Annotated in this window: 107 protein-coding genes, 1 tRNA gene, 7 pseudogenes, 2 riboswitches and 2 other annotated features (1 of these 119 cut by a window edge); of the genes and pseudogenes, 74 read left to right on the forward strand and 41 right to left on the reverse strand. The window is 58.9% G+C overall.

Features of this window, described 5'->3' with window-relative positions:
• Positions 1–284, reverse strand: the 5' end (the start) of a protein-coding gene (gene rsmI / locus ACK3EW_RS16505) for a 16S rRNA (cytidine(1402)-2'-O)-methyltransferase (protein WP_493807030.1). Its footprint begins 574 nt before the window's first position; the window shows 284 of its 858 coding nt (coding positions 1–284); its start codon is at positions 282–284; its stop codon lies beyond the left edge, outside the window.
• A 90-nt stretch (positions 285–374) separates the two neighbouring features.
• Between rsmI and ACK3EW_RS16510 the strand changes: the two genes are divergently transcribed.
• The 6 genes from ACK3EW_RS16510 (at position 375) to tnpC (ACK3EW_RS16535) (ending at position 8920) form a co-directional block, all read left to right on the forward strand.
• The gene (locus tag ACK3EW_RS16510) at positions 375–1556 is read left to right on the forward strand and encodes a penicillin-binding protein activator (RefSeq protein WP_493807031.1); all 1182 of its coding nucleotides are present in this window, start codon (positions 375–377) and stop codon (positions 1554–1556) included.
• Between the two features lie 10 nt (positions 1557–1566).
• On the forward strand, positions 1567–4329 hold the full coding sequence (locus ACK3EW_RS16515) for a [protein-PII] uridylyltransferase (RefSeq protein ID WP_493807032.1): 2763 nt from the start codon (positions 1567–1569) through the stop codon (positions 4327–4329).
• A 26-nt stretch (positions 4330–4355) separates the two neighbouring features.
• Complete coding sequence (locus ACK3EW_RS16520; protein ID WP_493807033.1) at positions 4356–6245, forward strand: DUF4214 domain-containing protein; 1890 nt, start codon at positions 4356–4358, stop codon at positions 6243–6245.
• A 296-nt stretch (positions 6246–6541) separates the two neighbouring features.
• A complete protein-coding gene (gene tnpA / locus ACK3EW_RS16525; protein WP_301070753.1) occupies positions 6542–6946 on the forward strand; it encodes an IS66-like element accessory protein TnpA in 405 nt (134 codons plus the stop codon).
• Entirely contained in the window at positions 6943–7296 is a 354-nt protein-coding gene (tnpB, locus tag ACK3EW_RS16530) for an IS66 family insertion sequence element accessory protein TnpB (protein ID WP_301070749.1), read from the forward strand. Before tnpA (ACK3EW_RS16525) ends, tnpB (ACK3EW_RS16530) begins: the two co-directional genes overlap by 4 nt.
• Before the next feature lie 55 nt (positions 7297–7351).
• Positions 7352–8920, forward strand: a complete 1569-nt coding sequence (gene tnpC / locus ACK3EW_RS16535; RefSeq protein WP_301070747.1) for an IS66 family transposase — start codon at positions 7352–7354, stop codon at positions 8918–8920.
• A 14-nt stretch (positions 8921–8934) separates the two neighbouring features.
• Here tnpC (ACK3EW_RS16535) and ACK3EW_RS16540 read toward each other — a convergent pair whose 3' ends face one another.
• Positions 8935–9144, reverse strand: coding sequence for a type II toxin-antitoxin system Phd/YefM family antitoxin (locus ACK3EW_RS16540; RefSeq protein WP_493807034.1), 210 nt, complete (start codon positions 9142–9144; stop codon positions 8935–8937).
• Between the two features lie 299 nt (positions 9145–9443).
• Between ACK3EW_RS16540 and murJ the strand changes: the two genes are divergently transcribed.
• Complete coding sequence (gene murJ / locus ACK3EW_RS16545; RefSeq protein ID WP_493807035.1) at positions 9444–10985, forward strand: murein biosynthesis integral membrane protein MurJ; 1542 nt, start codon at positions 9444–9446, stop codon at positions 10983–10985.
• Here the strand turns inward: murJ and ACK3EW_RS16550 are convergent.
• Positions 10982–11671 carry a rhomboid family intramembrane serine protease gene (locus tag ACK3EW_RS16550; RefSeq protein WP_493807036.1) on the reverse strand — a complete coding sequence of 230 codons (690 nt, stop codon included), beginning with the start codon at positions 11669–11671 and terminating at the stop codon, positions 10982–10984. The genes murJ and ACK3EW_RS16550 overlap by 4 nt on opposite strands.
• Before the next feature lie 77 nt (positions 11672–11748).
• On the opposite strand from ACK3EW_RS16550, the gene trpS reads away from it, so the two are divergent.
• The 17 genes and pseudogenes from trpS (at position 11749) to ACK3EW_RS16635 (ending at position 26351) form a co-directional block, all read left to right on the forward strand.
• Positions 11749–12783, forward strand: coding sequence for a tryptophan--tRNA ligase (gene trpS / locus ACK3EW_RS16555; RefSeq protein WP_085628442.1), 1035 nt, complete (start codon positions 11749–11751; stop codon positions 12781–12783).
• Between the two features lie 94 nt (positions 12784–12877).
• A complete protein-coding gene (locus ACK3EW_RS16560; protein ID WP_439118959.1) occupies positions 12878–13360 on the forward strand; it encodes a VOC family protein in 483 nt (160 codons plus the stop codon).
• Between the two features lie 184 nt (positions 13361–13544).
• Positions 13545–14408 carry a branched-chain amino acid aminotransferase gene (locus ACK3EW_RS16565; protein ID WP_493807037.1) on the forward strand — a complete coding sequence of 288 codons (864 nt, stop codon included), beginning with the start codon at positions 13545–13547 and terminating at the stop codon, positions 14406–14408.
• Positions 14409–14487: 79 nt separating this feature from the next.
• Positions 14488–14943 carry a universal stress protein gene (locus ACK3EW_RS16570; protein ID WP_085628445.1) on the forward strand — a complete coding sequence of 152 codons (456 nt, stop codon included), beginning with the start codon at positions 14488–14490 and terminating at the stop codon, positions 14941–14943.
• A 62-nt stretch (positions 14944–15005) separates the two neighbouring features.
• Positions 15006–15536 carry a hypothetical protein gene (locus ACK3EW_RS16575; RefSeq protein ID WP_493807038.1) on the forward strand — a complete coding sequence of 177 codons (531 nt, stop codon included), beginning with the start codon at positions 15006–15008 and terminating at the stop codon, positions 15534–15536.
• A gap of 100 nt (positions 15537–15636) precedes the next feature.
• Complete coding sequence (locus ACK3EW_RS16580) at positions 15637–16200, forward strand: NifU family protein (RefSeq protein WP_085628447.1); 564 nt, start codon at positions 15637–15639, stop codon at positions 16198–16200.
• Positions 16190–16765: a tRNA (adenosine(37)-N6)-threonylcarbamoyltransferase complex dimerization subunit type 1 TsaB gene (tsaB, locus tag ACK3EW_RS16585; RefSeq protein ID WP_493807039.1), complete on the forward strand. Its 576-nt coding sequence runs from the start codon at positions 16190–16192 to the stop codon at positions 16763–16765. The genes ACK3EW_RS16580 and tsaB overlap by 11 nt, the downstream gene beginning before the upstream one ends.
• On the forward strand, positions 16762–17175 hold the full coding sequence (gene rimI, locus ACK3EW_RS16590; RefSeq protein WP_439118954.1) for a ribosomal protein S18-alanine N-acetyltransferase: 414 nt from the start codon (positions 16762–16764) through the stop codon (positions 17173–17175). Before tsaB ends, rimI begins: the two co-directional genes overlap by 4 nt.
• A gap of 150 nt (positions 17176–17325) precedes the next feature.
• Complete coding sequence (locus ACK3EW_RS16595; protein WP_493807040.1) at positions 17326–18321, forward strand: BMP family lipoprotein; 996 nt, start codon at positions 17326–17328, stop codon at positions 18319–18321.
• Positions 18322–18417: 96 nt separating this feature from the next.
• Positions 18418–19978: pseudogene (locus tag ACK3EW_RS16600) on the forward strand (ABC transporter ATP-binding protein); the annotation flags it as partial.
• A 495-nt stretch (positions 19979–20473) separates the two neighbouring features.
• The gene (locus ACK3EW_RS16605) at positions 20474–21565 is read left to right on the forward strand and encodes an ABC transporter permease (protein ID WP_493807041.1); all 1092 of its coding nucleotides are present in this window, start codon (positions 20474–20476) and stop codon (positions 21563–21565) included.
• On the forward strand, positions 21565–22530 hold the full coding sequence (locus ACK3EW_RS16610) for an ABC transporter permease (protein WP_439118952.1): 966 nt from the start codon (positions 21565–21567) through the stop codon (positions 22528–22530). The genes ACK3EW_RS16605 and ACK3EW_RS16610 overlap by 1 nt, the downstream gene beginning before the upstream one ends.
• Before the next feature lie 161 nt (positions 22531–22691).
• On the forward strand, positions 22692–23606 hold the full coding sequence (locus ACK3EW_RS16615; protein WP_493807042.1) for a sulfite exporter TauE/SafE family protein: 915 nt from the start codon (positions 22692–22694) through the stop codon (positions 23604–23606).
• A 158-nt stretch (positions 23607–23764) separates the two neighbouring features.
• Positions 23765–24679 (forward strand): sulfite exporter TauE/SafE family protein, encoded by a 915-nt coding sequence (locus ACK3EW_RS16620; protein ID WP_493807043.1) that lies wholly within the window; start codon positions 23765–23767, stop codon positions 24677–24679.
• Complete coding sequence (locus ACK3EW_RS16625; protein ID WP_493807044.1) at positions 24679–25437, forward strand: TIGR02186 family protein; 759 nt, start codon at positions 24679–24681, stop codon at positions 25435–25437. Before ACK3EW_RS16620 ends, ACK3EW_RS16625 begins: the two co-directional genes overlap by 1 nt.
• Positions 25437–25868 (forward strand): acyl-CoA thioesterase, encoded by a 432-nt coding sequence (locus ACK3EW_RS16630; RefSeq protein WP_439118949.1) that lies wholly within the window; start codon positions 25437–25439, stop codon positions 25866–25868. The genes ACK3EW_RS16625 and ACK3EW_RS16630 overlap by 1 nt, the downstream gene beginning before the upstream one ends.
• A gap of 102 nt (positions 25869–25970) precedes the next feature.
• Positions 25971–26351: a hypothetical protein gene (locus tag ACK3EW_RS16635; protein ID WP_493807045.1), complete on the forward strand. Its 381-nt coding sequence runs from the start codon at positions 25971–25973 to the stop codon at positions 26349–26351.
• Positions 26352–26383: 32 nt separating this feature from the next.
• Here ACK3EW_RS16635 and uvrC read toward each other — a convergent pair whose 3' ends face one another.
• From uvrC to ACK3EW_RS16660, 5 genes are all read right to left on the reverse strand, one after another.
• Positions 26384–28252: an excinuclease ABC subunit UvrC gene (gene uvrC, locus ACK3EW_RS16640; RefSeq protein WP_493807046.1), complete on the reverse strand. Its 1869-nt coding sequence runs from the start codon at positions 28250–28252 to the stop codon at positions 26384–26386.
• Between the two features lie 311 nt (positions 28253–28563).
• On the reverse strand, positions 28564–29343 hold the full coding sequence (locus ACK3EW_RS16645; protein ID WP_493807047.1) for an SDR family oxidoreductase: 780 nt from the start codon (positions 29341–29343) through the stop codon (positions 28564–28566).
• 18 nt (positions 29344–29361) lie between these two features.
• Positions 29362–30309 carry a calcium/sodium antiporter gene (locus ACK3EW_RS16650; protein WP_493809749.1) on the reverse strand — a complete coding sequence of 316 codons (948 nt, stop codon included), beginning with the start codon at positions 30307–30309 and terminating at the stop codon, positions 29362–29364.
• A gap of 7 nt (positions 30310–30316) precedes the next feature.
• Positions 30317–30484 (reverse strand): hypothetical protein, encoded by a 168-nt coding sequence (locus ACK3EW_RS16655; protein ID WP_420870483.1) that lies wholly within the window; start codon positions 30482–30484, stop codon positions 30317–30319.
• Between the two features lies 1 nt (position 30485).
• Entirely contained in the window at positions 30486–31283 is a 798-nt protein-coding gene (locus tag ACK3EW_RS16660; protein WP_439118945.1) for a S49 family peptidase, read from the reverse strand.
• 263 nt (positions 31284–31546) lie between these two features.
• Between ACK3EW_RS16660 and ACK3EW_RS16665 the strand changes: the two genes are divergently transcribed.
• The 7 genes from ACK3EW_RS16665 (at position 31547) to ACK3EW_RS16695 (ending at position 37989) form a co-directional block, all read left to right on the forward strand.
• Positions 31547–32425, forward strand: coding sequence for a LysR family transcriptional regulator (locus ACK3EW_RS16665; RefSeq protein ID WP_085628461.1), 879 nt, complete (start codon positions 31547–31549; stop codon positions 32423–32425).
• Between the two features lie 95 nt (positions 32426–32520).
• Positions 32521–33345, forward strand: a complete 825-nt coding sequence (locus tag ACK3EW_RS16670; RefSeq protein WP_439118944.1) for a putative hydro-lyase — start codon at positions 32521–32523, stop codon at positions 33343–33345.
• A gap of 26 nt (positions 33346–33371) precedes the next feature.
• Positions 33372–34403 (forward strand): TRAP transporter substrate-binding protein, encoded by a 1032-nt coding sequence (locus ACK3EW_RS16675; RefSeq protein WP_493807048.1) that lies wholly within the window; start codon positions 33372–33374, stop codon positions 34401–34403.
• Positions 34404–34437: 34 nt separating this feature from the next.
• A complete protein-coding gene (locus ACK3EW_RS16680) occupies positions 34438–34986 on the forward strand; it encodes a TRAP transporter small permease subunit (protein WP_493807049.1) in 549 nt (182 codons plus the stop codon).
• Positions 34983–36266 (forward strand): TRAP transporter large permease, encoded by a 1284-nt coding sequence (locus tag ACK3EW_RS16685; protein ID WP_085628465.1) that lies wholly within the window; start codon positions 34983–34985, stop codon positions 36264–36266. The genes ACK3EW_RS16680 and ACK3EW_RS16685 overlap by 4 nt, the downstream gene beginning before the upstream one ends.
• Before the next feature lie 39 nt (positions 36267–36305).
• The gene (locus ACK3EW_RS16690; RefSeq protein ID WP_493807050.1) at positions 36306–36995 is read left to right on the forward strand and encodes a 5-oxoprolinase subunit B family protein; all 690 of its coding nucleotides are present in this window, start codon (positions 36306–36308) and stop codon (positions 36993–36995) included.
• Positions 36988–37989: a 5-oxoprolinase subunit C family protein gene (locus tag ACK3EW_RS16695; protein WP_493807051.1), complete on the forward strand. Its 1002-nt coding sequence runs from the start codon at positions 36988–36990 to the stop codon at positions 37987–37989. The genes ACK3EW_RS16690 and ACK3EW_RS16695 overlap by 8 nt, the downstream gene beginning before the upstream one ends.
• A gap of 70 nt (positions 37990–38059) precedes the next feature.
• On the opposite strand, the gene ACK3EW_RS16700 is transcribed toward ACK3EW_RS16695, so the two are convergent.
• Positions 38060–40258, reverse strand: coding sequence for a primosomal protein N' (locus tag ACK3EW_RS16700; protein WP_493809750.1), 2199 nt, complete (start codon positions 40256–40258; stop codon positions 38060–38062).
• A 79-nt stretch (positions 40259–40337) separates the two neighbouring features.
• Between ACK3EW_RS16700 and fsa the strand changes: the two genes are divergently transcribed.
• From fsa to ACK3EW_RS16740, 8 genes are all read left to right on the forward strand, one after another.
• On the forward strand, positions 40338–40991 hold the full coding sequence (fsa, locus tag ACK3EW_RS16705; RefSeq protein WP_439118937.1) for a fructose-6-phosphate aldolase: 654 nt from the start codon (positions 40338–40340) through the stop codon (positions 40989–40991).
• Positions 40992–41153: 162 nt separating this feature from the next.
• Positions 41154–41858 carry a DUF484 family protein gene (locus ACK3EW_RS16710; protein WP_493807052.1) on the forward strand — a complete coding sequence of 235 codons (705 nt, stop codon included), beginning with the start codon at positions 41154–41156 and terminating at the stop codon, positions 41856–41858.
• 5 nt (positions 41859–41863) lie between these two features.
• Positions 41864–42781, forward strand: coding sequence for a tyrosine recombinase XerC (locus ACK3EW_RS16715; protein WP_493809751.1), 918 nt, complete (start codon positions 41864–41866; stop codon positions 42779–42781).
• Positions 42782–42866: 85 nt separating this feature from the next.
• A complete protein-coding gene (locus tag ACK3EW_RS16720) occupies positions 42867–43487 on the forward strand; it encodes an FMN-binding negative transcriptional regulator (RefSeq protein WP_493807053.1) in 621 nt (206 codons plus the stop codon).
• 66 nt (positions 43488–43553) lie between these two features.
• Positions 43554–44159 (forward strand): glutathione S-transferase, encoded by a 606-nt coding sequence (locus ACK3EW_RS16725; RefSeq protein ID WP_085633294.1) that lies wholly within the window; start codon positions 43554–43556, stop codon positions 44157–44159.
• 88 nt (positions 44160–44247) lie between these two features.
• The gene (locus ACK3EW_RS16730) at positions 44248–44910 is read left to right on the forward strand and encodes a phosphatidylserine decarboxylase (protein ID WP_439118934.1); all 663 of its coding nucleotides are present in this window, start codon (positions 44248–44250) and stop codon (positions 44908–44910) included.
• Positions 44907–45680, forward strand: a complete 774-nt coding sequence (gene pssA, locus ACK3EW_RS16735) for a CDP-diacylglycerol--serine O-phosphatidyltransferase (protein WP_493807054.1) — start codon at positions 44907–44909, stop codon at positions 45678–45680. Before ACK3EW_RS16730 ends, pssA begins: the two co-directional genes overlap by 4 nt.
• 17 nt (positions 45681–45697) lie before the next feature.
• Entirely contained in the window at positions 45698–46201 is a 504-nt protein-coding gene (locus ACK3EW_RS16740; protein WP_493807055.1) for a P-loop nucleotide/nucleoside kinase family protein, read from the forward strand.
• Here ACK3EW_RS16740 and ACK3EW_RS16745 read toward each other — a convergent pair.
• On the reverse strand, positions 46191–46859 hold the full coding sequence (locus ACK3EW_RS16745; RefSeq protein WP_085633301.1) for an outer membrane beta-barrel protein: 669 nt from the start codon (positions 46857–46859) through the stop codon (positions 46191–46193). The two genes, ACK3EW_RS16740 and ACK3EW_RS16745, sit on opposite strands and share 11 nt — an antisense overlap.
• Positions 46860–47077: 218 nt before the next feature.
• Here ACK3EW_RS16745 and petA point away from each other — a divergent pair, with 218 nt between their 5' ends.
• Genes petA through ACK3EW_RS16760 form a run of 3 tightly spaced genes read left to right on the forward strand, consistent with a single transcriptional unit; the run spans position 47078 to position 49821 of the window.
• Positions 47078–47656, forward strand: a complete 579-nt coding sequence (gene petA / locus ACK3EW_RS16750) for a ubiquinol-cytochrome c reductase iron-sulfur subunit (protein ID WP_493807056.1) — start codon at positions 47078–47080, stop codon at positions 47654–47656.
• Between the two features lie 12 nt (positions 47657–47668).
• Positions 47669–49015, forward strand: a complete 1347-nt coding sequence (petB, locus tag ACK3EW_RS16755; protein ID WP_439118930.1) for a cytochrome b — start codon at positions 47669–47671, stop codon at positions 49013–49015.
• Positions 49016–49032: 17 nt separating this feature from the next.
• Positions 49033–49821, forward strand: coding sequence for a cytochrome c1 (locus ACK3EW_RS16760; protein ID WP_493807057.1), 789 nt, complete (start codon positions 49033–49035; stop codon positions 49819–49821).
• Between the two features lie 128 nt (positions 49822–49949).
• Here ACK3EW_RS16760 and ACK3EW_RS16765 read toward each other — a convergent pair whose 3' ends face one another.
• From ACK3EW_RS16765 to ACK3EW_RS16775, 3 genes are read right to left on the reverse strand one after another with little or no spacing between them, the layout of a single operon-like run.
• Positions 49950–50654, reverse strand: a complete 705-nt coding sequence (locus ACK3EW_RS16765) for a thiamine ABC transporter ATP-binding protein (protein ID WP_493807058.1) — start codon at positions 50652–50654, stop codon at positions 49950–49952.
• On the reverse strand, positions 50638–52155 hold the full coding sequence (locus tag ACK3EW_RS16770) for a thiamine/thiamine pyrophosphate ABC transporter permease ThiP (RefSeq protein ID WP_493807059.1): 1518 nt from the start codon (positions 52153–52155) through the stop codon (positions 50638–50640). Before ACK3EW_RS16770 ends, ACK3EW_RS16765 begins: the two co-directional genes overlap by 17 nt.
• Entirely contained in the window at positions 52131–53120 is a 990-nt protein-coding gene (locus ACK3EW_RS16775; protein ID WP_493807060.1) for a thiamine ABC transporter substrate-binding protein, read from the reverse strand. Before ACK3EW_RS16775 ends, ACK3EW_RS16770 begins: the two co-directional genes overlap by 25 nt.
• A gap of 35 nt (positions 53121–53155) precedes the next feature.
• Positions 53156–53257, reverse strand: a riboswitch (TPP riboswitch).
• A gap of 179 nt (positions 53258–53436) precedes the next feature.
• On the opposite strand from ACK3EW_RS16775, the gene aroC reads away from it, so the two are divergent.
• Positions 53437–54537, forward strand: a complete 1101-nt coding sequence (aroC, locus tag ACK3EW_RS16780) for a chorismate synthase (RefSeq protein WP_493807061.1) — start codon at positions 53437–53439, stop codon at positions 54535–54537.
• A gap of 5 nt (positions 54538–54542) precedes the next feature.
• Here the strand turns inward: aroC and ACK3EW_RS16785 are convergent, their stop codons facing one another.
• From ACK3EW_RS16785 to ACK3EW_RS16795, 3 genes are read right to left on the reverse strand one after another with little or no spacing between them, the layout of a single operon-like run.
• Positions 54543–54953, reverse strand: a complete 411-nt coding sequence (locus ACK3EW_RS16785; RefSeq protein WP_493807062.1) for a thioredoxin family protein — start codon at positions 54951–54953, stop codon at positions 54543–54545.
• 20 nt (positions 54954–54973) lie between these two features.
• The gene (locus ACK3EW_RS16790) at positions 54974–55708 is read right to left on the reverse strand and encodes a cytochrome c biogenesis CcdA family protein (RefSeq protein WP_493807063.1); all 735 of its coding nucleotides are present in this window, start codon (positions 55706–55708) and stop codon (positions 54974–54976) included.
• A 38-nt stretch (positions 55709–55746) separates the two neighbouring features.
• Positions 55747–56640, reverse strand: coding sequence for a DMT family transporter (locus ACK3EW_RS16795; protein ID WP_493807064.1), 894 nt, complete (start codon positions 56638–56640; stop codon positions 55747–55749).
• Positions 56641–56932: 292 nt separating this feature from the next.
• Between ACK3EW_RS16795 and ACK3EW_RS16800 the strand changes: the two genes are divergently transcribed.
• Positions 56933–57202 carry a hypothetical protein gene (locus ACK3EW_RS16800; RefSeq protein ID WP_138488055.1) on the forward strand — a complete coding sequence of 90 codons (270 nt, stop codon included), beginning with the start codon at positions 56933–56935 and terminating at the stop codon, positions 57200–57202.
• A 12-nt stretch (positions 57203–57214) separates the two neighbouring features.
• On the opposite strand, the gene ACK3EW_RS16805 is transcribed toward ACK3EW_RS16800, so the two are convergent.
• Positions 57215–57859: a L,D-transpeptidase gene (locus tag ACK3EW_RS16805; RefSeq protein WP_493807065.1), complete on the reverse strand. Its 645-nt coding sequence runs from the start codon at positions 57857–57859 to the stop codon at positions 57215–57217.
• Between the two features lie 339 nt (positions 57860–58198).
• On the opposite strand from ACK3EW_RS16805, the gene ACK3EW_RS16810 reads away from it, so the two are divergent.
• The 4 genes from ACK3EW_RS16810 to ACK3EW_RS16825 all read left to right on the forward strand — a co-directional run bounded on the left by ACK3EW_RS16810 (position 58199) and on the right by ACK3EW_RS16825 (position 61124).
• The gene (locus ACK3EW_RS16810; protein ID WP_493807066.1) at positions 58199–58519 is read left to right on the forward strand and encodes a CBU_0592 family membrane protein; all 321 of its coding nucleotides are present in this window, start codon (positions 58199–58201) and stop codon (positions 58517–58519) included.
• A complete protein-coding gene (locus tag ACK3EW_RS16815) occupies positions 58516–58836 on the forward strand; it encodes a LysE family translocator (RefSeq protein WP_493807067.1) in 321 nt (106 codons plus the stop codon). Before ACK3EW_RS16810 ends, ACK3EW_RS16815 begins: the two co-directional genes overlap by 4 nt.
• A gap of 30 nt (positions 58837–58866) precedes the next feature.
• On the forward strand, positions 58867–59130 hold the full coding sequence (locus ACK3EW_RS16820) for a hypothetical protein (RefSeq protein ID WP_493807068.1): 264 nt from the start codon (positions 58867–58869) through the stop codon (positions 59128–59130).
• Between the two features lie 224 nt (positions 59131–59354).
• On the forward strand, positions 59355–61124 hold the full coding sequence (locus ACK3EW_RS16825; protein ID WP_493807069.1) for a bifunctional helix-turn-helix transcriptional regulator/alpha/beta hydrolase: 1770 nt from the start codon (positions 59355–59357) through the stop codon (positions 61122–61124).
• Here ACK3EW_RS16825 and ACK3EW_RS16830 read toward each other — a convergent pair.
• The 3 genes from ACK3EW_RS16830 to rnhB all read right to left on the reverse strand — a co-directional run bounded on the left by ACK3EW_RS16830 (position 61111) and on the right by rnhB (position 63919).
• Positions 61111–61884 (reverse strand): fumarylacetoacetate hydrolase family protein, encoded by a 774-nt coding sequence (locus tag ACK3EW_RS16830; RefSeq protein ID WP_493807070.1) that lies wholly within the window; start codon positions 61882–61884, stop codon positions 61111–61113. The genes ACK3EW_RS16825 and ACK3EW_RS16830 overlap by 14 nt on opposite strands.
• Positions 61885–62094: 210 nt before the next feature.
• A complete protein-coding gene (locus ACK3EW_RS16835; RefSeq protein WP_493807071.1) occupies positions 62095–63198 on the reverse strand; it encodes a site-specific DNA-methyltransferase in 1104 nt (367 codons plus the stop codon).
• A 115-nt stretch (positions 63199–63313) separates the two neighbouring features.
• The gene (gene rnhB, locus ACK3EW_RS16840; protein ID WP_493807072.1) at positions 63314–63919 is read right to left on the reverse strand and encodes a ribonuclease HII; all 606 of its coding nucleotides are present in this window, start codon (positions 63917–63919) and stop codon (positions 63314–63316) included.
• Between the two features lie 175 nt (positions 63920–64094).
• Between rnhB and ACK3EW_RS16845 the strand changes: the two genes are divergently transcribed.
• A tRNA-Phe gene (locus tag ACK3EW_RS16845) sits at positions 64095–64169 on the forward strand.
• Between the two features lie 199 nt (positions 64170–64368).
• Here ACK3EW_RS16845 and ACK3EW_RS16850 read toward each other — a convergent pair.
• Positions 64369–65040 (reverse strand): hypothetical protein, encoded by a 672-nt coding sequence (locus ACK3EW_RS16850; RefSeq protein ID WP_493807073.1) that lies wholly within the window; start codon positions 65038–65040, stop codon positions 64369–64371.
• A pseudogene (locus ACK3EW_RS16855) lies at positions 64992–65213 on the reverse strand (transposase domain-containing protein); the annotation flags it as partial. The pseudogene ACK3EW_RS16855 and the gene ACK3EW_RS16850, both read right to left, overlap by 49 nt.
• Before the next feature lie 71 nt (positions 65214–65284).
• Here ACK3EW_RS16855 and ACK3EW_RS16860 point away from each other — a divergent pair.
• The gene (locus tag ACK3EW_RS16860; RefSeq protein WP_493806415.1) at positions 65285–66217 is read left to right on the forward strand and encodes an IS5 family transposase; all 933 of its coding nucleotides are present in this window, start codon (positions 65285–65287) and stop codon (positions 66215–66217) included.
• A 676-nt stretch (positions 66218–66893) separates the two neighbouring features.
• On the opposite strand, the gene ACK3EW_RS16865 is transcribed toward ACK3EW_RS16860, so the two are convergent.
• Genes ACK3EW_RS16865 through ACK3EW_RS16875 form a run of 3 tightly spaced genes read right to left on the reverse strand, consistent with a single transcriptional unit; the run spans position 66894 to position 69927 of the window.
• Positions 66894–67919, reverse strand: coding sequence for an ABC transporter substrate-binding protein (locus tag ACK3EW_RS16865; protein WP_439120390.1), 1026 nt, complete (start codon positions 67917–67919; stop codon positions 66894–66896).
• Positions 67889–69262 carry a sensor histidine kinase gene (locus ACK3EW_RS16870; RefSeq protein ID WP_439120391.1) on the reverse strand — a complete coding sequence of 458 codons (1374 nt, stop codon included), beginning with the start codon at positions 69260–69262 and terminating at the stop codon, positions 67889–67891. Before ACK3EW_RS16870 ends, ACK3EW_RS16865 begins: the two co-directional genes overlap by 31 nt.
• Positions 69263–69267: 5 nt before the next feature.
• Positions 69268–69927, reverse strand: a complete 660-nt coding sequence (locus ACK3EW_RS16875; protein WP_493807074.1) for a response regulator transcription factor — start codon at positions 69925–69927, stop codon at positions 69268–69270.
• 103 nt (positions 69928–70030) lie between these two features.
• Here ACK3EW_RS16875 and ACK3EW_RS16880 point away from each other — a divergent pair, with 103 nt between their 5' ends.
• From ACK3EW_RS16880 to ACK3EW_RS16905, 6 genes are all read left to right on the forward strand, one after another.
• On the forward strand, positions 70031–71017 hold the full coding sequence (locus ACK3EW_RS16880; RefSeq protein ID WP_493807075.1) for a tripartite tricarboxylate transporter substrate binding protein: 987 nt from the start codon (positions 70031–70033) through the stop codon (positions 71015–71017).
• A gap of 116 nt (positions 71018–71133) precedes the next feature.
• Positions 71134–71625, forward strand: a complete 492-nt coding sequence (locus ACK3EW_RS16885) for a tripartite tricarboxylate transporter TctB family protein (protein WP_493807076.1) — start codon at positions 71134–71136, stop codon at positions 71623–71625.
• A gap of 12 nt (positions 71626–71637) precedes the next feature.
• Entirely contained in the window at positions 71638–73161 is a 1524-nt protein-coding gene (locus tag ACK3EW_RS16890; protein WP_439120394.1) for a tripartite tricarboxylate transporter permease, read from the forward strand.
• A complete protein-coding gene (locus ACK3EW_RS16895; protein WP_493807077.1) occupies positions 73151–74359 on the forward strand; it encodes a CaiB/BaiF CoA transferase family protein in 1209 nt (402 codons plus the stop codon). Before ACK3EW_RS16890 ends, ACK3EW_RS16895 begins: the two co-directional genes overlap by 11 nt.
• Positions 74356–75135, forward strand: coding sequence for a citryl-CoA lyase (locus ACK3EW_RS16900; protein ID WP_493807078.1), 780 nt, complete (start codon positions 74356–74358; stop codon positions 75133–75135). The genes ACK3EW_RS16895 and ACK3EW_RS16900 overlap by 4 nt, the downstream gene beginning before the upstream one ends.
• A 7-nt stretch (positions 75136–75142) precedes the next feature.
• Positions 75143–76156 carry an AbrB family transcriptional regulator gene (locus ACK3EW_RS16905; RefSeq protein ID WP_493807079.1) on the forward strand — a complete coding sequence of 338 codons (1014 nt, stop codon included), beginning with the start codon at positions 75143–75145 and terminating at the stop codon, positions 76154–76156.
• A gap of 6 nt (positions 76157–76162) precedes the next feature.
• On the opposite strand, the gene ACK3EW_RS16910 is transcribed toward ACK3EW_RS16905, so the two are convergent.
• The 3 genes from ACK3EW_RS16910 to ACK3EW_RS16920 are packed head-to-tail and all read right to left on the reverse strand — an operon-like array spanning position 76163 to position 79200.
• Positions 76163–76858 (reverse strand): GntR family transcriptional regulator, encoded by a 696-nt coding sequence (locus tag ACK3EW_RS16910; protein WP_493807080.1) that lies wholly within the window; start codon positions 76856–76858, stop codon positions 76163–76165.
• Entirely contained in the window at positions 76851–78011 is a 1161-nt protein-coding gene (gene argE, locus ACK3EW_RS16915; protein ID WP_493807081.1) for an acetylornithine deacetylase, read from the reverse strand. The genes ACK3EW_RS16910 and argE overlap by 8 nt, the downstream gene beginning before the upstream one ends.
• A gap of 4 nt (positions 78012–78015) precedes the next feature.
• Positions 78016–79200, reverse strand: coding sequence for a M24 family metallopeptidase (locus tag ACK3EW_RS16920; protein WP_493807082.1), 1185 nt, complete (start codon positions 79198–79200; stop codon positions 78016–78018).
• A 155-nt stretch (positions 79201–79355) separates the two neighbouring features.
• Between ACK3EW_RS16920 and ACK3EW_RS16925 the strand changes: the two genes are divergently transcribed.
• Both ACK3EW_RS16925 and ACK3EW_RS16930 read left to right on the forward strand, forming a co-directional pair.
• A complete protein-coding gene (locus tag ACK3EW_RS16925) occupies positions 79356–80729 on the forward strand; it encodes an aspartate aminotransferase family protein (RefSeq protein ID WP_493807083.1) in 1374 nt (457 codons plus the stop codon).
• A 92-nt stretch (positions 80730–80821) separates the two neighbouring features.
• Positions 80822–81697, forward strand: coding sequence for a glucosamine kinase nucleotide-binding domain-containing protein (locus ACK3EW_RS16930; protein WP_493807084.1), 876 nt, complete (start codon positions 80822–80824; stop codon positions 81695–81697).
• Positions 81698–81701: 4 nt separating this feature from the next.
• Here ACK3EW_RS16930 and ACK3EW_RS16935 read toward each other — a convergent pair whose 3' ends face one another.
• Positions 81702–82508, reverse strand: coding sequence for an ABC transporter substrate-binding protein (locus ACK3EW_RS16935; protein WP_493807085.1), 807 nt, complete (start codon positions 82506–82508; stop codon positions 81702–81704).
• A gap of 15 nt (positions 82509–82523) precedes the next feature.
• Complete coding sequence (locus tag ACK3EW_RS16940) at positions 82524–84356, reverse strand: TonB-dependent receptor plug domain-containing protein (RefSeq protein ID WP_493807086.1); 1833 nt, start codon at positions 84354–84356, stop codon at positions 82524–82526.
• Positions 84357–84485: 129 nt separating this feature from the next.
• A riboswitch (cobalamin riboswitch) is annotated at positions 84486–84692 on the reverse strand.
• A gap of 247 nt (positions 84693–84939) precedes the next feature.
• Between ACK3EW_RS16940 and ACK3EW_RS16945 the strand changes: the two genes are divergently transcribed.
• Both ACK3EW_RS16945 and ACK3EW_RS16950 read left to right on the forward strand, forming a co-directional pair.
• Positions 84940–87168, forward strand: coding sequence for a DUF4214 domain-containing protein (locus ACK3EW_RS16945; protein WP_493807087.1), 2229 nt, complete (start codon positions 84940–84942; stop codon positions 87166–87168).
• 161 nt (positions 87169–87329) lie between these two features.
• Positions 87330–88355: a Fe(3+) ABC transporter substrate-binding protein gene (locus ACK3EW_RS16950; RefSeq protein ID WP_493807088.1), complete on the forward strand. Its 1026-nt coding sequence runs from the start codon at positions 87330–87332 to the stop codon at positions 88353–88355.
• Positions 88356–88386: 31 nt separating this feature from the next.
• Here ACK3EW_RS16950 and ACK3EW_RS16955 read toward each other — a convergent pair whose 3' ends face one another.
• A complete protein-coding gene (locus ACK3EW_RS16955) occupies positions 88387–90081 on the reverse strand; it encodes an ABC transporter permease (RefSeq protein WP_493809752.1) in 1695 nt (564 codons plus the stop codon).
• Positions 90082–90336: 255 nt separating this feature from the next.
• A pseudogene (locus ACK3EW_RS16960) lies at positions 90337–91041 on the reverse strand (IS3 family transposase); the annotation flags it as partial.
• A 48-nt stretch (positions 91042–91089) separates the two neighbouring features.
• On the opposite strand from ACK3EW_RS16960, the gene ACK3EW_RS16965 reads away from it, so the two are divergent.
• Positions 91090–92324, forward strand: a protein-coding gene (locus tag ACK3EW_RS16965; RefSeq protein WP_493807089.1) for an IS3 family transposase whose coding sequence is annotated in 2 segments (ribosomal slippage) — positions 91090–91390 and positions 91390–92324 — 1236 coding nt in all. Because the reading frame shifts where the segments join, the coding sequence is not laid out codon by codon here.
• Positions 91377–91493, forward strand: a sequence feature (AL1L pseudoknot). It overlaps the preceding gene by 117 nt.
• Here ACK3EW_RS16965 and ACK3EW_RS16970 read toward each other — a convergent pair.
• The 3 genes from ACK3EW_RS16970 to ACK3EW_RS16980 form a co-directional block, all read right to left on the reverse strand.
• Entirely contained in the window at positions 92260–94941 is a 2682-nt protein-coding gene (locus ACK3EW_RS16970; protein ID WP_493807090.1) for a DEAD/DEAH box helicase family protein, read from the reverse strand. The two genes, ACK3EW_RS16965 and ACK3EW_RS16970, sit on opposite strands and share 65 nt — an antisense overlap.
• Positions 94938–95528 carry a class I SAM-dependent methyltransferase gene (locus ACK3EW_RS16975; RefSeq protein ID WP_493807091.1) on the reverse strand — a complete coding sequence of 197 codons (591 nt, stop codon included), beginning with the start codon at positions 95526–95528 and terminating at the stop codon, positions 94938–94940. Before ACK3EW_RS16975 ends, ACK3EW_RS16970 begins: the two co-directional genes overlap by 4 nt.
• Positions 95529–95645: 117 nt before the next feature.
• Positions 95646–96638: a helix-turn-helix transcriptional regulator gene (locus ACK3EW_RS16980; protein ID WP_493807092.1), complete on the reverse strand. Its 993-nt coding sequence runs from the start codon at positions 96636–96638 to the stop codon at positions 95646–95648.
• Between the two features lie 194 nt (positions 96639–96832).
• On the opposite strand from ACK3EW_RS16980, the gene ACK3EW_RS16985 reads away from it, so the two are divergent.
• Positions 96833–97444 (forward strand): hypothetical protein, encoded by a 612-nt coding sequence (locus tag ACK3EW_RS16985; protein WP_493807093.1) that lies wholly within the window; start codon positions 96833–96835, stop codon positions 97442–97444.
• On the opposite strand, the pseudogene ACK3EW_RS16990 reads toward ACK3EW_RS16985, so the two are convergent.
• Positions 97425–97619 (reverse strand): annotated as a pseudogene (locus ACK3EW_RS16990) (hypothetical protein); the annotation flags it as partial. The gene ACK3EW_RS16985 and the pseudogene ACK3EW_RS16990 sit on opposite strands and share 20 nt — an antisense overlap.
• Positions 97620–97630: 11 nt before the next feature.
• Positions 97631–98182: a helix-turn-helix transcriptional regulator gene (locus tag ACK3EW_RS16995; protein ID WP_493807094.1), complete on the reverse strand. Its 552-nt coding sequence runs from the start codon at positions 98180–98182 to the stop codon at positions 97631–97633.
• A 208-nt stretch (positions 98183–98390) separates the two neighbouring features.
• Between ACK3EW_RS16995 and ACK3EW_RS17000 the strand changes: the two genes are divergently transcribed.
• Positions 98391–99551: a hypothetical protein gene (locus tag ACK3EW_RS17000; RefSeq protein WP_493807095.1), complete on the forward strand. Its 1161-nt coding sequence runs from the start codon at positions 98391–98393 to the stop codon at positions 99549–99551.
• Positions 99552–99894: 343 nt separating this feature from the next.
• On the opposite strand, the gene ACK3EW_RS17005 is transcribed toward ACK3EW_RS17000, so the two are convergent.
• Positions 99895–101196: a tyrosine-type recombinase/integrase gene (locus ACK3EW_RS17005; RefSeq protein WP_493807096.1), complete on the reverse strand. Its 1302-nt coding sequence runs from the start codon at positions 101194–101196 to the stop codon at positions 99895–99897.
• Between the two features lie 591 nt (positions 101197–101787).
• Here ACK3EW_RS17005 and ACK3EW_RS17010 point away from each other — a divergent pair.
• Both ACK3EW_RS17010 and ACK3EW_RS17015 read left to right on the forward strand, forming a co-directional pair.
• Positions 101788–102045 (forward strand): helix-turn-helix transcriptional regulator, encoded by a 258-nt coding sequence (locus tag ACK3EW_RS17010; RefSeq protein ID WP_493807097.1) that lies wholly within the window; start codon positions 101788–101790, stop codon positions 102043–102045.
• 277 nt (positions 102046–102322) lie between these two features.
• Positions 102323–102760, forward strand: a complete 438-nt coding sequence (locus ACK3EW_RS17015) for a VRR-NUC domain-containing protein (RefSeq protein ID WP_493809753.1) — start codon at positions 102323–102325, stop codon at positions 102758–102760.
• 3 nt (positions 102761–102763) lie between these two features.
• On the opposite strand, the pseudogene ACK3EW_RS17020 reads toward ACK3EW_RS17015, so the two are convergent.
• A pseudogene (locus ACK3EW_RS17020) lies at positions 102764–103995 on the reverse strand (IS3 family transposase); the annotation flags it as partial.
• Positions 103592–103708, reverse strand: a sequence feature (AL1L pseudoknot). Its footprint overlaps the pseudogene before it by 117 nt.
• A gap of 47 nt (positions 103996–104042) precedes the next feature.
• On the opposite strand from ACK3EW_RS17020, the pseudogene katG reads away from it, so the two are divergent.
• Both katG and ACK3EW_RS17030 read left to right on the forward strand, forming a co-directional pair.
• Positions 104043–106079, forward strand: a pseudogene (gene katG / locus ACK3EW_RS17025) (catalase/peroxidase HPI); the annotation flags it as partial.
• Between the two features lie 193 nt (positions 106080–106272).
• On the forward strand, positions 106273–107283 hold the full coding sequence (locus tag ACK3EW_RS17030) for a cytochrome-c peroxidase (protein WP_493809754.1): 1011 nt from the start codon (positions 106273–106275) through the stop codon (positions 107281–107283).
• Between the two features lie 95 nt (positions 107284–107378).
• Here ACK3EW_RS17030 and tspO read toward each other — a convergent pair whose 3' ends face one another.
• On the reverse strand, positions 107379–107843 hold the full coding sequence (tspO, locus tag ACK3EW_RS17035; RefSeq protein ID WP_493807098.1) for a tryptophan-rich sensory protein TspO: 465 nt from the start codon (positions 107841–107843) through the stop codon (positions 107379–107381).
• Between the two features lie 110 nt (positions 107844–107953).
• Here tspO and tnpA (ACK3EW_RS17040) point away from each other — a divergent pair, with 110 nt between their 5' ends.
• The 4 genes and pseudogenes from tnpA (ACK3EW_RS17040) (at position 107954) to ACK3EW_RS17055 (ending at position 111318) form a co-directional block, all read left to right on the forward strand.
• Positions 107954–108382, forward strand: coding sequence for an IS66-like element accessory protein TnpA (tnpA, locus tag ACK3EW_RS17040; RefSeq protein ID WP_493807099.1), 429 nt, complete (start codon positions 107954–107956; stop codon positions 108380–108382).
• Positions 108379–108732 carry an IS66 family insertion sequence element accessory protein TnpB gene (gene tnpB / locus ACK3EW_RS17045; RefSeq protein ID WP_099912501.1) on the forward strand — a complete coding sequence of 118 codons (354 nt, stop codon included), beginning with the start codon at positions 108379–108381 and terminating at the stop codon, positions 108730–108732. The genes tnpA (ACK3EW_RS17040) and tnpB (ACK3EW_RS17045) overlap by 4 nt, the downstream gene beginning before the upstream one ends.
• A 63-nt stretch (positions 108733–108795) precedes the next feature.
• Positions 108796–110447, forward strand: a pseudogene (gene tnpC / locus ACK3EW_RS17050) (IS66 family transposase).
• Positions 110448–111108: 661 nt separating this feature from the next.
• The gene (locus ACK3EW_RS17055) at positions 111109–111318 is read left to right on the forward strand and encodes a DUF7220 family protein (RefSeq protein WP_493807100.1); all 210 of its coding nucleotides are present in this window, start codon (positions 111109–111111) and stop codon (positions 111316–111318) included.
• Between the two features lie 9 nt (positions 111319–111327).
• Here the strand turns inward: ACK3EW_RS17055 and ACK3EW_RS17060 are convergent, their stop codons facing one another.
• Entirely contained in the window at positions 111328–111876 is a 549-nt protein-coding gene (locus ACK3EW_RS17060) for a DUF3489 domain-containing protein (RefSeq protein ID WP_493807101.1), read from the reverse strand.
• Between the two features lie 140 nt (positions 111877–112016).
• Between ACK3EW_RS17060 and ACK3EW_RS17065 the strand changes: the two genes are divergently transcribed.
• The 3 genes from ACK3EW_RS17065 to ACK3EW_RS17075 all read left to right on the forward strand — a co-directional run bounded on the left by ACK3EW_RS17065 (position 112017) and on the right by ACK3EW_RS17075 (position 113356).
• On the forward strand, positions 112017–112556 hold the full coding sequence (locus ACK3EW_RS17065; protein WP_493807102.1) for a hypothetical protein: 540 nt from the start codon (positions 112017–112019) through the stop codon (positions 112554–112556).
• A gap of 259 nt (positions 112557–112815) precedes the next feature.
• The gene (locus ACK3EW_RS17070; protein WP_493807103.1) at positions 112816–112986 is read left to right on the forward strand and encodes a hypothetical protein; all 171 of its coding nucleotides are present in this window, start codon (positions 112816–112818) and stop codon (positions 112984–112986) included.
• Between the two features lie 124 nt (positions 112987–113110).
• Positions 113111–113356 (forward strand): WGR domain-containing protein, encoded by a 246-nt coding sequence (locus ACK3EW_RS17075; RefSeq protein WP_493807104.1) that lies wholly within the window; start codon positions 113111–113113, stop codon positions 113354–113356.
• Positions 113357–113520 lie beyond the last annotated feature (164 nt).

Here is a 113520-nt window from a genome sequence, read left to right on the forward strand (position 1 = left end):
CCTGCTTCCGACGCATAGACAACCGACTGCCCCGCCTCCAATGCGGCCATCAGGCGGGGCCGCGCCCGATCTCCATTGTGATCATGATAGGCCACCAATGGACGGTCTCCCAACGCCACACCGTGGATCTCCATCAACCGCCGCAACGACCGCGTATCCTCTGCTGCAAGCACGTTCGCCCCGGCCAGCAGGTCAAGCGCGCGCAGTGTGATGTCACGCGCATTGCCCAGCGGTGTCGCCACCAGATACAACCCCGGCGCGATCTCGCGTGTCTGCCAATTCATGTCTGGACCCGCCTTTGTCGTTGTCTATTATCGGTCCCAATTAATGAAGCGCGCCCAAATCCTGTTCGGCGCGCCAAGGGAGCGCGTTTTATGTTGGCTGTTTTGTCCACCCCCCGCAAGCTGTTGCGCAAAGCCGCTGCAGTCGCGGCCTTCATCGGTCTGGCGGCCTGTGATCCGACGATGATGACCGCCCCCAGCAGTGGGTCCGGGCCCAGCGTCAACACGAACGCGCCTGTCCCTGTGGCTTTGTTGATTCCCCGCAGTGACAGTGGCGCTGGGGCCGTTGCGGCCAGCCTTGAAAACGCCGCACGTCTTGCTGTCGCCTCGCTCGACGGGGTGCAGATCGACCTGCGCGTCTACGACACCGCGGGGGATGCCCAGCGCGCGGCCCTTCAGGCCGAAACTGCCGTTGCCGAAGGCGCACAGATCATTCTTGGCCCGCTCTTTGGCGAAGCGGCGAATGCCGCAGGCGTCGCGGTTGCCGACAACGGCGTCAACGTACTCAGTTTCTCGAACAACCCCTCCATCGCAGGCGGAAATGTGTTCGTACTCGGCCCAACCTTCCGCAACACCGCGAACCGTTTGCTCGGCTATGCATCCCGTCAGGGCCGCAATTCCGTTGTGATTGTGCACCCGCAGAACGTCGAAGGCGAATTCGGCAAGGCCGCGATTCAAGCTGCAGCAAGCGAGACCGGCGTGCGCGTCGCCGCCATCGAATCCTTTGCGTTTTCGCAGGAAGGTGTGGCTTCAGCCGTACCGCGCATCCGCGCGTCCATCGGCGCTACGGGTGCCGACTCGATCTTCCTGACATCGAACGCCGCAAGCGCGCTGCCAATGTTGCTGCAACTTCTGCCCGAAGCAGGGGTCAACCCCGCGACAACCCAGTATATGGGCCTCGCACGCTGGGATGTGCCGACACAGATCCTGTCCATGCCGGGCGCACAGGGCGGTTATTTCACCCTGCCTGACACCGCAGCCAAAAACGCCTTCGACAGCCGCTATCGGGCGCAATTCGGGCAAGAGCCACATCCGCTGGCCGGTCTTGCCTTCGACGGCATCGCAGCCATTGGCGCTTTGGTTCGCCAAGGCCGATCCGATGCTCTCACTGCGCGGGCGCTGACACAGAATTCGGGCTTTCAAGGCGCAAATGGCGTCTTCCGGTTACGCCCGGACGGAACCAATGAACGCGGTCTCGCAGTGGCGACCGTGCGCAACAACCAGGTGACCATCCTTGACCCAGCCCCATCCGGCTTCGGCGGCGCAGGCTTCTAAATCCCTGAGCATGACCAACCCATCGGGGGCGCCCACCGCCTCCGATGACTTCTCCGACATTCTCGATGTGCCCGCCACGCAAGACGCGATGTGGGCCGCAGTTGGCGACATGTATGACGAGCGCGAGGTGCGCAACGCGGTTGTCGCGGTTCTCAAGGACGCGCAGAAAACCGGGCGTGCTGCCGTTGCAGCGCGGCTTGATGCGCAGCCGCGCAATGCCCTGTCTGTGACCACGGGCTACACGTGGCTCACCGATCAGGTAATCACGCTGACATTCGAGATCGTCACAGAGCGTGTCCACCGCAACCCCAATCCGACCGAGGGCGAACGCCTGTCGGTTTTGGCAGTCGGCGGCTATGGGCGCGGCGAGATGGCTCCGTTTTCCGATGTCGATCTGTTGTTTCTCACGCCTTACAAGATCACCGCATGGGCCGAGAGCGTGATCGAATCCATGCTCTACATCCTGTGGGATCTGAAACTGAAAGTCGGGCATTCGTCGCGCACCGTCAAAGACTGCCTGCGCCTAGGTGCCGATGACTTCACCATCCGCACCGCCATGCTCGAACACCGCTTTCTGGTCGGCTATGAACCCTTGGCGGTCGAGCTTGACTCCAAGCTCTGGAATACGCTTTTCAAGGGCACCGAGGTCGAATTCGTCGATGCGAAATTGGCCGAGCGCGATGCCCGGCACGTCAAGCAAGGCCAGCGCTACATGGTCGAACCCAATGTGAAAGAAGGCAAAGGCGGGCTGCGCGACCTGCAATCGCTGTTCTGGATCGCCAAGTACATCCATCACACCGACGACCTAAGCAAACTGGTCCGCGCGGGCGTGTTCCGCCCCGAGGAATTCCAGACCTTCGTCAAAGCAGAGAACTTTCTCTGGGCCGTGCGCTGCCACCTGCATCTCGCCTCGGGCCGCGCCACTGAACAACTCACCTTCGACATGCAGGTCGAAGTGGCTGATCGCATGGGCTATGCCGACAAAGGTGGCCGCCGCGGCGTCGAGATCTTTATGCAGGATTTCTTCCGCCACGCCACCTCCGTCGGCGACCTGACCCGCATCTTTCTCACCTCGCTCGAAGCTTCGCAGCAAAAGGAACCACCTCTTTTGATGCGGCTCTTCAAGCGCCAGCCCAAGACGCGCGACGGCTACGAGGTGGTGAACAACCGCCTCGCCATCACCGACGACAAGGCTTTTCTGGCCGACAAAATGAACCTCCTGCGCATCTTTGAAGAAGCACTGCGCACCGGTCTGCTGATCCACGCCAATGCCATGCGCCTGATCAGCGCCAACTTGAACCTAATCGACAAGGACATGCGCAACGACAAGGAAGCCCAGCGCATCTTCCTCGACCTTCTGCTCAAACACGGCAACCCCGAACGCGCCCTGCGGCGCATGAACGAACTGGGTGTTTTGGCGGCTTTCATCCCCGAATTCGAACCGATCGTGGCGATGATGCAGTTCAACATGTACCACCACTACACGGTGGACGAACACACGATCCAATGCATCTGGCACCTGAGCGAGATCGAAAACGGCCACCTGGAAGAAGACCTGCCCGTCGCCAGCTCGATCCTCAAACACGGCATCAACCGCAAGGTGCTCTACGTTGCGCTGCTCTTGCACGACATCGGCAAGGGACGGGACGAGGATCACTCGGTCCTCGGCGCCAAGATCGCCCGCAAGGTGGCACCCCGTCTGGGTCTCAATAAACAGGAATGCGCCACCGTCGAATGGCTGGTGCGCTACCACCTTCTGATGTCGGATATGGCCCAGAAACGCGACATCGCCGACCCGCGCACTGTGCGCGATTTCGCCAAGGCGGTGCAAACCCGCGAGCGGCTCGATCTGCTTTGTGTCCTAACCGTATGTGACATCCGCGGCGTGGGCCCCGGCACTTGGAACAACTGGAAAGCTGTGCTGATCCGCGCGCTCTACCGCCAGACACGCCGCGCGCTCGAAGACGGGATGGAGGCGCTCAACCGCGAAAACCGCGGTGCCGAGGCCAAGAAAGCCCTCCGCAACGCGCTCGAAGGTTGGGATACCAAGGACCTGCGTATCGAAACCGGCCGCCACTACCAGCCCTACTGGCAAGGTCTGCACGTCACCGCCCACAAGATCTTTGCCGAACTGTTGCGCGACATCGGCAACAACGAAATTCGCATCGACATCCATCCCGATGAGGACCGCGATGCAACCCGCGTGTGTTTTGCCCTGTCAGACCACCCCGGCATCTTCTCGCGGCTCGCCGGCGCCTTGGCTCTGGTGGGCGCAAATGTCGTCGATGCCCGCACCTTTACATCGAAAGACGGGTTCGCCACGGCCGTCTTCTGGATTCAGGACAGCGATGGATCGCCCTACGAGGACGTGCGCATTCCCCGCCTGCGCGACATGATCTCCAAAACCCTGCGCGGTGACATAGTTCCGCGTGAGGCCATAAAACCGCGCGACAAGATCAAGAAACGCGAACGCGCTTTCAATGTCCCGACATCCATCACCTTCGACAACGAAGGGTCGGAAATCTACACCATCATCGAAGTCGACACACGCGACCGCCCCGGCCTGCTGTTCGACCTGACCCGCACCATGGCCAACGCCAACGTGTACATCGCCTCCGCAGTGATCGCGACCTACGGCGAACAGGTTGTGGACACGTTCTACGTCAAGGACATGTTTGGCCTCAAATTCCATTCCGAAAGCAAACAGAAATCTCTTGAGACCAAGCTGCGCATCGCCATTTCCGAAGGCGCGGCGCGGGCCAAGGAACAGTAACCCCAAAATATATTCAGGACGATTGCATGCAGTTTACCTACACCGGCAACAACACCCGTTTTCTGGAACAGTCCTTTTTTGACAGCAGCTTGACGCTGCGCGTGACATTGGACGTGGTATCGCCGACCGAGGCGATTTTCACCCACACCATATTCACGCAGGCCAATGTCAACGTGGTGCTGCGGGGCGTCGGGCTCAGCGCAGACGCCGCAGGCCGTTTCCAATCCGGCGTGATCACGTCCATGGAATTCAACGGGCTCGATATCGAACAGGCGCAGATCACCGGCATCAACTGGTCGGCCTCTGCCTTTCAGGACGCGCTGACCGATATTGGCGAGAGGTCCGATTTCTCCGGATTGGCCAGCCTCTTCAACACGTCCGTACAGATTGTCCTTGACGCCAGCGGAGGGCTCAGTGGCTTTGATCAGGAACTGGCCTGGGCCGGGTTTCTGCCGCTCATCAGCCGTCCGATCATCTTTGAAGGATCGCCTTTTGATGATGCAATCGAAGGTGGGTCCGGCAATGATGTCATAAACACTGGGGCCAGCACATCCGATGGCGACCGCATCGTGGGCAGTCTTGGCAATGATGTCATTACCTTCGACAGCAGTGATCCCAATGGCCCCGGTTTCTTTCTCGATTACGATACAATCGACACACCAGTGACCTTTGATATCGATGCTGTCACGAACACCGGCACCGTCAATACGGCTGGCTTCACCGATACCCTGCAAAACGTCTCGGGCGCAATAGATCAATACCTGAGCCTTGAGGGCACCGCTGGCGCGGACACCTTCACCATTCGTCTCGCCGAAGGTCAGGTTATCGCTCTGGCTGGCGGTCTGGGAGCGGATGTCTACAATGTCGATCCAGGCAGCACTGGCGTGCCCATTCTTGACTTCTTTTTCACCGATGCCACTGCTGGGCTGAACCTCGATTTCACAACAGGCGTCATTGAAAACGACGGCTTTGGTAATGTGGAAACCTTTGATTTCACCACAATCCCGGATGCGACCATACTCTTTGCCACAAACCTTGCCGATATTGTTGCAGACGGCCCCGGGGCGCAGCGGGTCATTCTCTATGGTGGCGATGACCTCTTCCTCGCCGATATGTCCGGAAATGACAGCATTGACGGCGGTGACGGGGATGACCTCGTGCGTATTGACAGCATATCGCAAGGAGAGATGACGCTCACCTTCTTCGGAGTCCGCACAACGGTCAGTGACAGGTCCGACCCGGCGGATGAGACGGCTTTGCTGCGCGTGGAGACGATCGAAACCGAAGGCGGCGTCGCGTTCGAACTCGACAAACACGACGGGATCGGTCTGATCTCTGCCGCCAATCTGACAACCCTGACCGAACTCTACATCGCCTATTTCAACCGTGCGCCAGACGCGCTGGGACTTTCGTTCTGGGCCACTGCTTTCCAAAAAAACGGTTTCTCCTTCGAGGCGATTGCAGATCTGTTCTTTGAACAGCCGGAAACAGTTGCGCTGTATTCTGACATGAGCAACAGCGATTTCGTGACAGCGGTCTACAACAACGTGCTGGGCCGCGACCCCGAACTGGACGGTTTCAATTTCTGGACAGGTCAATTGAACGCTGGCAACATAACGGCGAGCAGTTTCATTCTTGACCTCCTCGCTGGAGCGCGCGCTGCGACCGGATCGCCCGCCGATGTTGCCTATATCGAATCCAAGACCGATCTGGGGCTCTATTTCGCGGTGATTCAGGGTCAGAACGATCTCACTGCCGCCAACGACGTGATGGATGTCTTCAACGGCAGTGCCGCAAGCCTTACTGCAGCTCAGGATTTGTCCGACGCCTCGCTTGCCGTTGCTGAAACCGGCAGCACGGATTTGCTGATGCCGGTGGTCGGGGTCATCGACAATCCCTTTGCGGACATCGCCTGACACGGTCCACCACTCGGCACGGATCATGGCTTGCAGCTGGACAAGCGCCCGCAGAAGCAGCGCAGTCCAAGTGTGCTGGGTCCAGCCAGGCGACTCGTTCACGTCGCACCCGTATACAGTGCGCTTTCAGCCTGGCCCAAATCGGCAACGGCCTGCCGCAAGCGATCTTCGTCGCGCCGTTTCAGTCCTTCGTGAATTTCGCGGTATTTTCGTAAGCGCTGTGTGGCGCCCACCTTCTCTTGATCCTTGTGATTTGAGACTCACGCCCTGTTGGATAACAGGAGGTGAGTTTCGCCATGGAGACTACGAACGAGTTTCTCACGCGTTTGGGCGTTGAGGTCTCACGGACCGGGAGCCGACGGTGGCCAGATCGTGTGAAAGCGCGGATCGTGGCAGAAACGCTGGTGCCTGGAGCAACGGTGAATGACGTTGCGCGCAAGTATAACCTTCGCCCGAACCACCTGTCGGGATGGCGGCGGCTGGCCAAGGATGGTGAACTTGTTTTGCCCGCGCCAGAGGCTGACACGGACTTCGCCCCGTTGGTGATGTTCGATGTCGAAAGTTCGCCATCGGCGGAAGATACGGGTTCGGCGAGTAGGGCAATCGAGATCGTAGCTGGATCGGTTTCTGTCCGGCTGGACGGTGCCACGCCTGCAGCCCGGATTGGGGACATCGTGCGTGCGCTTGGGGGTGGCGCATGATCTTCCCTTCGAACCGTGTGCGCATTTTGGTGGCAACGCAGCCGGTTGACTTCAGAAAAGGACACGACGGGCTGACAGCCATGGTGCAGACCGTGCTCCGCAAAGATCCGTTCACCGGGACAGTGTTCCTGTTTCGGGCCAAGCGCTTGGACCGGCTGAAGCTTCTCTATTGGGACGGCAGCGGTCTGGTCATGGCCTACAAACGGCTCGAGGACACGACCTTCACCTGGCCCACGATCAAGGACGGAATGATGGCGCTGAACCACGCACAGTTCGAGGCGCTTTTTTCCGGGCTGGACTGGCGCAAGGTCAAGGCGCTGGAGACCCGCCCACCAGCTGCGGCGGAGTGACTCGGGGCGACGAATGCAGGGATCATGGCTTTGATCCCAGTGTATAATACTGATCATGAGCGCCGCTGCCAAAGACCTCGATCTGTCCGTCCTGCCACCGGAATACCGCGTAGCTTTTGAGGCCTTGAAGGCAAAAGCTGCGCGGGCCGCGGAGCTGGAGGACATCGTCAAACGTCTTGAGCATCTGGTGGCCGAGCTGAACCAGGTGGTCCACGGCAAGAAGTCCGAGAAGCTCAGCGAAGATGATCGCCAGCTGACCTTCGAGGATCTTGAAGCTGCCGTCGCCGAGGCCCGTGAACAAAAGAAGGTGCAGACGCCCGGAGACGACAAGCCCAAGCGAAAGCGAGTGGCCAGGCGCAACCGCGGCAACCTGCCCGCCGGTTTGCCACGCATCGAGCAGGTAGTCGAACCCGACAGCCTGATGTGCCCCTGTGGTTGCGGGCAGATGCACAGGATCGGCGAGGACCGCAACGAGCGGCTCGACATCGTCCCGGCACAGTGCCGTGTGATCGTGACGGTCCGCCCAAAATATGCCTGCCGCACCTGCACCGATGGGGTCACACAAGCACCGACGCCCGCATGGCTGATCGAGGGCGGGCTCCCAACCGAAGGCGCCATCGCGCATGTTCTGGTCAGCAAATATGCGGACCATGCCCCGCTCTACCGACAATCACAGATCCTCGCCCGCTCTGGCATCGACATTCACCGCTCGACGCTGGCTGATTGGGTCGGTGTGGCAGCTTTCCACCTTGGACCCATCGTGGACCGGCTGGCCGAGCACCTGAAGACATCCACGAAGCTGTTCATGGACGAAACCACGGCGCCGGTCCTCGATCCGGGCCGCGGGCGGACAAAAACAGGCTACCTCTGGGCTCTGGCGCGCGATGATCGGTCATGGGGCGGCGATGATCCCCCCGGGGTCGTCTTTTTCTATGCTCCCGATCGCCGCGGGGAGAATGCCGAGAAATTCCTGACCGGCTTCAACGGCACGCTGCAACTCGATGGCTACCAGGGCTACAACCGGCTGACGCGCCCTGACCGCAAGGGCGGTGATCCGATCGTTGTCGCCCATTGCTGGGCGCATGCGCGTCGCAAGCTCAAGGAAATCTTCGATCGCGATGGTTCCGAGATCGCCGCCGAGGGCCTGCGCCAGATCGCAGGAATCTATGCCGTCGAGAAAGACATCCGCGACACGTCCCCGGGCCAGCGCCTGTCAGCGCGCCAGGCACGATCCGCGCCACTGGTCGAAGCCTTCGGCATCTGGCTACAAGCGCAGCGCCTGCGCATCTCGGCCAAATCGCGCCTCGGAGAGAAGCTTGCCTACATCCACCGACACTGGGATGGTTTGCAGACCTTCCTGACGGACGGACGCGTCGAGATCGACTCCAACAAGGTCGAAAATCTGGTCAGGCCGATTGCTTTGAACAGGAAAAACGCATTGTTCGCCGGTCATGACGAGGGGGGCAAGGCATGGGGCCGCATCGCATCCCTGATCGAGACCGCCAAGATCAACGCCATCGAGCCTTTCGCCTATCTCAAGGCTACGCTCGAAGCCATTGCGGCCGGACATCCGCAACACCGCATCGACGAGTTGCTTCCTTGGAACTTCCAGCCGTCAAGCTGAAACCCAAGTGCCCTTCAGACACCGCTTACGTATTTTCGGTCCGCGCGCGTTGCTTCGAACAGTGCGCGCGCCTCGGTGATCGGAACAAGCCCTGCAACGGGTTGCCCACGGCGCAGGATCGCATAGCGCGCGCCGTGATTTACCTCGTTCAACACATATCGCAGATGGCTGCGCAGCCAATCGGTGTTGATATCCTCGATAGGTGACAGATTGAAAATGTACACAAACGATTCCCAGTTTTGGCGATCCTGTTCACTTTGGGATGAAATCGTTGACGAAAGGTAAGCGCGCAGCGCGGTTCGCCAAAGAGCCGCCGATTTGACGAACCGTACGGATAAAGCGTACGACACCGGCATATGTCCCGTACGGTTGGGCGTGGTGCGGGTGAAACCCCGGCAAGATCCGTTGAAATCAGCCCAAATCCAGCTTTGAACCGTACGGTTCACCTACATGAGCCGTACAACAGGCACTTTTCGCCAGACGATTTCTGCTCTACCCCGGTCTGCACGCGCAAGGAGCCCGCATGAAACCCATTCGCCTTATTTCCGGTGTTCTCACCGTCGGCTTCTGGACCCTGATGAGCCGGGTTCTGGGTGTTCTGCGCGAGGTCATGATCCTCGCCTATATCGGCCCCGGCCCGGTGATGGATGCCTTTGTCGCCGCCTTCCGTCTGCCCAACATGTTCCGTCGCTTTTTCGCCGAAGGTGCGTTCAACGCGTCCTTCGTTCCCATGTTTTCCAAGCGGTTAGAGACTGATGACGACCCGGTCGGCTTTGCCACTCAGGCGCTGTCGGGGCTGGCTTTCGTTCTGCTCATTCTAAGTGCTGTTGCCATGATCTTCATGCCCGCTCTTGTCTGGCTGACCGCCGGTGGCTTCGTCGGCGACGCGCGGTTCGATCTGACGGTGGAGTATGGACGCATCGTCTTCCCTTATATCCTGCTGATGTCGCTGACTGCCCTGTTTTCCGGTGTTCTGAACGCCACGGGTCGTTTTGCCGCCGCGGCCGCCGCACCTGTGTTTCTCAATATTTTCGTCTGCATCTCAATGGCTTGGGCTGCCCACACCGGAGGTGAAGTGATCCGTTGGCTGGTTTGGACCGTGCCTGTCGCAGGCGTCGCCCAACTCGCCCTTGTCTGGGCCGCCACCGACCGCGCCGGACTCCGCCTTCGCCCGATGCGGCCACGTTGGACGCCCGAGATGAAGCGTCTGGTTGTCGTCGCCATCCCGGCGGCACTGGCCGGGGGGGTCATGCAGATCAATCTGCTGGTCGGTCAACAGGTTGCGTCGCATTTCGACAAGGCCGTGGGCTGGCTTTATGCAGCAGACAGGCTTTATCAACTGCCCCTTGGTGTGGTTGGTATTGCAGTCGGGATCGTGCTTTTGCCAGACCTGTCCAGACGCCTTACCGCGCAGGACGACACCGGGGCCAAACACGCCTTCTCGCGTGCCGGAGAACTGTCGCTGGCTCTGACCATCCCGGCAGCGGTTGCCTTGGTCGTGATCCCCCTGCCGCTCGTTTCGGTGCTGTTCGAACGTGGCGCCACTGGCGCCGACGATTCCGCAGCCATCGCAGCGGCGGTCGCGATCTATGGTTTGGGGCTTCCCGCCTTTGTTTTACAGAAGGTTCTGCAACCCTTGTTCTTTGCGCGCGAGGACACGAAATCCCCGTTTCGATTTGCGGTTTGGGCGATGGTGGTGAACGCGGCAGTTGCCGTTGGACTGGCGCCTGTCCTCGGCTGGATCGCACCTGCCATCGCCACGACACTGGCCGGTTGGGTCATGGTTTGGATGCTGGCGAAAGGGAGCCGCAAAATGGGCGATGTCGCTCGGTTCGACGAGCGCTTCCGCCGTCGCATCTGGCGGGTATGCCTCGCTTCAGCAGCAATGGGTGGCGTGCTCTGGGCCGGCACGCTTCTGCTCGGTCCCCTACTCGAAATGGCAGGTATCCGCTTCCTTGCGCTGGGCGCGCTGATCGTTTTGGGAATGATCAGCTATGCATTGATTGGACAAGGCATTGGTGCCTTCTCCCTACGCGAATTCCGCGACGCCTTCCGACGACGTTAATTGCGCTGACGCAACCGGTCGACCAACCTCGCCCACCCGCCGGGCACCAGAATTATCGACATCACGAACCCGATAGCAAAGCCTGCCAAATCAGCCACCCATTCGGCATTCGCCCCGAAAAGAAGACCGAAAATCAATTGGATCGCCAACAGAAACCCGATCAGGGTGAATGCGCGCACCTGTTTTTCACCCAACTGCCCCAGCCGCAGCCAAAGCAAGTAGGTGAACCCACCGATCAAACCATAGACGGCAGGAAACGCTCCGATCAGCGGCGTGGAGCCGCCTACGGTCAGCGCATATACCAACGCACCACCGGCGGCCGCGACAAAGAAGATCAACAGCACCGCAAAGCTGCCCATCGCTTCGTCCACCATCTTGCCGAGGGCCAGCAACATGACTCCGGCAAACAGCGCATGTGTAAAGCTGGCATGGACAAACGGGTACGAGACAAACCGCATCACATGTTCGATGGGCCAACGCCCGGACTCGCGCATCCAATCGAAAATCTCGGCCGAAAAGGCAAACCGCTCCAGCGTGCCAAGACGCCACCCCACGGCCTGTGGTCCGCCAACAAGACCGCGCGCGCCAAGATTGAAGGCAACCTCCAACCCAACAATGACAAGGAAAAGCGCGATCACCACCGGAGGCAGCGGATTCAGCGGGGGTTCGTTATGCGGATGGGTCACTGCTCGGGCCCTTGCTTGACGGCACTTGGGGTCATGGGTAAGGCACCAGCACCAGTTTTGCCAGATGGAGTTTTGCCATGTCCGAGGGGGTCCAAACCTCTCCCGCGTTCACACCCCGGATTTTTTCGGGGATTCAGCCGTCTGGAGGGCTGACGCTGGGCAACTACCTTGGCGCGATCAAGCGCTTTGTCGAAAAGCAGGATGAGGAATTCGAGACGATTTATTGCATCGTCGACCTGCACGCGATCACCGCCACGCTGTTCGAACCCGACGTTCTGCGCCGCCAGACCCGCGAGTTGACCGCGGGCTATATCGCATCCGGCCTCGATCCTGCGAAATCCATCCTGTTCAACCAGAGCCAGGTCGCAGAGCACACGCAATTGGCTTGGATTTTCAACTGCATCGCCCGCATGGGCTGGATGCAGCGCATGACCCAGTGGAAGGACAAGGCGGGTAAGAATACACAGAATGCCTCGTTGGGCCTGCTTGCCTATCCGGCGCTGATGGCCGCAGACATTATGGTTTATCATGCGACCCATGTGCCCGTGGGCGAAGATCAGAAACAGCATCTTGAACTCGCCCGCGACATCGCGACAAAATTCAACCATGACTACGGCGTGGAGTTCTTCCCGATCACCGAACCCGTGATCGAAGGTGCGGCTACGCGTGTAATGTCGCTACGCGATGGATCCAAGAAGATGTCGAAATCCGATCCTTCGGATGCCAGCCGGATCAATCTGACCGATGATGCAGACGCCATTGCACAGAAGATCCGCAAGGCAAAGACAGACCCGGACGCGTTGCCCTCGGAGGCAGAAGGGCTTGAGGGTCGCCCCGAGGCGCGCAACCTCGTTAACATCTATGCCGCCCTCGCCGACCAGTCGGTCGAGGCCGTGTTGCGCGATGTGGGTGGCAAGCCGTTCTCGGAATTCAAACCAATACTGTCCGAGCTTGCGGTGGAAAAGCTCGCGCCGATTTCGACCGAGATGGCGCGGCTGATGCAACAGCCTGATGAGATCGACGCGATCCTGAGCAAAGGGTCCGAGCGGGCGCGCACCATCGCGGCGCCCATTCTGAAACAAACTTACGAAATCGTTGGCATGGTGTCGTAAGCTCAGCACCGATGCACAGATCTTGCGCGCCATTACCCCTTTTCCGCACAGGCGCGCAGGGTTACTTTGGTCCAACCGGTCGAAAGGACAGACCATGACCAAAGCGCATCAAGGCATGACCATTGGGCATGTCCACCTCAAAGTTACGGATCTTGAACGCTCTATCGCATTTTACCGCGATGTGATGGGGCTTGACGTGACGCAGCAATACGGCGATCAGGCCGCCTTCCTGTCGGCGGGGGGATATCACCATCATATCGGGTTGAATACGTGGTTCAGCAAAGATGGCCCGCCTGCATCCAAACGCAGCCCCGGCTTGTTTCATGTGGCCTTTCTCTACCCTGATCGTGCCGCGCTGGCTCAAGCCTTACGGACAGCGCTTGACGCAGGTGTCGACATCGAAGGCGCTGCAGATCATGGTGTCAGCGAAGCGCTCTATTTCAGCGACCCGGATGGCAACGGGATCGAGATTTACCGAGACCGGCCAGAGGCGGAATGGCCCCGGAATTCAAGCGGTGAGCTGAATATGATGAACGCGCCTCTCGACCTCGACGCATTGTTGCTCGAAGCGGCCTGACGCGACAACTCCGGGTGTGGTGGAAAGCCTTTTCGAAAAGGCTTGAGACCGCGATTTCGAAATCGCGGTCTCAGCGTCTCACAAGATGCTTGGACCAAGGTGCTTCGAAGCACCTTTCCGCCCCGCATGGTCTGGACCTTCGCCAATCACGCACCTAACCTGCGCCGCAACAAGAGAGGTCGTCATGGCAACCGGAAAGAACATCCACACCTATTTCAATGGCACTTGGCACAATGGCGATGTCGCCGTCATGAATGCTGCCGATCACGGTGCATGGCTTGGCAGCGGCGTTTTCGATGGTGCACGCTTCGTCAATGGTGTGGCTCCCGATCTTCTGGCTCATTGCCAGCGGGTGAACCGCTCGGCTGAGGCGCTTATGGTCACCCCTACTGTCAGCGCCGAAGATATGGTGCAGATCGTTTGGGACGGGCTGCGCGCCTATTCCAAGGACACAGCCGTGTACATCCGTCCGATGTACTGGGCGATCGACGGAGACGCGTCGGCCATCATGCCCTCACCCGACAAGACGGGCTTTGCGATCTGCCTTGAGGAAATTCCCATGGCCCCCGAAACTGCCAGCGTGTCCTTGGGCAAAACACAGTTCCGCCGCCCCGTTCTCGAAAGCGCGGTGGTCAATGCCAAAGCAGGTTGTCTTTACCCCAACAACGCCCGCATGCTGGCCGAAGTGCAGGCGCGCGGATTCCAAAACGCACTGGTCACAGACGCCATGGGCAATGTGGCCGAAAGCGCCACAGCCAATGTGTTCATGGTCAAGGATGGCGAAGTGTTCACGCCCATCGCCAACGGCACCTTCCTTGCGGGAATCACCCGGTTGCGCCACATGACCAACCTCCGCGCCGACGGGACCAAGGTCCACGAAACCGTGCTGAGTTTCGCCGATTTCGAAGCGGCAGATGAGGTCTTCCTGTCTGGCAATATGAACAAGGTCACGCCAGTGGTCGGGTTCGAGGACACCTCCTACCAAGTCGGGCCAGTGACCCGCCGTGTCCGCGAGATGTACTGGGACTGGGCACAGTCTTCCCACTAGGTGCAATCTGCGACACTGGAGCCAAGCTCTATTGCACGGGTGCGGTTCCTAAGCCATGATCCCCTGCGGGAGAACATTTATGCGTAAATTTCTAGTCGTCCTGGATGACAGCCGCGAATGTCTGAACGCGATGCGCTTTGCCGCGATGCGGGCTGCCAATACCGGCGGCGGGGTGGAGATTTTGTCGATCATCCCAGCGGACGAGTTCAATCACTGGATCGGTGTGGGCGAAGTCATGCGGGAAGAAGCGCGCGAGCGCATTCATGCGCATTTCGAGGTTTTCGCCAAGTGGATGCGCGACAAGCAGGGCGTCGACCCAGAGCTTGTTATCCGCGAAGGTGAAGCGGTGACCGAAATCATCGCACAGGTGCAGGATGATCCGGACATTGGCGTTCTGGTTCTAGGCGCGAACTCCGGCAAAAAGGGCCCCGGTCCGCTTGTCACGCAGCTGACCAAGAACGCGGGTAGCCTGCCGATCCCGATCACCATTGTGCCGGGCGAACTGTCGAAAGAGCGGCTCGAAGCGATCACCTGACACGTCCCCTCGCGTCAGGTGGCACGACAAACCGTGTCCGCTGCAAGACGAAGGAGGATTGCGTGACTGTTTTTTCGGGTTTCCGCTTTCTGCGCGCGGTGTCGGCGTTTTGCATCGGCACCAGCCTCTTAGCCCCGTCGACGGCGACCGCCAAGGAAGAGGGGCGGATAACGCTCACCTTGGCAGATGAAACTCTGGAATTGCCACTAAGCTCGGGCCATAGCGATTGGACCGGTTCGCAAGGCTTTGTGAGGGTTAGTATTCTGACCCGGCCTTCCGATCTGGGAACATGGCAGCGCTTCCAATCCTTAAGGCTGGCCTTCGATCTGTTGCGCGACCGCGCACAACTGCCGGAAATGTCGCTGCTGCGCCGAACCGAGGATGCGGAATTCGAACGCTGGTATGGGCGGGTGGACAGTGGCGGCTTGATTGTCACCGTGACAGACCGGGACCTTAAAGACGACTTGCTGCGCATCAGCGGCACGTTCATCGGAACACTGGGGCAAAGCGCAGATTTCGGGAAGACCATCGACCTGTCAGCGCCGATGCCGGTGTCAGGCACGTTCGAGGTAACATTACTTCCCATTCGATAGCGTGACCTGCACTGCCAAACCGGCGACTTAGAACTGTTCTAAACCTTGACGCTGCTCCAGCGCATGCGCATATATGATAACGTCATCAGGAGGTGCCGCCATGTTTATCCAGACTGAATCAACGCCAAACCCCGCCACGCTCAAGTTCTTACCCGGCCAGACCGTGCTGGACATGGGCACTGCCGATTTCCCGACAGCTGAAGGTGCGTCGGTTTCGCCGCTGGCCACGCGGCTTTTCGCGGTCTCGGGCGTCAAAGGCGTGTTTTTCGGACATGACTTCGTCACTGTGACCAAGGATGACGGCACCGATTGGGACCACCTGAAGCCTGCGCTTCTGGGCGCGATCATGGAGCATTTCCAATCCGGCGATCCGGTCATGGCAGGCGACGCGAAAGCACCTTCGGGACATGCAGAGCATACCGGCGAAGATGGCGAGATCGTGGGCCAGATCAAGGAATTGCTGGACAGCCGCGTCCGTCCTGCCGTGGCGCAAGACGGTGGAGACATCACCTTTCATGGCTTTGACCGGGGTGTGGTCTACCTTCACATGCAGGGCGCCTGCGCAGGCTGCCCATCTTCGACCCTGACGCTCAAAATGGGGATCGAAAACCTTTTGCGGCACTACATCCCCGAAGTGACCGAGGTGCGGCCGGTTGCCGTCTGACACGACCCTTCTGGCATTTGACACATCGGCTGCGCATTGCGCAGCCGCTTTGTTTTGCGACGGTCGAGTTGTCGCAACCCGTGTCGACGCGATGGCACGCGGACAGGTCGAACACTTGATGCCGATGCTCGAGACGTTTCTCGCGCAGCACGGCAAGACATGGGCCGATCTGAGCCGCATTGGGGTCGGGATCGGGCCCGGCAATTTCACGGGAATCCGAATTTCGGTGTCCGCCGCACGCGGGCTTGCATTAGGGCTTGGCGTTCCGGCCATCGGCGTGTCCACGCTCGATGCTCTGCATCACCTGCACCCTAAGGCGACCGCTGCTGTTGCTGCCCCACGCGACATGATCTACGCACAATCCCCCGGCTTAGCACCTGCGCTCATCGCGGCAAGCGATGCACCCGAGGCCATCTTTGCCGAAGACGCGCACGCGCTGATCACCGCACTGGCCGAGGTCGCGGCACAGGCCGATGCACTGGCCGCGGTGCGGCCCAAACCGCTCTACATCAAACCTGCCGATGCCGCCCCTGCACGGGATACGGCCCCGGTGATCCTGTCGTGACACCCGAACGCTGTGCCGAGATCATGGACAGGGCCTATGTCCAGATGCGGCCATGGTCTGCGCGAGACATCGCTGACACTCTCGCCGCCAAGCACAGCCTAATCCTGTCTCAGGACCAAGGCTTCGTGATAGCGCAAATTGTGGCCGACGAGTGTGAAATTCTGGCGATTGCCACAGACCCCGGGGCACAGCGAAAAGGCTTGGCGTCTTCGCTCTTGTCCAAGCTCATAACTGTTGCAAAGCAGCAGGGTGTCACGCGCATCCTGTTGGAAGTGGCGCTACAGAACGCACCAGCCCAGTCTTTTTACACGGCAAAGGGATTCGCGCCCATTGGCACGCGGCCGGGCTATTATACCCTGCGCGACGGCACAAAAGACAATGCCATGCTGCTTTCACTGGCCATTGCGTAAGGTCAAACCGCTCCTGCGCCAACGTCACAGGGCTCTGGCACAAAAAGCGGTTGAACTATCGTCCGCGTGCAGCCTTAATTGACGCTGATCACCCGATCTAACCAAGCGACGCAATAAAGCCGTCGCAGTCCAACATCTGGGAGCTGCTAAATGACCCTCATGACAAAACTTTATGGTGCCGCCGCTGCTTTGGCACTCACCGCTGGCGCGGCTGCTGCCGAACCGGCCCTGATCTTCGATCTGGGCGGCAAGTTTGACAAATCCTTCAACGAAGCCGCCTTTAACGGTGCCGTCCGTTGGGCCGAGGAAACCGGCGAAACATTCCGCGAGATCGAGCTTCAGTCCGAAGCCCAGCGCGAACAGGCCCTTCGCCGCTTTGCCGAGAACGGCAACAACCCGATCGTGATGACCGGCTTTGCCTTCGGCAACGTGCTCGGCGAAGTCGCTCCGGATTACCCCGACACTAAGTTTGCGATCATCGACATGGTCGTCGATCAGCCGAACGTGCGCTCTGTCGTGTTCAACGAACATGAAGGCTCCTACCTTGTGGGTATGATGGCGGCGATGGCATCCGAATCCGGCACAGTTGGCTTTATCGGCGGCATGGACATCCCTCTGATCCGCAAATTCGCCTGCGGCTATGCGCAAGGCGTGAAGGCTGTGAACGCGGACGCCACGGTTGTGGCCAACATGACCGGCACGACTCCGGCGGCGTGGAACGACCCGGTTAAGGGCTCTGAGTTGACCAAGGCTCAGATCAGCCAAGGCGCAGACGTGGTCTACGCTGCCGCAGGCGGTACAGGCGTGGGCGTTCTGCAAACCGCTGCAGACGAAGGTATCCTGTCCATCGGTGTGGACAGCAACCAGAACTACCTGCACCCCGGTCAGGTTCTCACGTCGATGATGAAGCGCGTGGACAACGCAGTCTATGATGCGATGACCTCGGGCACCGATCTGGAAACAGGCATCAACGTCATGGGGATCGCCAATGGCGGTATCGGCTACGCCCTTGACGAGCACAACGAAGCACTCGTTAGCGCCGACATGAAAGCGGCCGTGGACGAGGCCTCAGCCAAGATCGCCAGCGGCGAGTTGATGGTGCATGACTACATGTCCGACGACAGCTGCCCCGCGCTGAGCTTCTGATCCGATCAGAACGCGCGTAGACTTTCGGAGCGGCCGGTCACGGCCGCTCCGCCATGTATCGGGCACCAGACCCGAAGACTGATGCAGGGATAGTTCATGAATACCGCTGTTGCCGCCCCCGAAACGGACCCGCTCCTTGCCTCGGTCCCGCCTGCCATCCAGCTCAAAGGCATCTCCAAGGCATTTGGCCCCGTTCAGGCCAACAAGAACATCTCGATCAGCGTCAAACCGGGCACGATCCACGGCATCATCGGTGAAAACGGCGCGGGCAAATCGACTCTCATGTCGATCCTCTACGGCTTTTACAAAGCCGACAGCGGCCAGATTTTCATCAACGGCAAAGAAACCCAGATCCCCGACAGCCAGGCCGCAATCAAGGCGGGCATCGGGATGGTGTTTCAGCACTTCAAGCTGGTTCAGAATTTCACCGTTCTTGAGAACGTGATCCTAGGTGCCGAGGATGGCCCCCTGCTCCGCCCGTCGCTAAACAAAGCGCGTGGCGTGTTGAAGCAACTGGCCACAGAATACGAATTGAATGTCGATCCCGACGCCACGATCGAGAACCTCAGCGTCGGTCATCAGCAACGCGTCGAGATCCTCAAGGCGTTGTACCGGCAAGCCGATATCCTGATTCTGGACGAACCCACTGGCGTATTGACCCCGGCGGAGGCAGACCACCTGTTCCGCATCCTTGATAACCTGCGCAAAGAGGGAAAGACGATCATCCTGATCACCCACAAACTGCGCGAAATCATGGAAGCCACCGACACCGTGTCGGTGATGCGCCGTGGCGAGATGACGGCAACGGTCAAAACCTCGGAAACCAGCCCCGAACGGCTGGCCGAGATGATGGTGGGCCGCAAAGTGCTGTTGCAGGTCGACAAGAAACCCGCCGAACCGGGTAAGCCCGTGCTTGAGGTCGAAAACCTGCGCCTGACCGACGAAAAAGGCGTCGAACGGCTCAAGGGCATTTCGCTCAATGTGCGGGCGGGTGAAATCCTTGGAATCGCCGGTGTTGCCGGGAACGGTCAGTCTGAACTGCTTGAGGTGTTGGGCGGCTATGCCAATGCCACCGGCACGATCCGCGTCAACGGTCAAGAGATCGACCTGACAGGCAAGCATTCCGACGGCCAGTCACGTCGCGCGCGGGGCATCGCCCATGTGCCCGAAGACCGCCACCGCGAAGGGCTCATCATGCCGTTCACGGCGTGGGAAAACACTGTCTTTGGCTATCATCGCGATCCGAAAATCCAGTCTGGCATGCTTATGGACAACGCCGCCATCAAGGCCGAAGCCGCCGCCAAGATGGAACGATTTGATGTGCGCCCGCCAAACCCCAAGCTGGCCGCGCGCAATTTCTCGGGTGGCAACCAGCAAAAGATCGTTCTGGCGCGTGAGATCGAACGCAACCCGGATATCCTATTGGTCGGGCAGCCCACGCGGGGTGTCGATATCGGCGCAATCGAATTCATCCATCAGCAGATCATTCGCCTTCGGGACGAGGGAAAGGCGATCCTGCTCGTATCCGTCGAACTGGACGAGATCTTCTCGCTCTCAGACCGCATCGCGGTGATGTTTGATGGCCAGATCATGGGCGAGCGCATCCCGAGCGAGACCAACGAAAAGGAACTGGGCCTTCTGATGGCCGGGATCACTGATACGGCCCATGCAAAAATGCCGGCCTCCCCGATGGCGATGAGCGAAGAAGAGGTGCAAGAGGCCGCTGAATCTGATGCAGCAGCCCGAGCTGAGTCCGAATTGACAACCGAAGAGCCACAAGACGCAGAGGCCCCATCAGAAAAAGAGGCCAAACTGACCACCACCGACGCGGGAGCGGAAGTAGCTCCAGTCGAGGCGCAGGTGGAAGAAACTGCGCCGGATATCAGAACCGACACAGCCCCCGAGATCAGCGCAGACGACGAGACCAAGACCGAGGCCCCGTCCGCCCCGGACATCGCATCGCCGACAATGCCGCACGAAGAACCGATGACCTTCAGTACCGATCCCGTCGATATCGAAACACCACCTGCAAAAACCGAAGCGATCAGCCTTGGCAGCCTAAGCGCAACACTCACCCAGTCGACACCAGAGCGGCCAAAGTCGTCGGATACCAAATCAGACCCTATAAAAGACCCCGAGGAGGGCGGCAAAGATGGATAAGATGCCCGGTTGGGCCGACGCGGTCCTTGTCCCCCTGATTTCGCTTCTTCTTGCCGCGATCCTGTCGGCACTGGTGATCATCGGCATTGGCGAAGACCCGGTAGCGGCGTTCAAGCTGATGGTCGACGGTGCGCTGATGCGATCGTCGGGGTGGGGCTACACGCTGTACTACGCGACCAATTTCATCTTCACCGGCCTTGCTGTGGCCGTCGCCTTCCATGCGCGGCTGTTCAATATCGGCGGCGAGGGTCAGGCGATGATCGGCGGTTTGGGCGTGGCGCTGGCCTGTCTCTATATCCCTTGGCCCAACTGGTACGTGGCGCTGCTGGGTGCAACAGTATCGGCCGCGCTGTTCGGCGCGATGTGGGCCTTGATCCCTGCCTATCTCCAAGCCAAACGCGGCAGCCATATCGTGATCACCACGATCATGTTCAACTTCATCGCCGCCGCTATTCTCAACTACATCCTCGTGAATATCCTGCGCCCCCAAGGTGCCATGGACCCGGCCACCGCCCGCTTCCCAGAAGCTGCGCAATTGCCCACCTTTCAGGACATGTTCTCGACCGCAGAAACCGCGATGTTCCGGGGCGCTCCAGCCAATGTGACCTTCTTTCTGGCGGTTTTCATGTGCCTTGCCGTCTGGGTGTTGATCTGGCGCACCAAGCTGGGCTACGAAATCCGCTCATTTGGCCAATCTGAATCGGCTGCAAAATACGCAGGCATCAGCCCCGTCAAGATCACCGTGGTTGCCATGCTGATCTCGGGTGGTCTTGCTGGGATGATGGCACTCAACACCACGGTGGGCGAGGCGGAACGCCTTGTCATGAACGCGACCGAAGGCGCTGGATTCATCGGCATCGCGGTCGCGCTGATGGGCCGCTCGCATCCGTTGGGTGTTCTGCTGGCCGCGCTGCTGTTTGGTTTCCTTTACCAAGGCGGCGCAGAATTGGCGCTTTGGACGAATATCCCACGCGAACTGATCGTAGTGATCCAAGCGCTGGTCATCCTCTTCACCGGGGCGCTCGACAATATGGTGCGGATGCCACTTGAAAAACTCTTCCTCGCCGCCCGGAGGAAAGCCTGATGGATTTCGCAACACTGCTTCAGGTGCTCGACAGCACTGTACGCCTTGCAACACCGCTGCTTCTGGCCTGTTTGGCAGGCCTCTTCAGTGAACGTGCTGGCATCTTCGACATCGGCCTCGAGGGCAAAATGCTTGCCGCGGCGTTCTTTTCAGCCGCCATCGCAGCAATCACAGGTGACGTTTGGATGGGGCTTGGGGCAGGTATTCTTGCCTCACTGGCGCTCTCCGTGTTGCACGGGCTGGCGTCCATCACCTTCCGGGGCAACCAATTGATCTCGGGTGTCGCCATCAACTTTCTCGCGGCAGGTCTCACCGTCCTGATCGCGCAGGACTGGTTCAGCCAAGGCGGACGGACGCCATCGCTCATCGGGGCGGGCCGGTTTGAACCCATCATACTCCCCGGTGCCGCAGAATTCGCTGGCGTGCCGCTCATTGGTCCGATCTATGCCGAATTGATCTCGGGTCATTCGATCCTTGTCTACGTCGCCTTTGCGATGGTGCCATTGACGTGGTGGCTGCTCTACCGGACACGCTTTGGACTGCGCCTACGCGCCGTGGGCGAAGCGCCCGAGGCCGTCGATACCGCGGGCATCTCAGTCGTCGGCCTGCGCTATGTTGCAGTGGGCATCTGCGGCGTGCTCTGCGGCATTGCGGGCGCCTACCTTGCCACGGCCTTGCAGGCTGGTTTCGTCAAGGACATGACCGCCGGGCGAGGCTTTATCGCGCTGGCAGCGCTGATCTTTGCCAAGTGGCGGCCGTGGTATGCGCTTTATGCTTGCCTGCTCTTCGGACTACTTCAGGCCGTAGCGCTGCGGTATCAGAACATCGACCTTGGGGCCTTTGTCGTGCCGGTGCAGTTCATGGACGCGCTGCCCTACATCCTGACCGTGGTGATCCTTGCCGGTTTCGTCGGTAAGGCGATTCCGCCGCGTGCCGGTGGCGAGCCCTACGTCAAGGAACGCTGACATTCAGGTTAAGCGGGCGTTTACATCAACGGAAACGGGTGATGCGTCGACGCATCACCCGTCCCGCCCCTGAGTCCAGTTGACCCACTTTCGTAAGTCCTTTTTGCACCTGCGGCACCGCATCGCTTGAAACGCGCCGTCGCTTGCGACTAAGGACGACCATGCAAATCTACCTGCCCATCGCAGAAGTCTCGGTCAACGCGTTCCTGCTTCTTGGATTGGGAGGACTGGTGGGCCTGCTCTCGGGCATGTTCGGCGTCGGGGGCGGCTTTCTGATCACACCCCTGCTGTTTTTCGTGGGTATCCCACCGGCAGTGGCTGTCGCGACTTCGGCCAACCAGATCGTCGGTTCCTCAGTCTCTGCGCTTTTGCCACATATCCGACGCCGCAACGTCGACTTCCGAATGGGGAGCATCCTGCTGGCGGGCGGCCTCATAGGCTCTGCGTTTGGGGTCTATATTTTTAATTTCCTCAAGACGCTGGGCCAAGTCGACCTGATGGTGAACCTGTGCTATGTCGTCTTCCTGGGCGCGGTCGGCAGCCTGATGTTTGTCGAAGGCCTGCAGGCCTTGCGCCGGGCCAACCGGGGGGTCGCGCCGAAACGGCGCAAACACAACTGGGTGCATGGCCTGCCGCTCAAGATGCGGTTCCGGGTGTCCGGAATCTACATCTCTGTCATTCCACCACTGCTGGTCGGTCTACTGGTTGGCATTCTTTCGGCAATCATGGGTGTGGGCGGCGGCTTCATCATGGTCCCCGCCATGATCTATCTTCTGAGCATGCCCACAAAAGTGGTGGTGGGCACATCGCTCTACCAAATTATCTTCGTGACCGCGTTCACGACACTGCTGCATGCCACGACGAACTACACAGTGGATATTCTGCTGGCCGTCCTGCTTCTCATCGGCGGCGTTGTGGGCGCGCAATTCGGCGCGATGATCGGGTTGCGCCTGAAAGCCGAACAATTGCGGATCCTCTTGGCCGGTCTCGTCCTGCTGGTATGCGCCAAGCTGGCCATTGATCTCGCAATTCCGCCCGCTGACATCTACTCGGTCACGGAGGTGATCGAGAAATGATCCTCCGTTGGTCCAACAGAATGGGATGTCCCGCTCCAAGCGCCGTTGCGGCGCCATATGGGATGTACTGTGCCCAGGATCAGACACGACCGCGCTACAACCAATGGCGCTCTCCTTCGACGCTTGAAAGCGCCAAGCCCATGAGGCTACAGAAGACTATGCAGATATACCTCCCCATCGCCGAAATTTCGGTCAATGCGTTTCTACTGCTTGGCCTAGGCGGGATCGTTGGTGTTCTGTCTGGCATGTTCGGCGTCGGGGGGGGCTTCCTGATGACGCCGCTTCTGTTCTTCATCGGCATTCCACCCGCTGTCGCAGTCGCAACCGAGGCGAACCAGATCGTCGCCTCGTCTTTCTCGGGTGTTCTCGCCCATCTCCGACGCAAGACGGTCGACCTCAAAATGGGGACGGTCCTTTTGGTCGGCGGGCTCCTTGGTGCCGGGTTGGGTGTCTGGCTCTTCAACTACCTCAAGAGCCTTGGTCAGGTCGATCTGCTGGTCAAACTCTGCTACGTCGTCTTTCTTGGCGTCATCGGTTCCCTAATGTTCGTCGAAAGCCTGAACGCGATCCGCAAGACGCGTTCCGGCGTGGCACCCAAGCGCAAGAAGCATAACTGGATTCACGGCCTGCCGTTCAAGATGCGCTTTCGCACCTCGGGGCTCTATATCTCGGTCATCCCACCGGTGATCGTTGGTATTCTGGTCGGGATCCTTGCCGCGATCATGGGTGTGGGCGGCGGCTTTATCATGGTTCCCGCGATGATCTACCTTCTTGGCATGCCCACCAAGGTGGTTGTCGGCACCTCGCTGTTCCAGATCATTTTTGTGACCGGTTTCACCACCCTGCTGCACGCCACCACGAACTACACAGTGGACATGGTTCTGGCCGTGCTGCTGCTGATTGGCGGCGTCGTCGGAGCGCAGATCGGCACCGTAATCGGGGCCAAGCTCAAGGCCGAGCAACTGCGCATCCTTTTGGCGATCATGGTTCTTGCAGTCTGCGGAAAGCTCGCGCTCGACCTTCTGATCCAACCGTCCGAGCTGTTCTCAATCGGCACGGCAGGAGGTCACTGATGCGCGGTCTGCTCCTGATCCTCCTGCTTTTGGCCACCCCTCTGAAAGCCGAAGAAGTGGTGCTTGGTCTCAGCCGGGACCAGGTGTCGATCTCAACCAATTTTGACGGCTCAGAGGTTATCATCTACGGCGCAATCAAGCGCGAAGTGCCGATCCCTCAGAACGAACCGATCCAGGTGATCGTGACCATTTCCGGCCCACAGGCTCCGATCACTGTGCGCCGTAAGGACCGCGTTCTTGGCATCTGGGTGAACACCGATGCAATGGATGTGTCCGCGGCACCAAGCTTTTATGCAATTTCCACCTCAGCCCCTTGGCAACAGGTGCTAAACGAAGCCGATGACCTGCGCCACAACGTGTCGATCCCGCGCCGCATCCGCTCAATCGGGGCATGGTCGCAAGTCGCCAACCCACAAGAATTCATCGACGCGCTGGTGCGCATCCGGATGGCGAACGGTCTCTACGTGTTGGATGAGGGCGCAGTAGATCTGCGCGAATCCACCTTGTTCAACACCGCGATCCAGATGCCGGCAAACCTGACCGAAGGCGAATACGCAACGCGCGTGTTCCTGACCCGCGGCGGTAAGGTCGTGTCAAAATACGAAACCAGCATCGAGGTGCGCAAGGTCGGCCTTGAACGCTGGCTCTTCAACCTGTCGCGCCAGCAGCCTTTGGTCTATGGTCTGCTGTCCCTTGCCATCGCCATCGCGGCGGGCTGGGGTGCATCGGCCGCCTTCAGGCTGATGCGGTCCGGCTGATGCCTCGTACGCCCCCCGGAACCCGCGCTGACTACTGCGCCTTCCGCACCCTGCCGACACGCTGGCAGGACAACGACGAATACGGGCATCTCAACAACGCCACCTATTACGCCCTCTTCGACACTGCAGTGAGTTTGTGGCAAATGGAAAAAGGCATCGAGATCCGCGGCCCCAACGCGACCAAATTTCTCGTTGTCGAAAGCGGCTGCCGGTACCACGCTGAATTGAGCTTCCCGGACATTCTCACCGCAGGCATCCGAGTCGCGCATATCGGCACCTCGTCCTTCCGCTATGAGATCGCACTCTTTGGCAATGACGAAAACACCGCCGGGGCCGAAGGCTTTTTCACGCAAGTGTATGTCGGCTCCGATGGGCGCCCAGCCCCGCTATCCAACACGGTGCTTGCCATTCTCAAGAGCATAAAGACGTGAAACAAATACAATTTTGACGCGCAATGAAGTCGGGGTACTCTGTCTTTGAAAAGTTCAGGAGACTCGCTCATTCCGTTCCCAACAAATCGCCTGCTTGCCACCATGCTTGGACTGGCTTTGGCCACCAATGTGGCCGCGCAATCCAAATCAGACGTCAAGTTTGCACCGGGTAATTTCGGGACAATGGTGTCAGGCACCATCACTGGGCAAGAGTACACTGACTATTTGCTGGGAGCTAACGCCGGACAGGAGATGTTTGTTGAGCTGACTGTGACCGACAGCAACGGCAACGGCACTGTCTACTTCAATATCCTGCCTCCGGGCAGTGATGGTGTTGCGATCTACAACAGCTCTATGAATGGAAACACAACCACTGTCAGCCTACCCGAAAAAGGAACTTACGCCATTCGCGTCTACCACATGGGCAACGACGAAGACACAGGCAAGACCAGTGGCTTCAATATCGACCTGTCGATTCAGTGATCTGAAACGGAACGCCAAAGCGCGCCAGCGTGTCAGCTGTTCTCGTGGAAAAAGCCGTAAATCCGCTCGGCCAGCGCCTCGCTGACACCCTCCACCGCTTTGAGGTCTGCAAGGTTTGCCCGGCTGACAGCTTTCGCAGACCCGAAATGCGCCAGAAGCGCCCGCTTGCGCGCGCCACCAACACCCGAAATCTCGTCCAGGGGGTTCGCCATTTGCGACTTTGCCCGCTTCGCGCGGTGCGTGCCAATGGCAAAGCGGTGTGCCTCATCACGCAGGCGTTGGACGAAGTACAAGACCGGATCATTGTGGCGCAGGGCAAAGGGCCGCGTGCCCGAGCGGTGGAATTCTTCCTTGCCTGCATCGCGGTCCACACCTTTGGCCACACCGACCATCGGCACATCCCCGACGCCATGTTCTTCCATGATCTCGCGGACAGCAGACACCTGCCCAGCACCACCGTCGATCAAAAGCAAATCGGGCCAAAGCCCCTTATTCCGCTCGGGATCCTCTTTGAGCAAACGCTTGAACCGCCGGGTCAGCACCTCTTTCATCATGCCAAAATCATCACCGGGGGTCAGTTCATCCCCCTTAATGTTGAACTTGCGATACTGGCTCTTGAGAAATCCCTCGGGCCCCGCAACGATCATTGCCCCGACGGCGTTGGTCCCCTGAATATGACTGTTGTCATAGACCTCGATCCGATCGGGCGGCGTATCCAGCCCAAACGCCTCCGCCAGACCGCGCAACAGTTTGGCCTGCGTTGCCGTTTCCGCCATCCGTCGCGCCAGGCTTTCCCGCGCGTTGCGCAATGCGCCGTCGACCAGTTCAGACTTCTCACCCCGACGCGGCACAGCAATCTCGACCTTGCGGCCCAGCTTGCCCGACAGTGCTTCTGTCATTAGATCTTCGTTCTCGATCGGGTGCGAGAGCAACAAGAGCTTTGGCGGTTCCTTGGTGTCGTAAAACTGGCCAAGGAACGCCTCCAGCACCTCGGCCTCTTCCACGTCCGGCCCGACACGCGGATAGAAGTCACGGTTGCCCCAGTTCTGGTTCGCCCGGATAAAGAACACCTGAACGCATGCCTGCCCCTTTTCAAGATGAAGGGCGATCACATCCGCCTCGGTCACACCGCGCGGGTTGATCCCCTGCGCCGTCTGCACCTGTGTCAGGGCTCGGATGCGGTCGCGTAAAGCTGCGGCGCGCTCGAACTCCATGGCCTCAGAGGCCTCGGCCATCTCTTTCGCCAGCGTTTCCTGCACATTGGTTGATTTGCCCGACAAAAAGCGCTCGGCGTCCTTAACGCTGGCAGCGTAGTCCGCTTCGCTGATCTTGCCTACACAGGGCCCGGAACAGCGCTTGATCTGGTATTGCAGGCAGGGCCGTGTCCGGCTGTCGAACATCGCATCGGAACAATTGCGTAGCAGAAACGCCCGCTGCAACTGGTTCAGCGTCCGATTGACCGCACCCGCACTGGCAAAGGGACCGTAATACGCACCTTTGTCTTTCTTCGCGCCGCGATGTTTGTGGATCATCGGATATGGATGAGCCGTGACATGAATGTTCGGGAACGACTTGTCGTCGCGCAAGAGCACGTTGTAGCGCGGTTTGAGCTGCTTGATTAGGTTCTGTTCCAGCAAAAGCGCTTCTGTTTCGGTGCGCGTCGTCAGGAACATCATCGACGCGGTTTCCGAAATCATCCGGGCGATGCGGCCCGAGTGCTGCGGCGATGGCCGCGAGTAGTTCGAAACCCTCGCGCGGAGGTTGCGTGCCTTGCCGACATAAAGCACGCGCGCTTGCGAATCCAGCATGCGGTAGACACCCGGACTGGAGTCCAACGTCTTGAGATAGCTCTGAATACAGGCGTATCCGGTCAGATTGTCAGCGTCGGTTTCCTTGGTCATGTCAGCCTAGATTTACGGTTTCCGGGTTTGTACGATTCTCCCGGTTTCGCTGCCCCATCGCCCCCCATGATGCAACCTCTAAGGCATCCACGCTTTCTGTGGATAAGTCTGCGGAGAAGTTTTGAACGTGAGGGTTTTTCCCTTGTATTTCGGCACCCTCCCTGACTTGCACATTTTTTAGGCATATTTGCAAGATATTGATTTTAATAACAATTTAAATGCATCAACGACAAGCCACTGAAAACATTAACACTTTCGTAACGTTTTCGTAACGTCAGTCTAACCAGTGCAAAACTTGTTTTTCAGTCGCATCATTCGACGCCAATTACGTCCGGTGTCTGCCATCCCAGATGCTGTCCACCATCGACACAAAGAAGCTGACCAGTGACGCCGGGAGCATCCAGAAAATAACCCAACGCTCCGGTGATGTCCGACGTATTTGCCCCCCGCTGCAAAACCGTGGCCGCGCGCTGCTTTGCAAAATGTGCTTCGCTCTGGCGACCTCCGCGCAAGGTTGGACCGGGACCAATGGCATTGACGCGACAAGCCGGTGCCAACACCTGTGCCGCCGTCTGGGTGAAGGCCCACAGCCCCATCTTGGCGATTGTGTAGGTCATGAACTCCGGTGTCAGCTTGCGCACCCGCTGGTCGATCATGTTGATCACCAGGCCAGATGCGACGGGTTCGTTCATCTCATCCATCTCGGGCGCGGGAAGTTGCGCTGCGAAACGCTGGGTCAGCACAAACGGTGCACGCAGGTTGCTTTCCAGATGCCGGTCCCAGCTTTCGCGGGTCGCTGTTTCGACGTTGTCATACTCAAAGATCGACGCGTTGTTGACGAGCACCGTCAACGGCCCACCGATCCCTGCGACTGCAGCGTCGGTCAGGGCTTGGGTCTCGCTCTCATTCAAAAGGTCTGCCTGCACCGTGCAGGCGTGCTGCCCCTTGGCGCGGATCAGGTCTGCCACCTCTTCTGCGGCATCGGCAGAGCTTGCATAGTGCACCGCGACATCAAAACCGCGATCCGCAAGGTAGAGCGCCATCGCGCGACCCAGCCGTTTGCCTGCGCCTGTGATCAATGCCTTGCTCATGGGGTCTGCCTTTCGCGCTTACATAATGACAAGCGCAATGTAGCCCAGATAAAGCGCCGACAAGACCACTCCCCAGATACGCGTCAGGTCGCGGGCCAAGAAGACCAGCGGGAAGATCAGAAGCGATGCACCCAGCATCACCCAAAGGTCAAAGCGCAGGAATTCGGGATCGACCGGGATCGGCGCGATCAGGGATGCGACACCGATGATGGCCAGCAGGTTAAACATGTTCGAGCCGATCACATTGCCCAGCGCCACATCCGCCTGCCGCCGCAGCGCCGCCATAACGGTCGTTGCCAGTTCCGGCAGCGACGTGCCCAAAGCGACCAGGGTCAGGCCGATCACCATGTCGCTGACGCCAAAGGTCGTCGCGATCTCGACTGCGCTGTCGACAAGAAGGTCCGCACCAAGCGGCAATCCGACAAGACCCAGGACGAGGTAGAGAATGATTTTCCACCAGGGCATGTCCGGGTCGGCGCCTTCGGGTTCTTCCTCATCATCCGCATCCTTACCAGCGCGCCTGTGGGCCAATGCCTCGCGCATGGAATCACCAAGGATCACCGCGAGGACAACCAGCAACACAATACCTGCGGTCCAATCAAACACGCCCCGGAACGCCAGCGCAATAAACAGCACCGACGATGCCAACATGATCACATAGCTTTTGCGTGTGTCGCATTCGCTGGTGTGCATCACCGCCAGGAAGGCGGGAATGCCCAATACCAGAAGGACATTGGCCGTGTTCGACCCAACCACGTTCCCAAGCGCGATGCCCGGCACGTTTTCCATCGCCGCCTTGATCGAGATGAGCAGTTCCGGCGCAGAGGTCCCAAAGGCGACCACGGTCAAGCTAACGATTAGGGCCGGGATGCCGATGCGCAAGGACAGGTTCACCGCACCTTTGACCAGCGCATCGCCTGCCAAAAGCAGGATCACCAATCCGATGACCACACCTCCCCAGATCATCATCATGTCAGCTTGCCTTTCCGGTACAGGGGCATGGCCCTTTGCCGATGCGATAGCGTCCGCATTTGCGGCACTTGGCACTAGCCAGACGTTTCGCACCGGGGATGCGCAGTTTGCCGAACATGGCAAGCACAGCGATGAAGACGAGGAAGAGAATAACGATCTTGCTGATCACGTCAGAGCCCATACCGCGCGAACTCGGCACGCTCTTCAATGACGCTGAGTGCATCGTCGGTGAGTTTCGCGCCGAAACGGCTGAGGAAGGGACGGCGTTGTTCGTAGCGGCGGAACTTTACCTTGTCGCCGAACCGCTCTTTCATGGCCGGAACGAGGTGTCCGATGTGATCCGCAAGACCGACATCGACTGCGCCCTGTCCTACCCAGATTTCACCCGTAAAAAGATCAGGATTGTCAGCGAGCTTTTCGCCACGACCGGTTTTGACCTGAGTGATGAAGGTTTCGTGCAACTGACCCAGCAGCTTGTTCAGCCGCGCCACGTCGTCTTCGCTTTCGGGGCGGAACGGGTCGAGCATGGATTTGGATTTGCCAGCCGTATAGACGCGCCGTTCGATGCCCTGTCGTTGCAGAAAGACGTGTGCACCGAACCCGGCAGAGATCACGCCGATTGAACCGAGGATAGACGCAGGATCAGCATAGATTTCATCCGCCGCACTTGCGATCCAGTAGCCACCGGACGCGGCCACGTCTTCGACAAAGGCGTAGACAGGCACTTCGGTTTCATCGGCCAGCCGCCGAATGCGCGCTCCGATCAGAGAGCTTTGGACCGGCGATCCACCCGGCGAATTGATCTCGATCGCCACAGCGGCGGGCTTGCCCTTGCGAAACGCTTTCTCGAGAAGAGAGCGGAGGCTTGCGTCACTCAGAGTCCCGCGAGACCCTGCCGCAATCGTACCTTGCATCCGAACCACAGCGACGATGGGGTTGGATTTCACAAATGGGATAAAACGCTTCATATGGGCCCATGTAGAATGTGGGTGGGGGGCATACAAGGCATCGCAAGAAATATGGCGGCCCTGTGGGACGTGGGACGCAGAGGGAAAAGGCACCCTTTATGACCTATTGTTTCGCACGCGAAACATTAGGGCCGAAGCGGCCCCATTAACCCTATGTTAACTTTTGTGTAATTCCGGGTGCCCTGCGCGGAAACAGGCATCACAACATGATCACCAATCAATTTATCATTTTGCGCCGTGGCTGATAAATTCTATGAAAGCCCATGACCTTCGATCAGATCCGGACTTTCCTGTGGGTGGCACGTCTGGGCGGGTTTCGCAAAGCCGCCGACAAGCTGCATTTGTCCCAGCCCGCCGTGTCGACGCGCATCTCCAATCTCGAACAAGAACTCAAGGTTCCGCTTTTTGAGCGCGGATCCGGCGAGTTGATCCTGACAAAGCATGGCACGCTGCTTTTGTCCTATGCGGAACAGATGCTGTTCGTCGAAGAAGAGATCAAACAGCGCGTCGCGAACCCGTCGGAAACCGAAGGCCTGTTTCGCGTTGGTGCGTCCGAGACAATCGCGCAGGCGTGGCTGCCAGAATTCCTCAAGACGTTCAGCGAACATTACCCAAGGGTGAACGTCGATCTGACGGTCGATATTTCGTTGAACCTCCGTTCTGCCTTGCTGGAGCGGAGCCTCGATCTTGCGTTGCTCATGGGGCCAATTTCGGAGTTTTCCGTCGAGAACGTACCTTTGCCGACCTTTGATCTTCACTGGTATCGGTCAACGTCGAACCCGCAGACGGACCTGAGCAAAATCCCGGTCATTTCTTATGCCAGCAAGACGCGGCCTTACCGCGAACTAACGTCGGAACTGTCCCGCCGAGTGGGGCCGAAGTTGCGCATTTATACGTCAGCATCCTTGTCTGCGAGTCTCAAGATGATTGCGGCGGGAATCGCGGTTGGCCCCTACCCCCGCGCTCTGGCCGATGATTTCTTGAAGTCTGGTCAAATCGTGGAATTTGATCCAGGGTTTCATCCGCAGCCCTTGGCCTTCACCGCATCCTACCTGTCGGAGCCGCGCAGCTTTCTTGTTGAAAGAAGTGCGGAATTCGCGCGTGAGGTGGCTTTGAAGTGGGACAGATCTCACCCCAAGTGAGATCAATTATTTTTATCGTTATTGATATAAAATGATAATTTGCACGAAAGCAAGCGGCCGTGTGATGGTTCAGCATCCAAGCAAAGGACCGCTCGATGGCAGAAGAGTCTGTTTCGCATTCCAGTCTGATTGGTGCCCCGCCCACTGAGGTTCGGGCCGCGATCCGTCGCGGAGCCTATGCCGGGCATACGGCTGGTCTGGCCGCCGGTTATCTGCAATGCAACCTTGCCATTTTGCCGGAACGCTATGCTTTGGATTTTCTGCGTTTTTGCCAGCGCAACCCAAAGCCCTGTCCGGTTGTCGGCGTTGGAGATACAGGCGATCCGCAGATGCGGACCCTGGGGCGGGACATCGACATTCGCACGGATGTGTCGAAGTACCGTGTCTTTCGCGACGGTGCATTCAGCGAGGAAGTGACGGATATCAGCAATGTCTGGGCCGATGATCTTGTGACTGTCGCGCTTGGCTGTTCGTTCACTTTCGAGAACGCGCTCATGCGAAACGATATCCCGGTACGCCATATCGAGAGCGGGCGAAATGTGCCGATGTTCCGAACCAGCATCGACCTTGTGCCTGCTGGGCCATTCGGCGGAGAGATGGTGGTGACGATGCGCCCAATCCCCGAGCATCAGGTTGAGCAGACCCGCGCAATCTGTGCCCGCTATCCGCAGGCGCATGGCGCGCCGATTGCCAGTGGTGATCCGGCCAAGATCGGCATTCCCGACCTGTCACAGCCCGATTGGGGGGATGCGGTCGAGATCCACGATGGCGAAATGCCGGTCTACTGGGCCTGTGGCGTGACCCCGCAAAATGTTCTTCTGGCGGCTGGGCTGCCGCTCTGCATCACACATTCGCCAGGGCACATGCTGATCGCGGATGTGGCTGAAGATGCCGAGACCACGATCCTGAAACAAACATAAAACCGATCCAACAAGGAGACCAAACAATGAAAAAATCATTCGCCTTTCTTATGGCCAGCACCGTGTGTGCCACACCTGTCTTTGCCGAAACCTTGTCTGTCGTGGGAAGCTGGTCCAGCCTTCCGCTGCACAACCAGTACGAAGCCCCGTTCTGGAGTGAAACGCTGCCTGCTGCGTCGGGTGGTGATCTGACCGTGGAACTGACCACGCACAACCAGATGAGCCTTGGTCTGGGCGACATTTATCCTTTGCTGGGTCAGGGCGTCTATGACGTGGCTATGACCGTGGCCGACTATGCCGTGGCCGACGCGCCCGAACTGGAAGGTCTGGATGTGCCGCTGATCGCGCTGACGGCGGATGAAGCGCGCGCGATGGTCGATGCGGCGCGGCCGATGGTGACCGACATTTACCACGACCGGTTCAACAGCCATGTTCTGGCGATTGCGCCCTATCCGCCGCAGGTCGTGTTCTGCAATCACGAGATTTCCAACCTTGCCGATCTGGAAGGCCTAAAAGTGCGGGCCTCTGGTCGCATGACCGCCAAGCTGCTTGAGGCTCTGGGAGCAGAGGGTGTGAACGTGTCCTTCGCCGAAGTGCCGGGCGCGTTGCAGAATGGCGTGGTTGATTGTGCCGTCACCGGTGCCGGTTCGGGCTACAGTGCGGGCTGGTGGGAAGTGTCGACACACCTGCTGCCGATCCCGCTGGGAGGCTGGGATTCGGTTGTGACCGCGATCAACCTCGACAAGTGGAACAGCCTGTCGGACGATCAGAAGGCGCTGATCGAAAGCGAGATCAAGACTGGTTTCGAAGACCCGGCATGGGCCAGCGCACAGGATGCGCTTGTCAACGACATCGCCTGCCTGACCGGCAATGGCGACTGCCCGTCGGGTGACGCACGGTCGATGACTTTGGTTGACGTGAGCGACGCCGATTTCGAACGTGCGCGGGATATCCTGACCAGCGAAGTGCTGCCCGAATGGGCCGAACGCGCTGGCGGTGACTGGGCCGCGCGTTGGAACGACAGCGTTGGCAAAGTTGTCGGCGTGACGATCAATTAAGCGGAACCTGCAACCACCAAGGGACGTGCCGAAAATGGAACTGAAGATGATTGAGGGACTACGCCGGATCAACCGTGGGGTCGCCCTTGTGGTGGGTCTTGGCCTGTTGCTCTGCGCGGCGTTCGTGCTGACCGATATCATCATGCGCCAGATCGGCACGTCGCTTGGCGGCACCGAAGAGATCGCGGGTTATGCCATGGCGCTCGCGACCTCTTGGGGCATGTCCTTTACTCTGCTTGAGTTGGGGCATGTCCGGATCGACCTGCTGCGCAGCCGTGCGGGGTCGTTTGTGCGGGCGCTGTTCGATGTGTTTTCGATGGTCGTCATGTCGGGTGTGATCATCACCATCGCGATCAAATCATGGCCGGTGCTGGAACGGTCGTTGGTCAACGGATCGCGGGCAAATACGCCGCTTGAGACTCCTCTGGCCTGGGTGCAGGCGCCTTGGTTCGCCGGGTGGGTGTGGTTTGCGCTGATGTCGACGCTGGTGACATTTGCGGCGCTGAGCCTGCTGATCAAACGCCGCCATGAAGAGACCGAGGCCTTTGTTGGGGCCTTCGCGGAACAGGACAGCCTGCAATGATCTTTTATGTCTCTGTCGGTCTTCTGGGCCTGTTGTCGCTGTCCATACCCGTGGGGATCGTGCTTTTCCTGCTGGGGTTCGGAATCGACACGTTCTTTTCCAGCTTTCCGCTGACCCGGGGTCTGGGCAACATGGTGTGGTCGGCCTCGAATTCGGCCACGCTGATCGCCATTCCCTTCTTTGTGCTGTTGGGCGAGATCCTTGTCCGCAGCGGTGTTGCGACACGCACCTATGCGGCGCTGGATCGCTGGGTGTCGTGGCTGCCGGGCGGGTTGGTGCACGCCAATATCGCAACGGCTACGATGTTTTCGGCGACCTCTGGATCATCGGTCGCGACTGCTGCGACTGTCGCCACAGTTGCGATGCCGCAGGCCGAAAAACTGGGCTACGATCCCAAGCTCTTTTCCGGTGCGATTGCGGCAGGTGGCACTTTAGGCATCATGATTCCGCCGTCTATAAACCTGATCGTTTACGGCTTCCTGACCCAATCCTCGATCCCGCAGTTGTTTCTGGCCGGGCTGATCCCCGGTCTGGCTCTGGCGGTGGCGTTCATGGCGATCACAGCTGTGATCTGCCTGATCCGCCCGAACCTTGGCGGTGTGCGGCGCACGTTTCCGTTCCCGCAGATGCTGCGGGCGTTGATTGATCTGGTTCCCATCCTGATCCTGTTCGGCCTGATCGTCGGTTCCATATATCGCGGCTGGGCCACCCCGACCGAAGCCGCTGCTGTGGGCGTTGCCGGAGCGCTGATCATCGCGCTGGTCTTTGGTGGGGTGTCCTGGGGCATGCTGACCGAAAGCCTGATGGGCACGGTCAAGATCACGTCGATGATCATGCTGATCGTCATCGGCGCCTCATTCCTGAACTTCACACTGGCCTCGGCGGGGTTGGGCCGCGAATTGACAGAGTTCATGACAGGGCTGGGGCTAACGCCGCTCAAGACGATCCTTGTGGTGGTCGTGCTTTACATCGTGCTTGGGTTCTTCATTGAAACGCTGTCGCTGATGGTGGTGACGATCCCGATCATCGTGCCGCTGGTTGTGGCACAGGGCTATGACGTGATCTGGTTCGGCATCCTGATGATCGTGCTGATCGAGATGGCGCTGATCACACCGCCCGTCGGGTTGAACCTCTATGTGGTTCAAGGCGCGCGAAAATCAGGGTCGCTCAATGAGGTGATGCTCGGGGCGCTGCCCTATTGCCTGACCATGCTGGCAATGGCGTTCCTTTTGATCGCGTTTCCAAGCATCGCGCTCTTCTTGCCGAACGCACTGCAGTAGCCGTCACCCACCTTTTTGTTCGTCTGAATGAGGTCCATCATGGAACCCTGGTTCAAACCTGTTGCCGATCATGCGCTGCTGGTCTGCTTTTCTGACACGCATAGCGACGCGTCCCATGCCATGGTTTTGGCTTTGGACAAAGCTCTGGCCAAAACGTCGCCCGCCGGGATGATCGAAACCGTTCCTGCGTTGGTGAACCTGCTGGTGAGCTTCGATGTCAGCCTAACGGATCATGACAGGGTCGAAGCGCATGTGCGCGAGTTGCTCAAGGATGTTACCGCAGACAAGATCGCAGGCCAGATCCGCCGCTTGCAAGTGTGCTATGAGGCGCCATATTCGCCAGACCTCGACAAGGTTGCAAAGGCCGTCGGCCTGTCGCCCGAGGCCGTCATCACTGCACATCTGGCCGGGCAGTACGATGTTCTGATGTACGGGTTTTCGCCCGGTTATGCGTACCTGTCAGGTATCCCCGAAGAGATCCGTATCCCGCGCAAACCGACGCCAGTGCGCGATGTGCCTGCGGGCAGCGTGATCATCGCGGGGCCGCAATGCCTTGTGACCACGCTGACCATGCCCACGGGTTGGTCGATCATTGGGCGATCCCCGACACATATCCTGACAAGTGAATCCGAGCGTCCATTCCTGTTCGATGTCGGAGACCAGGTCACGTTCGAGAGGATCGACCTTGCGACCTTTGAGCGTGCGCAAAAGGAGGCGGACAATGACTGATGCTGCATTCACCGTCAGTTTCGCTGGACCTTTGGTGACCTATCAAGACGCGGGGCGCAGGGGTCATATGCGATATGGCGTGTCTGCGTCGGGTCCGATGGATCGGCTGGCCTTTGACGCCGCCCATGCAGCACTGGGCAACCTGCCCGGTCAAACCGCGATTGAGATTTCATTGGGTGGATTGTCCCTGACATGCACATCGGGCGTGGTCAGTTTTGCAATCACAGGCGGGGATTTTGGGGTCGAGCATCGCGGGCAGAAATATCGTTCATGGACAGTTCTGACTGCTGAAAAGGGCGATCGGATCACCATTCACGGTGGTAGGGCAGGCAGTTGGGCCTATCTGACCTTTGCCGGGTCGGTCGCCTGCACCGGGTGGCTGGGAAGCGCTGCGACCCATGCCGCGTCAGGTTTTGGCGGTGGTGCTTTGCAGACCGGACAAACTATTCGGATCGCAAATACCTCGGTGCGCGGGGATCGCGCAGGGGAAGTGCCGCGCCCCGGTTTCTTGACCGATGGACCTATGCGGGTGGTGACAGGTCCACAGGATCAGCATTTCAGCCATGAGGCCTTGGAGCGGTTTCTTTCGGATCGTTTCGCCGTGACCGATGCCTACAACCGGATGGGCATGCGGTTGCGTGGCCCGGAATTGCCGCTTGCCGGTGCCTTGTCGATCCCTTCAGAGCCGATTGTCCGAGGGGCGGTGCAGGTATCGGGGGATGGTGTGCCTACGGTGCTGTTGGCAGATCACCAGACGACCGGAGGCTATCCCAAGATCGCCACAGTTATTGCGCCGGATATAGACCGTTTGGTGCAATCCCGATCCGGGGACATGGTGCGCTTTGCGGCAGTTTCCGCGGCTGAGGCTGTACATGCCGCGCGAGGGTATTTAGGGCATAAGTCGGCGTATCTTGAGCAGATCGCGGTGCCGCGCGGGTCATTGGATCAACGATTGATGCGGGAAAACCTGATTCATGGGTGCGTTCTGGACTGACTTTTGAGTTGCGGCGGACGGACGCGTCGACGCGTCCGGGTTTTCAGTCGACTGAAAACCGGCGCTGACCTCAGTAGAAGCTTTGCGGATCGATATCGATGGCCATGCGCAGCTCTCCCTTGAGGCGGAAGGGTTTGATCCATTCCGCCAGCGCCGGTTGCAGCGCGGTGCCTTTCGGCGCTTTGACCAATAGACGTACGCGGTGGCGTCCACGCACACGGGCGATGGGCGCCGGAGCGGGACCAAACACCTGCGCCCCCACACGGCGCAGCGGTGCGTCGTTGCGGGCCAGTGCGTTGCCGAGGTCGAACACCTCTTGCACGTCGGTCGAGGACAGGATGATCCCGGCCAGACGGCCATAGGGCGGCACACCTGCAGCACGCCGTTCGCCGGCTTCGGCGGTCCAGAAATCCTGTTCATCGCCGGAAAGGATCGCCCGGATCACAGGATGTTCGGGCTGGTAGGTCTGCATCAGTGCCTGACCGGGCTTGTCAGCGCGTCCGGCCCGGCCTGCCACCTGTCGCATCAATTGGAACGTGCGTTCTGCGGCGCGCAGGTCTGAGCCTTGCAGGCCCAGATCGGCGTCGATCACGCCGACCAGTGTGAGCAGCGGGAAATTGTGCCCCTTTGCGACAAGCTGCGTGCCGATGATCAGGTCGGCACCCCCGCTGGCGATGGTTTCGATCTCGGCCTTGATCGCGCGGGCTGAGCCGAACATGTCGGAGGACAGCACGGCGAGCCGCGCATCTGGGAAGAGCGTTTGCGCCTCTTCGGCGAGGCGTTCAACGCCGGGGCCGACAGCGGCCAGTTTGTCTTCAGCCTCGCAGGACGGGCAGGTGTTGGGCAGCGGTTTGGTTTCGCCACATTGGTGGCAAACAAGGCGTTTGAGGAAGCGGTGTTCAACCATGCGCGCGTCGCAGTGATCGCAGCCAATCTGGTGTCCGCAAGCGCGGCAGATGGTAACGGGGGCATAGCCTCTGCGGTTGATGAAGAGGAGCGCCTGTTCCTTGTTGTCGAGCCTTTGCTGCACGGCGCGTTGTAGCGTTGGGGAGATCCAGCTTGATCCCGGCAGTTGTTCAGTGCGCATGTCGATGGCGCGCATGTCGGGCATGACGGCAGCGCCGAAGCGGGACGTGAGTTCCAGCTTGGTGTATTTGCCTGCGTCGGCATTGGCCCAGCTCTCAAGACTTGGCGTGGCGGAGGCGAGGATCACCTGCGCGCCGCAGATCGAGGCACGCAGCACCGCCATGTCGCGGGCGTTGTAAAGCACGCCATCTTCTTGCTTGTAGGAGGTGTCGTGTTCTTCATCGACGACGATCAGACCCAAATCGCGGAACGGCAGGAACAGGGACGAGCGCGCACCGACAACCAGTTGCGCACCGCCCTGTGCGACCATTTTCCAGACGCGGCGGCGTTCTGTGATGGTCACGCCAGAATGCCATTCGGCGGGTTTGGCACCGAAGCGCGCATCGACGCGGGTGATAAATTCCGACGTGAGTGCGATTTCCGGCAAGAGGACCAGCGCTTGACGGCCTTGGGCCAAACATTCGGCCACCGCTTCGAGATAGACCTCCGTCTTGCCCGATCCGGTGACGCCCTTGAACAGGGTCGTGCCATAGGATCGCGTGGCGACCGCGGCGCGGAGGGTGGCGGAGGCTGTGGTTTGATCTTCGGTCAACGTCTTACCAGCGTAGGACGGGTCGAGCGTTGCGAACGGCGTGTCACGCGGACTGTCCTCTTCGCGCACTGCGCCCAACTTGGCGAGACCTTTGACTACGGATGTCGTCACGCCCGCCGCCTCGGCCAGTTCTTTGAGGGTGAGCGACAAGCCCCCCATATCGCGCAGCACGTCGAGCACGCGGATGCGGGCGTCGGTCATGCGGTCCGGCGTGGTGGCGCCCAGACGGTAGATCTTGCGCATCGAGGGCGGATCGCCCAGACCCGGCGCGCGGGTCGCCAGACGCAGCATCGCGGGCATCGGCGTCAGGGTGTAGTCGCCTGCGCGGGTCAGGAAAGACATCAATTCTTCCCGCATTGGTGCCGCATCGAGCACCCGGATCACTGACCGCACCTTGGAGATATCGTAATCGCCCTGCCCCACCCCCCAGACGACGCCCAGAACTTTGCGCGGGCCAAGCGGCACTTCGACGAACGCGCCCAGATGACAGCCCCCTTCGGGAGCGCGGTAATCCAGCACCCGGTCCAATGGCTGGGTGGTCATCACGCCGATCAGCGCGCCCTCATCGAAGTAACTGGATGTTAGCGCCATCAGTTCAGGGTTTCCGTCGTCATTGTCATGGGGTAAAGCCCAAGGTAGGAAAGGCCAACCCATCACAGGAGCGACAGCCATGAAATTCTTTGTCGACACAGCCGAAATCGACGCGATCGCGGAACTCAACGATCTGGGCATGGTCGATGGCGTGACCACGAACCCCTCCCTTATCAAGAAATCCGGGCGCGATATCCTCGAAGTGACCAAAGAGATTTGTGATCTGGTCGATGGTCCGGTGTCGGCCGAAGTTGTGGCACTGAAAGCCGAAGATATGATCGCAGAAGGCCGCAAGCTGGCCGAGATCGCCGAGAACATCGCGGTCAAAGTTCCGCTGACTTGGGACGGCCTCAAGGCGTGCAAGGTGCTCACGGATGAAGGCAAGATGGTCAACGTGACGCTGTGTTTTTCGGCCAATCAGGCGCTTCTGGCGGCCAAGGCGGGCGCGACGTTTATCTCTCCGTTCATCGGACGTCTTGACGATCTGAACATGGACGGGCTCGACCTGATCGCGGATATCCGTGAGATTTACGACAATTACGGGTTTGAGACGAACATCCTTGCCGCGTCGATCCGCACTGCAAACCATATGAGCGAATGCGCCAAGATCGGTGCCGATGTGGCGACTGCACCGCCGGCCGTGATCAAGGCGATGGCGAACCACATTCTCACAGACAAGGGTCTGGACCAGTTCGTCAAGGATGCAGCTGCCGCCAATATCAAGATCCTCTGAGCTGAGCGAAGCCGCGTCGACGCGGCTTTTCAACGCCTTTCGAAAGGCGTTCCTGCGCTTCTGCCACAGTTTTTCCAGATGCCCGCATTTTATTGAAAAAATGCGGGCATCTTTTTGGCACGGCTGATAGTGTCCCGCAAAATACAACACCACGAGGATGGCATGAGCAGCCCCCGTATCGACGACGACTTGCGCGAAAAGATCATGACGCGCCCCGACGTGATTCTCGAGGATCAGGACCTGATGCGGGCCTTGATCGCCGCGAATGAACGCGCGATGGGCGGCAATATCGTGGATCTGCGCGGCATCGCGATGGACCGGCTTGAAGCGCGACTGGACCGACTGGAAGACACACACCGGTCGGTGATTGCGGCAGCGTATGAAAACCTTGCCGGCACCAATCAAGTACATCGCGCCATCCTGCGGATGCTCGACCCGGTGGAGTTCGAGTCCTTCCTGCGTGATCTGGGTGGAGATGTGGCCGAGATCCTGCGTGTCGACGTGATCAAGCTGGTGCTGGAATCCGTACAGAACGACGAAGACCCGGCGATCAAGCGGCTTGGGTCGGTTCTGTCCGTCGCAGCCCCCGGTTTCATCGACGCCTATCTTAGCACCGGGCGAAACGCGCCACCGCGACAGGTGACGCTGCGCCAGATCGAAACCGGAACGCATGAGATTTACGGCGACAAGGCGGATTGGATTCGCTCCGAAGCCTGTCTCAAGCTGGATTTTGGGCCGGGGCGTCTACCCGGATTGCTGGTCATGGGGGCGGAAGATCCGCACCAGTTCACACCGCAGCAGGGGACTGACCTTTTGACCTTCTTCACAGGTGTGTTCGAGCGCCAGATGCGGCGCTGGTTGTCGTGACATTGATGATCTCTCCGGCGTCGCGGGACGCGTTGGAGGGATGGCTTGCGTCAAGCCGGGCGCTGAATGGGACTGCCGAGAACACATTGACCGCCTATCGCGGCGATGTCGTGGACTTCATTGCCTTCCTGACGGAATACCATGGCGAGGCGCAGGGGCTTGCACCCTTGGCGCGGATCACGGTGCCAGATATGCGGGCATGGATGGCGCACACGCGCAGCGGAGGGGCAAGCGCGCGGTCGCTGGCGCGGAAACTGTCTGCGGTTAAATCCTTTTACCGCTGGCTGTCCGAGCGCGAGGGGTTCGAACCCACCGCTGTTTTATCGACCCGAGCGCCCAAGTTTCAGAAGAAGCTGCCCCGACCTTTGAGCGAGGATGCAGCGCGCGAGATGATCGACACGGTGGGTCTGCAATCACAGAAAGATTGGGTCGGAGCCCGCGATATGGCTGTGGTGACCCTGCTTTATGGATGTGGGTTGCGGATTTCCGAAGCTTTGAGCCTGACCGGGCGTGACCTTCCCTTGGGCGAGGCGATGCGGATTGTCGGCAAGGGCGGCAAGGAACGGGTGGTTCCCGTACTGCCCGTCGCGCGGCAAGCGGTGGCGACCTATGTGAAGCTGTGCCCGTTCGAGATGGCACCGAATGCGCCGGTTTTCCGGGGCGCGCGGGGCGGCGTGTTGAATCCGAGGCTGGTGCAGAAGGTGACGGAACAGGCGCGGTTGCAATTGGGTCTGCCGGCGACGGCCACGCCACACGCAATGCGGCACAGCTTTGCAACACATCTGTTGTCGGCAGGTGGGGATTTGCGGGCAATTCAGGAATTGCTCGGCCATGCCTCGCTGTCGACCACTCAGGCCTATACCTCGGTTGATACGGTGCATTTGATGAAGGTGTACGAGGCAACGCATCCCAAGGCGAGCTGATTGTCTCGGGTACAATTTAGAGCGGGATTTTCGCGCGCGCCTGTGCAAGCTCGGCGATGTTTCGTCGGCCTTGCGAGTGAGTCCCATGCATCCGAACCCAAGTTTTCACAGCCACGAGCATGCCAAGGACATCGCGCTTGTCCGTGACAGGGGCTTTGGCACATTGATGGTGAATGGCGACCCGGTGCCGATGGTGGCGCATGTGCCGGTGCTTTTGTCCGAGGACGGGCGCAAGGTGCTGATCCATCTGGTGCGCTCAAACCCGATTGCGCGGGCGTTGAAAACGCCACTGCCCGCACGGATTGCGGTGACAGGACCGGATGCCTACATCTCGCCTGACTGGTACGGCGTCGCGGACCAAGTGCCGACGTGGAATTATGTGGCGGTGCAGATCACCGGTGTTCTGGAGCTTTTGCCACACGCGCAAATGCGAGAGGTTCTGGATACGCAAACGGCGCATTTCGAGACCCGGCTGGATGGCAAAGCGCCTTGGACGGCAGAAAAGATGACGCCAGAAGTGCTGGACAAAATGATGCGAATGATCGTGCCCTGCCGAATGAGTGTCGATGATATCGCGGCAACCTGGAAACTGGGTCAGAACAAGGATGATGCGGTGCGGCTGCGCGCGGCAGAGCAGGTGCCGGGCGGGATGGGCACGGAGCTTGAGGCACTGGCTGCGATGATGGCGGACCCGCCGGTTTTGTGACGCGCCACTTGGCATTTGTCCCGCAACAGGATTACGTGGGACATCACAGACATTGGGAGCAACCAGATGCAACTTCTTCGTTCAGGGCCATCACCGTTCGTGCGAAAGGTTCTCGTGACTCTGCACGAGACCGGACAATACGACGAAATCGAGCATGTGGATGTGGCCAGCACGCCGCTCGCCCCGGATTCCAAGCTGATCGCGGCGAACCCAGTGGGTAAGATTCCCGCGTTGATCCGGTCTGACGGACCCGCGATCTACGACAGCCGGGTGATCTGCCGATTTCTAGATGCGCGGGCCAATGCTGGGCTCTATCCGGAGCATCGCATCTGGGACACGCTCACACTCGAGGCAACGGCCGATGGTATTCTCGATGCGGCGGTCCTGATGGTTTACGAGACCCGGTTCCGCCCCGAGGAAAAGGTGATGATGGAGTGGGTCGAGGGGCAGTGGGGCAAGGTGTCCCGCGCTCTGGATGCGCTCAACACCCGCTGGATGAGCCATTTGAACGGACGCATGGATATGGGACACATCGCAGTGGCCTGTGCACTTGGATATCTGGATTTGCGACATGATGCGCGGTCCTGGCGGACTGGGCGTGATGGGCTGGCAGCATGGTTCGAGTCTTTCTCAAAGCGTGACAGCATGGTGGCCACCAAGCCCGAGGCGTGACACGCGACGGCACGTCATCACAGGATGCCTTGCACGTTGGCCTGCGCGGGTTTACCGACGCGCAACGCTTTGAAAGGATACTGCCGCCATGCGGATGACAGATACATTCATCAAGCCCATGCACCCGGAAGGGCGCAAGTTCGTCGCGATCTTTGCGGTGATCACTTTGGTTCTGTTCGCCGTCGAAGACGTGCTGGGGTGGATTGGCGTCGGGTTGACGGTCTGGTGCTACTACTTTTTCCGCGATCCCGAACGGGTCACGCCGGATGCGCAGGGGCTGGTGATCAGCCCTGCGGACGGGGTTGTGTCACTGATCGAACCAGCCGTGCCCCCGCGCGAACTGGGCCTGCCCGAAGAAGCATTGACGCGAGTCAGTGTGTTCATGTCGGTGTTCAACTGTCACGTGAACCGCGCACCTGTGGCGGGCAAGGTTGAAAAAATCGCCTACAAGCCCGGCAAGTTCCTGAACGCATCACTGGACAAGGCGAGCGAGGACAATGAGCGCAACTCTCTGGTGATCCGGATGGAGGATGACCGCATTCTGACAGTGACACAGATCGCCGGGCTGGTGGCGCGGCGCATCGTGAGCTTTACGCAGGAAGGTGCCGTTCTGGACCGGGGTGAACGGTTCGGGCTGATCCGGTTCGGGTCTCGTCTGGATATCTATCTGCCCGAAGGTGTGGAGCCGTCGGTCAAGATTGGTCAGACAATGATCGCGGGCGAAACAGTGATTGCGGACTTGTCAAAATGAGCACCGAGCAAAATGGCCAAAAACTGACGCTCGTTCAGCTTTTGCCGAACATGCTGACTGTCACGGCCATTTGTGCGGGGCTCACCGCGATCCGATTCGGGTTGCAGGGCAATTACGAACTGGCAGTGCAGTTGATCCTGCTCGCGGCAATCCTTGACGGTTTGGACGGGCGTCTGGCCCGTGCCCTTGGCAGTGACAGCAAGATGGGCGCCGAGCTCGATTCACTGGCGGATTTTTTGAATTTTGGGGTTGCGCCGGGCATGTTGCTGTATGTCTGGGCGCTTGAGGACACACGGCAATTGGGCTGGCTTGCGGTGCTGGTCTATGCGGTGTGTGCGGTGACGCGCCTTGCCCGCTTCAACGTGGCGCGCAAGGCCGAGAATGGATCTGCAGAGAACGCCTATTTCATCGGGATTCCGTCGCCTGCAGGGGCAATTCTTGTGATGCTGCCGATGTATGCGTCATTTGCCTTTGAAACGCCGCAGATCATTCCGGACGTGTTGCTGTCCATCTACATCGCAAGCATCGGTTTCTTGATGATCGGACGTTTCCCTGTCTGGTCGTTCAAGACCACGCGGATCAGCCAACGCAGAGTGAAGGTGTTTCTAGTCGGATTTGCCGCCATCGGTGCAGCGGTGGCAATTTATACTTGGGTCGCGCTGGTTGTGCTGAGCCTGATCTACATCAGTGCCGTCGTCTGGATGCTGCCATCCTCGCGGCGGGCATTGGCACAAACCAAGAGCGACGATGCGGCGCGCGATGACACCTAGGCCAGAGGGGACGTTTCATGTCCACCGAACCGCCCTGTCTGCATGTGATTTGTGGCAAGATCGCCGCCGGAAAGTCGACTTTGGCGGCGCAATTGGGGTCGGTCCCGAATACGGTGATCATCGCTGAGGATCACTGGCTGGCGGCCCTGTTCAAAGACCAAATGGCCACCGGACAGGACTACATGCGGTTTGCCTCCAAGCTGAAAACGGTCATGGGCCCGCATGTTGCGGCCATTTTGCGCAGTGGTGTCTCTGTCGTTCTGGACTATCCGGCCAATACGGTGGATTTCAGGCGCTGGATGCTTGATGTGGCCGCAGCCGGGTCCGCGCAGTGCATTATTCACGTGCTCGACGTACCGGACGAGGTCTGCCTTGCGCGGCTCAAAGCCCGGTATATCGAAGGCGCGCATGATTTCGCTGCCACTGAGACCCAGTTCCGCCAATTTACGAAGCACTACCAGCCGCCCTCAGCCGAGGAAGGCTTTGACGTGATCCGGGTGATGGGCCCGACTAGAACTTGAGCGTGAGACCGACGTTCAGAGCATTTGTCTTGATATCGGTTTCGAGCGATCCGCCTTCGGGAAGATCGACGGAATTGCTGGAATACGTGAACTGGTATTCGCCGAAGACCGCAAAACGATCGTTGATATCATAGCTCACACCCGCAGTCAGACGCGCGGCAGGACCCGTAAACTGAAACTCATAGGTTTCGAGCCCAGTCGTCGTGTCTACATCAACGTGCGGCACAGCGATGCCGACACCACCGCCGACATAGGGCGTCACAGTGCCCTGTGCCCAAAGACCGGGCCAGCGCTGGTAGGCGTTCACGGTCAGGATGTTGAGACCATCGGTAAATTCAAGGTCGGAAAAGCCGATTGCGGCTTTCTCGTTATCGGGGGCGTAAACCTTGGCATGCGTGAACTCGAGGCCGAAGCCGAGCTTTTCGTTTTTCCACCATGTCCCACGCACACCGTAGTAAGGCGGCATTTCGAAAGACCGACCTTCCCATCCAATCAGCGCATCGATATCGGCGCCTGTTCCGGGATAGTCGCCATAAAGACGGCTGTGCGGCGAAGTCTGCCAGCCAGAGTAAATGGACAGCTCCATTTCTGCCAGCGCCGGCGCGGCGAAGGCAGATGTGCTGACTGCTATGATACCTGACAGAATCGTTTTCTGCATGGTGGTTCGTCCATTTCGTATTTAACGCGTCACTACCACGCCATATCTGCAAGTGCAGTGCCATTTGCCGCGACACTTCGGCGCTTATTCTTAACCTAGGTGTTCTGGAGGTGGACGGCTAGGGGGTAGCCCGCTAAATAGCCCCTCGGAGCGCCGCCCGTTGGGTGGCCTAACCCGTATTGTGGCCAGTCGATCGGCCGTTAAATGGAGATAACCTCGTGTCCAACGCAGAACACCACGAAGGCACCCGGAGGGACTTCCTGTACTACGCAACAGCCGGCGCAGGCGCGGTTGCCACCGGTGCCGCGGTTTGGCCTCTGGTCAACCAGATGAACCCGTCGGCAGACGTTTTGGCACTGTCCTCGATTCGAGTGGACGTGTCTGGCGTAGCAGAAGGCTCTCAGATTACCGTAAAATGGCTCGGCAAGCCGGTCTTTATCCGCCGCCGGACGCCTGCCGAGATCGAAGATGCGCGCAGCGTCAACGTGTCCGATCTTCCGGACCAAGTCGCGCGCAACGCGAATATCGAAGAAGGCGCAGACGCGAGCGATGAAAACCGCGCGCTGGATGAAACCGGCGAATGGCTGGTTCAAATGGGCGTGTGTACACACCTCGGCTGTGTGCCTCTTGGCAACGCCGGTGACTATGTCGCTGAAAGTGGCGCGGGTGGATGGTTCTGCCCCTGCCACGGGTCGCACTACGATACGTCTGGCCGGATCCGCAAAGGGCCGGCGCCGGAGAACCTGCCGGTTCCTCCTGCCGAATTCGTCGATGAAACAACGATCCTGCTGGGATAAGGAGACTATTGAATGTCTGGAATTCCACACGACCATTATGAACCAAAGTCGGGCGGCGAAAAGTGGATTCACTCGCGCCTTCCGATTGTCGGCTTGATGTACGACACGATCATGATCCCCACTCCGAAAAACCTGAACTGGATGTGGATCTGGGGGATCGTTCTGACCTTCTGCCTTGCGCTGCAGATCATCACGGGCATCGTGCTTGCGATGCACTATACACCGCATGTTGATCTGGCCTTCGGCTCGATCGAGCACATCATGCGCAACGTGAACGGTGGCGCGATGCTGCGCTATCTGCACATGAACGGCGCATCGCTGTTCTTTGTTGCCGTGTACATGCACATTTTCCGCGGCCTTTACTATGGCTCCTACAAAGCCCCGCGTGAGATCACGTGGATCATCGGCATGTTGATCTACCTGCTGATGATGGGAACCGCGTTCATGGGTTACGTGCTGCCTTGGGGGCAGATGTCCTTCTGGGGTGCGACCGTGATCACCGGCCTTTTTGGTGCGATCCCGTTCATCGGTGAGTCGATCCAGACATGGCTGCTGGGCGGACCGGCTGTGGACAACGCCACACTGAACCGCTTCTTCTCGCTGCACTATCTGCTGCCGTTCGTGATTGCCGGTCTTGTGATCGTGCACATCTGGGCTTTCCACACCACGGGCAACAACAACCCGACCGGTGTCGAAGTGCGCCGCACATCGAAAGCAGATGCCGAGAAAGACACCCTGCCCTTCTGGCCGTACTTCGTGATCAAAGACCTGTTCGCTCTGGCGGTGATCCTCGCAGTGTTCTTCGCCGTGGTTGGCTTTATGCCGAACTACCTTGGCCACCCGGACAACTACATCGAAGCCAACCCGCTGGCGACACCTGCGCACATCGTTCCGGAATGGTACTTCCTGCCGTTCTACGCGATCTTGCGTGCCTTCGACGGCGACGTATGGGTTGTGATCGCGGCCAGCTTCCTGACCGGCGGCATCATCGACGCCAAGTTCTTTGGCGTGCTGGCGATGTTTGGTGCGATTGTCGTTATGGCACTGGCCCCGTGGCTCGACACATCGTCAGTCCGCTCTGGCCGGTACCGCCCGATGTTCAAGATGTGGTTCTGGGTCTTTGTGGTGAACTTCGTGGTTCTCACATGGGTCGGTGCGATGCCCGCTGAAGGCATCTATCCCTATATCGCCCTGATCGGGTCCACCTACTGGTTCGCCTATTTCCTCGTGATCCTGCCGCTGCTTGGCGTGCTTGAAAAGCCGCTGCCGCAGCCGGACACCATCGAGGACGACTTCAAGGCGCACTATGGCAAGTCCTCGACCAAAGAGGGCGCACCTGCTGCGACCCCGGCCGAGTAAGAAAGGACGAGCGAACAATGCTTAAGAAACTTGCCCTCGCGGCCACATTGGCCCTGGCCCCTGTCTCCGGCGCGTTTGCCGCCGGAGCGTCCGGAGAAGTCACGAACTACGACTTCTCGTTCGAAGGTGCTTTTGGCACTTTTGATCAGGCGCAATTGCAGCGCGGTCTTCAGGTCTACACTCAGGTCTGTTCCGCGTGCCACGGCATGCAGTATGTGCCGCTGCGCACCCTGTCGGCAGAAGATGGACCCGGCATGCCCGAAGATCAGGTCCGCGCCTATGCAGAGCAGTTCTTCGAAGTTTATGACGACGAACTGGAAGACTTCCGCCCGGCACGCCCGACAGACCACTTCCCGGCCAACACAGCGGCGGGTGCTCCTGACCTGAGCATGATGGCCAAGGCACGTGCTGGCTTCCATGGCCCTTACGGACTGGGAATCAACCAGTTCTTCAAAGGCATGGGTGGCCCGGAATACATTGCGTCCCTTCTGACCGGTTACACCGGTGAGGAGAAAGAGGAAGCGGGCGTCATTCTCTACGAGAACAAGGCGTTCCCGGGTGGTTGGATCTCTATGGGCCCACCGCTTTATGGCGATGACGTAGAGTATTCCGATGGGACCGAAGCGACCATCGAACAACAGTCGCAAGATGTCGCGGCTTTCCTGATGTGGGCAGCCGAGCCCAAGTTGATGGCCCGCAAGCAGGCTGGCTTTGTCGGTGTGGTGTTCCTGACAATTTTGTCGGTTCTGCTTTACCTCACCAACAAGCGCCTCTGGGCGCCGGTCAAGGCCCGCGCGAAGGATTAATCCTTCAGGTTTGAAACATGAAAAGCCCCGCCGATTTGGCGGGGCTTTTTCGTTTGCGGGATAGCCAGTTGCAACAGGCTTGGAAAACGCGATTTAGAAATAACGTTCACCGCACCTTCAAAGGCGCTTCACCCAGAACCGAGATAGGCGCGCAACCCCGGCGGAGGGTTGTCCAGCAACGTCATTGTATCCTGCGGCGGGCTGACTTGTCCGGCCTCCACCACGATGGTCTGCGAGGCGAACCGTCGCGCGTCCTGCGGATCGTGCGACACAAGCAGGACGGTCAAGCCTTCCGCGTCAGCAACCTCTGTCACCAAATCCAGCATTTCAACCTTAAGAGCCGGTCCCAGCGCTGCAAAGGGCTCATCCAAGAGCAGAACAGGCCGCCCCTGCAGAAGCACGCGCGCCAAGGCAGCACGGCTTTGCTGACCACCGGACATCTGAGACAAACGACGCTCTGCAAACCCCTCGAGCCCGACCCGCGCGAGACTGGCATTGATCTGGTCGGTATCCCCTGGCCGCAACCGACCCGAACCGGGGTTAAGCGACAGAGCAAGGTTCTGCCTAATGGTCAGGTGCGGAAAGAGGTTCGTGTCCTGAAACAGAATGCCAATTGGGCGCGCTCCCGGTGCTTTTGCCGTGATGTTCTGCCCAGCCCACAGCACCGAACCCGATGCGGGACTCAAGAACCCTGCGATCACATCAAGTAGGGTGGACTTGCCAGAGCCAGATGCCCCAATGATCGCCACGCGCTGTCCCGCCTCTACCGACAAGGTCGCGGATAGATCGAATGTCCCGGACCGGGCTTTGATATTGTCAAGTTGCAGAGCCAACACGCCCTCCCCGATCGAACATCCAGAAAAGCCCAAGGCTCAGGATTAGCAGTAACAACGCGCCGCCTGCCGCCTGCTCCATCCGGTACGCGCCCATCAGTTGATACACTTTCAAAGGCAGGGTCGCCCGGTCCGGATCTGCGAACAAGGCGATGACACCCAGGTCCCCCATCGACAAAGCCGCCGTCAGGCCTGCCGCAAAGCCCAAGGGGCGCTTCAAACGCGGCAGAAACACCCACCGCAGCCACGCCCAGCCAGACAGACCCAATGCCGCGCGCAAACGGGCGTAGTCGGCACGGATCGCTTCAGCTTCAGGCCGCAGGATGCGTAGAACGAAAGGCAGGCTGACAAAGGCATTGACCGTCGCTGTCACATAAAGCGCCAACTCAAACGGGTTGGCAAAGGGGCGCACAATCAAGAAGAGGCCAATGCCCAGCACTAAGGGCGACACCGCGATCCCAGCAAGGCCCAGCCATTCGCCCCAGCGTGTCGCCAAGGGTAGTGCCCAGAGCAGGCAAAGCGCGGTTGAACCAAGCGCCACCAGAACCGAATGCCCCGCCGCTTGCCAGACAGAGGCGCCCAAATTCGTGATCCCGGCAAGGCCGTTAAGAGTGACCATCAGCAGCGGCATCAGCAGGAAAAGGGCTGCGAGTCCGATCCAGACCATATCCGTACAGATTGCGCGACGATCCGTACGGTCCCAGCGCGGCACCTGCCGATCCAAACCCTTGGCTGCGACAGGCAACGAGGTGACCTGCAGCGCAATCAACCCCGCGATCAGTGCTAATGCCAATTGCACCAAGCCCAGAACCGCCGCGCGCGCCGAATCGAAATCAAACCGCATAGATTGGTAGATCGCCAGTTCCAGCGTCGTCGCCCGAGGCCCGCCTCCCAACGTCAAGGCGACGGCAAAAGAGGACAGGCAGATCACGAAGATTACGGCAAAGGCGCCAGGAACGATCCGTCGCAACATTGGCAATTCAATAGCGCGCCATATCGCACAGCGTCCCATACCCAGCGTGGCGGCCAAGCGGAACTGCTCTGTCGGAATGGCGAGCCATCCCTGCAAAATCAATCGTGTCGCCAGTGGCAGGTTAAAGAACACATGCGCCAGCAGCACGCCATGCAAGCCGTAGATCTGAACCTCCGGCGCCCCAAAGGACGCTAAGAGACGATTGATCAGCCCGGACCGTCCGAACACCGCCAGTAGCCCAAGCACTGCCACGATCAAAGGCAAGATAAACGGCGCGCCCAGAAGCGCCACCAACAGGCCGCGCCCAATAAACTGCCGCCGCGCCAGCGCGCGCGCCAAAGGGATGGCGAACATCACACTCAGCCCCGCCGACAGCGTGGCCTGCAGCAGCGTAAACCAAAGCGCCTGCCAGTCCGCAGGGCGGAACCCATTGAACGCTTCTGCTCGCAGGATCACAGCCGTGACCGGGCCGATCGCCAGACCGGCCACGGTCAGAGCCGCGATTATTGAGAAAGCGCGCGACGCCATTCCTCAACCGTTTCATCGCGCAATGCTGCGGCTTCGTCTTCGGAATAAAACAGCACCTTTTCCGGTAGGCTCAATTCCTTGAAGCCTTCAGGCCATTGGTGTGAATCAAGCTTGGCCGGAAAGGACCAGTTGCCGGTAGCAATCATGGTCTGGAACGCTTCCGAAAGCTGGAATGCAAGGAACTGATCCGCAAGCTCCGGGACATCCGTGCCCGCGACCTTGGCCGAGAGTTCCACCATGAAGTAATGCCCTTCTGGGAAAATCGCCGCCTTCTTGGTGCGGTCTTCTTCAGCGATGATGTGATAGGCGGGGGAGGTCGTATAGCTGAGCACCATGTCGGCCTCACCATCGGTGAACAGGCCATAGCTTTCCGACCAACCCTTGGTGACTGTCAGTATCTTCGGCGCGAGCTGTTCCCACGCCTGTTCCGCCTGATCGCCGTAAATTGCCTTGACCCAAAGCACCAAGGCCAGACCCGAGATCGACGAGCGTGGATCTTGAATGACAATCTTCAGATCATCAGGCGCATTCAACAGTGCATCAAAGCTGTCGGGAACGTTCGAAATCCGTTCTTCATTATAGATGAACGCGGTGTGCCCGTAATTGAACGGCAGGAACACGTCGTCGGTCCACGCAACCGGCAGAGTCAGCGATGACGTATCCTGCCCATGTGGCGCAAACAATCCGCTTTCGCGGGCACGTTTGGTGACATCGGTGTTCAGGCCAAACACGATGTCCGCGTCGGTCTGTGCACCTTCCAGCAATATACGCGGCAAAAGATCGCCCGGTTTGAATTGCAAATCACAGGCGCATTGCGCTTCGAACATCTCTTCGATCTTGGGGCCAGGGCCCCATTCCGAGACGATATAATCGCCCGCGTAGACGGTAAGAACGGGTTTATCCTGTGCAAAGACCATCGAGGTCGACGCAAGAAGTCCCGCTGCAAATGAAAGGGCCTGTTTCATGGCTCACTCCTATTTTGCGGCGAGAGGGCAAAGCAGGAGCGTGTCCAGACCTTCCCTCCGCCAGTGTTAACTGGTTCAGGTTCAACGGGTTCGCATGACGCATCTCAGCCAGCTTTCTGGCACCCCGAGGTGTCGTTAGAGGTAAAGCTCTCAGCAGCTGTCTTCAAGCCGAAAACTCTGCTGCTTCATCTTGCCAGATAAACTCCGGGGGTTCGGGGGCTGGCCCCCGACCTGTCGGATAGGCGCAGCCCATTCGAAACACCTTGAGACCAGACCCGCCCTGCCCTAGGACACAGTCCAAGCCAAGGAGACTGCCATGAGCCTGAACACATTTGGACATCTCTTCCGTGTCACCACATGGGGCGAAAGCCACGGACCAGCGCTTGGGGCGACGGTGGATGGCTGTCCTCCGGGCGTGCCGATCGACGCGAGCATGATCCAGCACTGGCTAGACCGGCGCAAACCCGGCCAGAACAAATACACCACGCAGCGCCGCGAGGCGGACGAGGTCAAGATCCTGTCGGGTGTCTTCGAAGGTCAGACCACAGGCACGCCGGTACAGTTGATGATCGAAAACACCGACCAGCGGTCGAAAGACTATTCCGACATCATGGAGAAATTCCGCCCCGGCCACGCAGATATCACCTATTGGCAGAAATACGGCATTCGCGACTATCGCGGGGGCGGGCGGTCTTCGGCGCGGGAAACGGCGGCACGGGTGGCGGCGGGTGGACTTGCGCGTGAGGCGATCAAGGCGAAGCTGCCGGACGTGCAGATCACCGGTTACATGACCCAGATGGGGCCACATCAGATCGACAGGGACCGGTTCGACTGGGACGAGATCGAAAACAACCCGTTCTGGGTGCCGGATGCCAAGGCGGCGGCCGATTGGGCCGACTACCTCGACGGGCTGCGCAAGTCTGGCGAAAGCGTTGGCGCGATTATTGAAGTGGTGGCGCGCGGCGTACCTGCGGGGCTTGGCGCGCCGATCTATGGCAAGCTGGACACGGATCTTGCCGCTGCGATGATGAGCATCAATGCAGTCAAGGGTGTTGAGATTGGCGAAGGCATGTCCTCGGCCATGCTTACCGGGACTTTGAACGCCGACGAAATATTCATGGGTCCGAATGGTCCGGAATACAGTTCAAACCACGCAGGCGGTATATTGGGGGGCATCTCGACGGGTCAGGACATCGTTGTGCGCTTTGCGGTCAAGCCGACCTCATCCATCCTGTCAACGCGCAAGACCATCACCAAGTCCGGCGAAGAGACCGAGATTATCACCAAGGGTCGGCACGACCCCTGTGTCGGCATTCGCGCCGTGCCGGTGGGTGAGGCGATGATGGCCTGTGTGGTTCTCGACCACCTCCTGTTGCATCGTGGTCAGGTGGGCGAGAACCGTGGCAAGATCGGCTGATCAGGTCACGAGGTGGCCGCTGCCAAAGCCGTGTCCATCAGCGCCTTGATGTCAGCAGTACCGGTCTGGGCCACGATCCGGCCCAGTTCCAGCTCGCCTTTCAACACCACAAGCGTCGACCGGCGCGGAATCTTGAGAGATTGCGCCAGTTCCGATGTGCCGTAAGTGTCCCAGTCGATGTCGATGAAGGTCACACCCTGTGTATAGGCCGGGTTATCGGCCTTCAGCTCTTGGATCGTGCGCGCTTGCGAGCGGCATGTCGAACACCAGCTGGCGGTAAAGTCGAGAAACAGCGTTTCGCCTTTGGCGAGCCGTTCCTGCACCAATCCGGGTGTGTAGGACAGGGCTTCGGCCTGAGCTGCGAATGGCACGGCCAAAGATGCGGCGGTCAGGGTCAGAAAAGTACGACGATCCATGTATCAGGTCTCCTTTGAGGTCAATAACGAACGGACAAGTCGACCAGCCATGTCGGCATGTTGTCGAGCAGCCAGATATCAATCACGTGGTGCCATTGCAAAAGCAGTCCCGCGCCCACCACGAGAAACGCCATACCAAGCACGGGCCGGCTCGCCAGCGCGATCTGGCGCAGGCGCGTCGAGTGACGACCCATCGCACCGCGCGCGCCATAGGCAAGCGCCAGCATGAAGCTTGATACGCCCAGCGCGAAGGAGCTCATGATGAGGGTCACATGGCCCAGACTTTGCCCTTGGCTTGCCAATGCGATGGCTCCGCCCAACGTCGGGCCGATACATGGGCTCCAGACTGCTCCCAGCAGCGCGCCCCCGGCAAATTGTCCCCGCAGGCTTTGGCCATCAAGGTCGTTCATCCCAGCATCGGCGCGGGCAGAGAGCCCGGATGTAGCCGCGACCACGACAGCAGTTCCTTTGGGGACCAAAAGCACCAATCCGAATGCAACCATCAGCCAAGCGCCGATTCGGGCCAGCGTATCGACGGTCAGGCCGATCAGGTGACCAAACGCCGTGACCCCAACCCCCAGCACCACGAAGGATAGGCTCATGCCCGCAGCAAGCGCCATCGGTCCACGCCGATCCGCCTGAACGGCCGTTGCCAGCACGATAGGCAGCACGGGTATCACACAGGGATTTATCAGGGTCAGAAGACCCGCAAGATATGCAAACACCAATTCCATGACATAAGGCGTACGCCGCAAGCCTGCTGTCTGTCACTGAAACTCGTGGTGACGCGTTTTCACTTCGCCGTTGAATTTGTTTCAGTTCTGCCGGTCTGTCGCGAAATCTGCACAGCCAGAATACCCAACGTAATGATGATCACACCAAGGATGTCCATTGCCCCAAGGCCTTCGGACAGGACCAGCGCGGCAATCGCCACACCCAGAAATGGGTTGAGGAAGTGAAAGGTGGCCGCTTTGACCGCACCGATGCGGTTGACAAGCCAGAACCAGACCAGTGTAGCCGCAAGCCCCGGCACCAGAGTGGTGTAGATGAACGCCAAAACAAGTTTGGCGGACAGTGTCACTTCGACTGTTTCCAGCAGCAGACCTGCTGGCCAGAGGACAGCGCTGCCAATCAGCATTTGCAGACCCACGACCATCATGAAGTTGCCGCCCGAACTGGCGTTGCGCAGCGCAAGTGTGGCCACAGTCAAGGACAAGACACCGATCAGGCAGAGGCCAATGCCATACAGGTCGGCCCCGGCACCAAGCCGCGCGCCCATGATAATGACCACCCCGCAGAACCCGGCAATGAGTCCGATCACACCAATGAGAGACATCCGCTGTCCGGCAAACAGCCACCCCGCCACACCGACCAAGAGCGGCATGGAGGATGCAATAATCGCAGCCAAAGACGCTTCAATGCGTTGCATGGCCACAAAATTCAGCCCGAGATAGAGTGCGTTCTGGCATATTCCAAAGATGATCGTCGCACGCCATTGTGTCCGGGTGAGCCGCCAGCTTTGGCCCATCCAAAGGGCAATCAGCACCGCCAAGGCGCCGGAAATGGCAAACCTGAGAGCAAGTGCCATAAGCGGCGGCGCGTCGGCCACGATGATCCGTGCCGAGGTAAAGGCCGACGACCACATGACTGCAAAAGCCAGTCCCATCAGGATTGCGCGTATGTCCACTTGGGCCTCCGGTCTGGGATGAAATGCGACAACCAGCAGAGGGGCCACACGTTGCGCCCATCTACACATCGCGGGCCGGGAACTGCAATGACTGCCACGTCGATTGACCCTACGGGCAATAGAAACAGAGCGCGTCGTCGGGCGGCGATGTTCCGGCGTGGCACGAGCGCTGAAGGTGGCAACCTGCGGCATCCTTGCCATGCCGAAGGCCGCTTGCGTTTGGACAGGCTTGCAGCGCTACAAGTCTAGTGCAACTTTCGCAGGCAACATAACACAGCGGAATGAGTGCGACATGACCAGAGCCAAGGCTTTCCTCGCGGCCCCCCTGATCCTCCTGAGCCTTGCGGCTTGTGAACCGGTGCCCACGTCCGGAGGCGCAGGTATTGTCACCGTGCCAGAGTCCGTTTCGTCAATTGCGGCCCCGTTTCAAGACCTGACGACAGCCCGCGTTAGGGCAGAAGATGGGTGTTATTGGTACACCCATCGTGGCCCGGTCGAGACAACTGAGTTGCCCTTGCGCACCAGCAGCGGCAACCCGATCTGTGTTCGTCCACAAAGCTGAGCGCAAAGTGGATCAGAGCGCTCCACCGTCGGTCGGATAAAGATATGCGGTCACTCCGGTATCGACCTGATCATACAAAGTGTTGATGTGCGGCATGACCATGCGCACGCATCCGGAACTGGCGCGTGTGCCAATGGAGCGTGGTGCAGGAGTGCCGTGGATCCGCAGATATGTGTCGCGGTTGCCGACATAGAGATAGAGCGCCCGCGACCCCAATGCGTTTTCCGGGCCGGGAGGCATCCCCTCTTCCCAGCGGGCGTATTTCTCGGGCTCGCGCTTGATCATCGCAGGAGTCGGCGTCCAACCTGGCCATTTGGCCTTGCGACGGATCGTATAAACGCCCGGCTCGTACAAACCATCACGACCGATGGCGACGCCATAGCGCATCGCAGTGCCGTCGTCCTGAATGTGGTAAAGATAGCGGGCTACCGCATCGACATGAACATCGCCGGGCTTGAGCCCTTCATTGGCTCGGACTTGCTGCGGCAGGTATCGCGGGTGGAGCCCCCACGGATTGCTTGTTCCAAGATCGAAATTCGTGGGCGTCACTTGTGAATCCCATGCGTCCCATTCGCTTGGCGCGGCAAGGGCAGGGCCAGCAAGCGCTGGTGTGGCCAGTGCGCCAAGGGTGGCAATCATCTGTCGTCTGGTGAACATAGGCAGCCTTTCAATCTTAACGAGTCCAAAGCAGAGCGGACCTCACTCTGTGTAATTATGCGATGCTGTTAGGGAAACCGTCAATTTGGCCATGGGTTCAAACGTAAATTCCCTGCCTCACAAATATGTGTGCCAGAGGCAGAATGTGTCGCCACAGACAGCATCGCATGAGGGCGCGGTCCACGAGGGTTCCGAACACGATAAAATCCAAACAATTTCAGGATGGTAAGGAAATCCTTACCCTAGGTCACATTTGAACGTGCCACTCCCCATTTGGGAGATGTGGCAAAACCCGAGACTTCCTAACCCAACAGCATAACTCATGTGTTGGGGGGAAAAGTGACAGAGGTTTACCAGTATTTTCTATCCGTTGGACCGCTCCAATTGATCGGTGTCGCGGGCTTCCTTGTCTATATTGTTGCATTCGGTCTGGTGCAAATCGGGCGCTTGGATGGCAACGGAGCACATTATTCGTTTTACAATGTTCTCGCGGCATCCCTTGTCGCGACCAGCCTGATTGCAGAGTTCAACCTCGCATCCGCACTGATCCAATGCAGCTGGATTTTGATCGGACTGATCGGTATCTCGCGGCACGTTTTGACCAAGCGGTCCAAGCCGTCATCTTCCGTTGCTCCTTTGGCCGCGAGGGACATGACATGATGCCTCTTTCGGATATCGCTTCTTATTTCCTGACGCTGGTTGCCATCACACTTGCACCGGGTCCTGTAGCTTTGATGTTGATAGTCAGATCGGCCAGCAAAGACATATGGGGGGCCACCGGCTTTGGCATCGGGTTCGCCTTGGGCGGTTTGGTGATCATTACCGCTGTATGCTTCGGGCTTGGCGCATGGTTGACCGCAGTTCCAGAGATCTTCGAGTACGGGAAATATGCGATGATGGCGTACATCCTCTGGCTTGCCTACGGGATTTGGAAAGGTGGGTTCGACCTTACGGGTGACTGCCAACTCAAAACCTGATCTCTTCCAGCAGCACTTGGGGCCGGTGTGATGACATGTTTCATTTCCCCCTACATGATGATCCTCTTTCCGTTGGTCCTGCCGGAGTTGATGGACATAACAACGATCCAGCTTCCAGATTTTCTCATTGTTGCTGTGATCACGTTCACAGCATTGTTCGGCGGGTCTGCAATGATCATCGCATTCGCTGCACAGATCAGCCGCATCGCAAGATCGCAGCGGTCCATGATGGTGCTGAATAGAGGATTGGCAGGCATGCTGACCATTGGCGGCGGATGGATGGCGTTCACGTGAATCAGGGGATTGCGTGACGAGACAAGATTTTGAGATTCCCCGGCCGTGATACCTCTTCCGGTTACGGCCGAGGAAATGCGGTGTGTCTGCATCAGGCTAGTTGCAGGCCCGCAGTCACACCGCATCAGGTTCTTCCAAGACGACTGCCGCTAGGTTTTGCAAGCGGCCGCAAAAGACCTCTAGTAGTTCGGACGATTGTGTTGTCCCCAAAAAGTGTGTGATGAGTGACCGAAACAGAGCAAAACCTGTCAGGAGATGACCGCGAAGTCATCGTAGATCGAATTTACGAAATCGCTTTGGAGCCGTCATCGCTCGAAGACTTCGTGGACTTTTGGTACGACACAGAAACCGAGCGCGACCTTTCCGACTTCAATACGGTCTACAAGCCTCATCTGGATAGAGCGCAATCCTTTCTCCATTGGGGCGAAGCTGCACGACCGGATCTAAGTGCTTATTTGCACCCATACGACAACCTTGCGGCTTTCGTGGTGTCGAAAGCATGTGTCATCGAAGCGTCGAATTCGGGCGCGCAATCTGCCTTTGGCATCCAGGTTGGCGACGCACTTGATCGCATCCCCTTTCCCGACAGCATTCGCGCTGATTTGGTCCGCGCGGTGCAGGAAATTCTAAACAAACCAGCGACAACCGAACGAATCCTGAGAGCCGATTTGCAAACCAAAGGCGGTGCTCTTCTGTTTCGCATTGTTCATGTTGCGGAGACTGTTGGAAACGGGCCTGTCGTGCTTGTTGTGTCGACCCATTTTCATTGGCGCGACAAGATCGGTGCGCTTCTTGGCAGCCAGTTTCAGTTGACCAATGCCGAACAAAACGTGGTTCGACTGCTGGTCGAAGGCCATGAGACCACCGCGATTGCGGAGAACCGAAAGACCAGTGAAGGCACAGTACGCGGGCAGATCAAGGCGATCCTGAGCAAGATGAACCTACGTTCGCAGAAGGACATCATTCGCTTGGTGATGTCGCTTGGGGATTTCCCGAAAAGCGTTCTTGCTGACGAAAGCGGTGTCCTTGCTGCCCCGTCCCTTTCCAAGAACTGGCTTGAAAGCGAAGTGTGGAAACCGTTCAAAACGATGACTTTGCCAGATGGTCGAACCTCAAGTTACCACGATATGGGGCCTTTGAAAGGCGATCCGATCCTGTTTTCGCATATGGGGTCATGCATGGTGCGGTGGCCACGGTCGATGATCCGCATGGCCTTTGAACACAACCTGCGTGTGATCTGTCCCATTCGGGCGGGTTATGGACAGAGCAGCAAAGCCGAGCGCAAATCCGACGTGTTCGATGTTGTTCGCAGTGACTGTGTGTCTGTTTTGGAAAGCCTTGGGATCATGCGGCTGCCCTATGCTGTGCAGGGAAGCGACTTTCCCTTCGCCGCAGACATGATCGCCCATCGGCCCGGTGTCATCACTGAATTGATCGGCATCGGCGGACGGCCATGTTTGCCAGGGGGACAGAGCATCGACGGTCTGGGGCTTTGGCAGAAGTTCTTTGTATCCGCTGCACAAAAATCACCGCATCTTGTGGATTTTGCTTCGAGCGCCGTGATGGCAATGAGCAAACGGATTGGGCCTGAGGCAATGCTGCGGAAGCTGTGCAAGGATTCCCCCGCTGATCTTGCGCTTCTCGAAACAGACGAGTTTAAGCAGGTTCTGGTTGCGAATATCGAATTGATGGCCGGGAAATCCGCCAATTCCGCGCGCGCCTTTGCGCGGGAATATTCTGCATTCCAACAGGATTGGAGCGACCGCGTTCCTGCGACAGCACACATCCCAGTGCGCGTTTTCCTCGCCGAGGAAGACCCGACTGTCGATCTTGCCGCCCTGCCGATGTTGAAAGCGGCGTATCCCTGGATGCAGATCGATGTTTTGGCGAACGCTGGGCTTGCCTTGGTGTTTCAACACCCAGAAACCTTGATCCCGATCATGGCCGAGGCGGCGAGACGGGCCGCCTTGGGCGCTCCGATCAGCCGTCCGTAGAGCCGGTGAGTGTCACGCTGACACCGCCAATCCCCTCGATCACAACCTCGACCTCCATCCCTGCCTTTACAGGGCGCGCGCCCAGCGATGTGCCGCAGGCGATCAGGTCACTGGGATTGAGCGTCATGTCCTGCGACAACAGGCTGACGATCTGCGCAGGCGGCAGGATCATGTCCGCGGCGGGATAGGATTGCCGTTCGCGGCCATTGACCAGAACAGTGACGGTCACCTCCTGCCATGCCAGATCGGTTTCGATCACCGGACCGACGACGCCGAACCCATCAAAGCTCTTGGAGCGGGTCCATTGCGGGAAGGACGGGTCGGCGAAAAGAATGTCGAGAGACGTCAGATCGTTGATGCAGGTGTAGCCGAAGATGGCCTGTTCCGCCTCCTCAACCGATGCGTTCTTGCAGGTTTGCCCGATGACAATGCCCAATTCGCCTTCGAAGATCACCCGACCCGCAGAGTCAGGCAATTCGACCGAAGCGCCCGGGCCGGACAATGACGTGTCGGCCTTGAAGAAGTACAGCGGGTGCGAGGGATGTTCGTTTCCGTTCTTTTCCGCAGCAGCCTTGAAGTTGTTCCAGAGGCCGATGAATTTGCCCGGCACCACCGGCGGCAACAACGTCACGTCGGCAACCGCGACCGCGTCACCCGCCATTTCGTCGGAGCCGAGGCTGGCGCGGGGGTGGAACATGTCATCCGCGATTACGCCTGTCATTATGCTGCCGTCGGCACCTGTCGCTCTGGCCCATTTCATACTCTGTCCTCCCTCAGTTGGTCGTGTGGGTCGGCGTCCGACCACAGGTTTTGGTGGTTATAGGTCGCCAGGTCCGCGACGCCACGGAAATCGTCAGCCTCCGAGGCCCGCGACACGGGCCGAAACCGAAAAAACCCCGCCGAAAACCGGCGGGGCAAGGTGTAGTGCCGCGGGATCATGACCGCAGGCACCGGCGGTGTTCTGTATGGGTCAGTTCATCTCGGCGCGGATCTGCTGGCGCAGAACATCGATGGGAACGGTCTTGCCATCGCGTTTGAAGCACCAGTAGGTCCAGCCATTGCAGCTGGGCGCACCTTCAAGATGCGCTCCGACCTGATGGATCGAGCCCTTGATGTCATTGCCGATCAGCGTGCCATCGGCACGGACCTTGGCCTTGTGACGACCATTCATGCTCAGAAGTTCTTCGCCGGGGCGCAGCATGCCGCGCTCGACCAGCTGGCCAAACGGCACGCGCGGTTCGGCGCGCTTGCTGGTTGTCGTTTCAAGCGCAGCCTTGTCCAGACGGCGTACTGCCGTGATCCGCTGTTCCGCGACTTCGCGATACTTGGCTTCGCGTTCTATGCCGATACAGTCGCGGCCCAGCATCTTGGCCACGGCACCGGTGGTGCCGGTTCCGAAGAACGGATCGAGCACCACGTCACCCGGCTTGGTCGATCCAACCAGAACACGGTGCAGCAAAGCTTGCGGTTTTTGCGTCGGATGTGCCTTGTCGCCTGCGGCATCCTTGAGCCGCTCGCCCCCATTGCAAATCGGCAGCACCCAGTCGGACCGCATCTGGATGCCCTCGTTGAGCGATTTGAGCGCCTCATAGTTGAAGGTGTATTTCGCGCCTTCCGATTTCGACGCCCAGATCATGGTCTCGTGCGCGTTGGTAAAGCGCTTGCCCCGGAAATTCGGCATCGGGTTCGATTTGCGCCAGACAACATCGTTGAGGATCCAATAGCCCTCGTCCTGCAGTGCGGACCCGACACGGAAAATATTGTGATACGAGCCGATGACCCAGATCGCCCCATCAGGCTTGAGCAACCGGCGTGCAGCCTTCAGCCAGCCGCGGGTGAAGTCATCATATGCCTTGAAGCTGGAGAACTGGTCCCACTCATCATCAACGGCGTCGACGCGGGAGTTGTCGGGGCGATGCAGATCGCCCTTCAGCTGCAGATTATAGGGCGGGTCAGCAAAGATAAGATCCACGGATGCGGCGGGCAATCCGTTCATGATCTCAATGCAGTCACCCGCAAGAATCGTGTTGATCGGCAGCGCATCCGCGCTGTTCGGTTTGGTCATCTTTGTCATTCTCTGCCTATCGTCCCGGCGCTGATTTTGCGCTCTGTGATTGATACAAAAGATGAGTCAAAGGCGATTCGCGGTCAATTTCTTTTTTGAATCAAGTGGTTATGAATTTATCTTGTCACAACATATTGTGGACGGGCTTGAACGAACGTCTATGGTGTGGGGTTACACCAAGATTTCGAAGGGCTTCTTTGTGACACTTCGTAGGGTATCCCTGATTTCGCTCCCAGCCATAGCCGGGGTACTGTTGCGCCAAATCCCACATGATCGCATCGCGCCTTGTTTTGGCCACAATTGACGCCGCTGCGATGCTTAAAGATAGGCTGTCGCCCTTTACAACAGCGGTCGCCGACAAGGTTAAATCGCGCGGCACAAGATTTCCGTCGATCAACACGTGGTCCGGGGCAACATCCAATTCGGCAATGGCGCGGTTCATCGCGAGATGGCTTGCCCGCAGGATATTGAACTCGTCGATCTCAGCAACACTTGCCAGACCAACTCCAACATCTGCGCACGTTAGGATCATTTCCAAGAGTGCTGATCGTTTCTTCGCCGTGAGTACTTTCGAGTCGTTAAGACCTTCAGGGACACCGGCCAGATCAAGCACAACCGCTGCTGCGACCACCGGCCCCGCCAACGGACCCCGCCCCGCCTCATCCACCCCGGCAATCCGGTAAGCGCCAGATAGGCGTAAACGGTCTTCGAAATCAAAGCTTGGTCCCATGCAGCCACCTTCATCATATGACGATTAAAGACAACCCGAAGCGACGACCTCGGCACCGCTGTTCACGTCGTTTTCGCTTCGATGTTTGTTTTTACGATTTAGGTCGAAAACCCACTGGACACGCCCCAAACCGTCACATAGAACGCCGCCACCCGAACGATGATCGTTCACCCGTGCCCGGGTAGCTCAGGGGTAGAGCAGTGGATTGAAAATCCTCGTGTCGGTGGTTCGATTCCGCCCCCGGGCACCAATAAAACAAACGAATTCAATGTCTTGAACTGTGCTCGGGTGACTTCCCGTTTGCTTACCACGCTGCTGGGTGCTGATTGGGTGTCTGCGACACAATGGGGGATGTCCATAAGCTGTCACTGCGGAATGGCGCTCGGATGTGGTTATGAGAAGGCATCAGGCAAGACCAAGCTAAGGGCAAACGTTCCCTGCTCCTTAGTTCAGGACCGGAAGGCGCCAGTCTGAATATTGAGAGTTCTATTTTCTTTGGTGTACTCAGGTCCAACGATGTAGTCCTCGCGCTCCAGTTCGGGATTGAGCGTCGAGGTCGTTAAAATGATCTGGTGTGGTTGGCTTTCTTCATCCATGAGAACCGCAATGACCTTTTGGAAGTTTCGAACTCGGTCGCCGACCATACCCTTGTCTTCCACGTTGTCGAGCAAGAGCATTCTCGGATATCTCATTTGCTGATCCTGTAGTGACGACAGGAGCAAGCCTATGAAAAGGCTATTTTTTACTACAACCATACCACTCGCGCTTGTCGTGATGTTTGGATCACCGTTGATCGCAAACCAGTCGTCCTCGAAGCTGAAGTCAAAATTTTCGAGCTCTTCAAAATCATTGTGTTCTTCGAGGTCCATCTCCAGAACGCGCTTTGTCTGTTCAGAAATTCGGGTCTTCACCTGCCGCCGGCGCTTGTCTCGAGCCAGCTCCAGTGCCTCAATTTCGTTTCTTAGCTTTTCTACCGCGTTAGATGCGGCCTCTTTTGCTTCTTTGACCTCGTTGATCTGTTGCCTGAGGTCAGACAGCTTGCTCAACGTAACCACGCCATTGATACCGCAGCTTACGCGGCTTGACTGTTCTTCACGGATGCGATCGGCGCCCAGTTCCAAGGCAGCAATTCATCAAGCCGGTTGATCTTGTGATCGTGGATGCGGTCGAGGATGTCAGCAAGATAGGCCAGCGGGTCAAGACCGTTCAGCTTGGCCGTTTCAATGACCGTCATCGCGCGCGCGAGGGTTTCCGCGCCGGTATCTGCGCCCGCGAAGAGCCAGTTTTTACGTCCTATTCGGCATTGTTGCAAAAGTCTGACGACGAAGGATTCACTTCGCGAATCCATGGCGTTAGACGCGGTGCATGAGCAAGCCATCTCCCGCCCGCTATCGCACGACGAACTGGTCCAGCTACAACGCGTCACTCAGGAAGCGGGGGTCTCTGCTCATCTGGGTCGACAAGGACATGACCTGGCGCGCGCCGCGTGACAGTCGACCCGGACGTCCGGCGGTGTTTTCCGATGCGGCCATACAGTTCTGCTTATCGATCAAAGTCCTGTTCAAGTTGCCGTTGCGCCAGACCGCCGGAATGGTGGCCAGCCTGCTGCGACTGGCCGGCCTGGACTGGCCCGTGCCGGACTTTTCCACGCTGTGCCGCAGGCAAAAGACCTTGGCCGTCCAGGTCCCGTATCGCCGTGCGGACGGCCCGCTGAACCTGCTGGTCGACAGCACCGGGATCAAGTTCCTCGGCGATGGCGAATGGCAGGCCCGCAAGCACGGGGTGCAAGGCCGACGCCAATGGCGCAAAGTCCATCTGGCCATGGACACCACCACCTCGGACATCCGGGCAGTCGAGTTCACCCCCAGCCGCGACGGCGACAGCCCCGTGCTGCCCGACCTGCTCGGCCAGATCCCGGCAGGTGAGCAGATAGGCACGGTCACCGCCGACGGCGCCTACGACACACGCCGCTGCCACAAGGCCATCATCGAACGCGACGCCGTTCCGATCATCCCGATCCGAAAGAACGGACGTCTCTGGAAAGAAGACTGCCCGGCTGCACGCGCCCGCAACGACACCCTGCGCGCGACGCGATACTACGGGCGGGCGTTCTGGAAACGCTGGACCGGATACCACGCCCGCAACCGGATCGAGGCGAAGATGCGCTGCCTGAAATCCTTCGGCGAGCGTATCATGGCAAGAGACCCCGACCGACAGACCGCCGAAATCCACATCCGCATCGCCCTCATGAACCGCTTCAACGCCCTCGGCACCGCCGAGATCGTCCGCGTGGCATAACGTCAGCGGGGTAAGGGGACGTCACGCCTCAGGCCGGGGTAATGCAACAACGCCCAAGCCCGGCGAAAACATCAACTGATCCAAAGCCCAGACTTGGACCTGACGGTCCAAGGCGGCCAGTCACCCGCCAGCTACATGGAGAGCGCGGCTGACTGGCCGCCGCTCATCACCCGCGTCCCGCGTAAACCCAAAGTGGCCCAGTTTTGCGCCGCCCCGTGGCCTAATTTTACTCCGCCGTTGACAACCGTGCAGGCATTGCATGCGGAAGACCACGTGCGCGACCGCCAACCCCCATGCGGTTAGCAAAGGACCAAGTGTCAAACGACGCAGCGGCTTTTGCAAATGCACACCGTCACCCGCGTAGTGCGAGTCCTCAGGGTTTGTTAACCCAGTTCGCCGCTTTCCCCGGTGCATTAGTTGAGGTTTGTACAGTCACTTTGCCCAGGAAAGCCCACAAAAGAATGTCCTGATGGACGACGTAACCGTGGCACAACCCCCTGCCATGGACACGACGACACTTGCGCCAGATGCCTGGATTGTGAACGGGCGGCGTGACTTCCATCGGAACGAACCCGCTCCGGCCTTCGTGGTTGGGGCGGGTCATATTATGCCTGCCACTCAAGTCTGGTTCTTAGCTAATATTGTGCTTTTCGTGTTTATTATCAATAAATTGAGGTCAACGCTGCTCAAGCGCGTTTTCCCATTCGGTCAGAAAAGCCCGGCGGTTCAGCGGATCAAGATACACCATGAGCGCCGGACCAAGACGGATCGGGCCAAAGTCGACGACATTGTCAGCCCCTGTCTGCCCAAGCGGCGGAAGTGGCCAATCGCCGGGTACGTCGCGTTGCCCTAACCGAGCAAGCATATCGATCAGCGCCCCCGCGCCTGCAGTTTCCTGCGCGCCTACAGGAATAATCGCCGTTCGAAGTATCACGTTCGTAAAGTCCTGCATCCCGAGGATTTGCACGCGCCCGCCCGAGTCGCGTGCCAAACGTTCTGCTGCGTAACTGCCAAGCACGTTGTACGCCAGCGCAAGCCTGCCTTCGGCGACATCGTCGATCATCTGGCCAGAGCAGCAATAAAGTTGCGGGTTCAGCCGTCCCATGACCTCGGACAAGCGCCAATAGGCATCGGTCGATCGCGCTTCTTGGGTGGCAAAAAGGTATCCAAGACCGCTGTCGCGCACGTCATAAGTGCCCACGGAACCTTCAAAGCGTTCGGGATATTCGCGCAGCAAGGTCACCAGTTCCTGACGTGTAGTTGGCAAGTCCAACCCTTGAAACCTCTGTGTGGACAACACCACCACTGCCGGCTCAGCCGTGAATGCGAAGATCAGGTCGCGCCATCTGGCCCAATCTGGCAGCGCCGTTGTAGCTTCGGATCGGTGGCTTTTTGCAAACCCATCATTGGCAAGTTGAAACTGAAGGTCCATGGCAGACGACAAAGCCAAATCAAACGCAGCCCCGTTGCGGATGGCCCGATAAAGTTCGGCAGAGGACACAACCGTATAGTCGATGGACAGGCCCGGTTGACTGGACTGAAAAGCGGCAAGGTAGGGTGCAAAGACCTCAAGATCGGCTGTGGAAATGACCTTTAGCACTCGCTCCCCTGTCCCGGGAAAGAAGCGATGGTCTTCGATCTCCAACGCAGTCAGCATTGTCGTGAACAGGCTCAGGAAGATGGCAAGACAAGCGTGGCGCATGTTCCGGTGCCTCCTTGCAACGTTTCGAGTTCCAATCTGCCCCCATGCGCCACCAGAACATCTTTGGCAATCGTTAGGCCAAGACCCGAGCCGACAATGCCTTGTGTATTGCGCCCCCGCTGGAAACGCTGCGTGAGCTGGTCTGCGGGGCCTTCTCCAAGACCAGGCCCTTGATCCGTGACGGCAATTCGCACTTCGCCGTTGGTTTCGGCCATTGCTACTTTCACGACCGTCTCAGGCGGAGAGTATTTGATCGCGTTGTCCAGAACATTCCGCAAAGCATTTTCGATGAGAACTGGGTCGACCTCTGCCTTTGCACGGAGCGCTTCGACATCCAGCCGAATGTCTTTCATTGACGCCGTTGGTTCAAGACCCGCAACAGTCTGACCGACCAGATCGGACAGCATCACTGGCGTGCGAACAAGATCATCCGTGCGGTAGATGACGGTTGCGTGGTCCAGCAATTGACCAGCGGACCGAGAGCTTTCATCAATGGCGCGGATCATTTGCCGCAAGCGTTGTTTCTGGTCATCGTCACTGGCGGATCGCAGTGCGATTTCGGCCTGCGCGCGCACCGTTGCCAAAGGTGTGCGGATGCGGTGCGCTGCTTCGGCGATGAAGTCTTCGGCGCTGCGTATGCTCTGGCCCAGACGGTCCATCAGTCGGTTCAGCGATGTCAACAAAGGGGCAAGCTCGGTCGGCGCTGCGCGGCGCAAGGGTCGTAGATCAGAGGGACCGCGACGTGACACGGCTGCGGCGATTTCGTTCAGCGGCTTAAGCGAAGTTCTTGCAGCAAATGCCGATAGCGAGACCGCCACGAGGAAGAACGCCACAGACAGAAACGCCGCCAACTGTGAAAGTTCGGCAGAAATCGACGCAACGCCGCCGCGCGTCTGAGCAACCGTCACTTTCACTGGCACGGGCTGCGCACCTGCAAGAACAAGGCGCGAAACCGTCGCCATGCGCACCTCTTCCCCGCTGTATTCCCCTGTATCGAACACGACACGCCCCAGCGACGAAACGATTTCGTTTGGTACCGGCAAGTCTTCGTAGCCTGTCAGAATGGTGTCGCCCGTCGCAACCCGATAGAAAACGCGGTCTTCGCTGATGGCTCCCAGCATGGAGAACGCGGAATACGGCAGTTCCAGTCGCACCTCGCCCTGTTCGCTGCGCAATGTCTCGGCGATCGTGGTGACAGATGCAGCCAGAACATTGTCCTGAGTGCGTTCTGCCGCCTGCCTTGCAAGCCCGGTGACCATCCACCAACTGAGCACGGACAACAAAGCTGCAACGCCCGCAAGGAGCAGCGTCAGCCTGCGGCCGATTGATCCCGTGCCTGTCACGCCTTTCAGTTCTCCATCCTGTAGCCAAGGCCTCGCACCGTTTCGATCCGCACACCCATGCCATCAATACGTCGGCGCAATCGACCGACATAGACCTCGATGGCATTTTCAGTGACTTCGGCATCGTAAGAAAACAGGCGGTCCATCAGTTGGCTCTTTGACAGAATGTGCCCCTTGTGCCGCGCGAAAACCTCGAGCAATCGGATCTCTCGGTTGCGGAGGTCTATTGAGTCTGCCCCAAGCCGCAAGGTTCCTGCCAAAGGGTCAAAGACCGCGTCACCCAGATGGATCTCGTTACGCGCCTCTCCGCCGCGACGCCGCAGCACGGCACGGCATCTTGCCTCCAGCTCGGAAAAATCGAACGGTTTGGTGATGTAATCATCTGCACCCTGATCCAAGGCTCCGACCCGGTCCGACACCTGCGAGCGCGCGGTCAGAACGATAACCGGCGTTTCAAGACGGGTGCGACTGCGCGCAAGGAACTCGCGACCATCGCCATCCGGCAGCATCACGTCCAACAGGATCAGGTCGTACTGCGCAGCTGCAAGACAGTCCTCGGCATCGGCAAGACATGCAGCATGATCCACCGCGTGGCCATCAAGCGCCAGGCGATTGACCACAGCTTCGGCCAATTCGAGATTGTCCTCGACCAGAAGATAGCGCACCCCGTTCCTCCCTCGTGGCCCCGTGTCAGGCTTCTGTCAGCTTTGTGTGGTGATGTACGACCATGGGCGGCGGAGGACCGCCTGTCAAATGGGAGGATAACCAATGAACACTCTTGAGTGGTCACGCCGTGCGCTTATTGCTGCGGCCACTGCAACTGTTGCCGTGTCGGGCATCGCATATGCTGGCGGGCACCAGAAAATGGAATCCGTGCATTTCCTGATTCCCGGCGGTGCCGGCGGCGGTTGGGACGGCACTGCGCGCGGAACGGGCGAAGCCCTTATGAATTCCGGTCTCGTCGGGACGGCAACCTATGAAAACATGTCAGGCGGCGGCGGCGGTGTTGCAATCGGCAACCTGATCGAAAACGCGGCCAGCAGCGAAGGCACGCTGATGGTCAACTCGACCCCGATCGTGATCCGCGCCCTGACTGGCGAGATCTCGCAAAGCTTCCGCGATCTGACACTGGTTGCAGGCACCGTCGGCGACTATGCGGCCTTGGTCGTGTCCGCAGACAGTCCCATCAACTCGATGGAGGATGCCCTGGCATCGTACCGTGAAAACGCGGCTGACTTCGCCATCGGCGGCGGTTCGGTTCCGGGCGGTATGGATCACCTTGTTGCAGCAATCGTGATGCAGGCAGCGGGCGAAGACCCCACCGCGTTCAACTATATCGGCTATGACGCTGGCGGCGAAGCGATGGCAGGTCTGCTGTCCGGTGAAATCGACGCGCTCTCGACCGGTTTTTCTGAAGCGGTTGCATTGGCTGAACAGGGAGAAGTGCGCATTCTTGGCGTGACCGCGCCTGATCGCGTACCCGCGTTCCAGGATGCACCCAGCTTTGCCGAGCAAGGCATCGACGCACAGTTCGTCAACTGGCGTGGTTTCTTTGCAGCCCCCGGTCTTCCCGAAGACAAGCTGACCGCTTACCAAGACATGCTGGCCGCGATGATGGAAACCCCCGAGTGGGAAGAAGTCCGTGCGCGCATGGGTCTGGTCAACATTTTCCGTCCGGGTGACGAGTTCAAGACCTTCCTCGAAGGTCAGGAAAAGCAGATCGGTGATCTGATGCGGGACCTCGGGTTCCTCTAAACCTTGTCGTGGTCCCACTGGACCGCGCTTGTTTCAAGGCGGATGCCCAGCCGGTTCGGCTGGCGCAGGGCATCCGCCGCGCATGACTTCACAAAAACAACTTGGAGGGTTGAGACATGGCGCTCGATCGCTGGATCGCTTTGGCCTTTATCGCCTTGTGTTGCATCTACGGCTATGCGGCCTTTTTCACAATGGATGACCAACTACCGCCAATCCTGCAACGCAACCCGGTATGGCCATCAACTTTCCCGAAAATTCTGACCGTTCTGGGATTGTTCATTGGACTGGTCGTCTTGTTCACATCGAAACCCCCGGCAGACGGCGCTCCGGCCAAGGATGGCGCCATCGATCTCAACCGTCTTGGCGACTATCACGTGGGTCAAGCCGTAGCACTTCTGGTTCTCATGGTTGCCTACGCCCTGACCCTTAGACCTTTAGGTTTCGTCGGTTCCACCGTCGCGTTTCTCGTTCTTGGCGCAGTCATTCTTGGCGAACGTCGTTTTCACATCCTGATCCCCGTTACGGTCATCGCCGCTGGGTCGATCTGGTATCTGGTCCAAGAAGTGCTGGGAATTTTCCTGCGCCCTTGGCCCTTCATGTTCATGTAGGGGGCCGAAAAGATGCTTGAAGGAATTCTAATCGGATTGTCGGCGGCGGTTACTCCGTTCAACCTTATCATGGTTGTGATGGGCTGCGTGATCGGCACATTGATCGGCATGTTGCCAGGTCTTGGGCCTATGTCGATCATCGCAATCATGATCCCGGTTGCCATTGGCATAGGCGATCCAACGGCCGCGCTGATCCTTTTGTCTGGAGTATATTACGGAGCGATCTTCGGTGGATCGACCTCTTCAATCCTGCTCAATGCGCCGGGGGTCGCAGGTACAGTCGCAACGAGCTTTGACGGCTATCCCATGGCGCGCAAGGGACAGGCCGGAAAGGCCCTGACCATCGCCGCCATCGCCAGCTTCGCGGGCGGCACTATTGGCGCGATCTTGTTGATGATTTTTGCCCCGGCACTGTCCTCGGTCGCTCTGCTGTTCCATTCGGCGGAATATTTCGCCTTGATGGTGGTCGGCCTCTCTGCAATCGCGGCGTTTGCTGGGACCGGACAGGTCGCCAAGGCCCTGATGATGACCCTGTTGGGCCTGATGCTGGGCACCGTCGGCGAAGGAGCGCTGTCGAACACACCACGCTTCACCTTCGGAATGATGGAGCTGCAATCAGGCTTCTCTTTCATCACGCTGGCCATGGCGATGTTCGCTCTTCCGGAGGCCTTGTTTCTGGTCATGAATCCGGCGCGCGCAGCGAGTGGGTCTAGTGACGGTAGTGGCAAGATTACCAATATGCGGATCACCAAAGAAGAAGCGCGCACCATAGCGCCTGTGATCGGGCGCCAGTCGCTACAGGGGTTTTTCATCGGAGTATTGCCCGGCGCAGGGGCCACTATCGCATCCTTCCTTGGCTATGCCGTCGAACGCAACATCGCCAAGGGCGCGGAACAAGAAGAGTTCGGCAAAGGGTCGATCAAGGGGCTGGCTGCTCCTGAAACCGCCAACAATGCCGCTTGTACGGGATCGTTCGTGCCTTTGTTGACCTTGGGCATCCCCGGATCGGGAACGACGGCAATTCTGCTTGGCGCTCTGCTGGCGCTGAACGTTACACCGGGCCCGCGCCTGATGACAGACACACCCGAAGTGTTCTGGGCGGTCATCATCTCAATGTATCTGGGCAATCTGGTGCTGTTGATCCTCAACCTACCTTTGATTCCCTACATCGCCAAGATCCTGACCATCCCACGCACGTTCCTGATCCCGTTCATCCTGTTCTTCACCCTGATGGGCAGCTATTTGGGTCAGAACAATTCGACGGAACTTCTGATCCTTGTCGGGTTCGGTGTCGTGGCTACGATCCTCCGGTTCGCAGACTTCCCACTTGCTCCGTTGCTGATCGGGTTCATTCTTGGCACGATGCTCGAGAACAACTTTGCAAGGGCAATGCAGCTTTACCGTGGGTTCGACTTCATCCTTGAACGGCCGATGACGCTTGGCCTGCTTGTATTGGCTTTGATCCTTGTGGTGTTGCCAAGCTATCGCGGCTACCGGGCGCGCAAGCGGGCCGAAGGCGTGGCAGATGGCGACTGACACAAAGACCGGACCCCTCAATGGGGTCCGCGTCCTTGATCTGACAAATGTCTTGGCAGGCCCTTTCGCCTGCCATCAACTTGCCCATCTCGGCGCAGATGTGATCAAGGTCGAGGCTGTCGGGAAAGGCGATCTTGCCAGAAACCTTGGTTCTGATCCCGATCTGTCTGCGGCGGGTATGGGGATCAGCTTTCTGGCACAGAACGCTGGCAAGTCTTCGTTGACGCTCAACCTGAAAGACCCGCGTGGCAAGGATGTCCTTAAGCAACTCGTGCAAGGTGCGGATGTACTGGTCGAGAATTATCGACCCGGTGTCATGGAGCGTTTGAGCCTTTGCTATGACACCTTGAAGCAGATCAACCCGAACCTGGTCTATTGCGCCATCTCCGGCTTTGGCCAAACCGGACCTTGGGCTGACCGGCCTGCTTATGACCAAATTATTCAAGGTGTGTCAGGTGTAATGTCGATCACCGGCGACGCACGAAGCGCACCTCTGCGCGTGGGCTATCCGCTCGCAGACACCATCGGCGGATTGACCGCAGCTATGGCGATCTGCTCTGCACTGAACGCAACGCCACGAGGCGCATATATTGACGTATCCATGCTTGAATCAGTTCTAGCGACGATGGGATGGGTCGTGTCCAACCATCTGATCGGCGGCGTCGCGCCCAGCGCACAAGGAAACGAGAACCCCACATCCGCACCATCCGGCGCGTTTCAATGCTCAGATGGGTTGATCAATATTGCCGCCAACAAGGATGAACAATGGGCCGCTCTTGCGCGTCACCTTGGACGCGAAGACCTACTGTCCAAAGACGTGTTCCTGACACGTGAGGAGCGCAAGACCAACAGACTGCGACTGAAGGCGGAACTCGAAACGGTTTTGACGACCCGGTCTGCGCGGGATTGGGCCGAAGAGCTGAACAGCATTGGCGTTCCTGCAGGGGCGGTTTTGTCGGTGCCTGAAGCGCTCGCCACCGCGCAAATCACTAATCGCGACTTCATCACTCGGTTTGTTTCTGTTCCGGGTGTTGACCGCCCAGTGGACGTCGTGTCCGTCGGCGCAATGTTCGACGGAACCCGGCCCACTGTCTCAACGCCGCCGCCCAAATTGGGTCAGGACACAACAAGCATCTTGGAAAACCTTGGCTACAGTCGGATACAGATTGAAACGTTGCGCAAGGAGGGCGTGATTTGACAACAAACACCGACGTATCGGACTGGTGGCGCACAAAGATCATCGACATGGAGCCGGGACGCATCCACCTGCGCGGTCAGCCGGTTCAGGAACTGATCGGCAACACCGGGTTTGCCCGCATGATCTGGTTGATGGTCGTCGGAGAAGATATCTCGGGACCGCGCGCCGATCTGTTCGAGGCCGCTTTGGTTTCCGCAGTAGATCACGGCCCTCAAGCGCCTTCCATTGCGGCTGCGCGCATGGCGTCGACCTGCGGGATCGGCCTGCAATCGGCCATGGCGACCGGGCTCAATATGCTTGGCGATGTGCATGGAGGCGCCGGGGAACAGGCTGTCGGGCTATACCGCGAGATCGAGACTGCTGGATTGGACAAACTTGTGACCTGTCTTGACGATTGGCGCGAAAAGCATGGCCGTTTCATTCCGGGTTTCGGACACAGGTTCCACAAACCGGTCGATCCCCGTGCACCACGCTTGCTTGGTTTGGTCGACGATGCAGCAAAGGTCGGAGCCGTTTCCGGTGTCTATGCCCAGATCGGGCGCGCCATTGAAACCCGCCTCGCCGAGGAACGCGGCAAACCTGTTCCGATGAACATCGACGGTGCGACGGCCGTTATCTACGCAGAATTGGGTTGCCCCGCACCACTTGCACGCGGCTTTTTCGGATTGTCGCGCTCGGTGGGTATCCTCGCCCACGCATGGGAACAAATGGAGCAGGGTGGCCGCAACAAGGGACCGACGCCACCGGAGTACCGATGGACTTATGAAGGCGTTTAGCAGGCAGGTGCCCCCAGTCATTCCGACGCTTTTGATCGGTGCTGGGGGGGCAATTCTGTTTTATCTCGTTGGATTTCCAGCCGCTGCCGTGACCGGGCCGGCCACAACCGTTGCCGCTGCGACGTTGTTGGGCGTACGCACCCAGATCCCACCACGGCTTTGCGATATCATCTTCATTGTGATTGGCGCCCAAATCGGAAGCACCGTGACGCCCGATGTTATTTCCGCCGCGATGACATGGCCGTTGTCCTTGATGGTTCTGACACTGACACTGATCGCAATCATGGTGGTGGTGCCACTTTGCCTGCGGCTGCTTTTCGGTCATCGTCCTGTGACAGCCTTCCTGTCGGCTGCACCGGGTCACTTAACCTTCACGCTTGGTCTTGCCGCTGATCTGAAAGCAGACGTTCCACAGGTCGTGCTGATCCAAACAGTTCGGGTTTTCTTGCTGACGCTGATGGTGCCGGTCCTGATTTCCCTTTGGGGGATTACTGGAACAGCAACATTTGCCGGGCAAGGGACCAGTTCGGCGGTCGACCTTGTGCTTGTCCTGCTGCTGGCCTTGGCTGTCGGCCTCGGTCTGAAACGTTTGGCTGTTCCGGCACCGTTGTTGATCGGAGCAATGGCCGTATCGGCGATCACGCATGGGACCGGGCTTGTGTCAGGCGTCGCGCCCAACTGGATGACCATGGCGGCCTTCGTTGGCATGGGCGCTTTGATCGGCACACGGTTCGGTGGCGTTGATCGCTCGCTGTTGAAAAGCGCATTCGTTGCAGGGCTGCTGAGTACTGTCGTCGGCTGCATCATCGCCACAATCGGTGCCTATATCGCTTCACGGCTAATTGGATTTCCGCCAGCCGCATTGTTCCTTGCCTTTGCGCCGGGCGGGGTCGAAGTCATGGCGGCGCTTGCCATTGAAACCGGTCTGGAACCTGCACTTGTGGCCGCGCACCATGTGTTCCGGTTGACCGTTCTGGGAATACTGCTGCCAATTTTCGCGCTGCGCTACAGGCGTGATTGATCACGGTCACCCTGTTGCGTCTTCGTTCCGCCGCCTGACCAAGCGATTGAAGCTCATAGAGATATGCGCACGCTGAATCTGCGCGACAGCGCCGAGGTCGCCGGACTGCAAAGCGATCTGAATCGCTTCAAGTTCGTGCCGGAAAATGCGGTACTCATCCTCCAAATCCAGTTCTGCCTTGATCGCACGAACCAGCCAAAGGCGTTTGGTTTGATAATACAAACGCTCCAGAACCTTTCGCAGCGGGTCATTGGCCGTAAGCTCCAGCAGGGTCTGAAACACATCCATATCCAGTTCGGTAAAGCTTCGTGGTGTGCCTGACACCCCCATCTCAAACGCGCGGTCGATCAAAGCTTGCAAGCGCTTAAAGAACGCGTCGCCCGGCATCACTGGATCAAGCGTCCCGGTCAACGCCGTCAACTCGACGCGTAACCTGTAAGCCTGTTCAAGCTCTGTAATGTCGGCGTCCGTGACGATGGTCCCCACCCCGTGCACGGACTGTACCAGACCCTCTTCCTCCAACCGCGCAAGCACACGGCGCACCGGGGTACGGCTGGTCCCGAATTCCTGAGCCAAAGCGATCTCGGACAGGTGCGTCGCCGGGGGGTAGTCCAAAAGACAGATGCGTTGCCGCAGGGTTTCGTGCAGTGCGGCGTGACGATCCTTGACTGTCATCCCGCCGTCTGACGCCCCATCAGCCATCCAGCCTGTCTCCCAATCGTTCCAGCATACCGATGCATTGGCTCAACTGTTCGATGGCGATGAACTCATCTGCCTTGTGCGCCTGTTCGATCGACCCCGGGCCGCAGACCACGACATCCGTGCCAAGCGCCTGAAATAGACCAGCCTCGGTGCCGAAGGCCACGACATCGCTGTTGTTCGCACCGGTCAATTCCGACACGATGCGGCGAGCTTCATTTTCATCTGTTGGGATCAGGCCAACCACCTCGCCGATCACATCGGTGGTGATGTACGCGCCCGGATGAACAGCGCGCATGCGGGGAAGAAGCTCGGTTTCGCAATACTGCCTTAGACTGTCTTTGACGAACTCGGCATCGCCCGGCTGAACCGGACGCATTTCCCAATCGACCTGCGCAGATGGCGCGATTACGTTATGCGCAACGCCGCCGACCAATGCCCCCACATTGACCGTAGTCCAAGGCGGGTCGAAAGGAGAATTCTTCGGTGCTCGGGCGCGCAAGTCTTCCTTTAGACCCAAGAGATGGTTCACATAGCGGACCGCATATTCAACAGCGTTGACCCCGTAATCCGGCAATGATCCATGCCCGGCCAGACCATTGAAATGCGTTGTGTATTCGTTGCAGCCCTTATGGCCGTCGATAATCCGCATCTCAGTCGGTTCGCCAATAATCGCCACCCCCGGCGTCCATTCGCGCTCGGCCATGGTTTCGGCAAGCTGCCGCGCTCCAAGACAGCCGACTTCTTCGTCATAAGTGAAAGCGAAATGAACCGGCCTGTCCACAACGCGATCCGCAAAATAGGGCGCCATTGCCAATGTAGCCGCAATAAAGCCTTTCATGTCACATGTGCCGCGCCCGTAAAGGCGTCCGTCAGCCGCTTCCATTTGAAACGGGTCACGCGTCCACGCCTGATCTGCCACGGGCACCACATCGCTGTGGCCGGACAGGAGGATGCCGCCGTTGCGATCCGGCCCAAGCGTGGCGAACAGGTTGGCTTTGGTCCCGCAAGGCGACGACATCACCTCGCATCGCGCGCCCGCATCTTCAAGAAGCCCCGCCATGTGCAGGATCATGTCGAAATTGCTGTCAGCCGAAATGGTCGGGTAGGCAATTAAATCACCAAGAATTTCGGTTGTGCGCTGCAAGTGGTCCACGGCGTCAGTCCTTGACGAACAGCTTTCGCTCCACGTTGCACAAGGCTTCGGCGGGGCCGCTGTCGGTGATAAGAATGGTTTCGGTTGTCTCGAGTCCCCAAGTATCCATCCAGAGCGCCGGCATAAAGTGGAAGGTCATGCCGGGCTGCAAAATGGTTTCATCCTCGACACGGAGGGATGCGGTACGTTCGCCCCAATCGGGCGGGTAACTCAGGCCGATCGGATAACCACAGCGGCCTTCGCGATAGATGCCGTGATTCTGCAGAACGTCGACAAGTGCTTGCGCGATATCGCGGGTTCGGTTGCCAGCGCGCGCCGCATTGAGCGCAGCTTCGATCCCTTCGATCTGGGCCGCTTCGGCATCAAGCATCTCTTTCGGCGGTGTCCCCAGAAAAACAGTTCGGCACAAAGGTGCGTGATAGCGGCGGTAACAACCGGAGAGTTCAAAAAACGTCGCTTCACCTTCGCGCATCGGATCGCCGTTCCACGTCAGGTGCGCAGCCGTCGCATCAAGTCCAGATGGCGTCAGCGGTACGATCGCCGGATAGTCGCCCCAAATGTCGTCCACACCTGTGATCCCGGCATGCATGATATCGGCCACCACATCATTTTTACGCACCCCCGGAGCCGCACGGTCGATGGCGGTTTCGATCACGCGCTCCGAAATACGTGCTGCTTTTCGGATAAAGGCGATCTCTTCATGCGACTTGATCAGCCGCTGCCAGTTCACCAGCGCGGTGGCGTCGGCAAACGTGGCGTTGGGCATTTCCGTCACAAACACCTGATGCGCTTTGGCCGAGTAGTAGTAGTTCTCCATCTCGACGCCGATCTTGGCTGATTCCAGACCCATGTCTTTCAAACGTGCCGCGAGCTCTTGCATTGGATGGCGCACTGTCGATTGCACGTAGCTGTCGGCGTAGCCAAAGATATTGTCCTCTGACATCCAGCAGGTACGCAAGGCGCCCATCGAGTCCATGAACCGCCCCCACCACATCGGTTCGCCTTCCATGCGCAGAAGAACGCCTTGGTGCACGTAGAACGACCAACCGTCATACCCTGTCAGCCAAGCTTGGTTGGACGGGTCGGTGACGAACAGGGCGTCCAGTCCGGCTTCGCTCATCGCGGTACGTGTCAGCGCTATACGGCGGTCGTATTCAGTTTGACTAAACGGGGCATTTCCCTCGGGCATGGTTGGTCCTCAGCCAAATTTATCGTAAGATGTGCACAACTCGGCAGGAATACTGTCGAATGGCGCACAGAATCAGCACGTGATTTCTTGACACCATCCGAAATCATCGACTGATGTGCACAACGATTTGTCACCTTTAATGACTGGAAAACGACATGCTTCGGAATGACCAACTTGATCAGTGGGATCGAGATAACTTCTTCCACCCGTCCACCCACCTTGCGCAACATGCTCGCGGCGAAAGCCCCAGTCGCGTGATCAAAACGGCATCGGGTGTGTTCATCGAAGATCGGGACGGCAACAAGCTGCTGGATGCGTTCGCCGGGCTTTATTGCGTCAACGTCGGCTATGGCCGTCAGGAGATTGCCGAGGCCATTGCAGAACAGGCGCGGGAACTGGCTTATTACCATTCCTATGTCGGCCACGGCACCGAGGCGTCGATCACCTTGGCGAAAATGATACTCGACCGCGCGCCAGACCATATGTCCAAGGTCTATTTCGGTCTTGGCGGATCGGATGCGAACGAGACAAATGTCAAACTGGTCTGGTATTACAACAACATCCTTGGACGCCCGCAGAAGAAAAAGATCATCTCGCGCTGGCGTGGATATCACGGATCGGGTCTTGTCACCGGGTCGCTAACCGGGCTCGAGCTGTTTCACAAGAAATTCGATCTGCCGATCGAGCAGGTGATCCACACCACCGCACCCTATTACTATCGGCGCGAAGACCTGAACCAAACCGAAGCCGAATTCGTCGCCCAATGTGCCGCGGATCTCGAAAACCTAATCGCTCGCGAAGGGGCCGACACCATCGGTGCGTTCATCGGAGAACCCATGCTGGGAACTGGCGGCATCGTCCCGCCCCCGGCAGGCTATTGGAAGGCGATCCAAGACGTGCTGAACAAGCATGACATCCTCTTGATTGCGGATGAGGTGGTCACCGGCTTTGGTCGCTTGGGCACAATGTTCGGCTCCGAGCATTACGGGATCAAACCCGATATCATTACCATCGCCAAGGGGCTGACCTCTGCTTATGCGCCGCTGTCCGGCTCTATTGTCTCGGACAAGGTCTGGAGCGTGTTGGAACAAGGCACCGACGAAAACGGACCGATTGGACATGGCTGGACCTATTCCGCGCACCCCATCGGTGCTGCGGCAGGTGTTGCGAACCTCAAATTGCTGGACGATCTGAACCTGGTATCGAATGCAGGCAACGTAGGCGCATATCTCAATGCAACGATGCGCGAAGCTCTGGCTGATCACCGAAATGTCGGCGACGTGCGCGGCGACGGCATGATCTGCGCGGTAGAATTTGTAAGGGACAAAGACAGTCGCGTTTTCTTTGATGCCGCGGACAAAATCGGCCCACAGATCTCGGCCAAACTGCTCGAGCAGGACAAGATCATCGCGCGCGCTATGCCGCAGGGAGACATCCTTGGGTTTGCTCCGCCGTTCTGCTTGACCAAGTCCGAAGCAGACCAAGTCGTCGCGGGCACGGTCCGCGCGGTCAAAGCCGTTCTGGGCTGATCAAATCAACCCTTCGCCCAATGCCGCCGGGAGATACGCCCGGCGGATTTTCGATTGCGCTGGATCATGCCGGTCGTGCTAGACCCTAAGCCATGACAGATCGCTTGGAATTTGCAATCGGACTGGATGGTGGCGGCAGCGGCTGCCGCGCTGCTCTTGGCGCGCCGGATGGGACAGTTTTGGCCACGGCGCATTCTGGTTCGGCAAATTACACGAGCGATCCGGACGGAACGGTCGCTCATATCCTGACCGCGCTGACCGAGGTGACATCTTTGGCTGGCGTATCATTCGACAGAGTGAAAGAGGCGCCTGCTCATTTGGGTTTGGCAGGAATTGTCACTCATGAAGATGCTCAATCCTGTGCGGCGCGTCTGCCACTTAAGAACTGCCGCATCAGCAACGATCAACTGACCTCGGCCATCGGCGCATTTGGGAGCCAAGATGGGGCTCTGGTTGGCGTGGGAACAGGATCTTTCGTCGCCATTAAACGAGGGGACAGCGTCCGGTCGATTGGCGGCTGGGGCCTTCACCTGGGGGATCAGGCATCAGGCGCATGGCTTGGTCGGCTGGCGTTGCAACGCTGCGCGCTCGTAACCGATGGTTTGGCAACACCATCGCCCTTCATCGAAGACGTTCTGCAAACATTTGAATTGGATGCAAATCGCATGATTGCGTTCGCGCAAAAAGCGGCACCTGCAGACTATGCAGCATTTGCACCAAACATCTTCGACGCCGCATCCCAAGGCGATCCTCACGCGTGTGACATGATCCGGAAGGCGGCGGAATACTTGGACCTGTGTCTGGACACTGCTGGTTTGATCGATGGTGAGGGAGTTTGCCTTGTCGGAGGCCTTGCCCCTCTTTACGCGCCTTGGCTCAATGAACGCCACCAAGCCAGAGTGGCCGAACCTTTGGGAACTGCTCTTGACGGAGCCATCCGATTGGCGTGGAAGCGTGCAGCCACCTGACCAGTCAGTCGTTGGCGGATCGGTTCAATGCGGAGGCCTGTTCACGAACCGAGGCAATCGCGTTCATCACGAACGGTGTGCCGCATACCCAATCGACAGAGGTTTTCAAAGCTGGGAACCCCTCCAACGCGGGATGCGTCAGCATTTCTTCCGAAAGCGAAAAACCCGAAAAGGGTTGCGACCTGATCAGAGCATCCGGTTGGTTCAGGATCACCTGTTCCAATGTGAGCGTGCCGTTGCCAACAAGACCAAGCTCATCAGACAGATTCCGCACCCCGGCAGCCGTCAAGATGTCATGGCTCAAAGTACCTGCCCCAAGGGAAAAACCATTCGGCAGAAAGAAGGCTGCAACTGGTTGATCGCCGAGCGCCTCGGGAAAAGCTGCTAGGTCCTGCTCCAAATCCAAGGCCATTTGTTCGCCTCGATCAGCCTGGCCCAGAACTTTGCCCATTCGACGAATGTCACCGGGGATATCCCGCAGCGACCGGGTGATCGCGAACTGCTCCACCTCGATGTCAATCGACCGCAGCAAAGCAAGCATGGACGGGTCACTGTACTCTCCGGCTACAACGATATCGGGGTTTTGCAAAGCAATCGTTTCAGCCTGCGTATTGTTCTTGGCAAATTGCGCGGCGCGTTCGGCCATGACCGAGTTGCGTGGATCATCTGAAAGATCGCTTAATGACAAGATTTGGTCAGGGTCTGCCAGAAGCATGACAAGCTGATCGGTACAGACATTAACCGACACCACGCGCGGCAGATCGGTTGCGCTGGCCCCTAGAGGGACCAACGCACAGCTGAGAAGCGCCATCAACCGGCGCATCATTCAGAAAGATGTCTCAACACCGAAACGGATGGTCCGATCCGGTGCATTGAAACCGCGCACCGTCTGATACGAGACGTCGCCGACGTTATCAATCGCGCCATAGACACTCGCCATGTCGGTGATCGCATACCGCGCGGAGACATCCCAAACGGTGTAGTCATCCAAAGGGGTCAGTGTCCCAAAACCGTCCAGAGTGTCCGAAACGCGGGTCATGTTGATGCCGATCTGCAACCGATCCGTCACATCCGCCTCCAACGCCAAAGACAGATCGTGACGCGGAACACGAACAACACGTTCACCGTCATTTTCGGTGTTTGTAAGTGTATAAGCACCAGACACCCGCACACGATCAGTGATTGCGTAAGACCCGCTCAGTTCGAGACCACGTGTTTCGGTTGTTCCGTCCGTCTGAATGTAGCAACCAAATGTTTGAGACGGCAAGCAGTTCGGCCCGCTGCCAAACCCGATCAGGTTATCGATTTCCGCCCAGAAGACCGTGGCCTTGACCGTTCCCCGGTCACCATAGCTATGCTCGATCCCAAGATCGAAGCTCAGGCTTTCTTCTGGGTCCAGAGGGGTCGATCCGGCATAAGGCCCAAAGCGTTCATACAAGGACGGCGCACGATAGCCCATGCCAAGAGAGGCTCGAACGGTGGTTGCCTCGTCCAGCCGATACGACAAAGCAGCACGCCCCGAGAGTTGCCCGTCGAAGTCCGAATAATCATCGTAGCGCAGGGTCAGCGAAAGTTCGACGGCATCGGTTGGTGTCGCTTTCACTTCTGCAAATACCGCCGAGTTCGATGCATCATATGCATCGCCATCCAAGGCTGCGCGCTCTTCGCTCCAGTCTGCGCCAAAAGCAAGAGACACGCCCGAGGACAGATCACCCGTGGCCAAGTAGGCGACTGTATCGCGTTCGCCAAGAAAATCGCGGGTGAAGCCCACCGGATCAAACCGTTCGATCTCGTATCGGCTGAAGGACAGCTCATGCGTCCAAGCCCCCGCTTGCACTTCGCCAAACATCCGCACGCCGCGGCGTGTTTCGTCGATTTCGCCGCGCGGATCGGTTGCCGCCTGATCATACTCTGCGGTGCCTTCCGACCAGAAACCGTTAAATCCAATGCGGATGGCATCACTGACTTGGTAGGCTGCAAACAGATTGACCAAGCTTTGTTCAAAGCCGTCGTTTTCATCATCCGTGTCACGTGCCGAATAGCCTTCGCTGGTCACGCGTCCAAGGCTCAACGCCAGTTCGGCACGATCATCAAGATATCCGAAACTCAGGTTTGCAGAGCGGGTTTCAAAGCTGCCCAGTTCAAGCTGTGCCTTGCCCGAAACGCCAGAAACTTCAGGCCGCCAAGTCTCAACCTCGACGACACCGGCAATCGCTTCTGACCCATAGACTGCGGATTGCGTCCCTTTGACAACTGCCAGACGATCCAGCGAGCCGGTGGTTAGTCTGCCGAAGTTGAAGGCTGTCTGTGGGCCCGATGGATCCGTGACATCAATACCATCAATTCGAACCCCGACATAGGGGCCGCTCAAGCCGCGAATACGAACTGTCGCACTGCTGCCCAAACCACCGTTGGCGCTGACCGAGACGCCCGGAAGCAGATCGAGCGCGGCAGTGGCACTTGCCCCTTCGCGTTGGATATCTGCGGAATTGGCCACGTCGATCGTGGCACCGGTTGTGTCGAGGTTCGTCGGAAGCAATCCGCCGAAGACGACGATGTCTTCGAGTTCGATAACTGCGCCACTGACATCCTGTGCCATCAGTGCTGATGGCGCGATGAGAGTGCTGCAAAGAAGTAATCTCGAGGTGAGCCGTGTCATTTCATTGATCCCAGCCTTGTCCGGCGCACTGCACCGGAGTGATGAAAAATCTGGAATGCTGACGCATCCGCAGACGGTGATTTACACCACTACGGACGAAGCCGCCGCCCCATCGCGCCCCGCGATTGGACTGGGTGTTCGTCTTCGGCAGGTCTCCTGACTTGCGGGTCTCTGCTATGCTGGCCTTCCCAGGGTCCGTGACGGACACCAGTGGCACTTTCAGCGTCGCTCACCGCTCACAGTTGCGGGGGCAGTCGCGGATTTTTCCGAAGAAGCACCGCGTTCCCTTTTCACCGAACGCTGTTGAACGCTCGGACCGTAGACACGCTCATCTGCACCCGACGTTAAGGATGCGTCAAGTGGGCTTTGCATTCTGCCACCTTGGCGCTTGGTCGCAGGTACATGATTAAGTCATCCATAAATTTTTACAGGAATTTGCTCGTTTTCAGTACCTTATTGCCCAATTGCGATCACGAAATGGACCAAGTTCGCCACCAACCTTGATAAGACCGTTTCGCCCTCAGGAGGACCTGCAGTGGATGAGACCCGTTTGAGTGTGCTGTGACCAAAGAGGTTTGTGCCCGTGTCGTTTTCATTCCACTTCGATTACCGCTACGATAGTGATGGGTTTTTCGATGACCCAAACCGCCGCGCGGCCTTGGATGCAGCCGCTGCGGAATGGACAGCAATCCTCAACGATGAGTTCATCGACGTCCCCGTCGGCACGGTGTTCAGCATCAAGAACCCTACAACCTTTGAAATCGAGACAGTCACTCTGTCTGAACCGATTGACGACATTCTTGTCTTTGTCGGATCGCGGTCACTAACGTCTGGAACATTGGCATTGGCAGGGCCGGATGGCGGGAACGCTTCAGGCGATGTTTTCGCAGCACGAATTTCATCCGATTTCAGAGGCTCTGGCCCTGTCACCGATTTCGAACCCTGGGCAGGCTCTCTGACATTCAACTCCCAAGCCAACTGGTCGTTCGCGGTGGACCGTCCCGTGCAAGGCTACAGCGACTTCTTTTCGGTCGTGATCCACGAAATTGGACATATTCTGGGGATCGGATCGTCCGGCGCCTTTGACCGATGGGTCACCAACAGTGAATTCACCGGCCCCAATGCTGTACAAGCCAATGGCGGGCGCCCAATTCCGCTCGAGGAAGATCACGCGCACATCGAAGAGGGATATGCAGACGACAGCGTCGCCTTGGACCCGATACTGACGAATGGCTCACGGGTTCATGTGAGTGATCTCGACAAAGCGATCCTTGCCGATATTGGATATCAGATAGCCGGCTTTGAACCCCAAGGCACAAAGCCACCGATCGCAACGAATACAAGCGAACGTGTCTTCGGAACTGTCACGGACGATAGGATCAACGGGCTGGACGGGAACGATTCCCTGCAAGGCGCGGAAGGGCATGACCAACTTTTCGGAGACTTCGGAAATGATGATCTGTTTGGCCAAACCGGCGACGACACGGTGCAAGGCGGCCCCGGTGACGATTATCTGGACGGTGGCGCAGGTGATGACGTCCTGAGGGGAGGCCCCGGAGCCGATGTGTATTTCGGGCATGAGGGTCGGGATGTGTTCGTGATTGCGGCCGGCGACGGAAGCAACAGCCTTGCTGACTTCGATTTTGAAACAGACATCATCCAACTGATCGACAGCGGGTTTTCATCAATTGATGATGTGTTGGCGGCGGTCTTCAAGCCATTCAACAACGTCTCACGTGTTGAATTGATCGACGGCACAACACTTGATGTGCTGCATCGTTCTCAGAGCGGAACACCGTTGACCGAAGCACATTTTCAGTTGGAACCGACCCAATCGGACACTCCACATTCGAACCCAGCGACGGATGAAGAGGCCCGCGTGGTGCTTGCCTCAGGTGATGTTGCAAGTGCTAGCATGGAGCCCTCCGTGCTTTTGGGAACGTCATCGGACGACGTGATGATCGCGATGCAAGGGCATACACATATCGACGGGTTGGAAGGCGTCGACACAGTGCAATTTGCCGGGAACCAGACGCATTACACTGTCACCTTTCAAAACGGGCAGGTGTTCATCACAGACCGGACCGAGGACGGAGCTGTGCCGATGCGTCTGGACAATATCGAGCGGATCGCCTTCGAGTTGTCCGATACTGCATTCGATGAGCCAATGGATTTGCGGCAATTCGGCGGGCACGTCACACTGGATCAGGCAGCGCTTGACGTGTTTATCGAACTCTACGTCGCATACTTCAATCGAGCGCCGGATGCCCTGGGCCTTGGTTTTTGGGGCACTGCCCACGCACAAGGTATGCCACTGGCTGAAATCGCAGGTCTTTTCGCGAACCAAGACGAAACACGCGCGCTTTATGACGATGACATGAATGCGTTGCGGTTCGTTTCGGAAATCTACCAAAATGTTTTGGGACGGGCGCCTGATATGGATGGCCTCCTATTCTGGACTACTGCCTTGGAAAGCGGAGCGGTCAGCCGCAGCACCTTTATCCTTGAACTTCTGCAAGGGGCAAAAGCAGACACTGCGAACTTTGCGCATGAAGAACTTGTCGATCGGCAAGCCGACGACCAGCAATACCTCGCTCTCAAGACAGAACTGGGCACGCAGTTTGCGATTGATCGCGGCATGTCCGACCTCACGGCGGCGTCGCTGGTCATGCAAGCCTTTGATGGAAGCACTGCCTCCTTCGACGCAGCAAGCGCATTGATAGAAAGCTATTACCAAGCTGCATTAGACCCGGTGGCGGGTGCGTTTCTTATGCCGCTGATCGGCATGCCACCTGACGAAAATGCGCTCTGATCTCTTGTGTCACATCCATGATCACAAGGGGAAAACAAGCACTAGACCTGCAAGTCCGAGCTGTAAAATAATTCCGACAAAATTACTCAGAATGTGTTGATCATGCGCCGGAATCATGTAACTGACTCTTTTCGTAAGAAATACGCATAATGGAGAGTCACATGCGCGTCCTAAGGACCACTTCGACCCTGGCGCTTGTCGTCAGCACCGCTTTTAGCACCGCCGCATTTGCAGAGGGCGAAGTGAACCTCTATTCATCGCGGCACTACGATACCGATGAGCGGCTTTATTCGGACTTCACGGAAGCAACCGGGATTACGATCAACCGCATCGAAGGCAATGCAGACGAACTGATTGCGCGGATGCAAGCCGAAGGTGCAAACTCGCCTGCGGATATCCTCTTGACCGTAGACACTTCGCGCTTGGAACGCGCGAAGGCAGCTGGCGTTCTGCAATCCATCGACAGCGATATTCTCGAAGCGCGTATTCCCGACAGTCTGCAAGATGACGACAATCAATGGTTTGGTTTCAGCCAACGAGCCCGCATCATCTTCTATGACAAAAACGACGTGGCGAACCCGCCTATGGATTACGTGTCCTTGGCCGATCCGCATTATAAAGGACTTGTGTGCCACCGGTCTTCGACAAACGTCTATTCGCAGACATTGCTCAGCGCTGTAATTGAAAATCATGGAGAAGAGGCAGCGACAGCCTGGGCGCAGGGACTTGTCGATAACTTTGCACGTGACCCGCAAGGCGGGGACACAGACCAGTTGCGTGGCATCGTGTCGGGTGAATGCGATATCTCAATCTCAAACACGTACTACTTCGCCCGTGCCCTGCGCACAGAGGTCGAAGGCCTGTCCGAAGCCGATCGCGCGAATATTGGATGGGTTTTCCCCGCGCAGAACGGTGAAGGTGCCCATATGAACCTGTCCGGTGGCGGCGTTGCTGCGCATGCGCCGAACCTTGAGAATGCCATCAAATTCCTCGAATATCTGGCATCCGATCAGGCACAGCAGTATTTCTCGGCCGGCAATGACGAGTACCCTGCTGTTCCAGGCGTCGGCCTGTCGCCGTCGGTCGCAGCCTTGGGCATGTTCCGTCCCGACGACGTAGATTTGTCCGAGGTCGCGCAGAACGTGCCGACAGCTCAGAAAATTTTCAACGAAGTTGGCTGGAAGTAAGCCGATACAGCATTGCGAAAATTGAGGGCGCCTAGGCGCCCTCTTTTTTGTTGCCCTGTTCGTTTCTGATACGACGGCACAACAGGATGACAGGAAGCGTGCCAATTGCGACAATCACAAGACTTGGCACCGCTGCCCCGGCAAGTCTTTCATCGGCAGCAAGACGATGGGCCTGAACCGCCAATGTGTCGAAATTGAAAGGTCGCATGATAAGGGTCGCAGGAAGCTCTTTCATCACATCGACAAACACGATGAGCAGCGCCGTGAACAAGCTTGGACGCAAAAGAGGGAAATGGACCCGACGCAACAGTCCCCATTCGCTTTGCCCCAGCACCCGTGCCGCCGCGTCCATATTTGGATTGATGACAGCGACGCCACCCTCGTAGGCACCAATGGCAGCCGCAAGAAAGCGGATCATGTAGGCGCATACCAACAACCAGATGGAACCTGTGAACAACAAGCCCGTGGATATTCCGAATGCCTCACGCATGTAGGCATCCAACGCATTGTCGAAAAATGCAAACGGCACCAGCAGTCCAACGGCGATGACCCCACCCGGCACAGCATAGCCAAGACGCCCGATATACAACACGGTAGTGGCGAACCATGAGTGCCGGTTGCGGGCAAGACTGCCGAACAAGAGCGCAACGGCAACGGTAAGCAACGCCGCGCAGACACCAAGAGTGACAGAGTTTTGCGCGAATTGCAGATAGCGCGGGCTGAACAAGCTTTGCTCAGACCCCACAGCCATTTCTGACAACATCACAACCGGCAAGAGGCACCCAAGAAATGCAGGCAGAAAACAGGTCATCAGGGCAAGACCCCCGGACCATCCGGTCAGGGACACTCGCGGCATCGGTTCAAATTTTCGTCCAAATGCATATCTTGCCTCACCGCGATTGACCCGTTCAAGAATGGCGAGCAGCAAGGCAAACGCCAACAGGCCAAGCGACAACTGGGCTGCGGCGGCGCGGTCGGCAAAGGTAAACCAACTTGAATAGATGCCCACCGCGAACGTCTGAACACCGAAATACGAGACAGTGCCGAAATCTGCGATGGTCTCCATCCCGACAAGCATCGCACCTGACGCGATGGCAGGACGGGCCATAGGAAGCGATACGCGCCAGAACGCGCCAAACCGTGTCTGTCCAAGCGATTGCGCTGCATAAAAAGTGGTCGCACTTTGAGATGCAAAGGCCGCCCGCGCCAAAAGATAAACATATGGATAGAGCACCAGCGTGAGCATTGCGGCCGCGCCACCAAGAGAGCGGATTTCAGGAAACCAATAGTCCCTTGGTCCCCATCCAGTGACAGCGCGCAATGTGGATTGCACGATCCCTGGGTGATCAAGAACATGGGTGTATGCGTATGCTAGGACGTAGGCGGGAAACGCCAGCGGCAAAACAAGCGCCACCTCCAACACCCGCCGTCCTCTGAACTCTGTCGTGGTGACCAACCAAGCGGTCACAGTACCGATCAGGGTGCTAAATGTGACCACTGTCACCAAAAGAACGAGCGTGGCGCGGGTGTATCGCCCTAAAACGGTATCAGCCAAAGACTGAAGTGTCTCTGTCGAACCCATGAATGCCGCAACCAACACACTGATGTGCGGCAACAGGCAGATAGCAGCAACGAATCCTGCAAGAATCCAAGGCAATTTGCCAATCAAAGACGCTGTCCCGCGTGGAAAACTGATAGATGTTTCCGCCATGCTCGCCCGGTCCAATAAGTCAGTGGTGTCTGTATTCCGATAAGAACTGTCGGACATACCGTGCTGCTTAACATCGAGAGCAAGCAAACAAAATCGCATTTCTACAATGCGTCAGTCTTAACCGTCATCAAGTATGACGAGTACACAATTTACCTAGCGAGAGAGTTTGACCTGCTCCCCTGAAAAGTCCTCGATTTGGGGTTAGCCTGTTCTCCAACTGAGGAGACAGACAATGAAGAGTGGCCTGCTGCCGTTTTCGTGGACACAGTGTTAGGTTTGCACAGCTCGGGCCTCGAATGCCATGGGGCTTAGGTAGCCCAGTTTGGAATGGCGTCGCCTCGGATTGTAGAAGCGCTCGATGTATTCGAACACAGCGGCACGAGCCTCATTACGCGTCCGGTAGACCTTGCGGGCGGTGCGCTCGGTTTTCAGCGACGAGAAGAAACTCTCCATTGCCGAGTTGTCCCACACGTTGCCGGCCCGGCTCATTGAACAGTTGATGCCGCAGTCGAGCAGAAGGCGCTGGAACTGCTCACTTGTGTATTGCGATCCCTGGTCCGAGTGGTGGAGCAGCGCGTCTGATTTGCCCCGACGCCAGACGGCCATCATCAGCGCATCCATGACCAGCGAGGCGTCTCGATCCGCTTTCATGGACCATCCGACGACGCGCCTGGAGAACAGGTCCAGGACCACGGCGACATAAAGCCAGCCCTCGGCAGTCCAGATGTAGGTGAAGTCGGCCAACCATTTTTGGTTCGGCCGGTCCGCCGCGAAGTCGCGGTCGAGGATGTTGTCGGCGATGACGGAGCGTTCGCCATCGTCCTTGGGCTTTCCACGTCGCTTCGGCCGCGCTCTCATTGCATGTATCCGCATCAGTCGTTCGATCCGATGCAGCCCATATGCGAGACCGTCTTCCAGAACGTCACGCCAGACCCGGCGGGCGCCCTAGGTGCGATCGCTGGCCTTGAAGCTCTGAACCGCCCCGGGTTTACCGGAGAGTAAAACACTCAAAGGATGAGCCCTATGACAAAGCAGAGATTCACCCCCGCCTATCCGGCCGAGCTTCGCAAACGCGGTGTTCGGATGTTTCGAGAGAACCGTACCGATTATTCCAGCGATACGGCCGCCTATAAGGCCATCGCGCCGAAGCTTGGCTGTTCGCCGGACAGTCTGCGGGTCTGGTGTCAGCAGGCCGAACGCGATGCCGGGCAGCGGGCCGGTCTGACAAGTGCCGAGAAGGATCGGATCAAGGAACTTGAGCGTGAGGTCCGTGAACTGCGCCAGGCCAACGAGATCCTGAAGAAGGCCAGCGCATATTTCGCAGCGGCGGAGCTCGACCGCCCATTCCGCAAATGATCGCGTTCATTGATGATCACCGTTGTGTCCATGGTGTCGGGCCGATCTGCCGGGTTCTGGGGATCGCACCATCGACTTATTACGCCTTCAAGGCCGTGGAGCGTGATCCGGATCTGGCATCGGACCGGGCCAGGCAGGATCAGCTGGACATGGCTGCGATCAAGCAGGCCTTCGAGGGCAGCCGGGGCCGATATGGCGCGCGCAAGGTCTGGCACCAGCTACGCCGCAGTGGCCATGATATCGCCCGCTGCACGGTGGAGAGGTTGATGCAGGTCATGGGATTACAAGGCGTTGTGCGGGGCAAGAAGGTGATCACCACCAACCCCGATACGGCACAACCTTGCCCGCACGATAAGGTAAACCGAGCCTTCGTGGCGGACATGCCAAACCAGCTTTGGGTCAGCGACTTCACCTATGTTTCCAGCTGGCAAGGAATGGTCTACGTGGCTTTCATCATCGACGTCTTCGCCCGCAAGATCGTTGGCTGGCGGGTCTCGACCTCGATGACGACTGGTTTCGTCTTGGATGCCCTGAACCAGGCCATCTGCCAGAGGGCGCCGTCTGAGGCTGACAAATTGATCCATCACAGTGATCGTGGCAGCCAATACCTGTCGATCCGATACACCGAGCGGCTCGCAGAGGCCGGCATCGATACCTCGGTCGGAAGCGTCGGCGATTCCTATGATAATGCCCTCGCCGAAAGCATCATCGGCCTGTTCAAGACCGAGGTCATCAAGTTCCTCGGCCCCTGGAAGTCGGTCGGTCAGGTCGAATGGGAAACTCTGAAATGGGTCGACTGGTATAACAACACCCGCCTTCACAGCGCCGTCGGTTACATCACGCCACAAGAAGCAGAGGAGGCATTCTACGCAAGCTTGAACGCTGACGAAAAAGCAGCCTAACTATTGAACCAGAAACTCTCCGGTAAACCCGGGGCGGTTCAGTTTTGTCTTCCATGAACGTGGTCTCGAATGTGTCTTCCCGCAGCTGGAACCAATCCGTCTCGGCGAGAATCCTCAACGGTTGCTGCAGCAGGACTTTGCGTAAGCCGCGCGCGTCATCAGGATCGACGCTCAGGTCAGCCTTGATCTGCGGATTGCGCCGAGCTAGACGCGCGACGCGCTCCACCAGATCGGTCAGCGCGATGCGACCCGGAAAGGCGCCTGCCTCGATCATCGCGCGTAAGACCAGCATTTTGTAGCTACGCGTCATGCGCGTGGTCTCGATCTCATCAAGAAGCGTGCGGCGCTCGGTCCAGGCGCTGCGCTGCGCCTCGGACAAATCGCCCATATCCGCGACGAACCCGAGCCAACCCGCATGCCCCGTGCGGCCGGGGTTGAAGCCTGCGTGCTGCAACTCGGAAGCCGTCGGTCGCGTGCCGTGGCGATCGCGGAAGTCGCGATAGAAGGCGGTCAACTCCTCGCCATCGCGCGGTTGGCGGATCAAAGATCGCAGGATGTCGAGCGCCTGTAGATCGTAGGTGACCTCGCAGCCCACGGGGAACTGTATGATTTTGTCGTTCAATTGCTCCAGCGCCAGCCGCAGCACGCCATCGCCCGCGCCCAGCTTGAGCAAGATGCGAACTTTGGTCAGGAATATCCGATGGTTGCCGATATAATCGATGACCGCCAGATGGGCCTTTTCCGCGGATTTCCGAAGGCCACGGCCCAATTGCTGCAGCCAGATCACCGGGCTTTCGGTTGGGCGCAGCATCAGCACCGTGTCGATCGAGGGCACGTCGACGCCCTCGTTGAACATGTCGACAGCGAAGACGATATCGAGATCACCATCCTCTAGCGCCTTCAGCGCGCTGGCCCTTGGGGCGGAGGTATCGCCGGAATGAACGGCCACGGCGCGCAGGCCGCGTGCTTGGGCGAACTCAGCCATAAAATCGGCATGCCGGCGGGAGACACAAAAGCCGATGGTCTTCTTGCCTCCGCGTTTTTTCAGCTGCTCGAGTGCGTTCTCTGCCCGGGCTTGAGTGGCGACGGCTTCAGTCAGCGCAGTCTCGTCGAACCGCCCGCTGCGCCAGGGGATCTGCGAATACTCAACCGGGTCGGGCACGCCAAAATAATGGAAGGGTGCCAGCAGCCCCCGGTCGATCCCGGACCAAAGATCGCATTCGTAGACGAGGTTTTCTTCGCAAAGACCCAGTAGGTCACCACCATCGCTGCGGTCGGGCGTGGCGGTCAGACCCAATAGGAAGCCAGGCTCAAAATGCTCGATAATCCGCCGATAGGTGGCGGCGGCAGCGTGGTGGAATTCGTCAACGACGATGTAGTCGAAAGCATGCGGGTCGAAACGGGTCAGATGCGCATTGCGCGCCAAGGTCTGAACGGAGGCGAAAACAATGTCGGCCTCCGCGTTCTTCTCTTCGCCAGTATAGCGGCCAAGCCGGGCGCTGGGCCGAACGGCGCGAAAGGCGGCCATGGCTTGAGTGAGAATTTCCTCGCGATGCGCCACGAATAGGACGCGGGCCGCCTTCGCGCTATCAAAGGCGGCGAGGAATGTCTTGCCCAGCCCTGTAGCCAGCACCACCAGCCCCGCGCCATAGCCCTTCGCCCGGGTCGCGCGCAGAGCCGCAAGCGCCTCGGCTTGAACCTCGTGCGGGATGGGAGTGATTTCCGGGGTTTCGACTGGCGCGCCGGTGACCGTGGGCTGCGGTGTCACGCGGCGCGCCTCGTAGGCGTCGATCCAGGCGGGCGTCAGCTCGGTGACCTCCGGTCGGGCTAACAACGCGTCAAACGCCGCGCGGGCGGCCAGAAGCGGCGCAGGGTCCACCGGATCAACATGGCGCAGGTTCCATTCGATGCCGTCAGTCAGCGCGGACCGCGACAGGTTCGACGACCCAACGATCAGCCCTCCGCCTTCGCCCGCGAAGGTGAACATCCAGGCCTTGGGGTGGAACGGGATCTGCCCCGCCTGGAATACATGCAGCCTGCGCGCACCCTCAAGGTCTGCGATCAGTCTTAAGGCCGCAGGTTCCGTCACGCCCAGATAGTCGCCGGTCAACAGGCGCAGTTTGCCACCCCGCTCCAATAGGTCGCGCAGATGCGGCAGGACCAGCCGCACGCCGGAGGTCATCAGGAAGGACACCGATAGATCGACCACTCGTGCCCGGTCGATCAGCGGACGCAGATGGGCATGCAGCGCATCTGCGCCGCCCGAGATCAGCGGGCGATCATGCGGCATGCCCGGCAAGGGGCCCGGTGCTGCCAATGGCGGATCGAGCCGCAGGTAAACATGGCTACCAGTTTCGACCAACGTCACACGCGTGGTCGTGCCCTCCGTCTCGAGAAGGACTTGGGCCGTTCCAATCCTAGCCGCAATGGCCGCTTGCTCAGCCGCGGAAAGCTCCCGCCACCGTGCGACATGACGGCGGGGTGCAAGGGCGAGACCTGCGCCGTGGCGGATCAGGATGACTTCGGCGTCGCATTCCACGATGGCACTGGCAGCGGCATCGCACACCGCGCAGGAAACTTTGCTTGACGCCTCATGTACACTCCATCCACCAGTCACGTTTTCTTGACCAATGCATTTACCCACACATCCGACGCGCGATCTGGACGGCAATCGCGGCTTTCCCAAATGATCGGCGGTCGGAAAACCCCGCATCGGTAGACGAGAGCCGCCAGGCTTTCCACCGTCATATCGGTAAACCGTCGCCCGTCCTTCACTCGCTCGCCGGTGCCGCGCTTGAAGGACAGATGCAGCGCGCCTCCGGGCACCAGATGTTCGACAAGGCAGTTGATGACCCCAGGTAAGTCCACCTCGGCCACATGAAGGAGCGATGCGCAGGCCCAGATACCTTCGAATGGATGCTCCCACGCGAAATCCTCAAACCGCATCACACGGGTCGGCACAGCCGCATGCGCCTGCGTGGCCGCAACCATGGCAGGTGAGGCATCGCAGGCCTCGACGTCATGCCCGAGACGCCGAAAGGCCAATGCATCCCGCCCGGATCCCGATCCGGCATCGAGAATGCGTGCTGGGCCATCCGGCCGCGACGGCACAACGGCCAGAAACCGTCCTCGCGCGTCCGACATGTCGACGTCACGCGTGGCAACGATAAAGGCACCCGCGTTTTCCTCGTAGTAATCCGTCACTTCGGCTCCCTGCCCGTCTGTTATTGCGGAAGCTTCGCAATAAATCCTGCGTTTGACCAGGCTGCGAAAATGGGCAATCGTTACAAATTTCATCAGGATGACGGCACGCCAGTGAGATCACGGCCAAATCCAAATCTCCCCGCTTCGCACTTTGCCCAGCATCTCCTTGAGCTCCGGGGGGTCCAGAACCTCGACCGCATCGCCCCATTGGATCAGATACCAGGCCATCTCCAGCCATCCGCTGGCCGTGAAGGAGACCAACAGGCTGCCATCCTCCACCTCGGTCATCACCTGATCGGGATGAAACACAAAGTCGCGCGCGTTGGCTGCCGCGCTGGGCAAAAAACGCCATCGCACCGGGCCGTATTCTTTTTCGGAAAAGAACGAGCCAAATGCCTGCGCGCTGTAGCGCTCAAGATCAAACTCCGGATCGCGTTTGAAGACGTCGACGGTGGCATTCATCGCCGTGATGCGGTCAAACCGGTACTGACGGTACCCTGTGTCGGCATCCGCATCTTTCCCGACAAGGTAATACCTCCGTCCCATGAGAACGGCATAGGGCTCAATCCGCCGCCAGCGGGGTTCAGTATCCCGGGCACTCTGATAGAGGATTTCAACGCGTGTCGGACGCCGAAACGCGTTGTAAAGCGTGCTGAAATACGTTTCGGGCACATCATGTGCGGGACCTGGTCGCGAAGCATAGCCATTGAGCATCAGAAGAAGCTCTGCGAATTTTCGGCCCCCCTGCGCGAAGGGCGGCGGTCGCGATGCGATCAGGCGATCTCGAACGCGTTCGAGGGCTTTCACCTCGTAGACCGCGCCATCGCTTGCCATGCGCCGGATGGCCAGTTCAACCGCAGCCAGTTCCGTTTCGTTCAATGCGCGGTGCTCGATATAGGGCACCTGCGTCAGTGACCATCGGCGTCGACGATCTGCGTCGTCCCATGTTTCAAAACCGGGAAACAATTCCTCGAACTGACGCAACATCCGCCGAGCGGTGCGCTCGTCGACCTCGAACTCTTCCATGACATTCTGCAGCGAAATCCCACGCCGGCGGGCCGCAGCCATTTCCGCCATTCGGTAAAGCCGCTGAGCTTTTACATACGACACACCATTTTTCCTGCGACCACCATGCTCATGGGGTCAGAGACTGCCCCCCTCGCTGGTCTATCGTCAATCATCGAAACCGAATCGGCGCGGACATCTTGTTCGATCGGCGTCGGACCGGTCTCGAACCAGACGAGGAACAACACTGCGGGGTCTGCTCGGCCCGCCAGCGCCGCAGACGAAAAGGACGCCTGTCAATGGGATTACCACAACGTGCATTGTACACCATTCACGAAACCGCTGCTCGATGGGGCTGCACTGTCTACGACATTGCTGGCTGGGCGGGGATTGGGACGTTGAAAATTGTGACCGGCATCCCGCCGGTCGCATGCGGGGACCAACGCGCCGGCGGTCTCGTGGAAATCCAAGCAATGGATATCGTGCCGATCTTTCGCAATTGTGGGACCGGCCCCCAAACAGCTCAGTTGCTCCGCGTGCGACCGCTCGACAGTGATGAGTGGCTTCACATTGACGAGCCAGAAAGCGGTGTCACCGTTTCCGTTGGAGACGTGATGATCCTCGGAGAGGATGTGCGGCGGTTTGAAGAAACCTATGACCTTTTTGGCAGGATCGAAGAAGGCGCTGGGCTTGGTGATGACGGTGACTACGACTGGGCGGCCATGCGGATCGAGATCACGCGCAGGATCTATGAACAGGGGCTGCCAGCCTCGCAGGCTGCATGGATACGAGAACTTCAAGACTGGTTTTCTGACCGCTCCGTCGATGGAAGCTTCCCAGATGAGCGATCGATCCGACGACGGCTGAGACCAGTTCTCATAGCCCTGAAGTTCAAGGCGAAGACGTCTTGACGCGCTTCACACCCCGGCGCGGGGCCGAAGGCACGGCCCTCGGCTCAGCGTTGTGCACCAGGCGGGGCTTGGGCTGAAACACGCTGGCCACCGCATCCAATCCAGCGCGCAACGGCGAATCCGTGAGATGCGCACAGCACTGGGTCGTCTGCATTTGGCTATGACCCGGCCGCTTTGTTGAAATCCTCAATTTACCGGATGCGGCGCGAGGCAAGACTCGGACGGCGCTTGGGCCTTTTCAACGCCTTCACGGCCGGACACATCAAGAAACTCATCCATGAAAATCGACATGAGCTCGGTCCGCGAGCGCACACCAATCTTGCGGAAAATCGAGGAGATTTGCGTTTTGACCGTGCCCTCCGCAGTTTTGCGCATTCCAGCGATATCCGCAGTCGCAAGCCCCTTAATGATAAATAGCGTAACCTCGCGTTCCGCCGCTGTGAGACCCCATTCGGCAAAGCGGCGCTCGATTAGCTCCTCCAGACTGCCGCGTAGCAGAATTATCTTCTGCTGCTGGCTGGAAGCGGTCTCCCGCAGCAGTCGATTGTAACGCCAGACCACTACTGCACCATAACCGAGCCCTATGGCCGCAAGGATTTCAAAGATGAGGTGCAATGTCTGCTCGAAGGAGTAGGATTTTCGCTCATTCATGTGCGTGACCAGATCGGCCACAGCATCGAACGTGAAAAAGGTCATGCCTAACAGCATGATTACAAGACCAAGGCCCAATCCCCGCATCAGTTTTCTCCTCTTTTATGACTTTAGGCATACGTCAAAAAAGCCGACTGAGCCATATATCTGAAGTTATAAATGATCGCCTAAGCTCCCATATCCCCCTTCTGACAGATAGCCTAGGCCAGAGTTGGAGGCCTAGTTGAGGCCGTGAGCCCGTCGAGCCAGCACTTGGCGCAGGGCACCTTAACCTGAGTTTCTTGAGGAGGAACCAATGAGCTTCTGGAATTTTTTTCGCCGCGATGATGACGATGACCGCTTTGAATCCCGTTCACGCGATCGTGACGACCAACACGAAAGCCGTGATCGCTACGACGACGATGACGACCGTTACGAAAGCACGGATCGCTACGATGATGACAATCACAATGGCGATGATCGTCATGACGACGATAGCGATGACATGCAGGAAGCCTACCAGTTCACGATTACCAATGGCACGGTAACCGCGGTCTACGAAATCGAGAATGGCCGGAGCGAATACGAGCGGATCGAAGCGAATGAAAGCTGGGCCATTGATGGCACCGATATCGTGAAAACGGAGGCTGAGCATGGCCAGCTTGAAATCAGCACCTATTCTGACCCGGATGGAGACGGGCTCTACACGCTCGCCAGTAAGGTTTATGAAAGCGCTACCCCCGGTACTCTGCCTCCCACAACCGGAGACGACAGATTCAACCACGATGACGATGACCATCCGTCAGATGATGACTTTGGCTTTGAGAACGAAGGCGGATTGACGCCTGCACTGGGCCTGCCCAACGTCTATCACACGTTCGAGTTTGTCGATGGCGAGGTGGTTGCCGCATCAAAGGTGGTCAACGATATGGCCCGCGATATTCGGCTTGACTGGAACGAAAGCTGGGAGCTGCGCAGCGATGGCGTCGCAAAGGTTGAGCTTGGCCGCAACGATGTTGAAACCACGCTCTACACCGATGATGATTTTGACGGCGCCTTCACCCAGTCTCTAGAGCTTGAAGTGGTCACACAGACCAGCCGCGGGGACCACGAAGACATGCGTTTCCTACTGTCCAACGGCACCGATGCCACCGGCGCCAACCTGATGTCGGGCGACATGATCGACAGCGCACTGGAAGCAACATTCCGAGGAGGCTGGAGCGTCGAAAGGCTTGATCAGAATGAAACACTGAGAGCGATCGAGCTCGATGGCGCGCTTTATGTAGTGAAAACGGAAGTTGAGCGGTTCGGCGAAACCGAGTTCAGTCTTTACCGTGATGATGATGCGGATGGACGCTGGACAGAAATAGCCGAGGGCAGCGCCATGGGTGAGTTTCTCGATGAAACCGGGGGTATCGATTTCGCCCGGATTGAATATGTCGGCTTGCTCGCGGATTCCTATGGTATTATTGCCTGATCATGAAATGCGGGGCCCGGCAAGGGCCCCGCATTGCGCATGGCAGGCGTTCCCACTGGGTAAAAACGCCCATCTTTCCCTGCTCCCATCTTTGATGATGCGACCGCCATGCGATCGCATTTGTATGCCAAGGAGGGCTCGCGATGATCCAAAAAGAACGCTGCTTAAAGGTCGGCACCGGATCTTGCGCCTTCGCGTCTCGGCCATTTCCGCCTTTTGGTGAAGTCGCATAAAGGAAAAACCAGCTTCCTGCAGGCACCATGACTATGGGACCAGAAAGTGCATACATTGGTGGGCGATCATCAATCATCCATGCCAAATCGGCGCGGATCATCCCTGAAGTTCAAGGCGAAGACGTCTTGACGCTCTTTACACCAAGGCGCGAGGCCGGCGGCACGGCTCTTGGCTCAGCGTTGTGCACCAGGCGGGGCTTGGGCTGAAACACGCTGGCCACCGCATCCACCCCAGCGCGCAACGGCGAGTCCATGAGATGCGCATAGCGCTGGGTCGTCTGCATCTGGCTATGACCCAGCAGCTTTCCGATCATCTCGAGCGAGGCGCCCCCGCTGACCAAGAGCGACGCAAAGGTATGGCGCAGATCGTGGATGCGCACATCTTCGATCCCCGCCTCCTTCTGGATGCGCCGCCAGAAACGTCGGACTTCCTGCAACGGTTGGCCCGGCGTGTCGCCGGGAAAGAGCCAGGCACAGCCGGAAAACACCGCTTGCTTTTGCTGGCGCACGATCGCCGCAGCCTCGTCAGATATCGGAACCCTGTGTACGCGGCGCTGCTTGGTTGTCGTCGCAGGCTTGGTCCATGACAGGTGCTCGAGATTGAAATCCTCAAACCGGGCTTGGCGCACCTCCCCGACCCGTGCGCCGGTCAACATGCACAGCCGGATGATATTGGCGGCCCTGTGGTCTTCTGATGCGTCGAGCGCGGCAGCGAGACGTGCGATTTCCTCTTGGGTCAGATAGCGTTCACGGGGTGTTTCCATGCGGCGCCGGAATCCCATGGCCGGATTGTCATCGTGCCAGCCCCATTTGACCGCATAGGCAAACATTTTCCGAATCACTTCTCCGACACGATTTGCGCGCACTGGGGTCGGCCGCGCGGCCTTCAGCTTGCGCGCTCGATTATTCGGCTTGACCTTGGCAGGACGTGCCCGTCCCTCGGCCACTTTGGTCAGCAGGAGTTCGACGTCGTAAGCACTCACCTCCGTGACCAGCATCTTGCCCCAGGCAGGCGCAATGAACTTCTTCATCATCGACGCCTGATCCGCCGCGTTCAGCTGCGCCAGATGCGGCAGGTGGACCTCGACATATCGATCGATCAAATCGGTCACACGCGGTGCCTCACGCATGGCAGTCCGGTTGGTCAGGGGATCGCCGCCGGCGTCAATCTCGCGTCTCAGCTCTTTTGCACGGGTGCGCGCAGCCGCAACACTCCATTCCGGCCAACGGCCAAAGGTCATCCGTCGCTGGCGCCCTGCATGACGGTAATCCAAGGTGAACGCCCGGCTCCCGCTGCGATAGATGCAGACAGCAAATCCACGGACCTCGCTGTCAAAAATCTGGTAGTCCCGGCCGTCCGCCGCTGCGGCCTCGCGCACCACGGCTTCGGTAAGCTTCTGTCTCATCACCATGTGTCGCCCTCGCTCATGCCTCTGTCATGACGCGTAAATCGCGCCTCTTATCAAGCAGAGCATGAGGCAGGGGTGGCAGGGGTGGCACGGGGTGGCACGGGGTGGCACGGGGTGGCACGAAAAAGCCAATATGCGTGCCACCCCCTATTTTGTTGAAGAATTCGGCACTGGCCATGCCGTTGGCGCCGAAACAAAAAGACACCGGACCAGTCCAAATCTGGGTTTTTGGGCGGAATCACTCCGGAATCGGCTTGTAAACGCCACCTACCTTGTAAATTTCCAATAAAATCAGGGAGTGGCACGCTTAAATGCGCGGTGCCACCCCCTGTTTGCGCGCGAATGTTGGCGAATCCCCTGTAAATCAACGTGTTTGCGGCTGAATACTCGCAAACCGCCATGACGGTCGAATTGCTGCAATGCAGCGCAGTCGCCGCTTTCTGTCGGGGCACACCCCTCAGAGCCAATAAAATAGGGGGTGGCACGGGTGGCACCGTTTTCGTGCCACCCCGTGCCTCCCTGCCACCCCTGTCGATGTGCGTGACTGATCCGCAGGTCCGATCGCCGTTCGGACTGCCAAACGGGAGAACACACATGCACACTCATGCAGATCAACGCAACACCGGGCCGATTGCCGGGACCTTGTTGAGCGGCTGGATCAGTCGCACCGACCTTGCACAACAACTCGATGTCACCGAAAGCAGATTGCGCCGGTGGGAAGCTGAACGCCGCGGCCCACCATGCGTGCGCGCCGGTCGGAAAATCTACTATCGCCGCAGCGCTGTGCTCGACTGGCTGGAGGAGCAGGAAGGTCTCGGCCAGCGTCGCGGACGTCGGGGGGCACGCCGATGAGCCTTCCCCTGCCCTTCCGTGCCCAAAGCCGCCGCCGGCGCGGCGCGCGCGATGACAGCCGCCAGGACTGGATCGACGAACGCCTGCGCGAGGCCCGCATCGTGGTGGCCGATGTGGTGCACCATTCCGACCACATGGTCCGGCTGGCCTGCAATGTGCTGGTCCAGCATGGCCAGACGCCCGAGGAGCGCGAGGATGCCCGCATCCTGCTCGTCGTTCTGGGGGGTAAAGCCCTTGGCCGCGGCCGCCCCGCCTGGGCTGATCCGGAGGACCGGCGATGAAGACGCGCGGAACACCGGAGGCGGACCTGCAGCGCGCTGTGGTCAGCGCCTTGCGGGTCGTCCTGCCCAAAGGGACGATCGTGCATCACAGCGCAAACGAGGTCGCGCAGGCCGGGCCGCGGGGCGCCAAGCGCCAGGCCATCCTGACCGGCATGGGGGTGCACCCCGGCTTTGCCGATCTGGTGGTGCTGTGTGATGGCCGTGTGCTGTTTCTGGAGCTCAAATCCCGCAAGGGGCAGCTCAGTCCGGCGCAGCAGGCGTTTCGCGACGCGGTGCAAGCGCAGGGGTTTGGCTGGGCGCTGGTGCGCTCCTTGGATGACGCGCTGGGCGCTCTGGCCGATTATGGGTTTACCACGCGCTTGGTCAGCGCGGTACCCAGTGTCTCTGGCTCTCTGAACCGCCCCGGGTTTACCGGAGAGTTTCTGGTTCAATAGTGAGGCTGCTTTTTCGTCAGCGTTCAAGCTTGCGTAGAATGCCTCCTCTGCTTCTTGTGGCGTGATGTAACCGACGGCGCTGTGAAGGCGGGTGTTGTTATACCAGTCGACCCATTTCAGAGTTTCCCATTCGACCTGACCGACCGACTTCCAGGGGCCGAGGAACTTGATGACCTCGGTCTTGAACAGGCCGATGATGCTTTCGGCGAGGGCATTATCATAGGAATCGCCGACGCTTCCGACCGAGGTATCGATGCCGGCCTCTGCGAGCCGCTCGGTGTATCGGATCGACAGGTATTGGCTGCCACGATCACTGTGATGGATCAATTTGTCAGCCTCAGACGGCGCCCTCTGGCAGATGGCCTGGTTCAGGGCATCCAAGACGAAACCAGTCGTCATCGAGGTCGAGACCCGCCAGCCAACGATCTTGCGGGCGAAGACGTCGATGATGAAAGCCACGTAGACCATTCCTTGCCAGCTGGAAACATAGGTGAAGTCGCTGACCCAAAGCTGGTTTGGCATGTCCGCCACGAAGGCTCGGTTTACCTTATCGTGCGGGCAAGGTTGTGCCGTATCGGGGTTGGTGGTGATCACCTTCTTGCCCCGCACAACGCCTTGTAATCCCATGACCTGCATCAACCTCTCCACCGTGCAGCGGGCGATATCATGGCCACTGCGGCGTAGCTGGTGCCAGACCTTGCGCGCGCCATATCGGCCCCGGCTGCCCTCGAAGGCCTGCTTGATCGCAGCCATGTCCAGCTGATCCTGCCTGGCCCGGTCCGATGCCAGATCCGGATCACGCTCCACGGCCTTGAAGGCGTAATAAGTCGATGGTGCGATCCCCAGAACCCGGCAGATCGGCCCGACACCATGGACACAACGGTGATCATCAATGAACGCGATCATTTGCGGAATGGGCGGTCGAGCTCCGCCGCTGCGAAATATGCGCTGGCCTTCTTCAGGATCTCGTTGGCCTGGCGCAGTTCACGGACCTCACGCTCAAGTTCCTTGATCCGATCCTTCTCGGCACTTGTCAGACCGGCCCGCTGCCCGGCATCGCGTTCGGCCTGCTGACACCAGACCCGCAGACTGTCCGGCGAACAGCCAAGCTTCGGCGCGATGGCCTTATAGGCGGCCGTATCGCTGGAATAATCGGTACGGTTCTCTCGAAACATCCGAACACCGCGTTCGCGAAGCTCGGCCGGATAGGCGGGGGTGAATCTCTGCTTTGTCATAGGGCTCATCCTTTGAGTGTTTTACTCTCCGGTAAACCCGGGGCGGTTCAAACCCTCTGAAAGGATTCGACTACCGCGAGGCCCTCAAGGGGCTCGATGTGGACGCGCTGAAGGCTGACGTCCACGCGCTGATGACGGACAGCCAGGACTGGTGGCCTGCCGACTGGGGCCACTATGGTGGGCTGATGATCCGGATGGCCTGGCACGCGGCCGGTTCCTACCGGATCGCGGACGGCCGCGGCGGTGGCGGGACCGGGAACCAGCGCTTTGCGCCACTGAACTCCTGGCCCGACAACGTGAACCTCGACAAGGCGCGGCGCCTGCTTTGGCCCTTGAAGCAGAAATATGGCAACCAGGTCAGCTGGGCCGACCTGATCATCCTTGCCGGAACCGTGGCCTACGAGTCGATGGGGCTCGAGACCTTCGGCTTCGCTTTTGGTCGCGAGGACATCTGGCACCCGGAGAAGGACACCTACTGGGGCGCCGAGAAGGAGTGGCTGGCCCCGTCCGACGCCCGCTACGGCGATCTGGATGATCCCTCGACCATGGAGAATCCGCTCGCGGCCGTCCAGATGGGCCTGATCTATGTGAACCCGGAAGGGGTGAACGGGCAGCCCGATCCGAGCAAGACCGCGGGCCAGGTCCGCGAGACCTTCGCCCGGATGGCAATGGATGACGAGGAGACGGTCGCGCTGACCGCTGGCGGTCACACCGTGGGCAAGTGCCACGGCAACGGCGACGCGGCCCTTCTGGGTGCGGACCCGGAAGCCGCGGACGTGACCGAGCAGGGCTTGGGCTGGAACAACCACACCAGCCGCGGGATCGGCCGGAACACGGTCACCAGCGGTATCGAGGGGGCCTGGACCACGCATCCCACCAAGTGGGACAACGGGTATTTCTACCTCCTCTTCACCTATGACTGGGGGCTGAAGAAGTCTCCCGCCGGCGCATGGCAATGGGAGCCGGTCGACATCAAGGAAGAGGACCGGCCCGTTGACGTCGAGGACCCGTCCATCCGCTACAACCCGATCATGACCGACGCCGACATGGCGATGATCAAGGACCCGGTCTATCGCGAGATCTCGGAGCGGTTCTACAAGGACCCGGACCACTTCTCGGAGGTGTTCGCGCGCGCCTGGTTCAAGCTGACCCACCGCGACATGGGCCCGAAATCCCGCTACGTCGGCCCCGACGTGCCCTCCGAGGACCTGATCTGGCAGGATCCGGTCCCGCAGGGCCTGACCGGCTGGGACGTGGACGCGGTCAAGGCCGAGATCGCGGCAAGCGATCTGAGCACCGCGGACCTGGTCGCCACCGCTTGGGACAGCGCCCGCACCTTCCGGGGTTCGGACCTGCGCGGCGGCGCGAACGGGGCGCGCATCCGTCTTGCGCCCCAGAAGGACTGGGAGGGCAACGAGCCTGAACGGCTGGCCCGTGTCCTATCCGTTCTGGAGCCGATCGCAGCGCGCGCCGGGGCCAGCGTCGCCGACGTGATCGTGCTGGGCGGCAATGTCGGGGTCGAGCAGGCCGCCGCAGCCGCCGGCGTTCCGGTCACGGTCCCCTTTGCACCGGGCCGCGGGGACGCCACGGACGAGATGACCGACGCCCCCTCTTTCGACGTGCTCGAGCCCATCCATGACGGGTTCCGGAACTGGGTGAAGAAGGACTACGTGGTAAGGCCGGAGGAGCTGCTTCTGGACCGAGCTCAGCTGATGGGCCTCTCGGCCCCCGAGATGACCGCGCTCGTCGGCGGGATGCGGGTGATGGGGACCAATCACGGCGGGACCCAGCACGGCGTGTTCACGGATCGGCCCGGCGCGCTCAGCACCGACTTCTTCGTGACCCTCACCGATATGCGTCTGAGCTGGGCGCCAATCGAAGACGGGTTCTACTTGCTGCGAGACCGGGCGAGCGGCCAGGTCCTCTGGACCGCGACGCGGGTCGATCTGGTGTTCGGGTCGAACTCGATCCTGCGCGCTTATGCCGAGGTCTACGCGCAACGGGACGGGACCAAGCGATTCGTCGAGGACTTCGTTGCCGCCTGGGCCAAGGTCATGAACGCGGACCGGTTCGACCTGCACTGATCCGAACCGCTATCCCTGGGCGGCTTCATGTCGCCCAGGTCATTTCTGTTCTTCAAATTCGAAAGCATCTGATTCAGATCAATTATTTGTCGCGCTGATCGTGCGATGATCTCGCGCGCGACAGCCAAGACACTACTGAAGGAAACTAGGAATGAGATTCAAGACAGGAAGCGCACTGACCCTAATCGCCGTGATGACGGCAAGCCAGGGCTTGGCGAACGAGGAGCTCCGTGAGTTCGCTCTTGAGATGTTCTCGCCTTTGCCTTCCACCGTCCCGGCCCTGAACGACAATATCGTGACCCCTGAGAAGGTCGATCTCGGCAAGGCGCTGTTCTTCGACCCGCGCATGTCCGCGTCCGGTGTCTTCTCCTGTAACTCCTGCCATAATCTTGCGACCGGCGGGGACGACAACATGCCGACCTCAATCGGTCACGGCTGGCAGAAAGGGCCGCGCAACTCTCCCACGGTGCTGAACTCCGTGTTCAACGAGGCGCAGTTCTGGGACGGACGCGCTCCGGATCTCGCCGAGCAGGCGAAGGGACCAGTCCAGGCTGGGGTCGAGATGGCGAACACGCCTGTCAACGTGATCGCGACACTGAACTCTATGCCCCAGTATCAGGAGTGGTTCCGCGCATCGTTCCCTGAGGATAACGACCCGGTGACTTTCGACAACTTCGCCCGGGCAATCGAGGCCTACGAGGCGACGCTGATCACGCCTGCGCCGTTTGACGCCTGGCTAAACGGGAACGACTCGGCGATGACCGAGCAGGAGGTGCGCGGGCTGAGCGCGTTTCTTAACGCGGGCTGCGCGTCTTGCCATTCCGGCGTAAACTTGGGAGGGAATGGCTATTATCCATTCGGGCTGATCGAAAAGCCCGGTGCCGAGATTCTGCCTGAGGGCGATAAAGGTCGCTTCGCGGTGACCGAGACGGTCGGGGACGAATACGTCTTCCGCGCATCGCCACTGCGCAACATTGCTGTGACAGCTCCTTATTTCCACTCCGGCGTGGTCTGGGACCTGAAAGTCGCTGTCGAGATCATGGCCGAATCCCAACTGGGCGCGGAACTGTCCGAGGAGGAGGTAACCGATATCGTCGCGTTCCTCGGTGCTCTGACTGGTGAGGTGCCAGAGGTCACCTACCCGGTTCTCCCGGCCGAGACTGCTTCAACGCCCCGCCCCACTGGCGAGGTTATCGCAGAATAATCTGAAAAATATAGACTGAACTTGAGGGCCTGCGTCATGCGCAGGCCCGTTTCGTTTCGGCGGGCAGTTCAGAGGCCCGAAGGTAACCGACCAGCCTACTCCACCGAAACTTCCCAGCTGCGGTTGCGCAGCCATATGGAGGTGTTCAAGGCGAGCGCGTAGGTGCCCCAGATCAAGTATGGGACCATCATCAGCGCTGCGGTCATATCATGCCCCAAGAACGCCACCGTCGTGGCCATAACCGTCACCCATAAGGCCGCGATGACCACCACCCCCGCCAGCATCCGGCGTAAGCCGAAGAACACCCCTGACCAGAGGGTATTGATCGTGATCTGAAGCCCCCAAAGCCCGAGCGCGAGGTCGTTGTCCGGAATCTCAGAGATCCGGGTCGCGGCGAACGCGATCAGGACGTAGAGGACTGCCCAGATCACCGGGAACATCCAGTTCGGGGGCGTCCAGTCCGGCTTGTCGAGGTTCCGATACCACACACCGGGACGGAAGAAGACTCCAGCTGCCCCAGCCGCGGTGCACGTCAAAATAAAAACTGGAAATAAGGTCATGCGTCGTCCTAACTGGAATGTATGCGCTGTCCCCGTCCCATTGATTTCTGCGGTTTCCCGACGCTGACCGAGCGGCGAGTTTCGTTCTGAGCATTCAGAAGGAGATGATGATGGCGGATGGCGGGGACGGGTTTGACGGTTGCATCGAGGTTGTGCAGCGGACGCGTGGATATCGGCGCTGGCCGGATGATGTGAAGGCCCGGATCGTGGCCGAGAGCTTTCAGCCGGGCGCGCGGGTGGCGGATGTGGCACGTAGTCATGATCTGGCAGCGCATCAGCTCTCAGATTGGCGGCGTCAGGCGCGCGAGGGCCGTCTTGTCCTGCCCGCTGACGCCATGGCCGGTGTGGCGTCTGACGCTTTGCCGGCCTTTGTGCCGGTTTCGGTGGAGCCTGAGGATGTGTGTCCGTCAATAGTTGTCGGCCGGACCGGTGGCGTCATCACGATCGAGATCGCCAACGACCTCGTTCTTCGGGTGCCGGGCGATGTTCCGGCAGAACGGGCAGCAGCGGTGGTGCGTGCGTTGCGAGGACCGGCATGATCGTCGCGGGACAGCGCCAGCCGATCCTGATTGCGACGCGCCCGGTGGACTTCCGGTGCGGGCATCGGGCGCTGGCGCTGATCGTGCAGACCGAGCTGAAGCTGGATCCGCATTCCGGGGTGACGATCATATTCCGTTCGAAACGCGGCGACAGGCTGAAGATCTTGGTCTGGGACGGAACAGGTCTCGTGATGATCTACAAAGTCCTGGAACAAGGCAGCTTTGCCTGGCCGAAGGTTCAGGACGGGACAATGCGGCTGTCGCGGGCCCAGCACGAAGCTCTGTTCGAAGGTTTGGACTGGCGCCGGATCGTTGCGCAGCGGGTCGCTCCACCCATTGCGGCGGGATGATTTACCAAGCTGTTTCGACGTTGTTTTATTGGCCTTTCCTGTCCGGACCGGCTATGAATCCGCATGTCTCAGCCCTTCGATCTCAGCCAGTTTCCGGACCTTCCGCCCGAGGTTGTGAAGGCGTTCGAAGCAGCGCAGTTCGAGTTGTCGGTCGAGCGTGCTGCCCGCCAGCATGAACAGGCGGTTGGGGCTGAGAAGGACGCCTTCATCAGCGAGTTGAAGGCCCTGATCGAGAAGCTGGAAGGCCAGGTCGGACAATACCGGCATGCGAAGTTCGGGCCGAAATCGGAAAAGCTGGACCCCGCGCAGCTCGAGCTGGCTCTCGAGGATCTGGAAGCGGCGATCGCCGAGACCCAGGAACAGATTGCCGCGGTCGAGGCGAAGATCGCGGCCAGCGAGACCGATCCCGAGAAGAAGGCGCCGCGCAAGAAGCGCAAGGCGCGCGCCTTGCCGGAACACCTGCCGCGCGTCGAGCGTGTCATCGAGCCTGACAGCATCGTCTGCCCATGCGGTTGCGGCGACATGGTGCGGATCGGTGAGGACAGGGTCGACCGGCTGGATTACATCCCGGCGCGCTATCAGGTGATCGTCACGATCCGCCCGAAATACGCCTGCCCCAAAGGGCGCGCGGGTGTGGTTCAGGCGAAAGCGCCGGCGCATCTGCTGGAGGGCAGTTGGCCAACCGAGGCGCTGTTGGCCCAGATCGGCGTGTCCAAGCATTCCGAGCACATGCCCCTGAACCGTCAGGCTGTGGTCATGGCCCGACACGGCGTGCCAATCGACCGGTCGGTGTTGGCCGACTGGATGGGTCGGACCGGTGCGCTGATTGCGCCGGTGGTGGACCGAATGGCGGTGTTGCTAAAGCAGGGCAGCACCCGGCTCTATGTCGACGAGACAACCGCTCCTGTTCTGGACCCGGGGCGTGGCAAGACGAAGACCGGCTATTTTTGGGCGGTGCTGCGCGATGACCGGGGCTGGAACGGCCCGGCGCCACCGGGCGTGGTGTTCCACTATCGGCCCGGCCGAAAGGGCGAATATGCCGATGAAATCCTGACTGGCTTCAACGGCACGATCCAGGTCGATGCTTACGGGGGCTATACGCATCTGGCCAAGCCCGATCGCAAGGGTGGTGAGCCGTTGAAGCTTGCTTTCTGCTGGGCTCACGGCCGGCGAAAGCTGATCAAGGCCAAGCCGAAAAAGGGTTCGCCATCGTCGACGAGGCGCTGGTGCGCATCGCTGCGCTCTACAAGATCGAGGATGCGATTCGCGGGTCAGCCCCCGAACATCGCTGTGCCGTCCGTCAGGACCTGTCCCGGCCGTTGGTGGATCAGTTCTTCGCATGGCTGGCCGCCCAAGCCGCACGTGTCTCGCGCAAATCCGACCTCGGCGCGGCGCTCTCCTACATGCTGCGGCGCCAGGACGGCTTCCGGCTCTTCCTCGAGGATGGCCATGTCGACATGGACTCAAATCTGGTCGAGAACGCCATCCGCAGCCCGGCCATGAACCGCCGCAACGCGCTTTTTGCCGGCCACGACGAGGGCGGCCGTTCCTGGGCGCGCTTCGCCAGCCTGATCGGATCCTGCAAGATGAACGGCGTCGAACCCTATGCCTACCTGCGAGATCTCTTCACCAGGCTCGCCAATGGTCATCTCGACAAGGACATCGATACGTTGATGCCATGGGCCTACGCTGCGGTCCCCATCCCCTCACAATGAGCTCATCCGGGAGTCCCCAGTGAGCTCATTCTGAGCACTCACGAAGGCAAAAAAGCCAGCCGCGCGCACCGGGAACCCTACACGCAAGCGAAATCCCAATGGGGCGGGGACGGCGCATACACTGGAATGAGATGTTTTCGGCTTAACAGCGCTTAGCACTGATCCACATGCGCTGGATCAATAACTCCACCAAACAGCCGGTCAGGACAAAAAATCTCGGCTCAAAGCGGCGTTTTCATATGCAAACACGAGCCGCTCACAAAAAAACAAATACAGCATTAGAGACGTTACAAAAACCCGAGCTTAGACTTACAACATTTCGGCAAATTGGTGGTGATCGAGGGACAGGCAGCTCGCTCTCCCGACGCAATGATCGACCCGCTGCTGCATCCGCAACCGTGTACTTTTCGCCCCTCGCGACCGTACAGCTTCAAAAGACTTTACACAAATCAACGCACACCAAAAAAAGTGACTCAGATTCACATTGTGGGTTTACAAGCTGCCCCCCTTGACGTACCCCTTAATCATCGAAGAGTTGCGCCCGGGGGAAAGTTCACCCGGGCGCTTTTTTTTGGAACCATTGTCGCGCGCTGGGCACCAAGTCAGCACATCCGCAAACGCGCCGCAATCGTCTTCACCAACTTCGTCCTGAGACCATCCCATGCCCCAGTCTCACCGCTTGTCGCTTCTTGAGGCGGTGACCAACGTCGTCGTTGGCTACGCGCTGGCTGTGCTCACACAGCTGATCGTGTTCCCGTGGTTTGGGTTAACCGCGAGCCTGCAGGACAACCTTGCCATCGGCGCAGCCTTTGTCGGCGTCTCATTGATCCGGAGCTATGTGCTGCGCCGTGTGTTTGAGCGGTGGCGATAATTGATGCCGTCAGGCAGACGGCAACCTGTACACGGTCCCCCGACCCTGTTCTTTCTGCGAGGTGATCGGCAGGCCCAATCGTTTCTTCAGCGCGGACGAAATCACCGCGCGCGCTGTGTGCGGCAACCACGCCGTGGCTGCAACGATCTCCTTGATGGACGCGCCGTCGGGGCGTTGCAGCATCTCGATCACCCGAGCCTGCTTGGTGCCGGCGCGCTGGGCGGGAGTGTCATACGCGCTGGGCGCGACGTTCTGCGTGCGTACTTTTCGAACGGCTGCGGTGACCTGCGCCACAACGGACTCAATGCCGATAGCTTCAAGTCCGGACGCGGTGGCCACCAGCGTTGTGCCGTGACCATCCCCGGTTTCGCGCCAGAGCGGCTCGCCCTTGCGCAGGTCTGCATCGACCTCCTCAAGCCAACCGCGGTCGGTCATCATCGTGACGACCTTTTTGGCAGCAGCGCCATGCAACCCGTCTGGCAATGGCAAGGCCAGATTGCCCGGGCGTGTCGCGGCGCGGCTGAGGATCAGGCTTTGGGTATCGGTAAGTTTCGGCATCATGTCCTCCAGTCATGAGGGACAGCGCATCGCGCGCTGCCTTCTACCAGATGGAGCCCGCAGTTGGGCGGGCCTGGCGCGATGCAGCATGACTGGTGTCGCTCTGGCGCCGATGACAATCAACTCGATAAAGGTGGCCCATGAACGTGATCCTGCGCGATCTCGACCAGACCCGTGTGCATTTCGAAGCGGCGATCCACCGGGTTGGCGAACAGGCAGCAACCCGCGCTTTCAACCGCGCGCTCAACTCCGAAGGCAACAAAGTCCGCACGCAGGTGCACCGTGCCCTGCGCAAACAGACCGGCGCAAAAGTCGCGCTGATCAACCGCGAGACACACACGATCCGGTCAACCTTTGCAAACCTGACCTACACGATCGAGGCGCGTGGCGATTACCTCGGTCTGTCGCATTTCAGCCCACGGCAGTTCGGCTATGGCGTCCGCGCCAAACCCTGGGGCCGGTGGCAGCGGTTCGAGAGCGCGTTCCTCGTAGGCTCCCTGGGCAAAAACGCCTTTGTCCGTGAGGGCAAGGCAAGGTTTCCGATCAAGAAGATGTTCGGCCCATCCATTCCGAAGGAGTTGGTACAGGACGCCACACGCGCAGCATTCGAGGCCGCGCAACCAAAGGTACTGGCTGAGGCCACACGACAGATCGGATTGCTGGTAACGTCGAAAGTCTGATCAGCGTGAGCGCTGGGCTGTCAAACTCTGGGTGAACAAACCAAAAACAACTTGTACAGGAGTCAGTCGGCGTGGGAGCAATTTATATTTGGCGCCCAGGCAATGCCTTGGGCTCTGTCTCTTTTGTCAGTCAACGACGACCAAAGTTTTGACAAACTGCGCACGGACCGTGAAGGCCTTGAATTTTGAATATCTTTGTGGGAGCTTTTTCAGCGGGGTGAAATAGGCCTATTGGGTCGTCCATTTTGGGACTGTGCTCATGGTTGATGTCGTAATTGCGAGCTTCTTTGTCGGTTTAGGCTTGATCATCTGGGCTTTTGTTGCGTTCGCAATCGAGCGCCTTGCAGGCCACGACTTATATTACAATATTTTCGGAATGACGTTCTTTGGCCTCCTTGGTTATCTCGCAAAAGCGTTATTATTTTTTTGATATCAAAATATACAAAACGCTGAATTAAGCTCACATGACGTTACCAAGATACAGCGTGACCTCTATATTTGCACATCCGCAAGACTTGCAGAGAAAAGGGCTGCCGCTGTAAACGAGACAACCCGTGATCCCTGATCCTGTTGTGGTGCGTATGATTGACCTGACTTGGTACAACAAAAGTGGTCGCGCCGCAAAGTTTTACCGCTTGGAAATTATTCCTGGTCTTTTCGGAGATTGGTCGTTGGTCCACCATTGGGGCAACATTGATGAGCCAGGTGAAACGCGCACCGAATGGTTCAAAACAGAGACGCAAGCCAAGCAGGCACGTTTTGTCGCTCACATGGAGAAAGCCATGGCGGGCTACGAGTGAGAAGCGTTCCGGATTGTGATTGAAGCGTTCAAAACTCTTCAATCGGGGCGCGTTGACATCGGATGCCAAAGCGACGCGGCTGTCTAACCTTCTGAACGATCACAATGACACAGGAGTTGCTGAAACGCCGTTCCGTTGACCGGGACATATTGCATTACATGCGC

The organism is Marivita sp. NO-S04, from assembly GCF_059070475.1.

Excerpts from the sequence above, each read along its gene's own strand:
- ACK3EW_RS16860 (WP_493806415.1), top strand. The coding sequence starts at position 65,285 with ATGAGCAAGCCATCTCCCGCCCGCTATCGCACGACGAACTGGTCCAGC.
- ACK3EW_RS16730 (WP_439118934.1), top strand. The coding sequence starts at position 44,248 with ATGCGGATGACAGATACATTCATCAAGCCCATGCACCCGGAAGGGCGC.
- ACK3EW_RS16650 (WP_493809749.1), bottom strand. The coding sequence starts at position 30,309 with ATGATCTGGGGAGGTGTGGTCATCGGATTGGTGATCCTGCTTTTGGCA.
- ACK3EW_RS17055 (WP_493807100.1), top strand. The coding sequence starts at position 111,109 with ATGCCCCAGTCTCACCGCTTGTCGCTTCTTGAGGCGGTGACCAACGTC.
- tnpB (WP_099912501.1), top strand. The coding sequence starts at position 108,379 with ATGATCGTCGCGGGACAGCGCCAGCCGATCCTGATTGCGACGCGCCCG.
- ACK3EW_RS16645 (WP_493807047.1), bottom strand. The coding sequence starts at position 29,343 with ATGAGCAAGGCATTGATCACAGGCGCAGGCAAACGGCTGGGTCGCGCG.
- ACK3EW_RS16630 (WP_439118949.1), top strand. The coding sequence starts at position 25,437 with ATGCCTCGTACGCCCCCCGGAACCCGCGCTGACTACTGCGCCTTCCGC.
- ACK3EW_RS16520 (WP_493807033.1), top strand. The coding sequence starts at position 4,356 with ATGCAGTTTACCTACACCGGCAACAACACCCGTTTTCTGGAACAGTCC.
- ACK3EW_RS16805 (WP_493807065.1), bottom strand. The coding sequence starts at position 57,859 with ATGTTCACCAGACGACAGATGATTGCCACCCTTGGCGCACTGGCCACA.
- ACK3EW_RS16835 (WP_493807071.1), bottom strand. The coding sequence starts at position 63,198 with ATGACAAAGATGACCAAACCGAACAGCGCGGATGCGCTGCCGATCAAC.
- ACK3EW_RS16695 (WP_493807051.1), top strand. The coding sequence starts at position 36,988 with ATGACTGATGCTGCATTCACCGTCAGTTTCGCTGGACCTTTGGTGACC.
- pssA (WP_493807054.1), top strand. The coding sequence starts at position 44,907 with ATGAGCACCGAGCAAAATGGCCAAAAACTGACGCTCGTTCAGCTTTTG.
- ACK3EW_RS16865 (WP_439120390.1), bottom strand. The coding sequence starts at position 67,919 with ATGCGCCACGCTTGTCTTGCCATCTTCCTGAGCCTGTTCACGACAATG.
- ACK3EW_RS16615 (WP_493807042.1), top strand. The coding sequence starts at position 22,692 with ATGCAAATCTACCTGCCCATCGCAGAAGTCTCGGTCAACGCGTTCCTG.
- ACK3EW_RS16680 (WP_493807049.1), top strand. The coding sequence starts at position 34,438 with ATGGAACTGAAGATGATTGAGGGACTACGCCGGATCAACCGTGGGGTC.
- ACK3EW_RS16665 (WP_085628461.1), top strand. The coding sequence starts at position 31,547 with ATGACCTTCGATCAGATCCGGACTTTCCTGTGGGTGGCACGTCTGGGC.
- ACK3EW_RS16635 (WP_493807045.1), top strand. The coding sequence starts at position 25,971 with ATGCTTGGACTGGCTTTGGCCACCAATGTGGCCGCGCAATCCAAATCA.
- petB (WP_439118930.1), top strand. The coding sequence starts at position 47,669 with ATGTCTGGAATTCCACACGACCATTATGAACCAAAGTCGGGCGGCGAA.
- ACK3EW_RS16815 (WP_493807067.1), top strand. The coding sequence starts at position 58,516 with ATGATGCCTCTTTCGGATATCGCTTCTTATTTCCTGACGCTGGTTGCC.
- trpS (WP_085628442.1), top strand. The coding sequence starts at position 11,749 with ATGTCCGAGGGGGTCCAAACCTCTCCCGCGTTCACACCCCGGATTTTT.
- ACK3EW_RS16775 (WP_493807060.1), bottom strand. The coding sequence starts at position 53,120 with ATGAAACAGGCCCTTTCATTTGCAGCGGGACTTCTTGCGTCGACCTCG.
- ACK3EW_RS16700 (WP_493809750.1), bottom strand. The coding sequence starts at position 40,258 with ATGGCGCTAACATCCAGTTACTTCGATGAGGGCGCGCTGATCGGCGTG.
- ACK3EW_RS16910 (WP_493807080.1), bottom strand. The coding sequence starts at position 76,858 with ATGGCTGATGGGGCGTCAGACGGCGGGATGACAGTCAAGGATCGTCAC.
- uvrC (WP_493807046.1), bottom strand. The coding sequence starts at position 28,252 with ATGACCAAGGAAACCGACGCTGACAATCTGACCGGATACGCCTGTATT.
- tnpA (WP_493807099.1), top strand. The coding sequence starts at position 107,954 with ATGGCGGATGGCGGGGACGGGTTTGACGGTTGCATCGAGGTTGTGCAG.
- ACK3EW_RS16675 (WP_493807048.1), top strand. The coding sequence starts at position 33,372 with ATGAAAAAATCATTCGCCTTTCTTATGGCCAGCACCGTGTGTGCCACA.
- tnpA (WP_301070753.1), top strand. The coding sequence starts at position 6,542 with ATGGAGACTACGAACGAGTTTCTCACGCGTTTGGGCGTTGAGGTCTCA.
- ACK3EW_RS16800 (WP_138488055.1), top strand. The coding sequence starts at position 56,933 with ATGACCAGAGCCAAGGCTTTCCTCGCGGCCCCCCTGATCCTCCTGAGC.
- ACK3EW_RS16895 (WP_493807077.1), top strand. The coding sequence starts at position 73,151 with ATGGCGACTGACACAAAGACCGGACCCCTCAATGGGGTCCGCGTCCTT.
- ACK3EW_RS17065 (WP_493807102.1), top strand. The coding sequence starts at position 112,017 with ATGAACGTGATCCTGCGCGATCTCGACCAGACCCGTGTGCATTTCGAA.
- ACK3EW_RS17010 (WP_493807097.1), top strand. The coding sequence starts at position 101,788 with ATGCACACTCATGCAGATCAACGCAACACCGGGCCGATTGCCGGGACC.
- ACK3EW_RS16785 (WP_493807062.1), bottom strand. The coding sequence starts at position 54,953 with ATGGATCGTCGTACTTTTCTGACCCTGACCGCCGCATCTTTGGCCGTG.
- ACK3EW_RS16565 (WP_493807037.1), top strand. The coding sequence starts at position 13,545 with ATGGCAACCGGAAAGAACATCCACACCTATTTCAATGGCACTTGGCAC.
- ACK3EW_RS16515 (WP_493807032.1), top strand. The coding sequence starts at position 1,567 with ATGACCAACCCATCGGGGGCGCCCACCGCCTCCGATGACTTCTCCGAC.
- ACK3EW_RS16560 (WP_439118959.1), top strand. The coding sequence starts at position 12,878 with ATGACCAAAGCGCATCAAGGCATGACCATTGGGCATGTCCACCTCAAA.
- rnhB (WP_493807072.1), bottom strand. The coding sequence starts at position 63,919 with ATGGGACCAAGCTTTGATTTCGAAGACCGTTTACGCCTATCTGGCGCT.
- ACK3EW_RS16935 (WP_493807085.1), bottom strand. The coding sequence starts at position 82,508 with ATGGCGCTTCTCAGCTGTGCGTTGGTCCCTCTAGGGGCCAGCGCAACC.
- ACK3EW_RS17060 (WP_493807101.1), bottom strand. The coding sequence starts at position 111,876 with ATGCCGAAACTTACCGATACCCAAAGCCTGATCCTCAGCCGCGCCGCG.
- ACK3EW_RS16745 (WP_085633301.1), bottom strand. The coding sequence starts at position 46,859 with ATGCAGAAAACGATTCTGTCAGGTATCATAGCAGTCAGCACATCTGCC.
- ACK3EW_RS16685 (WP_085628465.1), top strand. The coding sequence starts at position 34,983 with ATGATCTTTTATGTCTCTGTCGGTCTTCTGGGCCTGTTGTCGCTGTCC.
- ACK3EW_RS16930 (WP_493807084.1), top strand. The coding sequence starts at position 80,822 with ATGACAGATCGCTTGGAATTTGCAATCGGACTGGATGGTGGCGGCAGC.
- murJ (WP_493807035.1), top strand. The coding sequence starts at position 9,444 with ATGAAACCCATTCGCCTTATTTCCGGTGTTCTCACCGTCGGCTTCTGG.
- aroC (WP_493807061.1), top strand. The coding sequence starts at position 53,437 with ATGAGCCTGAACACATTTGGACATCTCTTCCGTGTCACCACATGGGGC.
- ACK3EW_RS16885 (WP_493807076.1), top strand. The coding sequence starts at position 71,134 with ATGGCGCTCGATCGCTGGATCGCTTTGGCCTTTATCGCCTTGTGTTGC.
- ACK3EW_RS16605 (WP_493807041.1), top strand. The coding sequence starts at position 20,474 with ATGGATAAGATGCCCGGTTGGGCCGACGCGGTCCTTGTCCCCCTGATT.
- ACK3EW_RS16570 (WP_085628445.1), top strand. The coding sequence starts at position 14,488 with ATGCGTAAATTTCTAGTCGTCCTGGATGACAGCCGCGAATGTCTGAAC.
- ACK3EW_RS16890 (WP_439120394.1), top strand. The coding sequence starts at position 71,638 with ATGCTTGAAGGAATTCTAATCGGATTGTCGGCGGCGGTTACTCCGTTC.
- ACK3EW_RS16690 (WP_493807050.1), top strand. The coding sequence starts at position 36,306 with ATGGAACCCTGGTTCAAACCTGTTGCCGATCATGCGCTGCTGGTCTGC.
- ACK3EW_RS16595 (WP_493807040.1), top strand. The coding sequence starts at position 17,326 with ATGACCCTCATGACAAAACTTTATGGTGCCGCCGCTGCTTTGGCACTC.
- ACK3EW_RS17005 (WP_493807096.1), bottom strand. The coding sequence starts at position 101,196 with ATGGTGATGAGACAGAAGCTTACCGAAGCCGTGGTGCGCGAGGCCGCA.
- ACK3EW_RS16920 (WP_493807082.1), bottom strand. The coding sequence starts at position 79,200 with ATGCCCGAGGGAAATGCCCCGTTTAGTCAAACTGAATACGACCGCCGT.
- ACK3EW_RS16715 (WP_493809751.1), top strand. The coding sequence starts at position 41,864 with ATGATCTCTCCGGCGTCGCGGGACGCGTTGGAGGGATGGCTTGCGTCA.
- ACK3EW_RS17070 (WP_493807103.1), top strand. The coding sequence starts at position 112,816 with ATGGTTGATGTCGTAATTGCGAGCTTCTTTGTCGGTTTAGGCTTGATC.
- ACK3EW_RS17015 (WP_493809753.1), top strand. The coding sequence starts at position 102,323 with ATGAAGACGCGCGGAACACCGGAGGCGGACCTGCAGCGCGCTGTGGTC.
- ACK3EW_RS16725 (WP_085633294.1), top strand. The coding sequence starts at position 43,554 with ATGCAACTTCTTCGTTCAGGGCCATCACCGTTCGTGCGAAAGGTTCTC.
- ACK3EW_RS16820 (WP_493807068.1), top strand. The coding sequence starts at position 58,867 with ATGACATGTTTCATTTCCCCCTACATGATGATCCTCTTTCCGTTGGTC.
- ACK3EW_RS16995 (WP_493807094.1), bottom strand. The coding sequence starts at position 98,182 with ATGCGGGGATTGGGCCTTGGTCTTGTAATCATGCTGTTAGGCATGACC.
- ACK3EW_RS16670 (WP_439118944.1), top strand. The coding sequence starts at position 32,521 with ATGGCAGAAGAGTCTGTTTCGCATTCCAGTCTGATTGGTGCCCCGCCC.
- ACK3EW_RS16830 (WP_493807070.1), bottom strand. The coding sequence starts at position 61,884 with ATGAAATGGGCCAGAGCGACAGGTGCCGACGGCAGCATAATGACAGGC.
- ACK3EW_RS16740 (WP_493807055.1), top strand. The coding sequence starts at position 45,698 with ATGTCCACCGAACCGCCCTGTCTGCATGTGATTTGTGGCAAGATCGCC.
- ACK3EW_RS16940 (WP_493807086.1), bottom strand. The coding sequence starts at position 84,356 with ATGACACGGCTCACCTCGAGATTACTTCTTTGCAGCACTCTCATCGCG.
- ACK3EW_RS16710 (WP_493807052.1), top strand. The coding sequence starts at position 41,154 with ATGAGCAGCCCCCGTATCGACGACGACTTGCGCGAAAAGATCATGACG.
- ACK3EW_RS17030 (WP_493809754.1), top strand. The coding sequence starts at position 106,273 with ATGACGGCAAGCCAGGGCTTGGCGAACGAGGAGCTCCGTGAGTTCGCT.
- ACK3EW_RS16620 (WP_493807043.1), top strand. The coding sequence starts at position 23,765 with ATGCAGATATACCTCCCCATCGCCGAAATTTCGGTCAATGCGTTTCTA.
- ACK3EW_RS16610 (WP_439118952.1), top strand. The coding sequence starts at position 21,565 with ATGGATTTCGCAACACTGCTTCAGGTGCTCGACAGCACTGTACGCCTT.
- ACK3EW_RS16660 (WP_439118945.1), bottom strand. The coding sequence starts at position 31,283 with ATGAAGCGTTTTATCCCATTTGTGAAATCCAACCCCATCGTCGCTGTG.
- ACK3EW_RS16770 (WP_493807059.1), bottom strand. The coding sequence starts at position 52,155 with ATGGCGTCGCGCGCTTTCTCAATAATCGCGGCTCTGACCGTGGCCGGT.
- fsa (WP_439118937.1), top strand. The coding sequence starts at position 40,338 with ATGAAATTCTTTGTCGACACAGCCGAAATCGACGCGATCGCGGAACTC.
- ACK3EW_RS16510 (WP_493807031.1), top strand. The coding sequence starts at position 375 with ATGTTGGCTGTTTTGTCCACCCCCCGCAAGCTGTTGCGCAAAGCCGCT.
- tspO (WP_493807098.1), bottom strand. The coding sequence starts at position 107,843 with ATGACCTTATTTCCAGTTTTTATTTTGACGTGCACCGCGGCTGGGGCA.
- ACK3EW_RS16625 (WP_493807044.1), top strand. The coding sequence starts at position 24,679 with ATGCGCGGTCTGCTCCTGATCCTCCTGCTTTTGGCCACCCCTCTGAAA.
- ACK3EW_RS16580 (WP_085628447.1), top strand. The coding sequence starts at position 15,637 with ATGTTTATCCAGACTGAATCAACGCCAAACCCCGCCACGCTCAAGTTC.
- tnpB (WP_301070749.1), top strand. The coding sequence starts at position 6,943 with ATGATCTTCCCTTCGAACCGTGTGCGCATTTTGGTGGCAACGCAGCCG.
- ACK3EW_RS16925 (WP_493807083.1), top strand. The coding sequence starts at position 79,356 with ATGCTTCGGAATGACCAACTTGATCAGTGGGATCGAGATAACTTCTTC.
- ACK3EW_RS16985 (WP_493807093.1), top strand. The coding sequence starts at position 96,833 with ATGGGATTACCACAACGTGCATTGTACACCATTCACGAAACCGCTGCT.
- tnpC (WP_301070747.1), top strand. The coding sequence starts at position 7,352 with ATGAGCGCCGCTGCCAAAGACCTCGATCTGTCCGTCCTGCCACCGGAA.
- ACK3EW_RS16880 (WP_493807075.1), top strand. The coding sequence starts at position 70,031 with ATGAACACTCTTGAGTGGTCACGCCGTGCGCTTATTGCTGCGGCCACT.
- ACK3EW_RS16720 (WP_493807053.1), top strand. The coding sequence starts at position 42,867 with ATGCATCCGAACCCAAGTTTTCACAGCCACGAGCATGCCAAGGACATC.
- ACK3EW_RS17000 (WP_493807095.1), top strand. The coding sequence starts at position 98,391 with ATGAGCTTCTGGAATTTTTTTCGCCGCGATGATGACGATGACCGCTTT.
- ACK3EW_RS16950 (WP_493807088.1), top strand. The coding sequence starts at position 87,330 with ATGCGCGTCCTAAGGACCACTTCGACCCTGGCGCTTGTCGTCAGCACC.
- ACK3EW_RS16760 (WP_493807057.1), top strand. The coding sequence starts at position 49,033 with ATGCTTAAGAAACTTGCCCTCGCGGCCACATTGGCCCTGGCCCCTGTC.